This window comes from Arthrobacter sp. SPG23 (assembly GCF_000876655.1).
In the GTDB taxonomy this organism is placed as follows: domain Bacteria; phylum Actinomycetota; class Actinomycetes; order Actinomycetales; family Micrococcaceae; genus Arthrobacter.
Genome location: NZ_JYCN01000015.1, coordinates 115,343 through 230,685, shown reverse-complemented (window position 1 = coordinate 230,685; position 115,343 = coordinate 115,343). Strand labels below are relative to the sequence as shown.

The window sequence follows — 115,343 nt, the reverse complement described above, 5'->3', positions numbered from 1 at the left end:
CTCTCCGGCCAAGTCTCTAACTTCGCCACCGCTTGGGTTGTGGAAGAGAAAAAGGCCAACCCGGCCATCGTCTGCCACGTGGAAATTGGGGAAGCAGTCAAGCTCCAGCAAGAGACTGGAGTCGTTCTGCCCTACTCAGGCGAAGTCGAGGAGAAGTGCCACATCAACGCGATGCTAGCGATGGCGCGCACCGCGCCTCGCCCCTAATCAACCTCACGGGACACGTTGACTCCTAGATCTCTGCCTTTCCCGTGACATAGTTGAAACAGTGCGTTTCAAATCGGCTCAGCGGGATATTTGTGGCAGTCTAAGCCAATGGGGCAGACAACAGACGAGCGGGTACCTGACGTAAGCATGGCGGGTATCCTGCACGGAATACCCCCTCTTGATCCAGTTACAGGTCATCTGCCACCGGGCCGTTACAGAACCACACTTGGCCACATCCGCCATCGTTTCGTCGATCATCCAGAGTTCAGCGATTCAACGACCAGGCAGACCATCTGGGATGGCTTCCTCAGCTACCTCACGGCCTGGGAAACGTCCCAAGAGCCGTTCGGCCAGCCGATCCTGCATACGCTCTGGATAGCGGGCAGTTTCATCTCGGACGAGGTCAACCCGCAAGATATTGACGTATCCCCCGTCTACGATGAGGGCATAATCAGCAACCTGGCTGGTTCCCAGGGCATCGGCAAAGTGAAGGCCTTGGTTGGCCACCGTAAGAAACTGGTCGAGAAGTACAAAGTAGAGCCCTTCCCGATCCCCTGGCGTAGCCTTGAAACAACGCTCCTACCGACAACACTGCTTGAGCATGAACAGAACTACCTAGCAAAACGAGGTGGACTGGATGACTGGTGGCAGAGGATTAGGCCGCCAGGTCCAAAGGCAGCAGCGCTGGCCCCCGATGTAACGTCAGCGCGTGGATACCTGGAGGTGACGTGGTGAGCGAGAGCGTACGTAGTTACCTGGCGCAGCACGTCACGGCGGAGAAAGCCGAGGATGTTCGCTCTTTCTTATCTGAGCTGCCTGAGCCCGAAGGCGACGTTTTTGAAGTCTTGGAAGAAGCCGAGGACGCTGCTGCTCGACGTATGCAGCCAGACCTTCCGCCATTCTCGTACTTGGTGATCAGGCTATCGGGCGATTCCGTGGCGGACGGAGGCGTGAACCACGACGTTGCCAACGACCTACTCGGCCCGATTGGCGCAGAGATACAGGCCGCCGCCGACAGACGTTCAGCAGAATCTGAAATGACACTGGTACGGATTACTCGTGGCAGCTTGGTACTTCACTACAAGCCAAAGAATCCACTGGCTTCGTCTGCGCCGGGGCAAGTGGAAGTCGAAGTGTCGCCGGTTGACCAGGCAGTCAGAGACACCTTTGACCTACATAACATGCTGGAGCGCGGCGAGCTGCCGGCGGTCATTGCCAGCAGGTTCGGAGAGAACAAGAAGCTTCTCAAGACTGCTCGAAAGCTGACCGAAGCGCTGGATAAACACGATCTCAACATGAGCGGCAAATGGCGGTCACCCACGGGCGGTCGAGTGCAGTCGAACCTGACTGAGCGAGGGCGCACGTACGCAAAGGGCCTCTTCAAGCAGATAGACAAGCCGAAGGAGAGGATCGTGACCGGCAGAATCACCGGCCTTGATCTCGATGGCATCGTCACTGTCCAGCAGGTGCGGGACCGCAAGCGAAAAGTGCATCTGGAAGATCCCGGAGACATTACCCGGGGATTCATCTTGGGCGAGGAAGTCAGCCTGCGAGTTGAGGTCGTTGAAGCGACAGATCAAGTTGGTCTTCACGGCCGAGAGCATCTGAAGTACATAGAGCACGTCCACCAAGATGCGCTCGATTTCCCCGCCGACGAAGCAGAATAGACAAAGCAAAACCCCGCGTTCCGAACAGCACGCGGGGTTTTGTTATGCCTACCAGACGATCTTGGACGCTTCAACCTTGTCGATCTCATCCCGGCTAAGGCTGTGGATCTGGTAGAACCGGTCGTTTATCTTATGGGCTGCGTTATCGATTTCCGTGATGAGCTGCCCCACGGTGAGCTTGTACTCCTCGAAGTACTCTGAAAGGCTCTCTTTTTCTTTGAGGCTGCCTTTGTACTTCAGACCCTTCACAAAGTCGAAGAAATCGAGGTCCCACCACCGGTTCAGCTTGCGCGGCCATGCCGACAGGCCGGCTTCGTTCAGGACGAAGCGCTTGAACTTGTCCTCAACAGCGGCCTGCTCCTGCCGCTTCTGGATAACCGTCTTGGCCCAGCCAACAATCTGCTGCCGGTCATCCTCAGACGCCTTTGGAATCGGCGTATTACGGAGGTTGGGTGCTGAGTAGAGAAGGTAGCCGCCACTCATGCGGAGGCCATCAAACAAGGTCTCGAAGACGTAGTTGTAGAGTCCTGAACTCAGCCACGCTTGGACGTACTCCGCAGGGAAGTCCTTGGTAAAGCTGTGCATGCAGTTCGTGTTGATCGACGCATACTCGCCGTTGGCGTCGTAGTAGGCCTCACATAACAGGCCGATTTTAGCGATGATGATCTTGTTGGACTTGTAGAGCTGGCGGCGCGCAGCTGAGACATCCGAGTGGTGGATGTCGAGGTAGGGCTGCATGTAATCCACGCCCTTATCCTTGAAGCGCTTGAGACCCCACATGCTCACATACGGATCGATCGTCCCCGTGTTGATGATCTTCAGGCCCTGACCCTCAGCGTTGATGTGTGCCGAGTAGAGATCAGCTTCACCCGCCGTGCTGGTGGCATTGATCTTGCCGGCATTTGCAAGGGGCACGCCGATGTCGAAGGCCTTTGCAGCGATGTCGATGCCATCGTTGAGCAAGAATCCCAGGATGTTCTCGGTGAGCTTCGTCAGCAACTCCGACGAGTACTGATCCACAACGGGCTGACGAGTCTCTTCATCGATGCGTCCGGCCTCGACCTCGTAGACCTCATCGGGCTCAGGCTTCACCTTATCCAGGATGGTGATGACCGGGTAAGTGCTGGCGTCTTCGAAGACAGCCTTGTCGGAGTAGTCAATCAGCGTACGGAAATGGACGTTACTGATCAGCCATTCCCGCAACTTCGCACCGTAGCTCGCGGACAAGTAACGGTTGGGGGTAATGAATCCCAGTGCTCCACCGGGACGGAGAAGTTTGATGCCCAGCTCAAAGAAGTAGATGTAGAGATCAACGGCGCCAACGGATGTGTCGTAATTCTTTTTGAGGTAGGTGCGCTGTTCAGTCGGCATGGAACGCGACATTTCCATGGCACTGACGTACGGCGGGTTCCCCACGACAACGTTGAAGCCGCCGCCTTCAAACGGCTTCTTGAACTGCTGGCGGTAGTTGAATGCCTTTTTGGGATCAACCAGGGCACCCTCGATCAGGCTGTTGCCGCACTTGATGTTGGCATCAAGCGCCGTCAGCTTCTGTCCCGGCCGCGCAGTCTTTAGCCACAGGGAGAGCTTCGTGATCTCAACGGACTCATCATTGATGTCGACACCGAAGAGATTTTGGCGCAGGACAAGATCGATGATGCTCTCATCGGAGAAGACGCTGGCAGTGAAGGTGTCCATCGAGTTGTTTGCCTCGAGGATTGCCGCCACGCGCCTGTTCTCGGCCAGCAGGTAGTCCAAGGCATAGACTAGGAAGGCACCGCTGCCGCAGGCCGGGTCGATGACGTGAACGGTCTGCAGCGCCAACTGGTACTCGCGGTACATGTTGGCTTCCGCGTCCTCGTACGTCTCGTCCTTGCGCTTTGTGGCCAGTTTGTACTTAGCCGCAAGTTCAGCTTCAAGGTTGCGGAGGTAGGTGCCGAGTGTGCTATCCACGATGTACCGAACGATGTAATCCGGTGTGTAGAAAACACCGTCAGACTTACGCTTGTTCGATTTCGCCCGCAGGTCGTCCAGGGCGTCGGGGATGTGCTTGTCATCAACCTTGCGCCGGATTTCTTCCAAGTCGCTGATCGACTGCTCGAAGATGTGGCCGAGGATGTTGACGCTGAGGTCTTCATCGAAGTCATAACCGCCCAGGGTCAGGACTGTGGTGAGTACATCGTCGCTGATGCTCAGCGCATTGAGCTCGGCATCGTAGGCGAAAAGACCACCGTTATAGCCAACAGGGATGTTAAGCTTGTCGCTGCCTGCATCAATCGCTGCGAACAGCGTCTTGAGCATGTCCCAAAGCGATGCCACGGAAGAACTGGCGGCATCCTTCTGGACGCCGAGGAGGATGTTCTCGGGCAACAACCCTTTATCTTCAGCGAAGAAGGTGAAGACGAGTCGGTCGATAAGCTTCTGGCCTTTTTGAATTGCCAAATCAAAGTTGCTACGGACGTCCTCGTTGCGCCGGTATATATCACGCAGCAGTTCGAGCCGAGCATCCTTGTACTTACCGTAGAACTCTTTGCCGATGGCGTCCTGCTCGACGCGGAACTCGGAGAGGAGCAGTTCGGTGGGGGACTTGCCCGCTGCAGCCGTGAGACGGTCCCGCCGAAGCAGCATGTAGAAGGTCTTGAACGCACGGTACTCGTAGGCGGGATTGACCAGGTCATCCAGCGTCCAGACTTCAAAGTCCAGCTGGTGGTCGTTGTAAAGCCGGAACTCAAAGAAGTTGCTGACGATAACAAAAGGGCAGGAACGATACTGGCTCTTGTACTTAAAGGCCTGCTGGACGGGACTCATGTTGCCGTCGCGGCGCTGCGGCTTGTCCAGCTCGATGGACGCGCCCTTGAGCTCGATCACTGCCGAGATGTTCTCGATCCCCGCGGCCGTGTCAGTGAAGCTGATTACCGCGTCGGGCAACTGCTTCTTAAGCGTCGTCGCTTTTGGCTCGAAGGTGTACGGGCTGGCCGGCTTCTCTTTGTAGCCGAGGATCTTCATAAAGAAGTCCTGGTTGTACTGCTGCTCGCGGCTGGTCTCTTTGTCGCCTTTAAGGGACCCGTGATGGTAGTCCTGATGCCACGTACGGACGATATCCAGCTTGTCCTGAATTTCTTCCGTGCTCACTTCACTTGCGAGAGCTTCAAGTTTTTTCTTACCAAATAAGCTAGACACACGATGCAGTCTAAGTGACGGCTTCTTCGGCGCCTGATCAGGCCACGCTTGAATCAGCTCATTAAGTTGCTGGTCTGTATCCACTCATGGCTCTGATCTTGATGTTGGACGGTCTTCCGCGCCCCAGATGGCCCCGTCACTCGGGCGGGTCGGCGCTACCAGGCCATTCTACCGGAGGACGCCGATTCGAACATATGTTCTAATAGAACGCGTGAACAAGCATGGCTCTCCTGAAGACATGAACCGCATGATGGCGCGTCTAGAAGCAGAGCTGGCCCGCCCTGACCCTGACGACGGTGCGATCATCGACTTCCCCCGTGGCGAGGCTCCCTTAGTCCAGGCCGGCAACCTACGTGGTATTGCCGTTGCCTACACGCGACATTATGGGCTTGTCGAAGTTACGGACGACGCCGGTTCGCATTTCCAGTGGTTTTTGGGGAGTCAGATCAAGCGGCTATCTTCATAGGACCAATACGAAAGAAGATAGATGCTCGGATTCCTGGCCAATCTCCGCGACATGAAGACCTCTCTCTCTTCGGGCATGATCCTTCTGTTGTGCTTGTGGCTTATATTTGGCAACAACCTCGCGACCATCCCAGCGGATGAGTCGCTGGCCGGCAACCTGCGTCGGCTGTCGGAGTATCTAGGCGTAGCGGGAACACTTGCCGTCATCACTTTCGGCGCCTATCTACTCGGCATGGTCGTGACCAGCGATCAGTGGTTTAGTCGGATTGCTACAACGATGGGTTTGAAGTCCAATACGGTGTCCGAGGTCTCAACAGACCGATTCCGCGCATTCCTCGAAGACATCATCGACCACGCCCTAGACCGCCTGTCCCCGATTGACGTAGTCGACCTTGTAAAAGCAAAGAGTGCCGACGCGCAGAGGGTCAAACACTACGAACAAGGCCCGGCCATGCACAAAGCGGCCAAGGTAGCGACCGCTAACCACATTGTCGACTACGTGCTAAACGACTTGAGCATACTGGCTGTCCAGCTGCACTCAGCGAAGGACAAAACTTGGGAAAAGTACGACAAAGCGTCGACCGAAGCAGACTTCCGTAGCGGACTCATCGGACCCCTCATCATCTTCGGCGGTGTGCTGGCATGGCGCTTATTTACCGAAGGGCACTGGGTTCAGGCGATCGCCACAATCATTGCCACCTTCCTCATTGAGGCGTCCCTTTTGTCTAAAGCCACCAAGAAACGGCGCGAAGCCAATGAAGAGCTCCTGCACGCAGTGATCATCGGCGATATAGAAGTCGCTCCAATCCAAGCGCTCAAGTCGCTTTAAAACGAACAAGGACGGCCCTCGCACAGCCGTCCCTCCATTTCATCCTGGCGAAAGACCTCACGACCCGAGACGTGACGCCAGATCACATGGTCAAGCCGTCTCGGTTGGGTCGGATAAAGCTCTGCTACTTGCATGATCAGTTGGGCTGTTTGCATCGACGTAAGTGGCTTGCCCACGCGGCCGGCGTGTTCTTCCACGAACCGGATCACCATGCGGTCAGGTTTCACCGACTGGAAGCCAGCAAGAATGAGTAAGTAGTTGTACGTAACGCCCGACGACTGACTCGGTAGCTTCAGCCACGCCTTCTTGATCCTTGTAAGCTCTGAGTCAATTGCGTACTCGGCGTGCATGTCCACTGTGGTGAAGATTCCTCCACCTTCCAGCCCTTTCAAAGCCAACGCTGCCCGATGGATAACTTCAGCCTTCAGGAGGGCACCGGGCTTGGTGTGAGCGGGCTTGTGGTTGTCTACGGCCTTGGCCCATCCCGCGCTTCCGCCAACCGCTTCGAATGATGCCAACAGTTCATCTACGCCGTCACGATGAGGGTCAGCACCTTGAGCTTTTCTGATGTCGCAATAGGCATTAACCACGTTGATCACACTCGTGTAGTGAGAGCCTGTGGAGAAAATGGAATCAATAATGCAAAGAGCCAGACTCCCCGGATACCCGTTGGCCGTAATCCAAGCTGATTCATCGCCAAAGATTTCACGACACGATTCAACTAGTTTGGTTGCATCCAGGTTCTGCTCAGTCGTCATTTCTGGACTGTAGCAAGGTTTCTTCGTCACCCTCATCACGACTCAGGTATGTGTACCAGCGCAGTTCATCAACCGTGCTTGGATTCAGAGAGAAGCCTGCCTCAGGATCAAACGAGCACAGCGGCTCACTCGCCCGGCGTTCAATGGACGTAGCTCCACCATCACTGGGCTCAAGATCTTCGTTATCCATTCCCGTCCCCCAAAAGTCGCTTGTTCTGCCAGCCATTCTTCTTTTGAAAGCGGTGAAGCAATCGCATCTGGTCTGACGCGGCGACCGGCCACAGCTGCCAAGTCCTGTGAGTAATCTCGTCTCGTTGCCACGTAACGATGATGGTGTTCACCGTGGTTTCAGATCGGTGAGCACCGTCTGTTGAAGCCGGGTATTCATCTCGGTCATCAGGACGTTGGAAGTCGCCCACGCGCACATCGCTGTTGCCGCTTGGCTTCATCGCTCCGATGCCCTCCTGGTTATGCATAAAGACATACGCTTGGTAGCCACCAGGATTGCCGAAGGAGGCCGACTCTGCGTAGACACCGGACCTAGCCCTACTTGACTCGTACTTACCGGAAGGCGAATCGAGTAGGTTGCTAAAGGTCACGCGTCCTAGTCGTCCCTTGACCTGCCTGAAAGTGACATCTTCAAGATCCCACCAGAACTTCGGATCGGTGATCGTCACCGACCAGGCTTCGAGTCGGTCTTCAATCCTCCTCGTCACAACCCATGCGTGCGGGGTTGAAAAGACATGATCAACCCACTTCGGCTTCTCGTCTTCCTGTACCCAGATGCTGGGAGGCTGATGATTCTCAAAAACGGGAGTGCCGAGCAGATCCTTCACGTAGTCCGCCGTCGCCCCGTTAGCCAACAAGTTAAGCTTCCTGCGCCAAACTTTTCGGCCTCCCCAGCCCTTCAGATACTTGGCTCGGGCCACTGACCATATCGTTCGAGACGCGATCAGGGCAGCCAGGACTGTACCGGCCAGCTTCAAGGATTCAACAAATTCCACTCTGCAATGAACGTTGGGCAGCAGGGCATTACTGAAACGGCGCTCCGACCGGGGTTAACGATGACGGTTTCATTGACCAGAATGCGTTGTATGCCCTAGATTTGACGCTTCGTCAAGGAATAGCACTCCCCGATGCTTCCGCTAGACTGCGCCGGCAGGGGATGGGCCTGATCCGCGCCGACGAATACCCCCATCCTGGACAGCGGCCGCCGCTTCGAACAAGTGACGACTCGTGTCCTGCGTCATTCATCGACACTAACTGGCTCATATTGGACTCCCCCGAAGCAACCGCTCAGGCCGACAAGGCTACTGGAATCAAAGCGGCCCGAAGCCATCGCTTCACTCCTTTGCGTTATTCCTCCCAGGGTTAGCCGCCAACCTTCAAGACACCCTTCCGGGCGTGCTGATGGGGCCGAAGGACAAGTCCGTCACAAGGCGGATTCCTCGCCGGAGAAGAATGCAGTCTCTCACAATGACCATCCGCCGCCACAGATCCTCTGTTGTCCCGCAAGCTTGAGCATGCTGGGATCATGGGGACGAAAACATCGATGTCTGGAGACGGCCAAACGCCCTCAGTGCCGGGACGGTACAGTACGGCGACGATAAGGTTGTCAGGTCAGTAGATCAAAATAGGCCGTATCTGAATTCCAGGCGATCGGGTGCAGCAGCGTCCCTACAGAGGGGTTGAGCGCGCTGTACATCATCCCGTCCCCGGCGTAGATGCCTACATGGCCCCAGTTGTCCGGCCCCTGCGCGTTCTGCACCACCAAGTCTCCTGCGCGCGGATTGTCGGTCCGTTTACCCACCCTCCATTGCTCGACTCTCGGGAGGTCAATTCCGGATTGCCGGTAGATCCACTGGACAAACCCCGAGCAGTCCCATGCTTTGAAGGCCGTCCCGCCCCACACGTACGACCCACCGACACCGGCTTGGGTAAACCGCAGGATATCCCTTCGGATTTGGCTCAGGTCCGCCGGCGTTGCGGTCGGCGCCGAGACGGGCGGCGTATCGACGCAAGGAGTAGGTGCCGTCCCGTCATCGAGCACATCAACGATGGCCGACGCTTCCGGCTCCCATCGCGCATACAGCTCAGGAAACGCCGACACCTGAACAGCCTGGGCAGCCTGGCCTTTGCTTATGGATTGCCATCCAGGGATGTCCAAAAGCCCGCGAGGACTCCCCCTGTTAGGACCCGCCGGTCCGCCGTAGAAGGCCCGCACGTTATAGATGGGATCCATCAGCTCTTCGACACTCCCCCAGCCGGCAGCCGGACGTTGCTGAGCCGTGCCAAGGGAGTCGTGGTCGCTTCCGACACCGTCATGCGGGAAGCTGAGTGATCCGGGGACGTTCACATTGGCGAGCATTCTGAGACTGGATTCTTGCAGAGCCATCATGATTGCGATGATCTGGCCATCACGTGGCACGCCCAGCTGCTTGCCGACTGTAACGTAGCCCTTTGCCAGATCCAATTGCCGGGCCGTCAGATTGACCGCCGCCTGGTTGCGAGCGCCGACGCCGAAGGCACGACGCTCGTTAGCGTCTCCCTGACCGCTCAAACCAGCGGAAGAGCATATCGAGCCCGTGCTCGTCGCGTTGGCGCCGAGCACCGAAACTGCCGCGCAGAGCGCAAAGGCGCTCGCCAGGATCGCCGCCGTAACCGTGGCAACCAAAGCTCGCACGATCGTGCGCCGCCTTGCCAGCACGGCCAGCATCGCTGGCGCTGGCATCAGTAAAGCACCCTGTTCGGCGCGGCATAAAAGCCGACCATGATGCAATGATCCGCAGGAGCACTGGCGGCCGGCGGACAGTTGACCATGACGCTGACCGGGGCTGTATACGTGTTGCGGGTCGAAGCCGACTGATCCAACACGCGAAGAGAGACCGTGCACACGTGGAGTCCCGCCCACGGCGCCGGTCGCTCTCGCACCTTGGCAAGCTCGCTGTCACACATCATGGATTCCACCGTTGCCGAACGGACCGCCCGCTGCCCGGCCAGATACTGATAGGTTCCGGCATTGATCCCAGTAGCTTCGAACTCCTGGACAAACACAGCCAGAGGATTGGACCCGTCAGGGAGCACATGCCACCAGTTGCGGAGCCCGGAGTACACCTCGGAGTACGACGCCTTCCGCGTGTCCCATGTGTAAACCGCTGTCGCCGCCGCCGCGGCCAGTCGGCGGAAGTCCGTGGTGCGAGGCGCTCCACCCCCCTCGCCTCCCCCGACCGCGGGAGCCGTTGCCAGACTCTTCGAGTCCGGCCCACCAGAAGGGGCCGCCGATACCTGGGGAGTCGGCGCCGTCGACGATGCCGGAGCGGGCCCCGGCGTCGGCCGTGTCAGAGCGAACAACACGGTCGCCACGCTGACAACCACGAACGCTACGAACAACCATCGCCGTCGGCGGCTCAAGCCAGGCAATGCAATTCTCCGGGTCAACGACATTCCAGCCTCCTCGCCAGTTCATTGCAAAATGAGCGGCTGCGGACATGACTTAGCGTGCAGGTCGCCTTGCACTCTGGAGAATCCGCCAGGCGGTTTGATACAGACGCCGGGCGAATCCAATCTGGACGGCAACATAACGCTCCGTAACGCCAAGTTCGGCGGCCAACGCCGCCAATGCCCTGGCACGGTCCGGCCCGCTAACACCCGTACGAACGATGGTTGCCGCAGTTCGACGGAGTACCGGCGTGGGCAGGCATTCTGCCGCACGCTGGCACACGTCCCCGATGTTGCGGATCTCCTGCGGCTCAACTTCCAGCGCGCTTTGAACAGTCCTTGCCGTCTGGCGCACCACCGTCGCCGCATGCCAGCGGCGCCGGTCCTGCGGCGAAGGCGGACCGTACTGGCGTGGCCCGGTCAGGCTGTCAACGGCAAGTTCCCAAACGCCGTCCGGCACACTTGCCCCGGTCAGCTGGATAATTTTTCGCGCCCATTCCTTGTCGATGATTTTCTCAGCACTTCGATCCACACCGCCGATAACTAGCATCGCCAGAGCATCGAGCGACGCCGATCCGTCCGGATCTCCGGCTTCAATCAGCAGCGGCAGCGTCGGGTGGCTCAGCTCCCGGCGGATGTGCGCGGCGCACACGTTGGTGCACACTCCTTGGACCCAGGCGCCGAAAGGGACTCCCGGAAGCTGGCGATATTGTCCTCGGCTCACTCCATCCCACACTGCAACCCGGATGTCCTGCATAACGTCGTCCACGTCGCAGGCCCTGCCGAGCCGGGACAGATGCGAAATGACATATCGGCGCACACCGTCAACGGCGACCATGATCTGATCCACCGGGACTGCCGGCACTGCCGGCGCTGGTGGTCTGTGCAGGGAAACATCAACGGTAACTGCACTTGGTTCGTCATGTTGGGCCTGATTTGCTCTGGCTTCGACTCGCATTGGTCTTCACCGCTTCGACTAAACGCTTCCGATAAGTCCGGTGGCGGCATGCCCGACACCTCAAGAATGGCCGCTAAACCAGGGCCGACCGCGAATGCAATAAGGCTATGCAAACTATTCTCAAGAATAATTAAAGTATCGTCAAGACGACGAGTCTTACTTTTCTTCGAACTGTAGATAAGAATGGTTCCATGCCAAGGATTACCCAGCCTCACGACGACGCATGGTCAGCCGACGTCGAGGCCGCCGTCGCGACCTTTGGCAACCGTTCAAGGAATGAGATCCTTCGCTACCTCTCGGCGCACGGCCCTGCCTCCCGCGGGGACATTGCGGCATCAGTCAGCGCCGGGGAACCTAGCGTGGCCAAGCACCTGCTGGCACTGGAGGAAACGGGCGCCGTCGTGGTCGATGTGGAACCAGGCCGTCGCCACGGCCGCTCGCCGCGCTATTCAGCCAACCCGGCACGGATCAAGGAGCTGCTGGCGGCTCATCTTGAATATCTTCTGGAGGACTAGCCGCCGCCCGCTCCCCTCCTGGGTGCCGGCCAATATCCTTGTTCAGATACTCAGAGATGGCCTGCAAAGTCTCTGGTGACACATCCCCAAGAGTTCGTGCGGCAAAGGTCTTCACGCGAGCCGCGCGAAGGGACTTGACGAACTCAAGCTGCGAATCGATGCGCTCAGGTAAGCTAGCGTCATCGCCAACCAGATACGACGGGTCAACCTTGAAGATCTCGCAGAGGCCAGCCAGCAACACAGGATCGCTGACCAGTCGGCCAGTCCCCTCTTTCATGTAGAACCATCGCGCGCGCGACAGCTTGATACCCCTGGCGGCAAGGTCCGCTTGAACTTCCCTGAACGTGATCGGCTTCCCGCGTTCGGCGACGACTACGTCGAGCAGGAGATTCAGTCGACGGGCAAGCTGGGCCTGAGGCGACAGCCCCTCACCCTGCCCTGCCTCGTCAGTCCGCACAACAACCCCTTGATCAGCGACTTCAATGCCGGGGAGTCCAGCACGTTAGTTCGGCCCACCCTACCGCCCAGTATTCCGCGAGTCTTACTGCTCGGCAATCAGAGTCCCGTGCCTTGGAAGATTCATGAGAAGAAATAGGCCCTTCCATCATGACCTCAGCAGGCGTAATCTGCTCCTGTAGACCCGTCTACAGCAACGCACACCCTTCATTCTTTAGGTTCCGGTCTCCATGTCGAACATCCTGATGAACCGAACGCGAAGCCAAATTGTCCGCTTCTTACTCAAGAACGGCCCGTCAACTTGCGGCGAAATCGGAGCCGAGCTGCAGGCATCGACGTCGACCATCCGCCGGCAGCTCAACTTCCTGGGAAACGCTGGTCTCGTCCAACGAGCCTCGAACCAGTTCACGGCTTCTCCGGAGAACGTGCAGCGCCAGACCGATGACTTTGCAGCGACTTTCCACTGCCCGGTCATGCAGCAGGATGGCCTTGCTCCAATGAACTAGGGCAGCACTCAGCATCAAGCCCCTGTCGCAGCAAGAAATCACGAAAGGACCGAAGAAGGCATGAAACTCGAATTCTTCGAACCGGCCGAGGCCGCCTCGGTCCTCAAGTGCTCAGAAGCCTGGCTCCGCGACGGGGCCGCCAAGGGAGAGTTTCCGCATTCCGTCTGGGGCAAGGGAAAGATCGTCTTTACGTCTGTCCACTTGAAAGAGATCGCCCTGCTGCGTGAAGTCCGGTCAACAAGCACATCCCCCGCCTCCGTCCGAATGATCGGCACCCGGGCCCAGGCGCGGCAGAAATACTCATAGTTTGAGCGAGTGCCGCCGCTAGCCACGCCAGACAACGGCGGACCGCTCAACGGCGTCCGCGGCATCTTGAAGAGCCTGAGGCATCAAGTGGCCGTATACCTCCTCCGTCGTACGCGTGGAGGCGTGCCCCAGTCGCCTGGACACGGTGAACAAGGAAACTCCGTCCTGGATCAGCCAGGACGCGTGGGTATGGCGCAGATCGTGAATCCGGGGCGACTTAGTCAACCCACGGGCCTGGGCGGCCTTGACAGCAGGAACCCAATAGTGGTGCCAATACAGCTTGTGAATGATCCGCTCACCCTTGGGGGTGGTGAACAAGAGATCCGAACCGGGCCGGCTGGCCACCAAGGGAATGAGCACCTCCACCAAATGAGGGTTCAGTGACACCGTCCTCTTGCCGGCGCCCGTCTTGGTCGCACCGATGTAGTACTCGGAATCAGTACCGCGCTTCCATGCCTTATTGATCCGAATTGTTGCGGGCTTGGACATCAGGTCCACATCTGCCACGGTTACGGCAGTGGCCTCGCCAAAGCGTGTGCCAGTCATAACCAGGAACTCAGTAAAAGCTCTGTACCGGTCCCCCATCGACTCAAGAATCATCCCAAATTCGGCGTGCGTCAGGAACCGGGCCTCATCCTCTGCCTTCTCACCTGACGGGAGCTTTACGCCGCGGCAAGGATTGTCCTTCCGGTAGCGGAGCATAACCGCTGTCTCCATGGCCGCGTATATGAGGCCATGGTTGTTCTTGATGGTCTTCGGCGATCTGCCCTTCTTCTGCATCGTCTTGATCCAGTAGGTCAGGTGCCGGTAGTCGAGCTTGTCGACGGGAATGTGCCCGATGACGTCCGCGATGTGAAGCTTCAACATCGTTTGGTACGTGTGGACAGTCCCTACGGACGGGCGAACCAGAAGGTCGATGTGTTCCTGGATCACCGCAGCGACCGTGGGTTTCTTGGTCTGATTCTTGACCATCGCATGCTGTGCGATTTCGAAGGACTGATTGTTCGCGTCAAGGAGGCGTTTCAGCGTCTGGGCCTCGGCTGACGTGGCGAGGGTGATCCCCTCTTGCCTCTTCGTTTCGGGGTTACGCCAGCGGACCGTGAACGACGTAGATCCGTCCGATTTTTTCCGTTCCCAAATGCTGGCCATGCATAAAACTCTAGGCTTCGTGTGCACAGAAAACGAGCTTTTGTGCACACTCAGGGGACTAAAACCCCGCTGACCTGCGGAAACACTGTGCCCGAGGTGGGACTCGAACCCACACACCTTTCGATACCGCATTTTGAGTGCGGCGCGTCTGCCAATTCCGCCACTCGGGCGCGGATTACACGGAAGTAACAATCTTAGGCTCACAGCAGCGTTGTGAGCAACGCGATCGCTTCCAGTGCGCGGAATTACTCTACATGCAGATAGGCTGAATTCCAGAATCGCGCCAGTGAAGCCGCAACGAACCCAAGCAGTTCCAAGTACAACGGCGGGCACAACTAAGATGGACTAGTTCCCGCCGTACCTTTCAAGGAGTTCCCGTGTCAGAACAGACGGAGTCAAACCCCAACACCCAGCCGGCGCGCCGCGTTATTGTCGCCGAGGACGAGACCCTTATCCGCCTGGACATCATCGAAATCCTCCGGGGCGAGGGCTATGACGTCATCGGCGAAGCGGACAACGGCGAGAAGGCCGTCCAGCTCGCCGAGGAACTCAAGCCCGACCTCGTCCTGATGGACGTCAAGATGCCCGTCATGGACGGCATCTCGGCAGCCGAGAAGATCGTCAAGGCCCGTATCGCCCCCGTCGTCCTCCTCACGGCCTTCAGCCAGAAGGAGCTCGTGGAGCGCGCCCGCGACGCCGGCGCGATGGCCTACGTGGTCAAGCCGTTCACGCCCGCGGACCTGATCCCCGCCCTGGAAATCGCACTCTCCCGCCATGAGGAGATCAAGGCGCTCGAAAACGAGGTCTCGGACCTCCAGGAGCAGTTCGCCACCCGCAAGCTCGTAGAGCGCGCCAAGAGCCTGCTCACCACCAAGATGGGCCTCACCGAACCCGAGGCCTTCCGCTGGATCCAGAAGACGTCCATGGACCGCCGCCTCAGCATGCGCGAGGTTGCCGAAACCATCATCAACCAGGTCAACTAGCAACCACTCCCCCGGCAGGCCACGTGTACGACGGCGGCCTGCCGGGCTGCTTGCCCGCCGGCACCAACTGCTGCAGAAGAGTTACAGACAAAAAGGGAGGATCCCCGCCAACCGGCGGGGATCCTCCCTTTTGTTCTGCGTGCGGCTCTCGCCGCACGCAGGAGACGTACTAGGCCTTCTTCTTCTTTTCCGGCCAGGGCCCGAGCTTTTCCTTGTTACTGACGCCTTCACCGGAGCGACCGGTGTCGGTCAGGTCGCCCACCTTGTGCACCTTCAGCGAATTGGTCGAACCGGCCTTTCCGGGAGGGGAACCGGCAGCGATGACCACCAGGTCGCCGTCTTCCACCAGGTTCAGTTCCAGCAGGCTGCGGTCCACCTGGGCGGTCATTTCATCGGTGTGGTCCACCATGGGAACCAGGACCGGCTGGATGCCCCAGGTCAGTGCAAGCTGGTTCCACACGTGCTCCACCGGAGTGAACGCGAAGACCGGCCGGACCGGACGCAGGCGGGAGAGGCGGCGTGCGGAATCACCGGACTGGGTGAATGCACAGATGTACTTGGCGTCCAGCTGGTCGGCGATCTCGACGGCGGCGCGGGTGATGGCACCGCCACGGGTCTTGGGCTTGGTACCCAGCGGGGGCACGCGCTCGAGGCCGTGGACCTCGGTGGATTCGATGATCCGGGCCATGACCTTGACGGTTTCGATCGGGTACTTGCCCACGCTCGTCTCGCCGGAGAGCATAACTGCGTCGGCGCCGTCGAGCACTGCGTTGGCGCAGTCCGAAGCCTCCGCGCGGGTGGGGCGCGGGTTGTCGATCATGGACTCGAGCACCTGGGTGGCAACGATGACCGGCTTGGCCCAGCGGCGGGCCAGTTCGATGGCGCGCTTCTGGACGATCGGCACCTCTTCGAGGGGCAGCTCCACGCCGAGGTCACCACGGGCCACCATGATCGCATCGAAGGCGTCGATGATCTCGTGCAGTTGGTCAACAGCCTGCGGCTTCTCGATCTTCGCGATCACCGGCACCCGGCGTCCCTCTTCGTCCATGATCTCGTGGACGCGCTTGATGTCCGAGGCGTCACGCACGAAGGACAGGGCGACCATGTCCACGCCGCGGCGCATGGCCCAGCGCAGATCGTCCTCGTCCTTTTCGCTCAGGGCGGGGACGTTGACGGCAACACCGGGCAGGTTGATGCCCTTGTTGTTGGAGACCATGCCGCCGACAGTCACCTGGGCGACCACCTTGACGTCGTCGACCTCAAGGGCCCGCAGGGCGACCTTGCCGTCGTCGATCAGCAGCGCATCGCCGACGTTGACGTCGTCGGTCAGGCTCTTGAGCGTGGTGGAGCAGATGTCCTTGGTGCCCGGGACGTCTTCGGTGGTGATGGTGAAGATGTCACCGACGGCCAGTTCGTGCGGGCCGTCAACAAATCGGCCCAGGCGGATCTTGGGACCCTGGAGGTCAGCCATGATTGCCACGGGCTTGCCGAGCTGCTTCGAGGCCCTGCGGACGTTCTCGTACGTCACGTCGTGCACCGAGTAGTCGCCGTGGCTCATGTTCATGCGGGCAACATCCACGCCGGCTTCAACAACTGCGAGGGTGTTCTCGTAGCTGGAAATAGCCGGTCCGAACGTTGCCACGATTTTTGCGCGTCTCATATACCTACCCTATTGGTCTGTTTCTGGAATGGAGTTATACCGCAGGTGAACTTCCGTGGTCCCCCGTTTGTGACTAGAGAACGGCGATCGCCCGGTCGGTTGGGGCAACCGGGGCAGGCAGGATCGTGGTTCCCATCAGGAATTTGTCGACCGCCGCAGCGCAGGCGCGGCCTTCAGCGATGGCCCAAACGATGAGGGACTGCCCGCGGCCGGCGTCACCGGCAACGAACACACCCTCGGTGTTGGTCATGTAGTAGCCGTCACGCGCCACGTTGCCGCGGCCATCGAATTCGGCGTGGACCTGATCGGTGATGCCGGCAGGCTCCGCACCGGTGAAGCCCAGGGACAGGAACACCAGGTCTGCGGGAATGATCCGCTCGGTGCCGGCCTTGGGGAGGCGCTTGCCGTCCACGAATTCGGTCTCGGCAACCTTAACGCCCGTGAGCTTGCCGTTTTCGCCAACGAACTCCACCGTGGAGGCCAGGTACGTCCGCTCGCCGCCTTCTTCGTGCGCACTCGCCACCTCGAAAAGCGTGGGGAATGTGGGCCAGGGCTGGTTCGGGGTGCGTTCCACGGACGGCTGCTTACCGATCGCCAGCGTGGTCACCGACGCGGCGCCGTGGCGGTGCGCGGTGCCGAGGCAGTCCGCACCCGTATCGCCGCCACCCAGGATCACCACGTGCTTGCCCTTGGCGTGGATCTGGTTCTCCACCTGCTCCCCCGCCACCACACGGTTGGCGGGAACGAGGTAATCCATGGCGTAGTGGACGCCTTCGAGCTCGCGGCCCGGAATGGGCAGGTCGCGCGGCACGGTGGCACCGGTGGCAACCACCACGGCGTCGTAACGCCGGCGGAGCTGCTCCCAGGTCACGTCAGTACCGACAGCAACCCCGGTGCGGAATCGGGTGCCTTCGGCCTTCATCTGCTCAAGGCGCCGGTCAACCTGCTCCTTCTCCATCTTGAAGTCGGGAATGCCGTACCGCAGGAGCCCGCCGATCTTGTCGTCACGCTCGTACACGGCAACGGTGTGACCCACGCGCGTCAGCTGCTGGGCCACGGCCAGGCCGGCAGGGCCGGAGCCCACCACTGCCACGGTCTTGCCCGTCAGGCGGGTCGGCGGCAGCGGGTTGACCCAGCCATTGTCGAAGGCCTCATCAATGATGGACACTTCAACCTGCTTGATGGTCACCGCGGGCTGGTTGATCCCCAGCACGCAGGACGCCTCACAGGGAGCCGGGCACAGGCGGCCGGTGAACTCCGGGAAGTTGTTGGTGGCGTGCAGCCGCTCAATCGCTTCCTCGCCCTTGTCCCGCCATACGAGGTCGTTCCACTCGGGAATCAGGTTGCCCAGCGGGCAGCCCTGGTGGCAGAACGGCACGCCGCAGTCCATGCAGCGGCCGGCCTGGCTCTTCAGGACACCCTTTTCCTGGGCCTCGTACACTTCCTTCCAGTCCATGATGCGGACGGGAACGGGACGGCGCGGCTGGGTTTCACGCTGACGTACTTTCAGAAATCCGCGTGGATCAGCCACCGGTCACCTCCAGGATTCGAGACCATACTTCTTCGCCATCGGGGTCCAGGCCCTCTTCGATGGCGTCAAGGCGTGTCTGCAATACGGCCGCGTAGTCGCGCGGCAGGACTTTGGTAATGCGGGCTGCGGTGTCGTCGAAGTTTTCGAGCAGCCGCTGCGCGTGCAGCGATTCGGTTTCTTCAACGTGCTTGAGCAGCAGGCCATGGACGATGTCGCGGTCCTCGGCGTCCAGTTCACGCAGCTGCAGTTCGCCGGACTCCAGCGCCTGCTTGTTGACGCGGGTGGTCCGCAGGTCCAGCACGTAGGCCGTTCCGCCGGACATGCCGGCACCGAAGTTGCGGCCCGTCCGGCCGATGATCAGCGTCTGTCCGCCGGTCATGTACTCGCAGCCGTGGTCGCCGATGCCTTCAACAACTGCGGTGGCGCCGGAGTTGCGGACCAGGAAGCGTTCGCCCACCTGGCCGCGCAGGTACATCTCGCCGCTGGTGGCGCCGTAGCCGATCACGTTGCCGGCAATCACGTTGCTCTCGGCCTGGAACACGTTGGTGCGGTCCGGGCGGACGATGATGCGGCCGCCGGAGAGGCCCTTGCCCACGTAGTCGTTCGAGTCGCCGAACATGCGCAGGGTGATGCCGGCGGGCAGGAACGCGCCCAGCGACTGGCCCGCGGTGCCGGTCAGCGTGATGTCGATCGTGTCGGTCGCCAGGATGTCCGTACCGAACGTCTTGGTGACGACGTGGCCCAGCATGGTGCCCACGGAACGGTCCGTGTTGATGACGTCCACGGCAATCTTCACGGGGCTGCGGTCGGTCAGCGCCTCGGCGGCCATGGTGATGAGCCGCTGGTCGAAGTGCTTGTCCAGCTCGTGGTTCTGTCCGGTCAGGTTGCGCAGCGGGGCGTCGTCGTCGAACTCGAGTCCGTGCAGGATCGGATCCAGGTCCAGCCCTTCGGCCTTCCAGTGGCTGATCGCTTCACGCGTGTCCAGCATTTCGGCGTGGCCGATTGCCTCTTCGATGCTCCGGAAGCCAAGCTCCGAGAGGATCTCGCGAACCTCTTCGGCAAGGAACTCGAAGAAGTTGACCACGAACTCGGGCTTGCCGCTGAAGCGGGCGCGCAGTTCGGGGTTCTGCGTCGCAACGCCCACCGGGCAGGTGTCCAGGTGGCAGACGCGCATCATGATGCAGCCCTCAACCACCAGGGGTGCCGTGGCGAAGCCGAATTCCTCGCCGCCGAGCAGCGCGGCGATCACGACGTCGCGGCCGGTCTTGAGCTGGCCGTCCACCTGCACCACCACGCGGTCGCGCAGGCCGTTGAGCATCAGGGTCTGCTGGGTCTCTGCGAGCCCCAGCTCCCAGGGAACACCGGCGTGCTTGAGCGAGTTCAGCGGCGAGGCGCCGGTACCGCCGTCGTGACCGGAAACCAGTACGACGTCGGCCTTCGCCTTGGTGACACCGGCGGCAACCGTGCCGATTCCCACCTCGGAGACGAGCTTGACGTGCACCCGGGCCGAAGGATTGGCACGCTTCGCGTCATAAATGAGCTGGGCGAGGTCCTCGATCGAGTAGATGTCGTGGTGCGGGGGCGGGGAAATGAGTCCGACGCCGGGGGTCGAGTGACGCGTCCGGGCAACCCACGGGTACACCTTCTGCGCCATCAGCTGGCCGCCTTCGCCGGGCTTGGCACCCTGCGCCATCTTGATCTGGATGTCGTCGGCATTGCTCAGGTACAGGCTGGTGACGCCGAAGCGGCCGGAGGCGATCTGCTTGACGGCCGAGCGGCGCTCGGGGTCCAGCAGGCGGTCCACGTCTTCGCCGCCTTCACCGGTGTTGGACTTGCCGCCCAGCCGGTTCATGGCGATCGCCAGCGTCTCGTGGGCTTCCTTGGAGATGGAGCCGTAGCTCATGGCGCCGGTGGAGAACCGCTTGACGATACTGGAGACGGGCTCCACTTCCTCCAGCGGAACCACGGGACGCACGCCGGTCTTGAACCGCAGCAACCCGCGGAGGGTCATGAGGTTCTCGGACTGGTCGTCTACGCCCCGGGTATAGGACTTGAAGATGTCGTAGCGGCGTTCACGCGTGGCGTGCTGCAGCCGGAAGACCGTCTCCGGGTTGAACAGGTGCGGCTCGCCGTCGCGGCGCCACTGGTACTCGCCACCGCCGAGCAGCGGACGGTGCGGCTGCTCGATGCCGCCCTCCGGGTAGGCCATCTGGTGCCGTGCGGACACCTCAGCGGCGATGACGTCGAGTCCGACGCCGCCGAGCTGGGAGTGCGTGCCGGCGAAGAATTCGTCCACCAGTTCCTGGCCGAGGCCGAGGGCTTCGAACGTCTGCGCACCGGTGTAGGAAGCCACCGTGGAGATGCCCATCTTGGACATGATCTTCAGGACGCCCTTGCCGAGGCCCTTGATCAGGTTGTAGACGCCGTCCTGCGGGGTCACGCCAACAACGTCTCCGCTGCTGATGAGCTGTTCCACGGATTCCATGGCCAGGTACGGGTTCACGGCGGACGCGCCATAGCCGATCAGGACTGCCACGTGGTGCGTCTCGCGGACGTCCCCGGCTTCGACCACCAGGGCGGTCTTGGTGCGGTTGGCGCTGCGCAGCAGGTGATGGTGCACGGCGCTGACCAGCAGCAGCGACGGGATGGGCGCCCACTGGGCGTTCGAGTCGCGGTCCGAGAGCACCACGTACTGCACGCCGCGGTTGATGGCGCCGGAGACCTGCTCGCAGATTTCCGTCAGGCGGGCACGCAGGGCGTTTTCGCCGCCCTCGGGGCGGTACAGGCCGCGGACCTTCATGGCGACCTTGTCGCCGTTGGCGGTCTCGATGTTGGCGATCTTGGCGAGCTGGTCGTTGTTGATCACCGGGAACGGCAGCGAAACCTGCGGCTGGCGCACCTGCTTGGTGTCCAGCAGGTTGCCGTTCGGGCCGATCGCGCACATGAGCGACGTGACCAGCTCTTCGCGGATGGCGTCAAGCGGCGGGTTGGTCACCTGCGCGAAGGACTGCACGAAGTAGTCGAAGAGCAGCCGCGGGCGCTTGGACAGCACGGCAACCGGGGTGTCCGAACCCATGGCGCCGAGCGGCTCGGCACCGGTACGGGCCATCGGACCCAACAGGATCTTCAGCTCTTCGGTGGTGTAGCCGAAGGTCCGCTGGCGGATGTTCACGGACGCGGCCGTGTGCACCACGTGCTCGCGTTCCGGCAGGTCGTTCAGGTCGATCAGGTTGTCCTTGACCCACTCCGCCCACGGGTTGGCGGCAGCGACTTCGGCCTTGACCTCTTCATCGTCGATGATCCGGCCGGCCTCCGTGTCCACCAGGAACATCTTGCCCGGTGATACGCGGCCCTTTTTGACCACCTTGGAAGGTTCGACGTCGATGACACCTACCTCGGAGGCGAAAACCACCAGTCCGTCTTCAGTGATCCAGTAGCGGCCGGGGCGCAGGCCGTTGCGGTCGAGCGTTGCGCCCACCAGGCTGCCGTCGGTGAAGGAGACGGCGGCGGGGCCGTCCCATGGTTCCATCAGCAGGGAGTGGTACTCGTAGAACGCCTTGCGGGCAGGATCCATCGTGGCGTGGTTTTCCCAGGCCTCGGGGATCATCATCATGATCGAGTGCGTGATGGGGCGGCCGGAGAGCCAGAGCAGCTCGGCCACTTCGTCGAACGACGCCGAGTCGGACGCACCCGGGGTGCAGATCGGGTACAGCTCCTCCGGGGAGTCCCCCAGCAGCGGGTTGGCCAGCTGGGACTGGCGTGCACGCATCCAGTTCCGGTTGCCCTTGACGGTGTTGATTTCACCGTTGTGGGCGATGGTGCGGAACGGCTGGGCCAGCGGCCAGGACGGGAACGTGTTGGTAGAGAAGCGCGAGTGGACGATCGCGAGCTTGGTCTTGAAGCGCTTGTCCGAGAGGTCCGGGTAGAACGGCTCCAGCTGGGCGGTGGTCAGCATGCCCTTGTAGACGATGGTCCGGGAGGACAGCGACGGGAAGTACACCCCGAACTTGTTCTGGGCGCGCTTGCGGATGCGCCAGGCCCGGGAGTCGAGTTCGTTGCGCTCCAGCACTTCCCCGGTGCTGGAGGCAAAGAACGGCTGCGAGAAGTACGGCATGCAGGCACGAGCCATGGCGCCGACGAGGTCGGCCACGATCGGGACTTCACGCCAGCCGAGGACCGTGAGGCCTTCATCGGCTGCGAGCCCTTCGATGCCTGCCTTGGCGGCATCGGCTTCGCGTTGCTCCGCCGGCAGGAATGCCGTACCGGCCACGTATTGACCGGGTGCAGGAAGCTCACACTCGGTGACGGCGCGGAAGAACTCGTCCGGGATCTGCATCAGCAGTCCGGCGCCGTCGCCCGTTCCCTCGTCGGCGCCCACGGCACCGCGGTGCTCAAGGTTGCGCAGGGCGGTCAGGGCGGCGTCAACGATGTCATAGCCGGGCTCCCCGCGGAGCGTGGCAATGATGGCGAGGCCGCAGGCGTCCTTCTCCTGCTCCGGGTTGTAGAGCCCGCCGGCTTCCGGCAGCGCCGCAAACCGCTTGAACGGCGACATGGCAGCTGCAGGCTGGTTCGGTTCGGACCAACTGGGGCTGTGAAGAGTTTGGGTCATGGGAGACGTCCTTCCTCCTGATCGAGCGTATGGAAGGGACAACGTTGGCCCCACTCGCGGTGCCTGTGTGATGGGCACAACAAAGTGTTACTTACTGGAAATTGTAGGTCAGCCCGGCCTGCTGAACTAACAGTTACGCAGGCCCTGACCTGGGCTTGACCCGGCGGCAGCTCTGTGCTGACGGGAGGGGGCCCTGGTGCCACGACGCTGTGGGAACGGGCGCTGCGGGCGGTAGCCCTGCTGCCCGGTTTGCCGGCCCTGACTACTTGGTGCGGTCAGTGCCCGGCGCGGACCCGGAGTCCTGGTGATCGGAATTGCCGGCTGCCGGCAGGCCCTGGCCGGGCCTGGTGTCGACAGCTGGTTCCGTCACCGCTTCAGTTGGGGCGGAAGTGTGCCCCGGACCGCTTTGGTTATCAGGGAGATTATCACGGGACCCACTATCTGAGACACTCTTGTCCGAATGCCGGATGCTTTTGCCGTTCGCCGGAACAGCTGCCAGTTCGGAGGCTTCACGGTCCGCGGGGTCGGTGCCGCCGTCGTTCACTGCACCGTCGCCGCCCTCGTTGGCGGAGTCACCGTCCTTGCCGGCCGGAACGTGGCCCGCAAGGTACGGGGTGTCCGGCTCATCGCGCTTGCGGAGCCCGAGAACGATGAACACGATCAGCGCCGCAAGGAACACGACGATGCTGGTCCAGACGTTGAGGCGGGTGGTGATGCCGAACAAGCTGATCTGTTCCGCGTCGTCGATCCGCATGGCCTCGATCCAGACCCGGCCCAGGGTGTAGTACATGGCGTAGAGCCAGAACAGCCGGCCGCGGCGGAAGTTGAACTTCCGGTCCAGTGCCAGCAGGATCAGCACGCCAGCGATGTTCCACAGGGACTCATAGAGGAACGTCGGGTGGAAGAGGGTGTCGGCCGGCATCCCCGCCGGGAAGTTGGGGTTGTCGGCGTCGATCTGCAGGCCCCAGGGAAGGGTGGTGGGCCCGCCAAAGAGTTCCTGGTTGAAGTAGTTCCCCCAGCGGCCAAGAGCCTGGGCGAGCAGCAGCCCGGGAGCGGCGGCATCCAGGAACGCAGTCAGCTTGACGCCTGCGCGGCGGCAGCCGATCCAGGCGCCCACGGCACCCAGCAGGACGGCACCCCAGATCCCCAGTCCGCCGCGCTGGATCTGCGGGATCAGGGACAGGTCGCCCGTGCCGTCGAAGCCGGGACCGAAGTACGCGTCCGGGGACGAGAACACATGGTAGAGACGGCCGCCGACGATGCCGAACGGGATCGCCCAGATGGCGATGTCCCACAGGCTGCCCTCCGGCGTGCCCCGCTTGGTCCAGCGCACCGACGTCAGCCACAGGCCAACGACGATGCCGGCCAGGATGCACAGCGCGTACGCATGGATGCGCAGGGACCCCCACGGCAGCGGGATGTCGAACCCGGACCAGTCCGGGCTCGGAATGCTGGCGGGGAACATGGCCGCCGCGTGGAGGACAGTCTGCATTGGTTAGGCTTCTTCCCTGTTCAGGCCGGTGCTGAGGTCTTTGGTCAGGGCGGCCACGGCATCAACGCCGCCGTCACGGATGGCGGCGACGAGTGCCGTGCCAACGATCACGCCGTCTGCGTAGGCTGCGATCTCGCGGACCTGGCCGGCGTTGGACACACCGAGGCCCACGCACACCCGTTCCGCTCCCGCAGCGTGCGCGGCAGCCACAACACCTTCTGCTGCGCTGCTGACGGAGGTCCGGGCACCGGTGACGCCCATGATGGACACTGCGTAGACAAATCCGCGGCTGGCATCCACGGTTCGCTTCATGCGCTCCGGGGAGGAGGACGGCGCCACCAAAAATACCCTGTCCAGCCCGTACTTGTCAGACGCTTCCATCCATTCGGAGGCTTCATCGGGAATCAGGTCGGGGGTAATGAGCCCGGCTCCCCCGGCTTCGGCCAGTTGGCGGGAGAACTCGTCCACGCCCATCCGGACCACCGGGTTCCAGTAGGTCATCACCAGGACCGCGGCGTCGGTCTTGCTGGTGATACCGCGGACCACGTCGAAGACCTGGCGGACGTGGAAGCCCTTGGCGAGGGCCTCGGTGGTGGCGGCCTGAATGACCTGCCCGTCCATCACCGGATCCGAATACGGGATGCCGATCTCGATCAGGTCGGCGCCGTTCTCGGCCAGCGCGATGCCGGCGGCAATGGTCTCCTCCACGCTGGGGTAGCCGGCGGGCAGGTAACCGATGAGGGCAGCCCGCCCTTCAGCGCGTGCCTTATCGATGGCGGCTGCAGATTTGCTGGTGCTGGTGATGTCCTGAACGCCGGTCACAGCTGTTCCCCCTCTTTGCCGATCTCGGCCTCGACAGAATCCTTGTCCAGCAGGTCGAACCACTCAGCAGCCGTGGCCACGTCCTTGTCGCCGCGGCCGGAGAGGTTCACGATGACGATCTTGCTGTCTGCGGGTTTGCCTTCTGCGGCAGCTTCGGCTGCGAGCCGCTGGCCCACCTTCATGGCACCGGCCAGGGCGTGGGCTGATTCGATTGCAGGGATGATGCCTTCGGTCCGGCACAGGACCCGGAAGGCGTCCATGGCTTCGGCGTCCGTGATGGGTTCGTAGCTGACCCTGCCGATGTCCGAAAGGTAGGCGTGTTCCGGGCCGACGCCGGGGTAATCCAGGCCTGCAGAGATGGAGTGAGACTCGATGGTCTGGCCGTCGTCGTCCTGCATCAGGTAGGAGCGCGCACCGTGGAGCACACCCGGCTTGCCCAGGCTGATGGTGGCGGCGTGGCGGCCGGTTTCCACGCCGTCACCGCCGGCCTCGAAGCCGTAGATCCGCACCGACGGGTCGTCCAGGAAACCGTGGAAGATGCCGATCGCGTTAGAGCCGCCGCCGATGCAGGCGCAGACAGCGTCCGGCAGCCGGCCGGCCTGTTCCAGGATCTGGGCCCGGGCTTCTTCGCCGATGACCTCGTGGAAATACCGCACCATCGCGGGGAAGGGGTGGGCTCCGGCGGCCGTGCCAAGCAGGTAGTGGGTGTGGTCAACGTTCGCCACCCAGTCACGGAGCGCCTCGTTGATGGCGTCCTTGAGGGTCTGGGATCCGCTGGTCACCGGGATGACTGTGGCGCCCAGAAGCTCCATGCGGGCCACGTTCAGCGCCTGGCGCCGGCAGTCCTCGGCGCCCATGTACACCACGCACTCGAGGCCCAGCAGAGCCGCGGCCGTTGCGCTGGCCACGCCGTGCTGTCCGGCTCCGGTCTCGGCGATCACACGGGTCTTGCCCATGCGCTTGGCCAGCAGGGCCTGGCCCAGGACGTTGTTGATCTTGTGCGAACCGGTGTGGTTGAGGTCCTCGCGCTTGAGGAAGATACGCACTCCCCCGGCGTGCTCCGCGAAGCGCTTGGCCTCGGTCAGCAGGGACGGCCGGCCTGAGTAGTTCTTGTTCAGGTCCTTGATCTGGGCGACGAATTCCGGGTCGGCCTTGGCCTTCTCGAAAGTGTCTTCCAGCTCATCCAGGGCAGCGATAAGGGATTCGGGCATCCAGCGCCCGCCGTAGGAGCCGAAATACGGGCCCGGCGCGTGGCGCAGGGACCGGTCTCCTTGCAGAAATGCGTCCGCGGTGCCCTCATCAGAGCCGGTTGTTGGCGCGTCGACCATCGGTCTCACCATCCTGTTCCACTGTTCATAAGAAAAATCGGGTGGCGCACGGCGTCAGCAGGCTGATGCCGGTGCGCCCGGGTCGTCAGACCCGTGCTGCGATGGCTTCTGCCCCGGCAGCGGTAAATTCGGCAATCCGCTCACGCGGGGTTGCGTCGCTCACGAGTGCTTCGCCCACCAGGACGGCGTTGGCGCCGCTCGCGGCGTAATGCCTGACGTCGTCCGCGCCGCGGACCCCGGACTCGGCAACGATGACCGCTTCCGAAGGGATGCCGCCGGCGAGGGAAGCGAAGACGGAACGGTCGACGTCGAGCGTCTTGAGGTTCCGGACATTGACGCCGATGATCCGGGCATCAGCCGCAACAGCGCGCTCGATCTCTTCTGCCGTGTGCGTCTCCACCAGCGCGTTCATGCCCAGTTCGCGGGTGAGCTGGCTGAAGTCGCGCAGTTCCGCGTCGGTCAGCGAGGCGACGATCAGCAGGACCAGGTCGGCACCGTGCGCACGTGCTTCCCAGATCTGGTATTCGTCGACCGTGAAGTCCTTGCGCAGCAGCGGCACGTCCACGGCTTTGCGGACGGCGTCGAAATCGGCGAGGGAGCCGCTGAACCGGCGCTGTTCGGTGAGCACGCTGATCACGGACGCACCGCCGTCGGCGTACTGCACAGCGAGCTCGGCCGGATCGGCGATGCTCGCCAGATCACCCTTGGAGGGGCTGCGCCGCTTGATTTCGGCAATGACCTTCAGCTGGTTCCGCGGCGAGGAATCGCCGCCGAGGGCTGCCCACGCATCGCGGGCGGGCGTAGCCGCTTCGACGCGGTCCTTCAGTTCAGCGAGGGACACCAGGCGCCGGCGGGCCTCCATGTCCTCCCGTGCACCGGCATTGATGTCATCGAGAACAGTCACTGCTAGTGGCCGGAGTTCTTCAGCTTGCTGCCGTCCACGCCGTAGCCGGCCTTCCGCATGATCCAGCCGAGCAGCAGGCCGATGACCATAACAGCAGCGCCGGCAATGAAGATGGGGGTGCTGGCGATGACAAAAGCGATGGACGCAATGAGTGCGCCGACCAGCATAACGATCACGCACGTCCAGGCTGCCGGGCTGTTGCCGTGGCCGAGGTCTGCACTGTGGTCGACACCGGTGTTGACGGTCTGCGCAGCAGCGGATTTGGATGCGGAAACAGTGGCTTTGCTCATGGAAATCTCCTCAGGATGAATACTGCTTACATTCTGCCATTTTTTGACGGCACCTTGGACATCGGCCGGGGACAGCGGCGGTCCCGTCTTACGTGGGGTCGTCGCCCCGGGACAGCCTGTCCCAGCTGTCGATCTCGTCCGCGGGGGCCTCGGACGCACCCGGCGTGCCGGCCGCTGCGGCGTCATATTTGGTCCGGGTCTTCCAGTGCCGTCCCGCCGGAATGATCAGCAGGGCGCCCAGGCCCAGCAGGACGCCGGCGGCGACGGCGAGTGCCGGGAACGCTGAAACGCTCACCTGGACGCTGCTCCCGGTGATGCCGGTGGCAGCGGCGATGGACCCCTGGGCTGCTGCGAGGGGGTCCGCCATGACCGTCACGGCCGCGGCAACGATGCCCACCGACGCCAGGACGATGATCGCGGTGATGATCCAGCGCGCAATCCGTCCCGCGATTGATGCGGCCAGGCCGCCGGCCAGCGCCACGAGTGCCAGCGCGGTGACGGTGGTTGCCGCTTTACTGCCCTGGACCTGGAGGCCGTCCTGGCTGTTGACGGCCTGGCCCAGCTGGGCCGGATCCAGGTGGACGGTCAGCCACGTCTGGGTTGTGGTGCCGAAGGCCGCCAGGGCCATCGCGGCGATGACCAGCACCAGCGTGGACTTCCGCGCCCACACCGGAGCGCCCGTCCTTTTGCTTGCCGGCTGGCTTGCCTTGTCTGCCATGACGCCCATCAGCGGCCTGCTGTGGCGGGGCCGGCGGCGTCTCCCGGCTCCGGAACGGAGTCGGCCGTGATGTTGTGCAGGGACCCGGCCGTATGGACGGCGCGCAGCGGCGCGGCAGCCTTGTTGACGGTTTCGAGGGCTTCCGTCGGGTTGACCGAGTCCGCGACGATTCCGCCGCCCGCCTGGACGTAGGCCCGGCCTTCGCGGAGCAGCGCGGAACGGATGGCGATTGCCATGTCCATGTCGCCGGCAAAGTCCAGGTAGCCCACCACGCCGCCGTAGATGCCGCGGCGGTGCGGTTCAAGCTCATCGAGGAGCCGAAGCGCGCGGGGCTTCGGGGCGCCGGAGAGCGTCCCGGCCGGGAACGTTGCCTTCAGCACGTCATAGGCCTTGGCGGTCGGTGCCAGCTTGCCCACCACTGTGGACACCAGGTGCATGATGTGGCTGAAGCGCTCCACTTCCATGAACTGCGTGACATCCACGGTGCCGGCAATGCACACCTTGGAGAGGTCGTTGCGGGACAGGTCCACCAGCATGAGGTGCTCGGCGCGTTCCTTCTGGTCGGCCAGGAGCTCCTCGGCAAAGGCCTTGTCCGCCTCCACGGTTTTGCCCCGGGGACGTGATCCGGCGATGGGGTGGGTGATGACTTCCTCGCCCGTGACCGTCACCAGGGCCTCCGGCGAAGAGCCCACGATCGAGTACTGCCGGCCGGCGGCGTCTTCGAGGCTGAAGATGTACATGTACGGGCTGGGGTTGGTGTTCCGCAGCACCCGGTACACGTCCAGCGGATCGGCGCCGCACTCCATTTCGAAGCGGCGGGAGATGACCACCTGGAACACTTCGCCGTCGACGATCGCTTCCTTGCCGCGGTCCAGGGCAGCCAGGTAGTCGGGCTCGTTCCAGCGTTCCTGGACGCTGGAGGCAAAGTCCAGTGCGGCCGGCTCCAGCACCGAAATGGGCTGCTCCACGGGTGTGCTGACCTTTGCCAGGAGCGCCTTGACCCTGGCCACGGCGTCGTGCCAGGCCTCGTCCACACGTTCTGAGCTGTTGTCGAAGTTGATGGCGTTGGCGATCAGCAGGACGGTGCCGTCCATGTTGTCGTGCACTGCCATGTCGGTGACCAGGTTCAGGGCCAGTTCCGGGAGTTCCAGGTCGTCCTCGGGCGGGCTGGTAAGTTTCTCCCAGTGCCGCACGGTTTCCCAGCCGAGGAACCCGACCAGGCCCGAGGTGAAGGGCGGCAGGCCGTCGAAGCGGTCGGTGCGCAGGGCCTCCACGGTGTCCCGGATGGCGTCCACCGGGTTGCCGTCCACCGGCACGCCGGCGGGCGGCTCGCCCAGCCAGTGCGCCTGGCCGTCCTTGGTGGTCAGGGTGGCGCGTGACTTGGCGCCGATGAAGGAGTAGCGGGACCACGAACCGCCCACCGCTGCGGATTCCATCAGGAAAGTGCCGGGCTGGCCGTTCGCCAGCTTGCGGTAGAGCCCGATGGGCGTCTCGGCGTCGGCCAGTACCTTCAGCCGGACGGGGATGACACGGCTATGGGTGGCGAGCTCCCGGAATTCCTCGAGGCCCGGGCTGATGATTCCAAGGTCCTGCATGGCTATGGTTTTCCGCCTGTTCTTGAGTGGTGCCTGAATCGTGGGGGGTAGGTGTCCGGCGCCTGCGCCGCACCTTGCCTGGACGGTGCTAGTTGCCTGGACGGTGCTAGCCGGCGTTATCGGCGTCGCCGGTAACGACGGAAAGACCGCGGCCGTCGAAGCAGGTGCGCGTGCCTGTGTGGCAGGCCGCCCCGACCTGGTCAACGCGGACCAGCAGGGCGTCGCCGTCGCAGTCCATTGCAACGGATTTCACCCATTGCACGTGGCCGGAGGTGTCTCCTTTGCGCCAGTACTCCTGACGGGAACGGGAGTAGAACGTCACCCTCCCGGTGGTCATGGTGCGCCGTAGCGCCTCGTCGTCCATCCAGCCGAGCATGAGCACCTCGTTGGTGTCGAACTGCTGGACGACGGCGGCCACGAGGCCGGCGCCGTCGCGCTTGAGGGCCGCCGCTACTTCGGCAGGCAGGACAGGTACTGGGGCGGGGGCGGGCTGCTCAGACATCAGACCAAGTCTAGTGCCTCCCCGTAGTGTGACGATCAGGGTCAAATCCGGCGGCGCTTCCAGTGCGCAACTCGCGGCCTCTCGTGCTAGTTTCACAAGTGATGCATTTCGTCGATCCGTCCCGAGAAGTCCTGGCCGAAACCCTGCTGGCGGCCGGTCCTGACTCCCCCACGCTCTGCAGGGGCTGGCGCACGCGCGACCTCGCCGCACACCTCTACCTGCGCGAACGCAAGGCGGGTGTAGGGCTTGGCCTGATCATCAAGAGCCTGGCCAAAGCCTCGGACGAGGCCACCGCGAAGCTGGCTGCGAAACTGAAGACCCCCGAGGACTACACCCGGCTGGTCAACACCTTCCGCGCCGGTCCCCCGGCGTTGTCGCCGCTGAGGATCAGGGCCCTGGCCGAAAGCTCCAACCTCATTGAGTACTTCGTACACACCGAGGACGTCCGCCGTGCCGTGGACCGCTGGGCGCCGCGCGCCCTGGACGAGGAATACTCCGACGCTCTGTGGGACGAACTCATCAAACGCGCAGCCATTTTGTACCGCGGCGTGGACCTGGGCATTGTGCTGGTGCGTCCGTCCGGTCCCCGTCACGTCGCCAAGCGCGCGCCCGTGTCGGTGGCCATCGTGGGCGAACCGGGCGAGCTGCTGATGCACGCCCACGGGCGTACCCGGCACGCGCTGGTGACCTTTGAAGGGCAGCCGGACGCAGTGGCGCTCCTCCAGTCAGCCGAAGTCGGGCTCTAACAACGGCCCTTAGCGGACCTCGAAGCCCGCTTCACGGATGGCGGTCTTGACCTGCGAAATCATGTCCAGCGGGCCGAAGTGGAAAATCGACGCCGCCAGCACGGCGTCCGCTCCGGCCGCGACGGCGGGCGGAAAGTGTTCGGGCTTGCCTGCCCCGCCGGACGCGATGATGGGGACCTTGACGGCGGCCCGGACCAGGCGGATCAGTTCGATGTCGAAGCCGTCCTTGGTGCCGTCGGCATCAATGGAGTTGAGCAGGATCTCGCCCACGCCGCGGTCCGCGGCTTCGCGCGCCCACTCGATGGCGTCGATCCCGGTCCCCTGCCGGCCGCCGTGCGTGGTCACCTCAAAGCCCGACGCCGTGGGCTCGGATCCGGGCCGGGTGCGCCGGGCGTCCACGGAGAGGACCAGGACCTGGGAACCGAAGTGCCGGGTGATTTCGTCAATGACGTCCGGCCGGGCCACGGCCGCCGTGTTGATGGAGGCTTTGTCCGCGCCGTAACGCAGGAGCTTGTCCACCTCGGCCACGCCGCGGACGCCGCCGCCGACGGTCAGCGGAATGAAGACTTCCTCGGCCGTCCGGCGAACCACGTCGAACGTGGTCTCGCGGTTGCCCGAGGACGCCGTAACGTCCAGGAACGTCAGTTCGTCCGCCCCGCCGTTGTCGTAGCGGTGCGCCAGTTCCACGGGATCGCCGGCGTCCCGGAGGCCCTCGAAGTTGATGCCCTTGACCACGCGGCCGGCGTCAACGTCCAGGCACGGAATGACGCGCACTGCTACAGCCATGATGTCTCCTGAGGATTTGCTGATGGGAGATTCGGTGGGGTCCGCCGGGAGCGGTCCGGGCCTAAACGGCCAGGCTCAGATCCGGCAGGCGTGGATGCTGCTGACCAGGATGGCCCGGGCGCCCAGGTCGTAGAGCTCGTCCATGATCCGGTTGGTTTCCTTCTTCGGCACCATGGAACGGACGGCAACCCACTCGGAGTCGCGCAGCGGCGAGACCGTGGGCGATTCCAGGCCGGGTGTCAGCGCCGCAGCCTGCTCCACGAGCTCCTTGCGGATGTCGTAGTCCATCAGGACGTACTGCCGGGCCACGAGCACGCCCTGCAGGCGGCGGATCAGGACCTCGACCTCCTTGGCTGTGCCGTTCGCGGCGCCTTCCTGGCCGGTGCGGCGGATCAACACCGCCTCGGACTTGAGGATCGGTTCACCGAAGATTTCCATCCCGGCCGCCTTCAGCGTGTTCCCGGTTTCGACGACGTCGGCAATCGCGTCCGCGACGCCGAGCCGCACCGAGGATTCCACGGCGCCGTCCAGGCGGACCACCTTGGCGTTGATGCCGCGCTCGGCGAGGTAGCCGCGCAGGAGTCCGTCGTAGCTGGTGGCGAGACGCTTGCCTTCGAGTTCTTCCACCTTGGTGAAGTCGCCCACCGGACCGGCGAAACGGAAGGTTGAGGCGGCAAAGCCCAGCGGCAGCAGTTCCTCAGCCTCCACCTCGGCGTCCAGCAGCAGGTCGCGGCCGGTGATGCCGACGTCGAGCGTTCCCCTGCCGACGTAAACGGCGATGTCGCGCGGGCGGAGGAAGAAAAATTCAATGTCGTTGTCCGGGTCCACCATGACCAGCTCGCGGGTATCGCGGCGCTGGCGGTAGCCGGCTTCGGACAGCATGGCCGAAGCCGCTTCGGACAGGGATCCCTTGTTGGGGACGGCAACTCGCAGCATGGGGGTCTTTCTGGGTTAGGAAGTCTTGGTTACAGGCAATCGGCCACGCTCAGCATGGCTACAGATGCTTGTAGACGTCTTCCAGGGTCAGGCCTTTTGCCAGCATCAGAACCTGCAGGTGGTACAGGAGCTGGGAGATTTCCTCGGCCGCGGCCTCGTCGGATTCGTATTCGGCAGCCATCCATACTTCGGCGGCTTCCTCCACGACCTTCTTGCCGATGCCGTGGACTCCGGACTCCAATTCTGCGACGGTGCGGGAGCCTGCCGGGCGGGTGGCTGCCTTCTCACTCAGTTCTGCGAACAGCGTCTCGAAATTCTTCACGCCCTCCAGCCTACTTGCTCCGGGCCTGAGCCCGCCTGTCGGGCCGTTCCATGACGGCGCCGATGTGAGGCAATACACAGGTCCGGAGCAAGCAAAGGGGACGCCTAGCTGTACTGCTTCAGGGTGACCGCGGTGGCCAGCGCGGCGGTGACGGCTTCGTGTCCCTTGTCCTCCTTGGACCCGGGCAGGCCCGCGCGGTCCAGGCCCTGCTGCTCGGTGTCGCAGGTGAGCACGCCGAAGCCAACCGGAACGCCGGTGTTCACGCTGACGTCGGTCAGGCCCATCGTGGCCGCCTCGCAGACGTACTCGAAGTGCGGGGTTCCGCCGCGGATCACCACACCCAGCGCCACAACGGCGTCGAAGTGCTTGGCCAGCCGGGCGGCGGCCACGGGGAGCTCAAAGCTGCCCGGCACCCGCAGGACGGTCGGTTCGCTGATGCCGGCGTCCTTCGCGGCGCGGAGCGCACCGTCCAGCAGCCCGTCCATGATCTGCGTGTGCCAGCTGGCGGCCACAATGGCCAGCTTCAGCTGCGACGTCTCCGCCGGGTCAAGGGTGGTGAGGTCGATCTCCGGTGCGCCGTGTCCACTCATCTAAAGTCTCCTGGTTCGTTCTATTTTTTTGGGGGTCAGGCTTGTCAGCGCTGATTCAGTCTTGTTCGTGCTGGAAAGGGCCCTGGCCGACGGCCGGCAAGACCGTCACCGGTTCGCTGCCCTGGGTGTCCAGGACGAGCCGGTGGTCCATCCGGTCCTTCTTGGTCTGCAGGTACCGGATGTTCTGTTCGCGCGAGGGAACCTCGGTGGGAACCATTTCGACGACGGTGACGCCGGCGTCAGCCAGCCGGTTCTGCTTGTCCGGGTTGTTGCTGAGCAGGCGCACTTCGTTCAGTCCCAGCTCGGCCAGGATCTGTGCGGCGGCGTTGTAGCAGCGCGCATCCACCGGAAGGCCCAGCTGCTCGTTGGCTTCGACCGTATCGAAGCCGGCTTCCTGCAGGGCGTAGGCCTTGATTTTGTTGGCCAGCCCAATGCCGCGGCCTTCCTGTCCGCGCAGGTACAGCAGCGTGCCGCCTTCCTCGCTGATCTTCTCCAAGGCATAGGCCAGTTGCTCTCCGCAGTCGCAGCGGTAGGAACCGAAAACGTCACCGGTGAGGCATTCCGAGTGCAGCCGCACCAGGGGCGCCGTACCGTCCACAGGCGGAATGGGCGAACTCACGGCGAGGTGCTCGACGCCTGTCACCAGGTCGGTCCAGGCCTGGGCCACGAAGTCCCCGAATTCACTGGGCAACTGGACAATGGGTCCGCCGCTGACCGGATGCGGCCGGCGCCCGGCCTTCACGTCTTTTCGTGCCTCTGAAGCCGTCATCGCATCTCCTCATTCCCCGCCGGGACCGGCGCCTGTCCGTCGGGCAGCCCTGCATCCAGGTAGGCCACCAGATCCTCGATCGAGATCAGGGGGCATCCATGTTCTGCAGCGAAGCCGCGAAGTCCGTCCAGGCGCATCATTTCTCCGTTGTCGTACACCACCTCGGCGATCACGCCCACTGGCTCCAGTCCGGCAAGCCGGCACAGGTCCACGGCCGCTTCGGTGTGGCCCGGACGTTCACGCACTCCACCGTTAACGGCCCGGAGCGGGAAAACATGCCCGGGACGGGTGATGGATTCCGGGCGGCTGGCCGGATCTGACAGCACCCGGGCGGTGAGTGCCCGGTCCGTTGCCGAAATTCCCGTGCTGACGCCGATTGCCGCATCGCAGGAAACCGTGTACGCGGTGCCCTTGGAGTCTTCGTTGACCTCGACCATTGGCGGCAACAGCAGGGCATCCGCCCGGGCTCCGTCGAGCGGCACACAGATCACTCCGGAGCTGTAGCGGACGGTCCAGCCCATCAGCTCAGGTGTGGCGTGCTGGGCGGCGAAAATGATGTCGCCTTCGTTTTCGCGGTCCTCGTTGTCCACCACCAGGACCGGGAGGCCGGCAGCCATGGCCCGGACGGCGTCTTCGATCGGGTCCAGGCCGACCCGGCGGCCCGCCGGCGCTGCAACAGGAATGCCCAACTCGTCGGTGCCCAGTTCACCGGGGTGGAGTTTCGGAGTGTTCCTGACCTGGCTCATTTGGAGTCCCCCGTTCCGGCTGGCACGTTGCCGGTGCCAGCGCCGACGGCGGCGGCGCCGGCGAAGGCGAGCAGGCGTTCGGTGTACTTGGCCAGCACATCGACTTCGAGGTTGACCCTGCTGCCGAGGTTCTTGGCGCCCAGGCCTGTCTCGGCCAGGGTGGTGGGGATGAGTCCCACTTCGAACCAGGGTGCCGGTTCAGCGGCGTCGCTGACAGCCGTCACGGTGAGGGAGACACCATCGACGGCGATGGATCCCTTCTCAGCGATGTACCGGGCAAGCCGCACGGGTACTCCGAACCGCAGGCGGTCCCAGTTGCCCAATGCTTCGCGCTCCAGCAGTTCCCCGACGCCGTCCACGTGCCCCTGGACAACGTGTCCGTCCAGGCGTCCGCCGGCCGGAACACAGCGTTCCAGGTTCACGGTGTCGCCCGCGTCGAGCTCCCCGATGGTGCTGCGGACCAGGGTCTCGCCCATGACGTCGACGCTGAAGTCCTTGCCGTCGATGGCCGTGGCAGTCAGGCAGACGCCGTTGACGGCGACGGAGCCGCCCAGGGCTAGTCCCTCAGTGCTGCCGGGCGCGTGGAGGCGCACCGTGGCGCTGACGTCGCCGTTGCGTTCAACAGACAGGACCCTGCCCTGCTCGGCGATAATTCCGGTAAACATCAGTTGCCTCCTGTGGCAGTGCCCGCGCCGGTGCGGTGCGGTAAGGATTGGAGTGGGCTGGTGGGGGAAGGAAAGAGATCCGGGACAACCGGTTCGGCAGATACGCCCGAGGCAGCCGGCGAGGCAGCCTCAGCTGCCGGTCCGGTGTGCCCCGGGAAGAGGTGGAGCCTAAGATCCCTCCCGAGGGTCTGCACGGCTCCCCCGGACGCCTGGTCCCAGTCCCAGGCCTGGGCGTCGGCAAGGGTTGTGATGCCGAGGTCGTTGAGGGCGGCCGTGCCGGACCCCAGCAGGGTGGGCGCAAGGTAGACGATCAGTTCGTCCACCAGCCCGGCGGCGAGGAACGCGCTCAGGATGCTGGATCCGCCTTCCACCATGACGTGCCGGACACCGGCGGAGAAAAGCTGCTCCAGTGCCGCGTGCGGATCCCGGGTGGGCAGGTGCAGGACGCGGCCGTCCTCCCCGTGAATGGCGGCGTCGTCGGGGATTCCCCTGAGCCCCATGACCGCGCGCAGCGGCTGGCTGTCCGCCGTCTTACCTGACGGGTCCCGGGCAGTGAGCCGGGGATTGTCCACCAGGAGCGTCTGCGTGCCCACCAGGATGGCGTCAACCCGGCTGCGGAGTGCGTGGTTGTCCGCGAGGGATTCCGGGCTGGAGATCCACTGGCTGGTGCCGTCCGCAGCCGCGATGCGGCTGTCCAGGGTCTGGGCGATGTGGAGGGTGACGAACGGGCGCTGGCTGAGAACGGCTTCGAACCAGCGGCGGTTCAGCTCGAACGCCGCGCGGGCGGAGAGGCCGGAACGTACGCTGACGCCCGCGGCCCGCAGCGTTGCGGCTCCCCCGGCGGCGGGATCATGGGGGTCGTCGACGGCGTACACCACTGAAGCGATGCCGGCGTCGATAATGGCCTGGGCGCACGGACCGGTCCGTCCGCAGTGGTTGCAGGGTTCGAGGGTGACCACCATGGTGGATCCGGCCAGGTCGACGCCCTTCATGCCGGCCTGGGCAATGGCGTCAGCCTCGGCGTGCGCCGTCCCGGCGCCCCGGTGGTAACCGGTCACGAGTTGCCGGCCATCGGGTCCGACGACGACGGCGCCCACCAGCGGGTTTGCCCCGCGGGGTCCCAGGAGCGCGGCGTCGAGGGCTGCCTCCATGGCATCGATCTCGGCAGCACTGAACATAACTGTTGTCTGCGGCGTCAAAGCGTTCGTCGTTCCTTCCCTCGAGAACCGCGAGGCTCCGGGGGTATACGACAGCGCAATGCTGCACCGCCCGAAGGGCAGTGCAGTAACAGCTGTACGTGCTTCTCTCATCCAGACTTTAACTGTCGGTACCGGAATTTCACCGGTTCAACCGTCCGCCGGAACAGTTCCTGGAGAGGATCTGTGCCGGCTCGCGGGTCGCGGACTGTCACCGCCGGTTCGGACTTACACCGACCCCGGAGCACGTAGTGTGTGTTGTTATTCTGTCACAACTGAGTGACTGGCCCGTGTATTCCCGTCAGACTCCGTCATGATTCCGAAACAGAGTGTGCCGCGGACGGGACCGCACGGGAGCCGGCTGCCCGGAGGCGGTCAATCGCCGCGGCGGGGTCCTCCGCACCGTACACGGCAGAGCCTGCCACGAAGACGTTGGCTCCTGCTTCGGCGGCCCGGACGATGGTTTCCTCGGTGATGCCGCCGTCCACCTGCAGTGCCACCCCGGTGCCGGAGCCGTCGATGGCTGCCCGGGCGCGCTTGATCTTGGGAAGCGTCAGGTCCAGGAACGACTGACCGCCGAAGCCGGGTTCCACGGTCATGATGAGCAGCAGGTCCAGTTCGGACAGCATGTCAAGGTAGGGCTCCACCGGGGTGCCGGGGCGCAGCGCCATGCCGGCCTTGGCCCCGCGTGCGCGGAGTTCCCGGGCCAGTTTGATCGGCGCAATCGAGGCTTCAGCGTGGAAGGTCACCGAGGCGAGTCCCGCGTCGGCAAAGGCGGGCGCCCAGCGGTCGGCGTCGGCGATCATCAGGTGTGCATCCAGCGGCACCGGGCTCACGGCCTGGATGCGCTGGACCACGGGCAGTCCGATGGTCAGGTTCGGCACGAAGTGGTTGTCCATGACGTCCACGTGGACGGCATCGGCGTTGCTGATTCTGCGCAGCTCCGCCTCCAGGTTGACGAAGTCGGCGGAGAGGATGCTGGGGTTGATGCAGCACTGAGCCATGTCGGCTCCTTTCACAGAGGCGGGGGGATCGGGTATGGCGGAGGATCAGGGTTTCTTGTGGATGAGTGCCAGGAACATGGCGTCGGTCCGGTGCACATGGGGCCACAGCTGGGCTGTCATGTCATGGCCGGCCTCGAGGTGCCCTGGCAGGCTGACCTTATCCAGCGCCGCGCCGGCGTCGAGCAATTCCAGGTCGTCCCGCTTGCGCAGCGCGTCGGTCACCACGGCGGTGGTTTCGGCCGGATGCGGCGAGCAGGTCACGTACGCCACCACGCCGCCGGGGCGGACTGCGTCCAGGGCTGACTTAAGCAGTTCCCGCTGGAGCGGCCCCAGGTCAGCGAGGTCCTTGGGCGTCCGCCGCCACCTGGACTCCGGCCTGCGCCGCAGGGCGCCAAGTCCGCTGCAGGGGACGTCGACGAGCACGCGGTCAAAAGTCCCCGCCATTTCAGTTCCGACGTCGCGGCCGTCCCCGGTCCGGACATGCCAGACCTCATGCGGGACCGCGGCCAGCGCCTGCCGCACCAGCTTGGCACGGTGCGGGGCGGGTTCGTTGGCCAGCAGGGTGGCCCCCTGCTGCCGGGCAAGGGCACCCAGCAGGGCTGCCTTGCCGCCCGGTCCGGCGCAAAGGTCCAGCCATTTTTCGCCGCCCCGGCCGGAGGACTGCACATCCGCGCCTTCCGCAGCCACTGCTTGCGGATCCACCGACTGCAGATCCGCCGAATGCAGATCCACGGCGGCCATGGCGCGGGCCACCAGCTGGGAGCCCACGTCCTGCACCCTGGTGCTGCCTTCACGCACGGACGCCAGCCGCCCGAGGTCTCCTCCGCTGGAGAGCGCTGAGCCTTCCACGAGTTCCCCGGCCGTGGCGCCGCCTTCCAGCGCTTCGTCCAGGTTCCCCAGTCCGGGCAGCGCCACGAGGTTGACCACCGGCGCAGCGTTGTCTGCTTCAAGGAGTTCGTTGATTTCGCTGACCGGGCGGCCGTGCGCCACCAGCGACTGCCGCAGCGCGCGGACAATCCACTCCGGGTGGGCGTAGCGGATGGAGGCCACGCGGGTTTCGTCCTGCTCGTCGCTGACCAGCAGCTCCAGCCACTCGTCCAGCGTGTGCGCGGAGACCTTGCGCAGGACGGCGTTGATCAGGGCGGACGGCCCGGCGCCAATGACCGCGCGCGCCAGTCCCACGGTCTGGTCGAGGGCCGCATGGGCTGGTACGCGCATGGCCAGCAACTGGTGGGCACCGATCCGCAGGGCGTCGAGGATGGCAGGATCCAGCTGGTCCAGCGGCCGGTCGACGCAGCGGGCCAGGATGGCGTCGTAGGTCCCCTGCCCGCGCAGGGCCCCGTAGCTCAGTTCGGTGGCGAAGCCGGCGTCCCGTTTGTCCAGGCCGTGGTGGCGGATCCGGGCCGGCAGGACCAGGTTTGCGTAGGCGTCTTCCGATGCGACGGCACGCAGCACCTCAAAAGCCACCAGCCGTGCCGGGTCAGCACGCCGCGTGCGCTGGGAAGGAGCGTTCTCGCTGAAGTTCCGCTTCGGGCCGCGGTTGCGTTCCCGGCCCTGCGCGTCCCGCTGGCTGCCTTGGCGGCGGCTGCCGGACGAACCCCCTGACTGCCCGCCTGCTCCTGCTCCGCCGCCGGTGTTCCCCTGACGGGGGCCCTTGCCGCGGCCGCTGCCGCCCGTTCCGGACTCACTCATTCGAATACCACGCCTTCCAGTGCTGCCTGTCCGCGCGCCCAGTCAGCGGCGGCCATCATCTTTTTGCCCGAGGGCTGTATCCGCGTCAGCTCAACGGGGTGGGAGCCAGTACCCACCAGAACGCTCTTCCCGTCGAGCAGCACCTGGCCCGGCGGCAATGCCGGAGCGTCGGTCCGGAGCGCAACCGGTTCGAGTTTCACGCGCTGACCGTCCAAGGTGGTCCAGGCGCCGGGTTCAGGCGTGACGCCGCGGGCACGGCGCCCGATGGCGAGGGCCGGCTGGTGCCAGTCGATCCGTCCGTCATCGATGCCGAGTTTGGGTGCCAGGGACACGTCCCCCGACTGCGGAACAGCTACTGCCCGTCCCGCTTCAATGGCGGAAAGGGTCTGCGCGAGCAACACAGCGCCGCTCTGCGACAGGCGTTCCAGCAGGTCACCGGAAGTGTCATCCGGGCGGACGCCCTCGGTGAGGGTGCCGAACACCGGGCCGGTATCCAGCCCTTCTTCGAGGAGGAACGTCACCGCCCCGGTGATGTCGTCGCCGGCCATCACGGCCCGCTGCACCGGTGCGGCACCGCGCCAGGCCGGCAGCAGGGAAAAGTGCAGGTTGATCCAGCCGTGCCGGGGAACATCAAGCGCCGCGCGCGGGATGAGGCCTCCATAGGCCACGATGGCTGCAGCGTCCGGAGCGGTGGCGGCTATCCGGGCGGTCACCTCCGCGTCAACCTTCGCGGCATGGATGACCTCTATGCCGAGTTCGGCGGCGCGCGCGGCAACGGGCGACGGCGTGAGCACCCGTTTGCGTCCGATCGGCGCGTCCGGACGGGTCAGGACGGCAACGACGTCATAGCCGGCCTGCACCAAAGCGTTGAGGGACGGTACCGCGACGGCCGGAGTACCGGCGAAGAGTACCCTCACTCGGCGGCGCCGAAACTGCCGCCGCCGAAGCTGCCGCCCCCGAAACTGGAACCTACAGTCTTGGCACGCTTCGACGTCGTACGTTCGGTAATTGCGTCGTAGTTTGCATTGCGGATGGAACGCAGGGCGGCCTTGCGGGCTTCGCCCTCGAGCCTGTCCGTGAAGAGGATGCCGTCGAGGTGGTCTGTCTCGTGCTGGAAGCAGCGGGCCAGCATGCCTTCGCCGTCCACGGTGACGGGATTGCCATGGAGGTCGACGCCGGTAACCCGTGTAGCGCGGCGGCGGCGGACGGGGAAGCCAAGGCCCGGGATGGACAAGCAGCCCTCCACTTCGTCGGGCTGGAAGTCCTCGCTGTTTTCAAGCACCGGATTGATGATGTGGCCTTCTACTCCGCCGATGCGGTAGGTGAAAACCCGCTTGCTGACACCGACCTGGGGCGCTGCCAGGCCTGCGCCGTCCACATCCTCCATGGTCTCGGTCATGTCTGCAACGAGTTTTGCGAGTTCCGGCCCGAATTCCGTCACGGGTTCGGCAACTGTGCGCAGCACAGGGTCGCCGATGATGCGGATATTCATAATGGCCATGTGCAATCTGTCCTTCGGTGATACGGGATAGGCGGTAGGGATCCAGTCCAGTTTAGTTGGCCGGCTACCTGCCGGGCACAGCCTGAAGTGCGGGCGGTGCCGCGGGCAACGACGGCGGCGCCACCGGAAGAAGGGCCGTTCCGGCACTAACGGTGTCGGCCGACATCTCCCAGACCCGCCTGAGGGCGCAGAACTTCCACCAGTGGTGCTTGAGCACCTCCGGGTTGGCACGCATCGGCCGGACCTCCGTCTGCCCGATGGCCACCGCCAGCAGGATCGGGGAGTCGCCGTGCTGCCACGGTTCCCACTCCCCCGCGACGGGATCGACGAGGCTTTCCTCGGCCTTCATTCCGGCCACCAGCTGCATGACCACTTTGTCATCCAACGGCTTGACGGTTCCGTCCCGGGTGGTGCCCTTGGTCTTGTAGTCGATGATGCAGGTCCTGCCGTTGATCCTGGCAACGAGGTCAAGGGTGCCGGCGTAGCCCACGGTCTTGTTCCAGACGGTGACTTCCGGCGCAACGGGCTCAACACCAAAGAGTTCCCACCACTCGTCGAAGCGCGCTGCGAACGCTTCCTCGCCGTTTGCCGCCAGCGCCTCCCGCATTTCCTTCATCTGATGGGGCCGCCCGAGGGCCCGGAGCGCAACCTGTTCGCAGTAGTTATGCACGCGGTCTCCGCGCTTTGCGGCGTCGTCCCGGTACGCCTCCGCGGCCTTTGCCGCACGGCTGACGGCCTGGCGGACTTTGGCGGGACTGCCCAGGATACCGGGGAGCAGCGGATCGCTGGCCAGGCTGTTTGCCCCCATGTACCCGAACCAGCCGTCAAGGCCGTGGGGCTGCTGGCCGATGACGGTGGTGATGGACGGAACGGAAAACGACTCGGAGGTCGAGCGCGCATACATCCGCCCGTATTCCGTGGCGTGGGCAAGCAGTGGATCTGTCATGCAAACACTCTTTCATGAAGGGCCGACAGGATTGCGGGGCGCAGGAGACGCGGCCGGAAAGCGAAATGGCCCGTTCCGCTGGTCAGCGGAACGGGCCATTCATTGGTGGGCGATACTGGGTTCGAACCAGTGACCTCTTCGGTGTGAACGAAGCGCGCTACCACTGCGCCAATCGCCCCAATGCCATTGAATGCTAGCCCACCCCGACGCTATTTGGAAAATCGAAGGCCTCCGCGCCCCTCCGGCCCCGGATTGCGTCGCCGGAGGGTCCGCCCGCCGGCGGCCGTCGAAACTTCCCGGAAGGGACAACCGACGCGTCGCCAGCGCCGAATTACACATCTGTAATTAGGAAAATCCCCTAGATTTCAAGGAAGCGGGGCCATCCGGAGCAGATGACGACGCCCCGATTTGTAAGTTCCCTGAACCTCCTATAGAGTTCTTACTCGTTGGAACGCGAGGAAATGCCGAATGCGGCACGGAAATGCTGACAATAATGCGGACGTAGCTCAGCTGGTAGAGCACCACCTTGCCAAGGTGGATGTCGCGAGTTCGAATCTCGTCGTCCGCTCGCAGGACACTGTCATGGCGAAGGTTTTTCGGAACCTGGCTTACACGGTGGGTTGGCCGAGAGGCGAGGCAGCGGCCTGCAAAGCCGTATACACGGGTTCGAATCCCGTACCCACCTCGGTGAAAACCTTGGTATCCGGTTAATCCCGGAGAACATTTGGGCGATTGGCGCAGCGGTAGCGCGCTTCCCTGACACGGAAGAGGTCACTGGTTCGATCCCAGTATCGCCCACCAGAGCAAGGCAACTTGCTTGTTGAAGTACCACCGGCCCGGCCGGCATGGACTGAATGCGGACGTAGCTCAGCTGGTAGAGCACCACCTTGCCAAGGTGGATGTCGCGAGTTCGAATCTCGTCGTCCGCTCTCTTTCTTTAATTCCACTCCGGATCCTTCCGGTTGCGGGCGATTGGCGCAGCGGTAGCGCGCTTCCCTGACACGGAAGAGGTCACTGGTTCGATCCCAGTATCGCCCACCATCAAGCAGCTCTCCGGAGCTGCTTTTTTGTTGTCCAGACGCGAACGAAGCTCCCGAAATAGGGCACCTGGACCCTAGACAACCCCACGGCGCGTGCCCTTGGCACGCCCGGTGACTCGGGGCTAGGATCGAAAGCGGAGGAGCAATCTGGCTCCGCGACAGAAGGGAGGTGCCCGTGGGTATTCTTGACGATCTAAAGGGCAAGGCTCAGCGACTGGTTGGTGGCAATGAACAGGCCATCAAGAACGGCATCGGCAAAGCCGGTGATTTCATCGACTCAAAGACCGGCGGAAAGTACGCCGACAAGATCGATTCCGTCCAGAAAGGCGCAGCCGGCCTCGTGGACAAGGTCGACCCGAAGCCGCACGCGGCTCCAGTCGACGAACCTCCCGTCGCCGGAGAGCCCCCTGTAGCCGGAGAACCCCGGCCGTAGGGCTAATAACCCAGGAACGTCAGCGAGGTGCCGGTCCCGCCGTGAGGCGGCGCCGGCACCTTTGGCGTTTAAGAGCTAGGACGGTTCGTGGTTCTGGCCTTCGCGTGCCAGAGCCGTGAGACGGGACACCGCCCGGAAGTACTTCTTGGTGTAGCCGCCGGTCATCATCTCTTCCGTGAAGAGCTGATCGAACGGGACCCCGCTGGCCAGGATGGGCACGTCCTTGTCGTACAGCCGGTCGGCCAGCACCACGAACCGTAGGGCCACCGCCTGCTCGGTGATGGTTTCCACATCACGCCACACCACACCCTCGATGCCCGCCAGAAGCTGCCGGTACCGGCTGGGGTGGACGCCGGCAAGGTGGTTGATGAGGGTTTTGAAATCATCCCGGGCCACGGTCTTGCCGTGGAATTCCGCCTGCATGTGGTGAGTCAGGTCTTCGTTCTTCAAGGGAGCCGGCGCTGCCGGGAGTCCGCGGTGGCGGAAGTCCTCGCCGTCGATCCTGACGACGTCGAACTGGTCTGCCAGCACCTGGATCTCACGCTGGAAGTCGACGGCAGCGAACCGCCCGTCCCCCAGTGAACCGGGGAGGGTGTTCGAGGTTGCGGCCAGCTTGACGCCGGCGTCGGCCAGCTCCCGCATGAGCCGTGACATCAGGACCGTATCGCCCGGATCGTCGAGTTCGAATTCGTCGATGCACACGAGCTTGTAATTGCTCAGCGCTTCAACCGTCTTGCGGAAGGACAGTGCGCCAACCAGATTGGTGTACTCAACGAAGGTGCCGAAGGCCTTCGGACCCGGGGACGCATGCCACAGGGAGGCGAGCAGGTGCGTCTTGCCCACGCCGAAGCCGCCATCCAGGTAGATGCCGGCACGGGAGTTGTCCTTCTTCGCGAACAGCTTCTTGAAAAGTCCGGAGCTTCCGTTGGCGCCCACACCGGTTGCGAAGGATTCCAGCGCCGTCACCGCTGCGGCCTGGCTCGGCTGCGAAGAATCGGGCCGGTAGCTGGCAAAGGAAACCTCTCCGAACCGCGGGGAGGGATAGAAACCCTTGAGGAGTTCATCCACGGAAACAGACGGTGTCCGCGCGGAGAGCTGTTCGATCTGTACCAAGGTGGTCCGTTCTGCTGGTCTCGTGTCCCCAGAAAGGATACCGGCAATGCGGCACCGGCCTCATAACGCGGCGAGCCCACGTGACCAAGGCCATATTTCCCCCTGTGAACGCAGTGGGGCATAACCGCCGGGGCGTGGCTAGTGTTGGAACTGGCCCGCCGCAGCGACGCTTTCCGTCGGCAGGGGCCCCATGACCGTTTCAGTGAAAGGCCATCCCCATGTCCTACCCAGTTGAAGAGAACGACAAGTTCGCAGCGTACGCGCACCCGGAGCGCCTCGTCTCCACCGAGTGGCTGGCGGCTGCCATCGACGGCGGCGCCCTGGCCGACGGCAAACTCGTGGTGGTGGAGTCTGATGAAGATGTCCTGCTCTATGAGACCGGCCACATCCCGGGGGCCGTCAAGATCGACTGGCACACCGACCTGAACGACGAGGTCACCCGCGACTACGTGGACGGCAAGGCGTTTGCGGCCCTGGCCGCAGCCAAGGGCATTTCCCGGGACAGCACCGTGGTGATCTACGGCGATAAATCCAACTGGTGGGCAGCCTACGCGCTGTGGGTATTCACGCTCTTCGGCCACGAGGACGTCAGGCTGCTCGACGGCGGCCGCGACAAGTGGATTGCCGAGGACCGCGCACTCACCACGGATGTTACTGTCCCCGCTCCTGCCGAATACCCGGAGGTCGAGCGCAATGACGCACCGATCCGCGCCTTCAAGGAAGATGTGCTGGCCCACTTCGGCAAGCCGCTGATTGACGTCCGCTCCACCGAGGAATACACGGGCCAGCGCACCCACATGCCCGCCTACCCGGAGGAAGGCGCCCTGCGGGGCGGCCACATCCCCACCGCAGCCTCCATCCCGTGGGCCCGGGCGGCTGCCGAGGACGGCACCTACCGCAACCGGGCCGAACTCGAAGCCCTCTACCTCGGCGAAGCGGGCCTCACGGAAGGCGACGACGTCGTGGCCTACTGCCGGATCGGCGAGCGCTCCAGCCACACGTGGTTCGCCCTGAAGTACCTGCTGGGCTTTGACACAGTCCGAAACTACGACGGCTCCTGGACCGAGTGGGGCAACGCTGTCCGTGTGCCCATCGCCAAGGGAACAGAGCGCGGAACGGTTCCGGCGTAAACTGGCCTTGATGAATACCCACGCCCTTCCCGCCCCCCTTGCGGAAATAGTTGATGACTTCCAGGCCCTGACCGAACCCGAGCGGCTGCAACTGCTGCTGGAATTCTCCCAGGGGCTCCCCGAATTGCCGGACCGGTTGAAGGACCATCCGGAACTGCTGGAGCAGGTTGTGGAGTGCCAGTCACCGCTGTTCCTGACCATTGAGACTGAGAAGAACGACGCCGGTTCGCCGGACAGCGTACGGCTCTACTTCAAAGCACCGAAGGAAGCACCGACCACCCGCGGCTTCGCAGGCGTCCTGCACGAAGGGCTCGACGGTCTCACGGCGACGGAAATCCTGGCGGTTCCGGACGACATGCCCGAACTCCTGGGGCTCACCCGTGCCATCACTCCCCTGCGTATGCGGGGAATGACGGCCATGCTGGGACGCATCAAGCGCAAGGTCGCCGCGTCCGCTGCCCCGAAGGCTTAGGCCAGGGCACAGCATGGCGCGCAAGCAGGCTTCCCAGGGAACGCCGGCCACGGCAGCACTCGCCGCGGCCGGCGTTCCTTTTGTGTTGCATCCGTACAGCCACGACCCCTCGGCTGCCAGTTACGGCATGGAAGCCGCCGACGTATTGGGAGTGGATCCTGGCAGGGTCTTCAAGACCCTGATGGTGGACGTTGACGGCCGGCTCGCGGTGGGGATAGTGCCTGTGCATGGAAACCTTGACCTGAAGGCAATGGCCGCGGCTCTGGGCGGCAAGAAGGCCGCCATGGCGGATCCTGCCACGGCCCAGCGCAGGACCGGGTACGTCCTGGGCGGAATATCACCGCTGGGACAGCGCCAGCCCTCCCCCACCGTCCTGGATGAGAGCGCACTCGGCCAGGACAGCATCCTGGTGTCCGGCGGCCGGCGCGGCCTGGACATCGAGTTGGACCCGGAACACCTGGTGAAGCTCACCGGCGCCATTACTGCCCGCATCGGAACCGGCCCGAAGGTTACTCCGGGCCGATAGCGGCAGTGCGGTCGGCGCCGGGGATCCGGGTGCGGGAGCCGGGATTGGCGCGGGGAGCCAGCTGCAGCCGCAGCCACGCGGTGACCAGGCCTTCCCAGCGCTCCGGATCGACGTTCCATTCCTTGGTGTGCCGTGCGTCCTGGAAGGTTTCGAAAGTGACCATCTCGGGGTTCTTCTCGGCGATGCTTGCCGAGGGTCCATAGGGTACGTATTCATCGTCGACGCTATGCAGGATCAGCGTGGGAGTCCGCAGTTCCACGGCGCGGGAGACCCAGTCCATCGATTTCAGGTCCACCGGCGCCGCCAGCCCGGTCAGGCGCCGGCCGAGGGGGTGGCCCATCATCAGCTGTCCGTAGCGTCCCACGGCAGACGGGATGCGATTCAGCTGCGCGTGGTGCGCCAGCACGTTCACCCAGTCAACCACCGGCGCGTCAAGCACCATGGCCCGGATCAGGTTGTGGTGCCGTGAAAGGTCCGCCGTCTGCAGGCAGATCGCGCCGCCCATGGACCAGCCAAACAACACGACCTCCCTGGCGCCGTTGGCGAGGGCGAAACTGATGGCTGCCTCGACGTCGCGCCATTCGGTGGAACCGAGGCCATAGCGGCCGTCGGGGGCCGACGGCGCCAGCCCGTCGTTGCGGTAGGAGATGACCAGGCTGGTCAGGCCGAGCTCCTGTGCCGGGCGCAGGGCACGCAGGCACTCCTGCCGGGTGGCGCCGCGGCCGTGGACCATGATGGCCCAGGTATCCGAAGGCGCCGGCGCGCGCACCAGCCAGGCCGGCGCGGTCCCGCCCTCGACGTCGATGTCCACGTCATCGGCCGACAGCCCGATGGACGCGGGATCCGGATAAGCGGCACCGCTCCAGTAGCCCCGGCGTGCCGTGGTGAGATCCCCGGAGTAGACGGCTTCCACCTCGCGCAGCACGGTGCGTTCGGCGGGTGAGTACGAGACGATCCTGCCGATTCGTGCGTGCCCGCGGCCGCCGTCGAAGAACAAGCCGTACACACCTTCCACGGTGGCGTCGTCGGTGGCGGCAAGGATGACCTGGAGGCCGTCCGCGGCACGGATGACCGCCAGCACTTCCTGGTTCTCATCGCGCACCCGCACCGGTGTGATAACCCGCCGCGCGAAGTAGAGGGCAAGGGCTGACGACCCGGCGCCCAGCAGGCCCGCCGCGGCGCCGCCCGCGATAACGCCGCCCACTGCCCATTTGGCACTGGAGGACATACCGGCGTCTGAGGCGGCTCGGAGCCCGCCCCCGGAAGGAAGCGGAGTTGCAGGTGTGGCCGGGCGCAGCCCCGGGATGGATGCCATGGATCCATTCTTACTGCTGCCGGCCCCGGGACATATTCGGGCACGCCGTGCGGGGCGGGACAGGGGCACTTGAGGGCGCGGACCGGCCCGGTCGAAATTCGTGCGGGAAGCCCGGGCCGGGACTAGGCTGGGGGCATGAGCGATCCAATCGTCATTCTGACAGAAGAGCCGCTGGGTGCGGACGACCGCGTAAACATCGAACGCCTGGTGGACGGGGGTGACGCGCCCCTCGTCGTGCTGGTCCCGGCCAACACGGAACGGCACCTCCTGGTGGACTTCCTCGAAAACCTGTCCCTCCTGGACGTCGCGAAGGCCTTCCGCGAACTGACCTCCCACGCCCCGGATCCTGCAACCGAGCGCGCCGCCGCCGCCGAAACCCTTGCGGTATCGCTCAACGCACTGGCAGGAATCGGCGGCGGAATCACCGGCGAGGTGGTGGACGGCGGCGCCGTGCAGGGACTCGTGGCAAAGGTCAAGGAAGTCGGCGCAGGCCAGGCCGTCGTCATCACGCGGCCGCATGCCATTTCCGACACCTTCCACACCGACTGGGCCAACAAGGCCCAGGACCAGCTGGGGCTGCCGGTGCTGCACCTGTATGCCGGCTCGGGATTTATCGGGGACTCCTGAGCGTTGTTGTAGCCATGAGCATCTTTAGCAACAAGCCGAAAGTCACGCCCGTCCAGGTCCCCGCCGATGGATCGGTGGCGGAAAATGCCGCTCCACGGGTTGAGAAGACCGACGAGGAATGGCGTCAGGAGTTGACGCCGGAGGAGTACCGGGTGCTCCGGCAGGCAGGCACCGAGCGGCCCTACACCGGCGAGTACTGGGACACCCACACCGCCGGCGTCTACACATGCCGCGCCTGCGGCACGGAGCTGTTCACCAGCAATGAGAAATTCGATTCCCATTGCGGCTGGCCGTCCTTCTGGGCGCCCCTTGCCGACGGCACTGTCCGCTACATCCATGACCGCACGATGGGCATGGACCGGGTGGAGGTGCGCTGCGCGAGTTGCGACTCGCACCTGGGCCACGTCTTCGAGGGCGAGGGCTACGGCACTCCCACGGACCAGCGCTATTGCATCAACTCCGTATCGCTGACCCTGGTTAGGGCTGAAGACCCCAGGTAGTTGACGGCAGCCCTGCGCCCGCTAGGGCTGGGGCGGGGCTGCTGATCCACTTGCACAAGTCTTTCTTATGCTCAGGCTGATTTTGCATTAGGAGATCTGTTTGCTTGCTACGCTCGCCGTAGAAGCTCCAAGCAACCAGAAAGGCGATCGCCGACGATGACTACGACCGCTCTCACCGCCCCGGCCCGGCTCACCGAAAACCACCCGGAATGGCTGCGGATCAAGGCCGCCGCGACGGCACTCCAGGCCCTCCAGGTCCAGGACGGCTCCGTCCCGGATACCGCCGACCATGAGGCTGCTGCCGCACAAGTCAGCACCATCTGCACTGCTGTCAACGCACTGGCCCCCGCCTTTCCGCACGACGCCCGCTACCTCGAACTCCTGGTCAGCGACTTCGGCCGCTGGGCCGCCGGCGGATTCGGCGTGCCGGATTTCCTGGACTCCTTGCTCGCCTTCCAGCCGCAGCAGCACCGCGTCAACGGGCTGCAGCATCTGGTGGTCTTCCCCATGTACACCCAGAACGGCAGCAGCAGCCGCCTCGTGGAGGCCGTCCTGATCGAGGTCATCTGGCCGGAGTTCATTGCCGGCCTCGAGGACGGCGAGTACTCCAACAAGCTCTTCGTTCCGATCCGGTTCGTTGACTTCACGCCGGGCTACAACACCAACTCCGCGGTGCTGTTCCCGGAAACCGTCGCCGTCAGGGAAACCCCGACGTTCACGTGGGGCGCCATCTTCGCAGACCGGGAAGCAGCCCGCTTCCGCCGGGTGCTCGGGGCTGCTGCCGATATCACCCGGCTGGAGCTCCCCGCCGAAGCGGCGGAGTTCCTGGAGAACCAGGAACTCACCCAGGAAACGTTCGTGATGTGGGACCTGATCCATGACCGCACCCACATGCGCGGGGACCTGCCCTTCGATCCGTTCATGATCAAACAGCGCATGCCGTATTTCCTGTACTCACTGGAGGAACTCCGCTGTGACCTGACGGCCTTCCGCGAATGCGTGAAGATCGAAAAGGACGAAGAGGCTGCCTCCGAAGCCCGCCGTCACGCCAAGCTGGTCCAGTATGCCGTCATCTTCGACCGGATCTTCCGCTTCGCCATCACCGGCAGCCGGGTCCGCAACTACGACGGCCTCGGCGGCCAGTTGCTCTTCGCCTGGATGCACCAGCACCGTGTCCTCCACTGGACCGACAGCAAGCTCAGCATTGACTGGGATGAAGTTGCCGACGTCGTGGTTGAGCTCGGCGCCCGGATCGAGGAGCTTTACTGGCGCTCGATCGACCGACCGAAGATGGCCCACTGGCTGGCAGCGTACGAGCTGATCTCCGGGACCGTCACGCCGAACCCGGCGTCCGTCTGGGCCAAGGGCCCGGGTGCGCTGCCGCTGGCCGGACCGCCGCGCGGCCTGACCGACCAGGTGCTCGACGACGAATTCCCGCTGTCGATGTTCTATGAAGCCCTCGAGAAGAAGATGCGTCCGGTCATCGAGTCCACCGCCGGGATCACCGGCTCGTCAGACACCGGCAGCGGCGCCGCCGGCGACACGCGGGCCGTGAACGCCGGATGAGTGCCGGACACCCCCTGAACGTGGTTGTCACCGGCGGCAGCGGTCCGGCCGGGATCGCGGCCGCACGCGCGCTGCGCGAAGCCGGCCATACGGTCGTTACGGTCGGTTCGGACGGTCCCCGGATCGAGGCTGCCGCCGCGGAAGCGGGCGACGGCGTCACTCCCCTGGCCTGCGACCTCGCCAGCCTGGCCGACGTACGGGCGCTGCACGCCACCATTTCCGCCACTGCCGGAAGGGTCGACGGCGTCATCCACCTTGTGGGCGGCTGGCGCGGCGCCAAGGGCATCACCGACCAGAGCGACGAGGACTGGGACTTCCTGGAACGCTCAGCCGTCACCACCCTGCGGAACGTCACGCGGGTGTTCTACGACGACCTCGCCGCCTCGGAAACCGGCCGTTTCGCCATGGTGACCTCCACTGCCGCTGAAACACCAACGGCAGCGGGCGCAAGCTACGTCGCCGCCAAGGCGGCCGCCGAAGCATGGACTCTGGCGGTCGCCGAAGGCTTCAGCAGCGGGACTCACAGCGCCGCGGTCATCTTCGTGGTGAAGGGCCTCGTGGACGCAGCCATGCGTGAACGGTCCCCGTCCCGCAGCTTCCCCGGCTTCACCGACGTGACCGACCTGGCCGCTGCCGCCGTCGGACTTTTCACCACCCCCGCGGCTGAACTGAACGGCCGGCGGCTGGTCCTTAGCCGATAACGGCGGACATCCCTAGACTGAAAGCGTGACCAAAGCGATGACAACCACAGTTGAAACTGCCCCTGCCGCCACCGCGGCCCGGCTCCACGACCCTGCTGTCCGGGGGTTCGCGTCCGACAACTATTCGGGCGTCCACCCGGAAGTCCTGGCAGCGCTGGCGGCTGCCAACGAGGGCCACCAGGTCTCCTACGGCGAAGACGACTACACGGCACGGCTGCAGGTGCTCATGGAGGAGCACTTCGGGGCGGGCATCGAATGCTTCCCCGTCTTCAACGGAACGGGAGCCAACGTCCTCTCCCTCCAGTCCCTGCTCCCCCGCTGGGGCGCGGTGATCTGCGCGTCGACAGCCCACATCAACATGGATGAGAACGGCGCCCCGGAGCGGATCGGCGGGACCAAGCTCCTCCAAGTCCCCACCACGGACGGAAAGCTCACCCCGGAGTTGATCGACAGGGAAGCATGGGGATGGGGAGACGAGCACCGCGCCCAGCCCCTGGCGGTGTCCATCACGCAGACCACCGAGCTGGGCACCTGCTACACGCCCGAGGAGGTCCGCGCCATCGCGGACCACGTCCATGCCAAGGGCATGAAGCTCCACATGGACGGCGCCCGGCTGGCCAACGCCGCGGCCCACCTGGACGTGCCGTTGCGGACGTTCACCCGCGACGCCGGCGTGGACATCCTCTCCTTCGGCGGCACCAAGAACGGGCTGCTGTTCGGCGAAGTGGTGGTGGCGCTGAACCCCGGTGCCGCGCAGGGGCTGGTCTACCTCCGCAAGATGAACATGCAGCTGGCCTCCAAGATGCGGTTCATGTCCGCCCAGTTCATCGCCCTGCTGGAGGGCGACCTGTGGCTTCGCTCGGCCAGGCACGCCAACGCAATGGCTGCCCGGTTGCGCGCAGCAGTGGACGGGATCGACGGCGTGGAACCCACCCAGAAGACGGAATCCAATGGCGTGTTCGCCATCCTGCCCGCAGGCGTTGCGGACAGGCTGCGGGAATCCTTCCGCTTCTACGATTGGAACGAAGCCGCCCGGGAGGTCCGCTGGATGTGCTCGTTCGATACGAGCGAAGAGGACGTGGATTCGTTCGTCGCCGCCATCAAGCGGGAGCTGGCGGCCGGTTGACCGGCCGCACGGGGCGGCGAGCCTGCCGGGATCGGCGCCACAATTTGCGTAACCTGCGAATGTGAACGAACTCGCCCAGGTTCCCGCGGAGTTCCTTTCCGCTTTGGGATCCCTTCGAAAAGCACGGTGCCGCAGTGAGCTGCACCTGGACGAGATCCCGGCGCCCTCACGGCTGGCGCCCTTCGCCGTGGCCCTCGGAGCCGAGGTCATCGGGCCTGTCCCCGGACCGGCCCCTGCCGCCGTCCACGGACCGGTTTCCGCCGCGCTTGTCCGCGCTGCGGGAACTGTTGACGACGAAGCAGAGGAACTCGCCACCGGCCGGTTCATCCTGCTCTACGATCCCGACGGCTCGGCTGTTTGGGACGGGGAGTTCCGGATCGTCACCTACATCCGCGCCCAGCTGGAGGCGGAGATGGGAAACGACGAAATGCTCGGCTCGGTGGCGTGGACCTGGCTGGTCGAAGCGCTGGAGAACCACAAGGCGCCCTACCGCGAGGCAGGCGGAACAGCCACCAGGATCCTGTCCGAAAGCTTCGGCACGCTCGCTGACCGGCCGGGTTCCATCGACATTGAACTGCGGGCATCCTGGACGCCCGAAGGGCCGGATATCCGGTCGCACCTGGAGGCGTGGTCGGACATGGTCTGCACGTTCGCCGGACTCCCGCCGCTGCCGGAGGGCGTCTCCGCCCTGCCCCGCAGGCGGCGCAACTGACCATGGCTGGCTACGGCGGGGCGCCCTCCAGCGCGATGTCGGTAAACTGAAGGCATCATGACCCCTCAAAATCCGGAACACACCACAGCCGGCGTCCCGGCTGCTGACATCACTCCCCACATCACGGTGGAAGGCTTTGACAGCCTGGTCCCCGAGGTCATCGACCTGGACTCGCCACGCGACGGGGTACCACTGGTCATTGAAACTCCCGCCGGACTGGAACGCTGCGCCGCCGCCATTGCCGCGGGGACGGGCCCGGCCGGGGTGGACGCCGAGCGCGCATCGGGGTTCCGCTACGGCCAACGGGCCTTCCTGGTACAGATCCGCCGCGAAGGCTCGGGGACGTGGCTCATCGACCCTGAACCCTTCGGTGACCTGCGGATCATCAACGACGCCCTGGAAGGTGTCGAGTGGATCCTGCACGCAGCGAGCCAGGACCTGCCGTGCCTTTCCGAGCTGGGCATGTGGCCGCATAAACTGTTCGATACCGAGCTGGCCGCACGACTGGCGGGGCTGCCTCGGGTAGGCCTGGCGGCAGTCATCGAACAACTGCTCGGCTTCGGCCTCGCCAAGGAACATTCCGCCGCCGACTGGTCCACGCGCCCGCTCCCTGAACCCTGGCTGCGGTACGCGGCCCTGGACGTCGAAGTCCTCACCGAGCTGCGCGAAGAACTCATCGAGCTGCTCCAGGCCGACGGGAAGCTTGAATACGCCGAACAGGAATTCGCCGCCATCCTCGCGGCCGGGCTCGCCCCGCCCCGCGTGGATCCCTGGCGCAAGACCTCCGGGCTCCACCAGATCAGGGACCGCCGCCAGCTGGCCGCGGTCCGCGAACTGTGGCTGGAACGCGACTCCCTCGCCCGCAAGCGCGACGTTGCCCCCGGCCGGCTCATCCCCGACTCCGCGCTTGTGGCGGCAGCCAAGGCCATGCCCGCCACCGTGCCGCAGCTGCTAGGCACCAAGGGCTTCCACGGACGCGCCGCCCAGCGCGAGGCCCCCCGTTGGCTGCGCTGCATCGCTACGGCGCGGGCCATGGAGGAGCTGCCGCCGCTGCACCTGCCCACCAACGCACCGCCGCCGCCGCGCGTGTGGGCGGACAGGGACCCGGCCGCAGCCGAACGCCTGGCCACTGCAAGACCCCTCCTGCAGGACAAAGCCGACGAGCTGAACCTGCCCGTCGAAAACCTTCTCACGCCCGACTTCCTCCGCCGGGTGGCGTGGCGTCCGCCCGCGGAGCTCAGCGAGGAAGGGATCGCCGAGGAGCTCGGTGAACTCGGTGCCAGGCCCTGGCAGATCGAGCTGACGGCTCCCCTGATCACCGCCGCGTTCCTCAATCCGCAGCCGCTGCCGCCCAAGGAACCCAAGGAACCGAAGGAACCCAAGGCCGCTCCCGGCGCGGGAAGCTAGGCTTCCCGGACGTGTCCTCCCAGGCTGGCCGTACCGGACATACGGCCCGCCAGGGTCCTTGCCAGCTAAGTTACTCGCGAGTAACATTGAGATCTATGCCGCCCGGCCCGCCGCTGCCACTGGCGTGCGGCCGGCACCAATGTCTCAATGAGGAGTATCACGTGAGCCAACCCCACAGCGGAAAAGACAACAGCGGAGCACAGAGCAGCGGAATCCCCGGCAGGGGAAATCACAGGACCGTCCGCGACGTCGTTTTTGTGGACGGCGTCCGGACCCCGTTCGGACGTGCGGGCGAAAAGGGCATCTACGCCGGAACCCGCGCTGATGACCTCGTGGTCAAGTGCATCCGCGAACTGATGCGCCGCAACCCCTCGCTCCCCGCGGACCGCATCGACGAGGTGGCCGTTGCCGCCACCACCCAGACCGGCGACCAGGGGCTCACCATCGGCCGCACGGCCGCCCTGCTGGCAGGACTCCCCCGTACCGTTCCAGGCTTCGCCGTGGACCGCATGTGCGCCGGAGCGATGACCGCGGTGACCACCACGGCCAGCGGGATTGCCTTCGGCGCCTACGACGTCGTTATCGCCGGCGGAGTGGAGCACATGGGCAACCACCCCATGGGCGAGGGAGCCGATCCCAATCCGCGGTTCATGTCCGAGCGCCTGGTGGATCCCGCGGCCCTGAACATGGGAAACACCGCGGAAAACCTGCACGACCGTTTTCCGGCCATTACGAAGGACCGCACGGACGCCTACGCCGTGGCCTCCCAGGACAAGCTGGCAGCGGCCTACGGGAAGGGCCAGATCCAGCCGGACCTGGTGCCGGTGGCCACGATGAAGCCCGGGCTGGGCTGGACCGTCAACACCGTTGACGAACCGCCCCGGCCGGGAACCTCCCGTGAGGACCTTGCAGCACTGCGCACGCCATTCCGTCCCCACGGCCGGGTCACTGCAGGCAACGCGGCCGGGTTGAACGACGGTGCCACTGCGGCCCTGCTCGCCTCGGCAGATGCCGCCGCGGAGCTCGGGCTGCCGGTGAAGATGCGCCTGGTCAGCTACGCCTTCGCCGGCGTGGAGCCCGAAGTCATGGGCATCGGGCCGGTCCCTGCCACGGAGAAGGCACTGAAGAACGCCGGCCTCGGCATCGCGGACATCGGACTGTTCGAAATCAACGAGGCTTTCGCCGTCCAGGTGCTGAGCTTCCTGGACCACTTCGGTATTTCCGACGACGATCCCCGCGTTAACCGGTACGGCGGCGCGATCGCCGTCGGGCATCCCCTGGCCTCGTCCGGAGTGCGCCTGATGAACCAGCTGGCGCGCCAGTTCGAAGAGGACCCCTCGGTCCGTTACGGCATGACCACCATGTGCATCGGCCTGGGCATGGGCGCCACCGTCATCTGGGAAAACCCGCGTCACTCGGAATACACAGACTACAGCGGCGTCCTGTCACCAACCGACACACACGCAACCAAAACTGCACCCGCGACCGGGACTGCCACCACCGAGACTGAAGGAGCCGCAGCATGAGCGCCGCAGATTTCCGCAAGCTTGCCGATCTCTTCCCCGACGAGACCGTCACGCATTCCTACGTGCAGGACATCCAGCTGCCGGCAGCCGGCGGCAGGCCCAGCCCGGGAACCTTCGCACTCATCACCCTGGACAACGGCCTGGACCACTCCAAGCCCACCACCCTGGGCCCGAACACCCTGGTGGAGCTGGGCACTGTCCTCGAGGGGCTCAAGGACCGGGCCGCCCGCGGCGAGATCGTGGGCGTCGGCGTGACCGGCAAGCCGTACTACCTGGTGGCCGGTGCCGACCTGTCCGCCGTCAAGTCCCTCAACAACCGGGACCACGGCCTCTGGATGGCCCAGCTTGGCCACGACGTCTATGCCACCTTGGCCAACCTCGGCGTTCCCAGCTTCGCCTTCATCAACGGCGTGGCCCTGGGCGGGGGGCTGGAAATCGCCCTGCAGTCCACCTACCGCACCGTGTCCACCGGAGCCGGAGCGCTGGCACTTCCCGAAGCCTTCCTCGGCCTGGTTCCCGGATGGGGAGGCGTCTACATCCTGCCGCGGCTGATCGGGCCGGAGAACGCCGTCAAGGTGATGATCGAGAATCCGCTCAGCAACAACCGGACTCTCACCGGTCCGCAGGCCTTCGGGCTGGGAATTGCCGACGCCATGTTCGAACCTGCGGACTTCGTGGAACAGTCCCTCGCCTGGGCCGCGAGCGTCATTTCGGGTGCGGCAGCCCCGGAACGGCCCAACGCCGTCGACCCCTCCGACCCGGCAATTGCCGAACGCTGGACGGCGGCCGTTGCCGCCGGGCGCGCCTTCGTGGAATCCAAGACGTCCAATGCCTCACCCGCGCCGGCCAAGGTGCTGGACATCATGGAGGCCAACAGGACCATGAGCCAGGCGGACTCGGCAGCGCTCGAGTGCGAGACCCTGGCCGGCCTCATGCAGACCGACGAATTCCGCTCCACGGTGTACGCGTTCCTGGACCTCGTGCAGAAGCGCTCCAAGCGCCCGGCCGGTGCACCTGACCGCAAACTGGCCCGGCCCGTGACCAAGGTGGGCGTGGTGGGCGCAGGCCTGATGGCCAGCCAGCTTGCGCTGCTCTTCGCCCGGCAGCTCAAGGTGCCCGTCGTGATGACGGACATCGACCAGGCCCGCGTGGACAAAGGCGTGGGCTACGTCCACGCTGAAGTGGACAAGATGCTGGCGAAAAAACGGATCAGTCCCGATGCCGCCAACCGCACGAAGGCGCTGGTCACCGGATCGGTATCGAAGGAGGCGTTTGCCGACGCCGACTTCGTCATCGAGGCCGTGTTTGAGGAGCTGAACGTCAAGAAGCAGGTGTTCGCCGAGGTGGAGGCGATCGTCTCCCCCGAGTGCATCCTGGCCACGAACACGTCCTCGCTGTCCGTGACTGCGATGGCTGCGGACCTGGAGCACCCGGAGCGCCTGGTGGGCTTCCACTTCTTCAACCCGGTGGCCGTGATGCCGCTGCTGGAGATCGTCCGTGCGCCCAGGACCGACGACGCCGTGCTGGCCACCGCGTTCGAGCTCGCCAAGGGCCTGAAGAAGACCGCTGTCCTGGTCAAGGACGCCGCGGCGTTCGTGGTCAACCGCATCCTGCTGCGGCTGATGGGCGAAGTGACCGCCGCGTTCGATGAGGGGACTCCGGCCGACGTGGCGGACAATGCGCTGCGCCCGATGGGCCTGCCCATGACCCCGTTCACGCTCGGTGCCATGGTGGGCCTGCCGGTGGCGCAGCACGTCCAGGAATCCCTGCACGCCGCGTTTGGTGACCGCTTCACGGTGTCCCGGAACCTGCAGAAGCTGATCGACAACGGCGTGACATCCCTGTGGGCTGTGCAGAACGGGGCGCCGGAGAAGGGCCCGGACGGCAAGCCGTTCATTCCGGCCGAAACGCTGGCGCTGCTGTCCTTCGGCACCTCCCCCTCGACGGGTGAGGAAGTCCTCCGCCGGACACAGGACGCGCTGGCCGAGGAAATCGGACTCATGCTGGACGAAGGCGTGGTGGCCGGACCGGAAGACATCGACCTCTGCATGATCCTGGGCGCCGGCTGGCCGATGTTCCTCGGCGGCATCACCCCGTATTTGGACCGGGTGGGGGCCTCCGAACGCGTCAACGGCAAGAGGTTCCTCGCGCCGGGTGTCGCGTCCGCGGCGGCCGCGGCCTAGCGTTACGCCTCGCAGTCACACGGCGCCGCTGTCCGCACCTTTCCCGGTGCGGGCGGCGGCGCTGCTGTATCCCGAGGCGGTCATAGTTCCCGCAGTGTGCCCTCCGTGAGCACCAGGACCCGATGGGCGGCGGCCCGGGCGTAGTCGAGCTCGTGCGTGACCATCACCACGGCGGCACCCCGCTCCGCTGCGGCGCCAACGGCTTCATCAAGGCGTTCGCGGCCGTGGCGGTCCAGCCCCACGGTGGGTTCATCCAGTGCAATGAGCTTCGGGTCCCGGGCGAGCACGGTGGCGAGGGCCAGGAGCCGCTGCCGGGATGCCGGCAGCTCATGCGGATGGATCTCCAGCTGGTCACCGAGTCCGACGGCGGCCAGCGCGGCCCGTGCCTGCGTGTCCGCCGCCGCCCCGAATGTCCGGTCCAGGCCAAAAAGCACTTCACGCAGGGCGGTGCGTTCGAAGAGCTGGTCCCGCGGCTGCTGGAACAGCAGGCCCACCCGGTCAGCCACTCGTCCCGTGGGAACCCCGGCAATATCCTTGCCGAGAATCCGGACGGATCCCCGGTCCGGGCGGAGCAGGCCGTTGAAATGCCGGAGCAGGGTGGACTTCCCGGCGCCGTTCGGACCCGTCACAGCCACGATCTCACCCGGCGCCACAGCGAGGCCAAGCCCGCACAACACCCCCCGCTGTGTCCCCCGGTTTCCGCGGCGTTCCCGGCGGCCGGCAGGATAGCCGAACGTGATGCTGTCCAGCTCCAGGACGGCAGCAGGCACCTCCGTCCCACCGGGACGGCGGGCAGCTGCGGACGGGCCGGCGGTCCGGCGGCGGGGTCCGGAACCGAAGCCCGCCAGGGCGGGAATGACGACGCCGGACTGCAGCAGGGCGGGGGTGCCCGCCAGCTCGCCGGGCGTGCCGCGGGCGGTGACAGTGCCGCCGTCGAGCACAAGCCATTGCCCTGCTGCCCGGGCAAGTTCATCCGCGGTCTGGCTCAACACGACGACGGCGGTGCCGGAGTCAAGGAGGCCGCGGACCAGCGCACGGACCGAGGCGGCGCCGGCTTCGTCCAGCGAGCCGAGCGGTTCATCCAACACCAGGAAACCCGGGCGCGTAATGGCAGAACAGGCCACGGCCAGCCGCCGCAGTTCACCGCCGGAGAGCGTGGCCGGATCGCGTTCCAGCAGTGCCGTCAGTCCAGCTGCGTCGGCGGCACGCGCCACCTCCGCGCGCATGAGGCGCCTGTCCAAGCCCTGGTTTTCCAGGCCGAACGCCAGCTCCTCTGCAACTGTGGACCCCACGGTGGACAGCAGGGCCGCGGCATCCTGCGGAACGAAGCCCACCTGCCCGGACCAGAGGCTGCCCGTGAACCGGCCGGAGTTCCCGCCCGACAGCCAGCCCGCCAGCAGCCTGCCGAGGGTTGACTTCCCGCTGCCGGAGCCGCCCAGCACGGCGGTGAGTGTGCCCGGCGCCGCACTCACGTCCACGTCGTGGAGTACGGGCGCGCGTCACCGTGGTAGCTGAAGGCCTCGATCCTGGCCTCCAGAGAGGCAGCCGCCCTCATGGCTGCACTCCCCAGGGCCACGGTATGCCGGGCCATTGGCCGGATATCCGAAGTGCCACCGCGGCCGCGGCCAGCAGCAGCGCAAGGACCCGGAATCCGCGCTGGGCGGCGGTATCCGGCACGTCCCGGTAGCTGGTGCGCGCCCGGGTGCCGTTGAAACCGCGTGATTCAAGCGCCTGCGCCCGCTCCCCGGCGTCCTGGATGAGTGCGAGGACCAGCGGCAGCATCTGCAGCCGTGCCGCTGCCAGCCGCGGCAGCGGGCCGCCACCAAGAACCAGTCCCCGGGATTCCTGGGCCTGCCGGATCCGCACCAGCCGGCCGGTGATGGCCGGCGCCAGCGTCAGGGTGGACGCCAGGACATAGCCGAACTGCGGCGGCACGCGGCGCGCTGACATCACTGCAACCAGGTCCGGAACCCGGACCGTGAACGAAAAGAGCAGGCACACCATGACATAGGCGGCCGTCCGTGCTCCCATGTCCAGCGCAAAACCAAGCCCCTCGGCAGTGACCCGCACGGCGCCCCACTCAGCCAGGACCGTCCTGCCCTCGGGAAAGAACAGTCCGTGCATGACCAGCAGCGACAGCCAAAAGGGCGCCAGGATCACCGCTGCTGCGGGTGCCAGCCGGCCGGCCACTCCGGCGCGCACCGCCAGCGCGGCGCAGCCCAGGGCCACGGTAAGGGAAACTGCCCAACTGGAAACTGCCGTCGTGATGGCCGCAGTCGCTACGGCCGCCGCCAATGCGGTCAGCGGGTTGAGCGGAGCGGGAGTTTTCAGGCGGGCAGCTGTGTTCAACGGGGCGGGCACGGGATCAGGCGTCCGGAGTTTCCTGCTTCTTGCCGGCCAGCACGTTGAACCGGCGCACAAAAGGGAACTGCAGCGCGGTCCGGCGCGGCAGCGCGTACACCAGCATCGCGACTACTGCGAAGACAATGGCCTTGTCCATCGGGTCCGAAATCAATGCCTGCTTGGTGATGGCAGCCAGGAGCGTATCGCCCATGGCCCGGAAGGCGCTGACGATGGCGCCGGTACCGACGCCGGAGGTGCCGCCGAAAACGAAAGCCGCGATGGGTGCGGAGACGACGCCGGCCAGGATGCCCGTCACGAAGCCGGCCACCGGGGCAAGGTAGAAGCGCCGGAACAGCCCGTAGCGGGCGGCTACGCCGGCCAGGAAACCGATGAGCGCAGCGCCGGCGGCAAAGGGCAGCACCGTGGGATTGATGAAGGACCAGACGACGCTGCTGAGGGCGCCCGTTGCTGCCCCCGCCGCCGGGCCTGCCAGGACGGCGATGAGGACTGTGCCGATCGCGTCGAAGTAGAACGGCAGGCCGGTGGATCCCATGATCTGGCCGAGGGCGATGTTGAGGACCAGTGCCACGGGGATCAGCACCAGGGTGGAGGTGGGAAGGGTGGGCAGCACTCCGACAATCAGGAGGATGGCTCCCAGCAGGAACCCGCCCAGGGCCACCAGGGTGGATCCGCTTGCCAGCCCGTTGGTGATATCCGCGGGCTGCGTCAGGACGAGGAAGATGAAGGTGGCTGCGATGGATACCGCGCCGAGCGCTTCGAGCAGGCGGCGGTTGCGGACCGCCTGTGCAGGCGCGGGTAGGGTCCGGGATTGCTGTGACATGGCTGTTCCTTTGGCTGTGGATTGCGTTCCGCGGGTACACCGGTACCGGGATCGGCAAACGTGCGCCTATGTCACCTCGGCGCAGCTACCATCTTAGGCCAGCCGCCTGGCCAGTGCTCCCACTGAATTGATGAGCTCATCAAAGCACTGCTTCGGATTGTTGGACGCCACGATGCGGGCGTTCGGCGGCAGCCCCCAGAGTCCGCGGTAATCGGCCACGGTGGTGCCCATCAGCAGTGGCGATCCTGTTTCGACGTCAACGGTGGCCAGCCGGGCGGTGTATTCCGTCCGTCCCACGGCCACACAGGCAGCGAAGGCATCGTGCACATGGGCCACGTAGCCCTGGTCGTAGAGCCGGTGGAACTCCATGTAGAAGCGGATGGCGTCGGACAGGCACGCCACCAAGGGGTTGCCGGAGCTGCTGCGGAGACCCTCCGGCTGGCCCGGCAGTACGAGTTCGGGACCGGTGCCCGCGGCTTCGGCCAGGCGCTGCAGGTGTTCGGGCCGCATCTCGATGAGTTCGGTGGTCTCAAGAGCGCACACCACCGGCAGTTTGTCCTCCGGGAGGCCGCGGTAGGCGGCAAAGACTTCCTTCGCGGCATGCGGATCGACCGAAACGTTCCACTCCGCCGTCGGCGTGGTGTTGCCCTGGTAGTAGAAGCAGCCGCCCATGATCACCAGCCCTTTGAGCAGGCGCGGCAGGTCCGGTTCCCGGCGGAGGGCGAGGGCGAAGTTGGTCAATGGACCGGTAATGAGGCCCGTGATCTCGCCGGGGTGCTTCCGCGCCTCGTCCACCCAGACGTCCACGGCATGCCGGTCCGAGATCCGGCCGGCAGGGGGTGGAAGTTCCGCGTATCCGATTCCCTGCGGTCCGTGGGTTTCCTCCGTGGTAACCAGCGGGATTTCCAGCGGCACCTCGGCCCCGATCGCCACCTCGACTCCCGGTGTGCCGCACAGCTCCAGGAGGGCCAGGTTGTTCAGGGCCACCTGCCGCGCCCCCACGTTTCCGGCGGTGCAGGTGATGGCCTGCAGGCGGACGTCGGGGCGGGACAGCAGGTACACCAGGGCCAGGGCGTCGTCGATCCCGGTGTCCACGTCCATCAGGACCGAATGCATCAGAAGAGTGCCACCTTGGGCGTGCGCGGGAAGATCTCATCCAGTTCGGCACGTTCGTCCGCGCTGGGCACCCAGGCCACAGCGGCTGCGTTCTCGCGGACCTGCTCCGGCCGGGTGGCGCCCGCGATCACGCTGCTGACGGACGGCTGGGCCGCCAGCCAGGAGAACGCCACCTGGATGTCGCTGAGGTTGCGCTCGGCGGCGAACTTGCTGAACTTCTCCAGTTGGCCCCAGTCCGCGTCGTTGACCAGGTTGGTGCGGGTGTGGCTCAGGCGGGAGCCTTCCGGGGCCTTGCCCGGCGCGTACTTGCCGGTCAGCAGCCCGTTGGCCAGCGGGAAGTACGGCAGCACGCCCAGGCCGTAGGCTTCGGCAGCAGGCGTGACTTCGAGTTCAGCGCGGCGGTCCAGCAGGTTGTAATGGTTCTGGGTGGAAATGAACCGCGCACCGCCACGGGCGCGGGCCACAAATTCGGCCTCGGCGATCTGCCAGCCGGCCCGGTTGGAGTGGCCCACGTAACGGACCTTCCCGCTGGTCACGAGGTCGTCGAGGGCGGCCAAGGTCTCGTCGATGGGGGTCAGCGGATCCGGAGTATGGAACTGGTAGAGGTCGATCCAGTCGGTGCCGAGCCGCCGCAGTGAAGCCTCGGCGGCCTGGACGATGTAGCGGCGTGACCCGCGGGCACCGAAGTCGTTGCCGTTGGCCCCGCGCATGTCCATGCCGAATTTCGTGGCGACAATTGCGTCTTCGCGCCGGCCGGCCAGGGCCTTACCCAGCATGGTTTCGCTGACTCCGGGTTCCTTGCCGTAGGTGTCCGCGACGTCAAAAAGCGTAATGCCCGCGTCCAGGGCGGCATGAACGACGGCGTCGGTCCCCTCCTGCGACTCCGTCACGGTATTGGCCCGGCCCAGGTTGTTGCAGCCGAGTCCCACAACGGAGACGGTCAATCCGGAATTTCCAAGGCGGCGGTATTCAGTCATGAAATCAGCCTATAACGGCCACGCCAGCGGTCCGGACGCCCTCCAGTCCGGGGGCGTCCAGTGCCGTGCGAGTGTCCGGAAGGCCGCTCAGACCGCGGGGAACTCGAGTCCGTGCTCGTCCATGGCATCTTCGAGCTGGGCCATGGTCTTGACGCCCATTCCGTGCAACTTCGACAGTTCCCGTTGACCGAACTGGACCACTTGTTCCAAGGTTTCCAGTCCGGCATGGGCCATGGCCCTGCGGGCAGGCGCACCAATTCCACGGGGAATCGGGGTGCGGCCTGGTTGAACGGACTTTGGCGCCATAGCGGATGCCTCCCAGTGAGTCGGTTGCCCCCTCTTAGAGGGTAAAGCCCGAAGCCGGTTTCGGCGAGTGCTTGAGCTTAAACGCTTCCGGATCCGCAAACGGCGCCGCCGCGATGCTGAGCTTGGTGAAGTCCAGGTCCTCGCCGCGGATGCAGACCTTGATCGCATTCACGGCTTTGTTGACGTCCGGGCACAGGCAGAAGATATTGAGTTTGGCGTCGCCAAACTCGCTTCGTTCCACGGTGCCGAGGCCGCGCCAGGCGAGGTGGCTGATGAGGGCGTCTTTGGCTTTTTCCTCGAGGTAGCGGTCACGGTCCGTGCCGTCCTTGGTTTTCAAGGCGTACTGGGCCACCACCCAGAACTGATCTTCGTCGGCAAGCTCGGCATAGCCGTCCTCGGCGCATTGCACCGCGAAAGCGTCCATCAGGCCTTCCGCGGCCGCGGCATCGGCAACGTCCGTTTCGTCCGTCTTGCTCTGGTGCCCCACCACGCCGTGATTCATCACGAACTGGCTGTAGTCCTCATCGAACCAGGCCTCCCGGAACAGCAGGACCCCTTCGTCGTCGCGTTTGTAGACCCTGATGATTCCGCTCATGCCCGTCCTCTCCTAAACCACTCGGCGTCTGTGCCGTCGAACGGTGCCTGCTGCGCCTTAACGGCCTGGTAAAGCTGTTCTGTCTCCGCGAGCATGCGGTCCACGAGGTCCCGCGGATAGTGCATGCTCACCTGGTGCTCGGCGAATTCGTCCTCGTCGTCGATGTAGACGCCCCGGGTCACGGACCGGATCACGTCCAGGTCCATGTCGATCACGTGGAATTCCAGCGTGCCGGGCCGGAGGTGGTTCCAGCCGTGGCCCACGGCCAGGTCCACGTACACCCGGAAGTCCCCCGGGTACTCGTCATCGTAGAAAGTGGCAACGTAGTCCCCGGTCCGTGGAACCAGAAGCACGGCATCGGACCTCGCGTGGAAGGCTGCCCCGGGCCGCGAAATAAACGATCCCTCGGGCTGGAAGATCCACCAGCCGTGGCGGTCCTCGCCGAGGTAGCTGCCCGGGACCACCCAGTGGCTCCGCCGTCCCATTTGCGGTTCCGTGCCACCACCAGGTCTCCCGGGTTCAGGCTCTCCGGGGGTGTGGCCTCATGCGAAATCACAGTTTAGGCAGGCTCCCCGTAGTCGGATGTTCCTGGCCTGGCAGGGGACGGGCAAAAGGAACTTTTGTCCCCAAAACCTGCGCAACGACGTCGTGCGTGATCTGGCGGGCCGTGAGACCGACCCGTTCCAGCACCTGCGCGCGGGTGCCGTGGTCCAGGAACTCCACGGGCAGCCCCACCTCGTTGAGGGCGGTGTCCACGCCTGCGGCGCGCATTTCCTGCCGGATGCGTGAACCCACGCCGCCGGCCCGGACGCCGTCTTCGATGCAGATGACCAACCGGTGGCGGGCAGCCAGCGCAATGATGGATTTCCGGACCGGCAGCAGCCAGCGGGGGTCCACCACGGTGGAGCTGATGCCTTGCGCGCCCAGGCGGTTGGAAACGTCCAGGGCGAGTTCGGACATGGCGCCGACGCTGACAATCAGTACGTCGTTTTCGTTGGAGCCCGCAGGGCGGCGTGCCAGCACATCCACGCCGTCGCCAAGGCGTTCGAGGGCTTCCACTTCTGCGCCCACGCTGCCCTTGGAATACCGGACCACGGTGGGTGCGTCCTCGATGGCCACGGCTTCGCGGAGTTCTTCGCGGAGCCTGGTTGCGTCGCGGGGGGCAGCCAGGTGGAGGCCGGGCACAATCTGGACCATGGCCATGTCCCACATGCCGTGGTGGCTGGCGCCGTCGGGGCCGGTGACGCCGGCACGGTCCAAAACTATCGTCACCCCTGCCTTGTGCAGGGCCACGTCCATGAGCAGCTGGTCGAAGGCACGGTTCAGGAACGTCGCATAGACGGCCACCACGGGGTGGAGCCCGCCGAAGGCCATGCCCGCGGCGGAAGTGAGCGCGTGCTGTTCGGCAATACCGACGTCGAAGACGCGCTCCGGGTGCCGTGCGGCGAATTTGTGCAGGCCTACAGGAATGAGCATCGCACCGGTAATGCCCACGATGTCCTTGCGCTCATCGGCGATGGCGGCGATCTCATCGGCGAACACCGACGTCCAGGATTGGGCGCCGCCAGCCTCGGTGGGCTCCCCGGTTTCGGGATCGATGATGCCCACAGCATGGAACTGGTCGGCCTCGTGGGCGCGCGCCGGCGCATAGCCATGGCCCTTTTCGGTCATCGCGTGCACGATGACCGGGCCGGCATAGTTCTTTGCGGTTGAGAGTGCATGCTCCATCGCCTGGAGGTTGTGGCCGTCCACGGGGCCGATGTACTTCATGCCCAGGTCCTCGAACATGCCCTGCGGCGCCCACCAGTCCTTGATGCCCTTCTTCATGGCATGCAGGCTGCGGTACGTGAACTGGCCCACCGGTCCCCCGTTTTGGAGCTTCCGCTTCCACCAGTCCAGGGTGCCCTCGTAAGCAGGAGCTGCACGGAAGGAATCGATGGTGGGGCGCAACGATGCGAGATAGTCAGCGAAGCCGCCCACGGTGGCCGCATACGAACGGCCGTTGTCGTTCACGACGATCACCACGCGGCGGCGTTTATCCGCGGCGATGTTGTTGATCGCTTCCCAGGCCATGCCGCCGGTCAGGGCGCCGTCACCCACCACGGCAATCACGTAGCGGTCGCCGTCGCCGGTCAGCTGCCGGGCGCGGGAGATGCCGTCGGCCCAGGACAGCGACGAGGAGGCGTGGGAGCTTTCCACGATGTCGTGCTCGGACTCTTCCCGGTCCGGATAGCCGGACATGCCGCCCTCCTGGCGAAGGGTGCTGAAGTCATGGCGTCCGGTGAGGAGCTTGTGGACATACGACTGGTGCCCGGTGTCAAACACGATGCTGTCACGGGGGGAATCGAAAATGCGGTGCACGGCCATGGTCAGTTCCACGACGCCGAGGTTCGGTCCGAGGTGGCCACCCGTCTGCGACACGTTTCCGATCAGGAAACTCCGGACCTCCGCAGCCAGCTGGGACAGCTGTTCTTCGGTCAACTTGCTCAGGTCCTGCGGATTCCGGATGGTGTCCAAAATTCCCAACGGGGCCTCCTTCGGGTGGTAGACATGCCTTTTAACTCTAACGCCTCGCCGGCGGGACGGACGCAGTGACCGCCCGCCGCAACGCAAAAGCCCCGGCCTGTCGGTGACAGGCCGGGGCTTTTGGTGGTGCCGGTTGTGACCTCTGCCGCTAGTTGGCGGAGATCTGGCGCAGCACGTACTGCAGGATGCCGCCGTTGCGGTAGTAGTCGGCTTCGCCCGGGGTATCGATGCGGAGGACCGCATCGAAGGACTTGGCGGAGCCGTCTTCAGCCGTGGCAGTGACCTTGAGGGTCTTCGGGGTGGTGCCCTCGTTGAGGGCGGTGACGCCCTCGACTGAGAAGGTTTCCGTGCCCGTCAGGCCCAGGGTTGCGGCTGATTCGCCGGCCGGGAACTGCAGCGGCAGGACGCCCATGCCGATCAGGTTGGAGCGGTGGATGCGCTCGTAGCTTTCAGCAATGACAGCCTTGACGCCCAGGAGTGCGGTTCCCTTGGCTGCCCAGTCACGGGACGAGCCGGAGCCATATTCCTTCCCTGCCAGGACCACCAGCGGGGTGCCGGCTGCCTGGTAGTTCTGGGCGGCGTCGTAGACGTACGCCTGGGGGCCGTCTGCCTGGGTGAAGTCGCGGGTGAAGCCACCCTCGACGCCGTCGAGCAGCTGGTTCTTGATGCGGATGTTCGCGAAGGTGCCGCGGATCATGACTTCGTGGTTGCCACGGCGTGAGCCGTAGGAGTTGAAGTCCTTGCGCTCCACACCGTTGGCCAGCAGGTACTGGCCGGCAGGGGTGTCCGACTTGAAGGAACCGGCCGGGGAGATGTGGTCGGTGGTGACGGAATCGCCGAGCTTGAGCAGCACGCGGGCGCCGGTGATGTCCGTGACGGGCTCCGGCTTGGCCTTCATGCCTTCGAAGTACGGGGGCTTCCGGACGTAGGTGGACTTCTCATCCCAGGCGAAGGTGTCGCCGGCAGGGGTGTCGAGGGCCTTCCAGCGGTCGTCGCCGTCGAAGACGCCCTCGTAGCCGCGGGCGAACATCTCCTTGTCGATCGAGGAATCGATGACCTTCTGGACCTCGACCGGGTTCGGCCAGATGTCCTTCAGGAAGACGTCGTTGCCGGCTTCGTCCTGGCCGAGTGCGTCGGTATCGAAGTCGAAGTCCATGGTTCCGGCCAGGGCGTAGGCGATGACCAGCGGCGGGGAGGCCAGGTAGTTCATCTTGACGTCCGGGTTGATCCGCCCCTCGAAGTTGCGGTTACCGGACAGCACGGCGGTGACGGAAAGGTCGTTGGCCTGGATGGCCTCGGAGATTTCGGCGTCGAGCGGGCCGGAGTTGCCGATGCAGGTGGCGCAGCCGTAGCCCACGATGTAGAAGCCGAGCTTCTCCAGGTAGGGGGTGAGGCCGGACTTGTTGTAGTAGTCGGTGACCACCTTGGAGCCGGGGGCAACGGAGGTCTTGACCCACGGCTTCGCGGCCAGGCCCTTATCCACGGCGTTGCGTGCCAGCAGTGCTGCGGCGAGCATCACGGACGGGTTGGACGTGTTGGTGCAGGAGGTGATCGAGGCGATGGACACCGCGCCGTGGTCCAGCTCGAACTCGCGGCCGTCCGCGGTGACAACGTGCACCGGGGTGGACGGACGTCCGTGGGCGCCGTTGGCGGCGGACTCGACCCGGGCCGTTTCCGTGGTGTGGGAATCAGCGTGGGTAAAGGAGGGCGGATCGGAGGCCGGGAAGGACTCTTCCAGGGACTCGTCCACGCTTCCGTCTTCGATGGACACGTAGTTGTGGATGTCCTTGCGGAACTGCTCCTTGGCGTCCGTGAGCTCGATGCGGTCCTGCGGGCGCTTCGGGCCGGAGATCGACGGAACAACCGTCGACAGGTCCAGCTCGAGGTATTCGGAGAACTTGATCTCCTTGGAAGGATCGTGCCAAAGGCCCTGTTCCTTCGCGTAGGACTCCACGAGGGCCACGTTCTCTTCCGAGCGGCCGGTGAGGCGCAGGTACTCGAGGGTGACGTCGTCGATCGGGAACATGGCGGCCGTGGAACCGAACTCCGGGCTCATGTTGCCGATGGTGGCGCGGTTGGCCAGCGGCACCGCCGCCACACCCTCGCCGTAGAATTCCACGAACTTGCCCACCACGCCGTGCTTGCGCAGCTGCTCGGTGATGGTCAGGACAACGTCGGTGGCGGTGGCGCCGGCCGGGATGGACCCGGTCAGCTTGAAGCCCACGACGCGCGGGATCAGCATGGACACGGGCTGGCCCAGCATTGCCGCCTCGGCTTCAATGCCGCCCACGCCCCAGCCCAGCACGCCCAGGCCGTTGACCATGGTGGTGTGGGAGTCGGTGCCGACGCAGGTGTCCGGGTAGGCCCGGACAACGCCGTCAATTTCGCGGGTCATGACGGTGCGGGCCAGGTACTCGATGTTGACCTGGTGCACGATGCCGGTTCCCGGCGGGACGACCTTGAAGTCGTCAAACGCGGTCTGGCCCCAGCGGAGGAACTGGTAGCGCTCCCCGTTCCGCTGGTATTCGATCTCCATGTTGCGCTCCAGTGCGCCGGAGTTGCCGAATGCGTCGATCTGCACCGAGTGGTCGATCACCATCTCGGCCGGTGCCAGGGGGTTAACCCGCTTGGGGTCGCCGCCGAGTTCCTTGACTGCCTCACGCATGGTGGCGAGGTCCACAACGCAGGGCACGCCAGTGAAGTCCTGCATGATCACACGCGCCGGCGTGAACTGGATTTCAGTGTCGGGCTCGGCGCTGGGATCCCAACCGGCCAGTGCTCGGACGTGATCGGCCGTGATGTTGGCGCCGTCCTCGGTCCTCAACAGGTTTTCAAGCAATACCTTGAGGCTGAACGGAAGGTTTTCTGCACCTTCAACGGAGTTCAACCGGAAAATTTCGTATTCGGTACCGGCTACATTAAGTTTGCCTTTTGAACCGAAGCTGTCCACAATGCTCATCGCAGGACTCCTCTCGCAACAGTTTCATCTTTGTCGCGCGGTAGACCGCTTGCTAGTTAGGTCATCCTAATTAGTACAAGGTCATACAAAAGAGCATGGGGTCAGCCGAGAATTCGGCGCGCGACGTGGGACTACTACGCCCATCCTAGTCACATCAGGCCGGGGGCGTCAGCAACGCCACTGTCTCCATGTGGTGCGTGTGCGGATACAGATCGAACGCCCGCAACCCCGCGAGCTGCCAGCCTCCCTGCCGGAAGTACCCCAGGTCCCGGGCGAACGACGCCGGATCGCAGGAGACGTAGGCGACGGCCCGGGGACCTGCCGCCATCAGCTGGCTGACCACTGCCTTGCCCGCGCCGGCACGGGGCGGGTCCAGCACCAGGGCATCGAAGTTACGGGGCTTCTGGCGCAGGACGCGCTCCACGCGTCCCTGCACGATCTCCACCTGCGGCGCCTCGTGCAGGTTCTTCCGCGCGTCGCGGCTGGTGCCGGGGGCACCCTCCACGGACAGCACGGAGCCGGTCACGCCCACGGCGTCCGCGAGTGCGGCGGTGAACAGGCCCGCCCCGGCATACAGGTCCGCAACCACCGCGCCGGGCTCCAGGTACCCGCCGTCGCGCAGGAATCCCTTCACCGCCCCGACGAGTGTCTCCGGAGCATCCCGGTGGATCTGCCAGAAGCCCTCCCCCGTGACCCGGAACTCGTGCCCGGCGGCCGACTCCTGCACCCACGTGCGTCCGCGGAGCTGCAGCGCCTCCCCCTTGGCCGGATCGAAGCTGGCCACCGAGACGTCGTCGGGCAGCTGGGCAAGGATCCCGCTGAGGCGCTTTGCGCGGGTGCCTGCAGCCGGGGCCAGCAGCACCAGCGCGCGCGATCCGTTGGCGGGGGCTGCCACTTCGACGCGCTCAATGCCCGTGAGGTCGATGTCCCAGAGCCTGAGGTCGTTGATGCCGGACACGGCCAATGGCATCTCGCGGATGGCAATGACCTGGTCGGACCGGTGGGCGTGCATGCCCAGCTTGCCTGCGGGTGTCACGGCAAAGCTGGCCCGTGTGCGCCAGCCCAGACCGGGCGCACCAGGGCTGTGGTCGCCTGTGGCGGCGGCCGCGCCGACAGCTTCCACCTCCGTGACACGTTCGACGCCGGCGAGCCGCTTCAGCTGTTCCGCCAGGACGTCCGCCTTGAGGCTTCGCTGGCGTCCAAGTGATACGTGGCCCAGCTCTGCACCGCCTACCGGAGGGTGGCCATGGGACCAGGACCGCAGGGAATCGGCCACGTGCCAGAAATGGGCCAGGCGGTCCGGCGACGCCTCGAGAACTTCCACGACGTCGGCGCGCCAAAACATTTGAGTCCTCGCCCGCGTCCGTCAGGCGGATCCGGACCTTTTCGCCAGGAATGGCGTGGCGGACAAAAACCACGCGGCCTTCGTGGCGGGCAACGCAGTGGCCGCCGTGGGCGATGGGCCCGATGTCCACTACGAGTTCGGCGTGCGTGCGGGTCTGGGTCTCGGGGCTCATTGGATATCCTGCAATTTCTTGGCTTCTTCGGACGATTTCAGTTGCCAGGGCACACTGGCAACCATGACTCCCGGCTCGAAATGGAGGCGGGTTTTGATCCGCAGGGCCGTCTGGTTATGGACCAACTGTTCCCACCATTTACCCACCACGTACTCGGGGATGTAGACCACGATCAGGTCACGGGGCGAATCCCGCCGCATGTTCTTTACGTATTCCATGATGGGGGTCACCGTTTCCCGGTACGGGCTGGCGAGGACCGTCAGCGGCACCGGAATTTCGAGCTTTTCCCAGTCGGCCAGGGTGTGTGCGGTTTCTTCGGAGTTGATGTCCACGGTGATGGCGTCAAGCCGCGAGGGCCGCGATGCCCGGGCGTATGCCAGTGCCCGCAGCACAGGCTTGCGGACGTGGGAAACCAGCAGCACGGCGTGGACGCGGGACGGCAGGGCGCGGGGCGAGGAATCCTCGTCCACGGACAGTTCCTTGGCAACGTTGTCGTAGTGTGCGCGGATGCTCCACATGATCAGGAAGAGCACGAACATCGCCAGCAGCGCGATCCAGGCCCCCTGTTCAAACTTGGTGATCAGCACGATCACCAGGACCAGCGCCGTCATGCCGAAGCCGATCGTGTTGATGATGCGCGACTTGAGCATGCGCAGCTTGATGGCAGGGTCCCTGGCCAGCTTCAGCTCCCGGCCCCAGTGCCGGATCATGCCGAGCTGGCTCATCGTGAACGAGATGAAGACACCCACAATGTACAGCTGGATGAGTTTGGTGACGTCGGCGTCGAAGGCGAGGATCAACACGAGGGCTCCGGCGGCCAGGGCCAGGACGCCGTTGCTGAAGGCCAGCCGGTCGCCGCGGGTGCGCAGCTGGCGGGGCAGGTAGCCGTCCTGGGCCAGGATCGAACCCAGGACCGGGAAGCCGTTGAAGGCCGTGTTGGACGCGAACACCAGGATCACGCCGGTGGCGGCGACCACCACGTAGAAAAGGATGGATCCTTCACCGAAGATGGTCTGGGCAATCTGGCTGATGGCCGGATTCTGGATGTAGCCCTCGGGCAGGGGCTGCCCGTCCAGCAGGAATTCCGTGGCGGGGTCCAGCACAATGTGCACTTTGGTGGCGTTGGCCAGGTAGATGATGCCGGCAAGCATGGAGGCGGCGATGACGCCCAGCATGAGCAAGGTGGTCGCGGCGTTCTTGCTCTTGGGTTTCCGGAAGTTCGGCACGCCGTTGCTGATGGCTTCGACGCCGGTAAGCGCCGCGGCACCCGAGGAGAACGCCCGCAGCAACAGGAACGCTCCGGCCAGGCCCACCAGCCCTTCGTCGAAGCCGGCGGCCGGAACGATCGTGAAATCCGCCGACGGCGCCTTGCCTAACTGGCCTGTGAGGGCCTGGAAGATGCCGACGGCAGTCATGCCGAGGATGGAGGCCATGAAGATGTACGTGGGGACGGCGAACACGCTGCCGGCCTCCCGGATGCCGCGAAGGTTCACCAGGGCCAGAATGATGACGCCGATAGTCGCAATGAGGGCCCGCTCGCCGTGCAGCGAGGGCACGGCGGTGGTCAGATAGGCTGCGGCCGAGGACATCGACACGGCAACGGTCAGGACGTAGTCGACCAGCAGCGCTGACGCTACCGTGAGCCCGGCAAACTTGCCCAGGTTTTCGTTGGCGATCTCGTAATCGCCGCCGCCGGAGGGGTAGGCGTGGACATTCTGCCGGTAGGACGCGACGACGGTCAACAGCACTACCATGACGGCCAGCCCCACCCAGGGCGAGAAGGCCACGGCGCTGACGCCCGCCAGGGCCAGGGTCAGGAGGATTTCGTCGGGCGCGTAGGCCACCGAGGACAGGGCGTCGGAGGCGAAAATCGGAAGCGCGATCCGCTTTGGCAGCAAGGTATGGGCGAGCCGGTCATTGCGGAATGGCCGCCCGACGAGAACCCGTTTAACGGCATTCAATATTGTCAGCACTCCACAAAGCTAGTCTGATTCGGACGCGATGTCATGACAGGATCCGCCCGGTGCCTCCGCCGACGCCGCGCAGTATCTGCCGGACACCGGAACGGGCGGCCCGGACGGCCGGTAGAGTCTTACGCAGCAACAGGAAAAAGACTGAGGAGGCACGGGTGGCGCACTTCGTGATCATGGGTTGTGGCCGCGTGGGAGCAACGCTGGCGCATACCCTCGAGGATGCGGGCCATTCGGTGGCCATCATCGACCAGGACGACCGCGCCTTCCGCCGGCTCCGCACCGGTTTTTCCGGCCGGAAGGTCACCGGAGTCGGGTTCGACCGCGAAACCCTGAAGCAGGCCGGCGTCAGTGAGGCCTATGCCTTCGCCGCGGTGTCCAGCGGTGACAACTCCAACATTCTGGCCACCCGGGTGGCCCGCGAGACTTTCCACGTGCCCCATGTGGTGGCCAGGATCTACGACCCCGGCCGCGCCGAGATCTACCAGCGCCTGGGCATTCCCACGGTGGCGGCCGTGCGTTGGAGCGCGGACCAGGTGCTGCGCCGGATCCTGCCGGAACAGCACCTGGCCGGGGACTTCCGTGAGCCTTCAGGCCGGTTGGTCCTGGCCGAAATCGACCTCGACCCGGCCTGGATCGGGCACCCGCTGGCCGCCATCGAGAAGGTGGCCGACATCCGGATTGCCTACCTGACCAGGTTCGGCGAAGGGATGCTGCCCGGCCCCGGCACCTCCTACCAGGAGGGCGACACTGTCCATGCCATGCTGCGCGTGGACCGCAGCGCAGAGGTAGGCCACATTCTTGCCAAAGAACCACCCAAGGAGCAGTAAGTGAAAGTCGTTATCGTCGGGGCAGGGAGCGTCGGTTCCTCGATCGCCCGTGAGCTTCTTTCCCACAAACACGAGATCCTGCTGATCGACCTGAAGCCGGAAGTGATCGGGCGCAGCGGGCTCCGCGGGGCGCACTGGCTGGTCGGCGACGCCTGCGAGCTGAGCACGCTCCAGGACGCCAAACTCGACGACGCCGACGTGGTGGTTTCAGCCACAGGAGACGACAAGGTCAACCTGGTGGTGTCCCTGCTGGCGAAGACCGAGTTCGGCGTCGGACGCACCGTGGGACGCGTCAACAACCCCAAGAACGACTGGATGTTCAACGACTCCTGGGGTGTCGACGTCGCAGTCAACACCCCCCAGCTCATGACCGCACTCGTCGAGGAAGCGGTGGAAATCGGCGACCTCGTCCGGCTGCTCACCCTGCAGACCGGGGTTTCGTCCCTTGTCGAATTCACCGTTCCCCACGACTCACACGTCATCGGACTCACTGTAGGAGACATCGACTGGCCCGAAGACTCAACGCTGGTGGCGATCCTGCGGGACCAGGCCCCCATCACTCCCAGCCGGGACGACGTGCTCGACGGCGGTGACGAACTGTTTTTCGTCACCACCATCGCCGCCGAAGACGACCTCAGGGCGCTGCTCTCCCCCCGAGCAGCAGCAGGACCGGGAATCGGAGCAGGCCGCGGGGGAAGAAGGCCACCTCCCCGCCCGGCAGGAACAGCAGGCGCCGGAGGACGACGGCTTCGACGGCTGAACGTTCCGCCGGCTAAGGCAGCGGCGGAGGACCCGGCTGTGACGGTGCACCCGGCGGCGGTGACGGAGCCGGCGGCTCCGCCGGCACAACGGGCTTGGTGATGAGCCACGCCACCCAGATGCCCAGGATGTACAGCGGCGCCCCCATCAGAAGCCGTGTGGTGGCAAGACCGGCCAGGCCCTGCTCGCCGAGGAGGTACAGCGGCACCTGAACGAGGAGCCGCAGGGCCAGGACGCCGACGATCACCCAGGTGCCCAGGCGGTAGGCCCGGACCCGGGCCGGGTCCTTGCGCCAGTCCAGGCCCTCGTTCCGGATAAAGCCGAACAGCAGGCCCGCAATGGGCCAGCGGAGCGCAATGGACAGCACCATGCCGGCTATGTACGCGGCATTGGTGAAGAACCCGAGGACATAGAAGTTCTCAGCCTTGCCGGTGGTGTTCGCAAGCCACGCGGAAATTCCGACGCCGGCGATCCCCGCCAGCGCCTGGGTCAGCGGGCGGCGTTGGACGAGGCGGGCAACCGTGAAGGCAGCGGCCGCAGCCAGGGCGCCTACCAGGGACAGGGTGAGCTCCCGGGTGACGGTGAAGGCCACGAGGAAGACAAGTCCGGGGACGATGCTCTCCGCGATGCCCTGGACACCGCCCGCACTCTTGAGCACGTCGATACTGCCGTCCTCCGAGCGGTGCAGGCCGGCCTTCGCGGCGTAGCCTTCCGCGAGGTCGGCAACTGACGGCGACTCCGGAGTGGGGCGCGGCTGGCCGGGCCTGGCTGCGGGATCCGGGTTCTCGGACGTCGTCATTGGTTCTCCTGGCGGGACAGTATCTCGTAGCGGGGGTTGAACATGGTGGGAAGACCGTCGCGCACAGTCAGCATGCCTTCCAGCCTGAGTTCACACCCAGGGTCGACGCCGGGTACCCGCCGCCGGCCGAGCCACACGACCCGCAGCCGGTCGCGCCGGCCCGGTCCCCCGGGTTTCCGGGACGACCGCGGTTCCGTGCCGGCCGGGGCAGGTCCGCGCTTGGTGCGCGGGAGGTCGTGGTCCATGACGATCGCGGTGAACGTGGCAACCTGGGTGGCCGGAACGTACGTCACGGACTCAATGAAGCCACGGCACAGCACCCGGCCCCGCTCCGGCAATCCACCAATGGAAAGTTCGGGCTGCGGATATTGGCCGGCCGGATCAGCCAATCTGGGTGATCTCCGGACCGCGCTCGGGTTGCTGGAACTCGGGTGCGCCCTGCTGGGGCGCCGGAGCGGAGTCCTTCGGCAGGCGAAGCTGCAGCAGGTCACGCGGAGGCATCGGGCTCTCGCCCCGGACCACCACGATCTGGCGGAACAGGGATTCGAGGTTCGCCGCGGCATCGCGGTCCAGTGCGGCCTCACCGCCCAGGACGCCGCGGAGGAACCAGCGGGGACCGTCGACGCCGATGAAGCGGGCCACGCGGTAGCCGGCCGCGCCGTCGGCAGTTCCTGCCGGAAGCTTAGCCACCAGTTCGGTGCCGAAGGCTCCGGGGATTTCTTCGACCTGGCCGCCCTGGCTTCCCACGGACTGCCCGATCTGCTCCCGGATCTCGTCCCAGAGTCCCTCGGTGCGCGGGGCAGCGAAGGCCTGGAGCTGGAGGCTCGAACCGTCAAGGTCCATGGTGACGGCCACAACCCGTTGCGTGGCTTCCTCTATTTCGAGACGAAGCTGGAGGCCTTCCCGGGGTGCAATCAGCAGGGCGCCGAGATCCACGTAGCCGTCGGTGCTGTCAATCTCCGAGACGTCAAAGGGTCCCGTGGCTTGGCGGCCGGTGCTCTCCTCGTCAGAGCCTGCAGTCTCCAGGGTTTCCCCGGGCTCTGCTGCCTGGTCCTTCTTGGCCTTCTTGCCACGCCCAAAAACCATCGGGTTGTCTCCTTAGTTGTGATCTTGTCCCGCCGTGCCACCCGGGCCGCGCGGTAAATCATGCAGCGCCGGCAGTGCCTGGCGGCGCCCCGGGCCTACGCCTGCGGTGTTGCGAAGCCGCCGGCCGAACCGAAACCACCGGTGGAACCGAAGCCGCCGTCACCGCGGACTGAGTCGCTCAATTCCGCGACGGCCACAAACTGTGCGTACTCCACGCGCTGAATGACCATCTGTGCAATTCTATCGCCGCGCCGGAGCTCAATGGCTTTCTCCCGGTCCGTGTTCAGCAGGGTCACGGAGATCTCGCCGCGGTATCCGGCGTCGACCGTTCCGGGGGCGTTGACCACTGTCAGTCCGTGCTTGGTGGCGAGCCCCGAACGCGGGTGGATGAGGGCCACGAATCCGTTCGGCAGGGCTATCGAGACTCCGGTGGGCACCAGCCGGCGTTCACCCGGTTCAAGGATCACGTCCTCGCGCGCCCGCAGATCCGCCCCGGCGTCGCCCGGATGGGCGTAGGACGGCGCTTCGAGGCCGTCATCCAGCATTTTCAGCTGCACGGACAGGGTGGGCGATCCGTAGGCGGCAGCGCTGCCTTCCGGGGAGTCCGACGGCAAAGTAGTCACGGCTGCAGTTTCTTCAGTCACAGTCATTCACTCTAACGCCAGCGGCACACCCGGGCCTAGCCGCCGCTGGTACCGTCCGGCGCCCGGCCAAGGTGAAATAGCCCGGGAAAAGTGGAAAGCTGGGCCTATGCCGGAATCTAGTGCAGCTGTGCCTGCCCCCAACAGCACACCCCGCGGAACAACCGTTCTTTACAACGAGAAGATCCGCCCCAGTCCCTGGATCTGGCTGGTGGCGGCCGGCCTGTCCGGCGCCGGCATCCTTGTTTTCGCTCCGATCAGCATGGCGGCCGGCATCACGGCGGCGCTGGTGCTTTTCGCCATCATCACCGTACTGCTGGTCCTGTCCACGCCCTCAATCACGGTGACGGCGGAGACCCTTCAGGTGGGGCGCGCCACCATCGAACGCCGGTACATAGGAACCGTGACCCCGTTCAGCGGCAAGGAGGCGACCGCAGAGCGCGGCCCGCGCCTGAACGGACTGGCATACCTCTGCATCCGCGGCTGGGTTGACCCCGTGGTTAAGATCGACATCACCGACCCCTCCGATCCGACTCCATACTGGCTCACGTCAACGCGGCACCCGGCAGAACTGACCGCCGTCCTGACCGGCGCCTGAGCACACGCGCGCACGCGCCGGCGAGCAGCCCCCGACGCTCTCAGCCCTCGCAGTCCTTGCAGAACAGCAGACCGTCCTTCTCGCGGGCGATCTGCGAGCGGTGACGGACAAGGAAGCATGACGAGCAGGTGAATTCATCCGCCTGGGCCGGCAGGACGCGGACCAAAAGTTCCTCGCCGGACAGATCTGCACCCGGGAGCTCATAGCCTTCGGCAAGGTCGGACTCGTCCTCATCCACCACCGCCGTCGGCTTTTCCGCGCGCCTGGTCTTCAGCTCCTCGATGGAATCCTCGTTCAGTTCCTCTTCTGATTTCCGCGGCGCATCATAATCTGTCGCCATTATTTTCTTTCACACTCCGCTTTGTTCGGTTGGATCGCCGGTCCCGGCAGGCTGCGCCCCGGGAATCATGATGCCCCTTGGCATGGCGCCGGTCCGGTTCACCGATGTCAACGCCGGGCTGCATGATTTTGTGCCCGGCGCAGGCGCCCATTTTCACCTAACCAAAGCCCGAAGGCGAGAGGTCTTCGGGCAGCATGCAACCGGACGCCCGGCAGGCGGCGGACCGGGGCGGCCCGATGGAGGGGCAAACCCCGGAAAGTCGCGGAATATCGCGGCGCGCCCTCTCCCTTCCCCGGAAAAGCGACTGGCGGGTGGCAGAGTTTCGAATGTCAGTAATGCCAGGGTGGAGGATTTGTATGCAGGATCTACGGCTTGTAGGCGTCCACGACGACGGAGAGCATCTCCTGTTGAGCGGCACCGGCGGCGAGATGTTCCAGCTGCCTATCGACGAAGCTCTCCGACTCGCGGCCAGCCGCTCTCCGGCGAAAGTAGCCGCTACCGTTGCGCCCGTTGCCATGTCCCCGCGGGACATCCAGGCGCGCATCCGAAGCGGGGCCACGGCGGCCGAAGTAGCAGACCTCTCAGGCATTCCCCTGGCCAAGGTCCAGCGCTACGAAGGCCCCGTCCTGGCGGAACGCGAGTACGTGGCCCAGCAGGCTCGAAAAATCGAGGTGGCCTCCCCGGCACCGGGCCATGACGTCTACCGCTCCGCTTTCGGGGACAGCCCCGCCACCCTGGGTGACATGGTGGCACACCGCCTCAACGCCCACGGCATCGAGTCCTCAACGGTTGAATGGGACTCCTGGCGGCGCCCGGACGGCACGTGGACCGTCGTCGCCCGCTTCGAGACCAATCCCGGCCGGCACGCCAGCATCGGCGAGGAACCGCCAGCCATGTGGACCTTCAGTCCGGCCCGCAAGTCCCTTCACAATGCCAACCGGTGGGCGCAGCAGCTCAGCGAACTGGAACCGCTCGACGGCCCGGTCCCTGCCCGCCGCCTGTCAGCGGTTTCCGACCGGCCGTTCGACTTTGAGACAGACGCCGAAGCGGCAGCCGCCCGGACGGCTTCCGGCCAGCCGGGAAAGGATCCGGACGGGCTGCTCGACATGCTGCGGTCACGCCGCGGCCAACGGCTGGGCGTGGACGAAGATGGCGACGATGCCTTGGCACTGCTGCTCACCAACGGTGTTCCGGCGGCCCACCCGCGTCCGTCCGATGTAGTAGCGGAACCCGAGGCAGACGAAAACGGGACAGCGCCAGAAAGCGGCGAGGAAGCCATTGCACCTGCCGCCAAAGGCGACTCGTTCACCCGTAAGCGGGAGGTCCGCGCCTCCGTGCTGTCCCGCCTGAGCCTGGCCCCCCGCCACACCGAGGACGACGACGAACGGCTGAAACTCCACGACGGCGTCAGCACCGAAACCCGTGAAATCACCATCGTGGCCTCTCCCCTGCGCCCGGTAACGGGTCCGGACGAAGCATCCGCTGATGAGTCCGGCAGCACACCGGCCACGATCGATTCTGCCCCGCCACGCGATGAAACTGCCGGCGCGGAGTCCGCTCCCGTGAGGGGAGCGGCCACCGGCCGCCAGTCCGGCTGGAACCGCGAATCCGCCCCGAACGTGGGCTTGGATGAGCTGTTGGGCGGCGGGAGCCCCCGCCGGGTCCGGGACGACGCTCCGGCACCGGCGAGGAACGACGCAGCACGGAACGACGCAGCCAGGAATGACCGGGAAGCCGAACAGCCGGAGCGGCAGCCGTCAAAACCCAAGCGCTCCAGCGTACCCAGTTGGGATGAGATAGTTTTCGGCGCACGCGGCGACTAAGCCGGTCCTGCCTCGCCTGAGCGCGCAACAGGACTTTTGGCACCTTCCAGCCGGCAACGTTTCAAGGAGACTGGAGGACGGAAGGTAGGAGGCTTCATCATGGCTGTTCTTGTCGCCTATGCAAGTGCACTGGGTTCCACCCGCGAGATCGCTCAGCACATAGCTTCCCGGATTGCGGTCGAAATGGGGAAGGTCGAGTGCAGGTCCGTCGAGGACATCGGGTCGGTCTCCTCGTACGAGGCTGTTGTTGTGGGGAGCGCCATCCACAACCAGGCGTGGCTGCCCCCGGCCGCCGCGTTTCTTGCACGCCATGCGCCTGAGCTGGCCAAGCGACCTGTCTGGGCCTTCAGCGTGGGGATGTCGGACGCCCTGCCAAAGCCGTTCCGCAAGCGGGGTGCGGCGATACAACAGGCACGCCTGACGGGAGTTCTCGCCAAGGACGTTCCGCTTCGCGGCCACAAACTCTTCTCCGGTGTATACGAGGCCGGTCAGATGCCGGCACCGCTCCGGGTGTTGTTCCGCCTCACCGGCGGCCAGTTCGGGGATTTGCGGGACTGGGCTGCTGTCGACGCCTGGACAGATGAGGTAACCGCCCAATTGGCTAACCCTGCTCCGTCCGCGCCGGCAGGCAGCGCCCCGGCCTAGCAGGTCAGCTGCGCCGGGTTTCACCGGAACCGTGCCACAGGCAGGCGTCCACCTCGAACGGCAGCAACTGGTCCTGCTGGGCCATGACGTTGGCTCCGTGGGCCGTAACCCGCCGCATGAAGTGCCGCCTGCATAATGTCTCATAGCCCACCACCGGGGCATGGTCCGCTGTGCCGGTGGACGCCGGATCTCCAGCCATGTCGACGTCGCCCACCACTACCTGAGCCCCTTCGGTGACCATCACTCCGTCAATGGTCCGTGCATTATGGGTGGCCCGGCGTCCGCACCAGCACAAGGCCTCCACCTGCAGGACCTGAACGCGGTCCGCCAGCTCGATCAGCCGCTGCGATCCCGGGAAGAGCCTGGTGCGGAAGTCCGCGCTGATCCCAAACGCAAACACGTCGACGTCGATCTCATCCACAATCCGGGCCAGCTGTTCCACCTGCTCCGGCGAGTAGAACTGGGCTTCGTCGCAGATGAGGTAGTCCACCCGCAGGCCGCGGGTGCGCCGCTCGATCACTTCGTCCCAGAAATCCGTGGTGTCCTGGACCTCCACGCAGTCCGTCTCCAGTCCGAGCCGGCTGGAGATCCTTGCACCGCCCGCCCGGTCGTTGCGGCTGAACCGGACACCGCCGCGCCCGCGGGCACGGTGGTTGTGGTCCATCTGCAGGGCCAGGGTGGATTTCCCGCAGTCCATGGTGCCTGAGAAGAAAACGAGTTCAGCCACGCGCTCCCTTTCTGCCTTGAGCCTGGAAACACAACAGCGGAACCTCTCGCTCCGCCTTGGTCAGCGATCCGTGCTGTCCTACGACCTCCAGCGCGGTGGGGCGCACTCGGCGCGTGTCGTAGAACGCCAGGGCATCCCGGGCGGCGATCATCACGTCCCCGATGCGCGGGCTGACCTCCGGCCGGACATCGCCGAACAGCCCGGCGGCCACGGCCTGCTCCCGGGTAAACGCCCAGATCCTGTCGCCGAACCGTTCCCGCCACGACCCGAGGAGCCTGGCGCGGTCCTGTTCCCCGGCGTCCGGCTCAAGGTACAGGTGCACCATGCGCGGCTCCCCCGCTGTGTGCCGGACCCCGGCAATGAGGTCAGGATCCGCCGAGTAGTCGAGGCGCTGCGATTCGGGAACGTCGAGCATGCCATGGTCCGCCGTCAAAAGGACCGTGGTGCCCGGCGGAAGGGTGGCGTTAAGCCGCTTGACGGTGGCGTCCAGTTCTTCAAGCTGGTGTTCCCACTGGGCCGACTGGCAGCCATAACGGTGTCCGGCCTTGTCCAGGTCGTTGACGTAGAAGTACATCAGTGAGCTTTCGGCCGCAAGCATGGCGTCGGCCGCTGCGGCAGTCCTGGCATGCGGAGTTGCGGCGGCGATAAAGCGGCCACCCCGCAGGGCAGCCTGCGTCATGGGTGAGTCGCCGAACTGGGGAAGGCTGATGGTGGTGACGTCGGTGTGGGCGGCGGCGCGCTCGAACACCGTCGTAAAGGGCTGCCACTCCCGGGGGTCCACTCCGGCGTCCCAGTTGCCCAGCATGTTGACAACCTTGTCCTGTGCCGGGTCCAGGACGTCATAGCCCACCAGTCCGTGCTGGCCGGCCGGGAGCCCGGTACCAAAGCTGGCGAGGGAGGATGCAGTGGTAGAGGGAAAAGCGGAATCCAGGGCTACCGGCACCTTTCCCTGTCCCTGCTGCATCACGGACCGGAGGAAGGGGGTGTGCGCCGACTTCTGTTTCAGCAGGCCGCGGCCCAGGCCATCTGCCAGGACCACGCATACCCGCTTGGCGGCAGGCAGGTTCAACCGGTTATCGAAGCCCTCAATCCCAAGGCTGGCTGCCGCACTGGTGAGGACTTCCGCGATGGAGCGTTGACCGAACGCGGGCGCCGCGGGCATCGACGAAGGAGCGGGGGTTCCCTCCGTGACGGCTATTGCTGACGGTTCGCTGTTGTTTCCGGGCGTCATCTCAGCGCTGGTGCCCGCGGCTGAGGCGGTTTCCGAAGACACCGGTGCGGGGTCGCGGCGCGGACACGGGGCTGTGCGGCACGGGCGCCGGCGAACCGGTGTTGACCGCACGAAGCGCCCGGGCGAACAGCTTGGCGTCCTGGACGGCCTGCAGGCCGTCAGCTTCGGCGCTGATGCGCAGCACAATGTCTTCCTGGGCGATGGTGCCGCTGTAGCCGTGGTCCGCCTCGCACTGCGGATCCCCGCAGCTGGCCGGTCCCATGTCCAGCCGCTGGCCGCCGGACCAGGCGATGGAGAGGGTGAGTTCCCGGACAGGATCGGAGGGCTTGTAGTTCTGCGGCTGGGCGTACATGTAGCTCAGCACCACGGAGCGGATCTGCGCCACGGGCACGGACTCGGTGGAGATTTGGGCGACGATCTGTTCCCCGGCCTCGTCCAACTGCTGGTCGTCAACGTGGGCGATGACCAGCATGTCGTCCGTCAGCACCAGCACGGTGATGTGGCGGCGGACTTCTGCCCGGTCGAAATGGGTCTCAAGGTGCACAAGGTGCGCCATGCAGTCGCGGCCGTCCAGTGCATCGTCAACAACATCGGCTACCAGCCGGGGGTAGAAGCCTGCCTGCTGGAGGGCCCCTTCAAGGCTCTGGCCCTGGGCACCGTGGTCATGCGCGTTATGGCTGTGCGGGGCCTGGTGGCCGGTTCGGGGTGCTTGCGGCTTCGACGTGGGAGGCTGGGGACTCATTACCCCATTTTCACAGATCGGCTGGGCACTTGCTAACTGTGCTAACTCCGCATCGCACGCCGGGCGCTGTCGGTCCGCTGGGCTGCGTTCGCGATCCGGACATCGGCCGCCAGGATCGATGCGCCCCGCGGGCCGGCCAGGACAGGATTGAACTCAACGAGCGCTATTTCGGGATGGTTGTCCTTGAGCCGGGTCAACCGCGCAGCGATGTCCTCCAGCGCCGCGACATCCACGGCCGGCAGGCCCTGGTAGCCAAACAGTTTCCGGGCTGCCCGCGGTGCGCGGATGAAATCGTGGACATCGGCGCCGGACAGCGGCGGCACCCGGTGGGCCCAGTCCTCCAGCAGGTTCACGGCGTCGCCGGCCAGTCCGAAGGAAACCACCGGGCCCAGCAGCGGATCCTCAATCGCCCGGAAGGTGCAGGCCTGCCCCACAGGCGCCATCGTCTGGACCTCCATGGACGGCGAGCCGTACGGCGCCAGGGCGCGGTGCATTTCAACGATGTTCCGCCGCAGGGAGTCCGCGTCCTGGATGTCCAGCCGCACCCCGCCCAGATCCAGCCGGTGGCGCAGTGCCGGGTCCGTTGTCTTGAGCACCACAGGCCAGCCCAACCGCTCCGCGGCCGCCACGGCCTGGTCCGGCGTCTCGAACCCCTCGGACGGGACAACGTGGATACCGTAATGGGCCAGCAGCGTTGCTGCCCTCGCAGGGTCAAGCTGCACCAGCTGTTCACCGGGGACGTCATGGAGCATTTCCTCAAGCCCGGTCCTGACACTTTCCGGGTCGCAGCCCTCCGGCTCCACGAACAGGCCCTGGTCGCGGTCCACCCACTCGGCATACTTGACCACGGCGGCGAGCGCTGCGACGGCGGCGCCGGGATTGGAGTAGCAGGGCACTGATCCGCTTGCGGACTCATGCTCCACGGAGTGGACCGGCCCGGCTTCGGCCCCCACCATTCCCTCGACGTAGACGGACGGGTCCAGGATCCCGGTGAACGCGGCAACCACCGGTTTCCCGGCTGCGGCGGAGCATTCCGCCAGGACTCCGGCGATTTTTTCCACGGTCAGGCCCCGTGCCGGCAGCAGCGCCACCACCACGGCGTGGACGGAGTCCGCAGCGAGTGTCCTGGCCAGGCTCTCGCGGAGGGCAGGCAGCGCCAGTGACATGCCGGCGTCGAGATCCACGTCGGTGACAATCTGTTCAACCCCGAGCCCGTTGGCTGCGGCACTGTCCGCCACCACTTTGCCGAGCGCGCGGGAGTTGCTGAAAACGGCGATGTCCGCCCCGGCAGGCAGCGGCTGGCCGGCCACAATCTGTGCCACGTCCATCAGCTGTTCAATGGTTTCAACCCGGATCACGCCGGACTGGCGCATCATCGCGTCCAGTGCGCCGGCGGGGGCCTGGGTGGTCCGCACCGCATGCCCCGGAGGCAGCTGGAGGCCCGTGGCGTCCGACTTGGCCACAATGACGGGCTTGGTGCGGGCAAGGCGCCGCGCCAGCCGGGAAAACTTACGCGGATTGCCGATGGATTCCAGGTACAGCCCCACCGCGGCCGTGTCGGCGTCGTCTTCCCAGAACTGCATCATGTCGTTGCCGGAGACGTCCGCCCGGTTGCCTGCCGACAGGAAGGTCGAGAGGCCCAGCCGGCGCCGGCTGGACGCCGCGTACAAGGCCACTCCGATGGCGGCGGACTGGCTGAACAGGCCCAGACCGCCGCGGCGCGGCAGGCTCGGCGCCATCGACGCATTCAGGGACACGGCGGGGTTGGTATTGACGATGCCCAGGGATGCCGGTCCGATCACGCGCATTCCATTGGATCTGGCCTGGCGGACCAGCTCGCGCTGCCGTGCCAGCCCGCGTTCGCCGTCGTCGGCGTACCCGGCCGTCGCCACCACAACGCCCTTCACGCCTGCGGCTGCGCAGTCAGCCACCACGTTCGGTACTTCCTCGTACGGCACGGCGATGATGGCCAGCCGGACAGGGTCCGGCACGTCGGAGAGCCTGGCGAAGGACAGCATGCCGGCGAGTTCGAGTGCCTCGGGGTTGATGGCATAGACCGGCCCGGTGAAACCGCCTTCGATGATGTGTTCGAGCAGCTGGTAGCCGATGGTGCCCCATTTGCGGCTGGCACCGATCACGGCCACCGACGACGGCGCCAGCAGCTCCTGGATGCTGCGCGCCTCCGCGCGGTGCTCCCGTGATTCCATCACGGCCCGGGACTTTTCCGTGGGGTCGATGTTGAACTCCAGGCTCACGACGCCGTCGTCGAAGTGCCTTTTGACGTCGTAGCCGGCGTCGGAGAAGACCATCAGCATTTTGCGGTTTTCCGGCAGCACTTCGGCACTGAACTTCCGGATCCCGTTTTCGCGGGCGGCGGCGGCCAGGTGCTCAAGCAGGATCGACCCGATGCCGCGGCCCTGGTGGGCGTCCGCTATATTGAAGGCAACCTCGGCTTCTTCGGGATCGGCCAGCCGGTCGTAGCGGCCGATGCCCAGGATTTCACCGCCGATGGTGATCACCAGCGCCACCCGGTCCTTGTAGTCCACTTCCGTGAAGCGCTTCAGCTCCTTGCTGGAGAGCCGCGCCTTGAAGGCGAAGAACCGCATGTAGATGGATTTTTGCGACTGGCCGGTATGGAAAGCCTGTACGGCGTCGGCATCTGCGGGGTGGATCGGGCGCAAATGAGCCGTCCCTCCGTCCCGCAGAACGACATCGGCTTCCCAATATTCCGGATATACGCCGTCCCCGGGCTGATCCACCATAGGCTTAGCCTAGCTAAAATTCGCCAGTAAACCGTTAAGGATCCACCAGCCCCATGGCCCGCCGCCAAAGTTCCGCCCCGGCAGGGGACGCCGTCCAGGACTACACCGAGAACATTGTTGACATCGACGTCACGTCGGAAATGGAAGGCTCGTTCCTCGAGTACGCCTATTCAGTCATCTATTCGCGGGCCCTCCCGGACGCCCGTGACGGCCTGAAGCCGGTGCAGCGGCGCATTCTCTACATGATGAGCGAGATGGGCCTGCGTCCGGACCGCGGCCACGTGAAGAGCGCCCGCGTGGTGGGCGAAGTCATGGGCAAGCTGCACCCGCACGGCGACACGGCGATCTACGATGCCATGGTGCGCATGGCACAGGACTTTTCGCTGCGGCTGCCGCTGATCGACGGCCACGGCAACTTCGGCTCGCTCGACGACGGCCCGGCGGCCCCGCGGTACACAGAGGCCCGCCTCGCGGCGGCGGCGCTCACCCTCACCGACCACCTCGACGAAGACGTGGTGGACTTTGTCCCCAACTATGACAACCAGCTGACCCAGCCGGATGTCCTCCCGGCGGCGTTCCCCAACCTGCTGGTCAACGGCGCCACCGGCATCGCCGTCGGCATGGCCACGAACATGGCCCCGCACAACCTCGTGGAGGTCATCTCCGCCGCCAGGCACCTGATCGCGAACCCGGAGGCCACCCTCGAGGACCTCATGCGCTTCGTCCCCGGCCCGGACCTGCCCACGGGCGGACGGATCGTGGGACTGGACGGCATCCGGGACGCGTATGCCACCGGCCGTGGCTCGTTCAAGACACGCGCCAAGGTGGAGGTGGAGCAGCTGTCCGCCCGCCGCACCGGCCTGGTGGTCACCGAACTTCCCTACATGGTGGGCCCGGAGAAGGTGATCGAGAAGATCAAGGACGCCGTCAATGGCAAGAAGCTGACCGGCATCAGCGACATCGTGGACCTCACCGACCGCAAGCACGGGCTGCGGCTGGTCATCGAACTGAAGAACGGCTTCAACCCGAACGCCGTGCTCCAGCAGCTGTACCGCTACTCGCCCATGGAAGATTCCTTCGGCATCAACAACGTGACGCTGGTGGACGGCCAGCCCCAGACGCTGGGGCTGGTGCAGCTCCTCTCCGTCTACGTCGACCACCGCATCACCGTGGTGCGGCGCCGGACGGCCTTCCGGCTGGCAAAGAAAAAGGACCGCCTCCACCTGGTGGAGGGCCTCCTGATCGCCATCGTGGACATCGATGAGGTCATCCAGATCATCCGGTCCTCCGACGAGGTTGCCGCCGCCCGCGAACGCCTCATGTCCATCTACGACCTCACCGAGATCCAGGCGAACTACATCCTGGAACTCCGGCTCCGGCAGCTGACCAAGTACTCCCGGATCGAGCTCGAAAAGGAGCAGGACCAGCTCAAACGCGAAATCGCGGAACTGGAGGCCATCCTCGGTTCGGACCAGCGCCTGCGCGAACTGGTGTCCGACGAACTCGGCGACATTGCCGAGAAGTACGGCACGCCCCGCCGGACAGTCCTGCTCGAGTCCGAAGCGGTCTCCCCCACCGTCGCCGCGCTGGCTGCTGCGCCCGGCGGCAAGGGCAAGGCGGCCCCGCTCGCACTCGAAATCGCCGACGACCCCTGCTGGGCCATCCTGACCGCCAGCGGACAGATCGCCCGGACCTCCAACCAGGAACCCCTCGCCGAGTCCGGACCGCGGTCAAAGCACGACGTCTTCCGGTCCGTGGTGAAAACCTCCGCGCGCGGCGAGATCGCCGCCGTCACATCCCTGGGCAGGATGCTGCGCCTCCAGGTCATGGACATGCCCGTACTGCCGCCGATGTCCGGGCTTCCCAACCTGGCCGGCGGCGTGCCCGCCAAGGACTTCATCACCCTGCTGAAGGGTGAAACGCTGGTTGCGTTCGCTCCGCTGGACTCCGTGCTGGCGATCGGTACGGCGCAGGGCATCGTCAAACGCGTGCAGCCCGACTACCCCCTCAACCGCGAGGACTGGGAAGTCATTGCCCTCAAGGACAAGGACACGGTGGTGGGCGTTGAACCCGCCGGGTCCGACGACGTCGACCTCGTGTTCCTGACCAGGCAGGCCCAGCTGCTGCGCTTCAGCGCGGCAAATGTCCGGCCGCAGGGCCGCACCGCGGGCGGCATGGCGGGGATCAAACTGGCCGCCGGGGACCAAGTGCTGTTCTTCGGCACCGTCGCCCCGGGCGACGAGGACGCCGTTGTGGTGACGGTGTCCGGGACCGAAGGCGCCCTGCCGGGCACGGCTCCCGGGGCCGGGAAAGTCACTGCTTTTGCGGAGTACCCGGCCAAGGGCCGGGCCACTGCCGGAGTCCGTGCGCACCGCTTCCTGAAGGGCGAGGATACCCTCCTCATCGCGTGGGCAGGACACGGCCCGGCCAAGGCGTCCTCGCTGGCCGGGGTGGCGCGGTCGCTGCCGCAGGAACACGGCCGCCGGGACGGCTCCGGCATCCCGCTGTCGCAGGCAGTGGACGCCATTGGGCCCAGCATGACGTGGCCCTAGACTACTGGCATGCCTATCATCCCTGACGAAAAGGACTGGACCTGGGTGCTGACCCGGGTCTGCCCGGAATGCGGTTTCGACGCCTCAACGGTCACGCCGGCCACGGTTCCCGGGAGTGTCACCAACATGCTTCCCCGCTGGCGGGCGGCGCTGCGCCGGCCGGACGTCGCGGAACGCCCGGACGACGCCACGTGGTCCGTACTGGAGTACGCATCCCATGTCCGGGACGTCTTCAGCCTTTTCGACCACCGGCTGAACATGATGCTCAGCGAGGACAACGCCCGCTTCGAGAACTGGGACCAGGACAAGACCGCCGTGGAGCAGGACTACGCCAACGCGGACCCCGCGGTCGTCAGTGTTGAACTGACATCCGAGGGGGAGCAGATCGCGGGGTCGTTCGCCGCAGTGCACGAAGACGAATGGGGCCGGAAAGGCTTCCGGAGCAACGGTTCGGAGTTCACCGTCATGACCCTCGCGCAGTACTTCCTGCACGACGTCGTCCATCACCTGCACGACATCGACGCCTGACGTCCGCAGCTGACGACAGTTGGCTGAGGACCGGATCAGCTGCCCTCCGGAAGCTCCTTGTCCCAGGCCAGGCTCCGGTTGACTGCGGCGTACCCCATCTTTTCGTAGAGGGCCAGTGCACCGGTGGGATTCTCTGAATCGACATCCAGGGAAGCGCGGTCCATCCCGGCCGCCGCAAAGCGCCGCATCGCGTCAGCGAGCAGGGCTTGGGCGATACCGCGTCCGCGATACTCACGGCGGACGCCCAGCAGGTCCGTGTAGCCCTCGCTGTAGCCACGGGACGCCGCGCTGCCCGGATCGTGGCTGGCCAGCTGGTAGCCCGCGACGGTCCCTGAGGCCCGGTCCAGGACCACGGCGCTCAGGTCCGGCCTCGCCTGCGGATCATTGACGGTGAAACCCCAGGACTCCTCATCCCGCGGCTCGCTGCCCCAATGGTCGCGGAAGGCCGCGTTGTGGGCCTGCCGGACGCCTTCACTGAGCTCCGCGTGCATGGTCACGAGGTCCAGCCCGTCATCGAGCCGCACCTCCGGAAGGGCAGTGCCCTCCAGGCGCCGGTGCATCTCGTTGAAATAGCGGACCACCCGGAATCCGGATTTGCGGAGCAGCTGCTGCTGGTGCTCGTGCTGCTGCTCCATGTGGATCCGCAGACGCGGCACGGGGCGTTCCCGCAAGGGCTCATTGTCCCCGGGGGCGCCGTCCCCAGGTGCGCTATCCTCCGCGAAGCGCTGGAGGGTCCGCTCGCTCAGCCATCCCAGCAAGGCCGTGCCGATCCCCCGGCGCTGCCAGGCGGGGTCGACACAGCCGAAGCCGTAGGCTTTGTCGCCTTCCCTGTTCTTCGTGATGCGGGCATAGGCGCGGGGAACCTTCCCGCCATCCAGCAACAGGATGGTGTTGGCGGCCGGAGGGTTCTTTTTCGACTGCAGGATCTGCTCGAGGTCGGCGGCGCGCTCGAACCACACCGGCCTTTCAGCCTCGGCCGTCCGGGCGATCAGGGCAGCCCACGCCTCAATGTCACCCTCCGCCGCAGGACGCCACACCAAACCCGCCCGGGTGAGTGCATTTCGCCAGGATCCCGGCACCGGGGCATCGTCGTTCAGCATGGCAACAGGCTAGCTGCCGGCCCCGCCCCGCGCCAGAACCGGAACGACGACGGTGCCCGCTCCTGCGTCAAGGTCCAGCCTGCGGTCCGCCGGGTCAATGTCGTCAGGATTGTGGGTGACCAGCACCACGGTCCGCCGGGTGAGCCCCCTGCGGAGGTCAGCCAGCATTTCCCTGCCCGCCTCCGCGTCCAGGTGCGCGGTGGGTTCGTCCAGCAGGATCACATCGGCGCCGGTCATGAGCGTCCTGGCGACAGCCAACCGCTGGCGTTCGCCGCCGCTCAGGAACGCGCCGCCGGGCCCGATCCGGGTGTCGGCACCGTCCTCCAGCCGGCGCAGCAGCGGCTCGAGCCCCACGGCAGCCAGGGCCTCGGCCATCTCCTCTTCGGCCGTGCCGGCCGCGCCCTCCGGCCGGCCCAGCAGGAGGTTGCCGCGGATGGTGGAATCGAAAAGGTGGGCTTCCTGCGGGCACCATGCCACCCGTCCGCTGACTGCAATCCGTCCGGAGCGCGGCGGCAGGAACCCGAGCATAACGGCCAGCAGGGTGGATTTTCCGGATCCGGAGGCGCCTGTCACGGCCAGCCACCGGCCGGGTTCCGCGGTCGCGGAGACTCCCGTGAAGACCACCGGTCCTGCGGGCCAGGCCGCGGACAGGGCCTGGAGCTCCAGGCCCGGCTGCCCGCCGGAGCGCGGGTCGACTAGCTCCAGCCCGCCGGTCCCGGCGTTCGATGCTTGTGCCCCCCTTGCCCGGGCATCGGATATGCCTGGTTCGCCTGTGGCGGGGGCATCCAGCACACCGGCCTCGCTGATCCGGTCCAGGACCTGGCGGAGCGCCGGGTACTGGCGGACCGCCGTCGTGATGGCGGCGTACGGATCCACCAGGGCGAGCTGCAGCAGGACCACGACGGCGGCGGTGGCCGGTGCTACGGAGCCGTCCATCACCTGGGGTCCGGCCAGCACAGCACTGGCCAGGGCGGCGGCGCCGCAGGCCAGGACAGTGAGCGCCTGGCCCAGTCCTTCCGCCCACGCGGAGCGCTGCGAGGCGGCGGTTGCCTCCTTGTCGGCGTCGCCGATGGCGGCCAGCACCGGGCCCGCAACACCGTTGGCGTGCAGTTCGGCCCGCGCATCCAGCGCTGCGGCAACGTCACGCAGGACCCCGGAACGCAGCCGTTGTTCGGCCTGGGCGGACATCCTGTCCGTCAGGAGGGCAGCCGCCGGTGCGGCCACCAGGGACACCAGCGCGGCGGCGATGGCTGCCGGCAGCGCCACCGGCAGCAGCAGCGCAGTGGCCGCCACGGCAGAGGCCCCCACCGCTACTGCTGTAACGGGCGGCAGGACGACCCGGGGAAGCAGGTCCCGTACGGTGTCGACGTCGTCAATCACTGTGCCCAGGACGTTGCCGCCCTGCAGGAGCCGGCGCAGGGAGAGGGCCCGGCGGCTCAGCGAATCCCACAGCCGGCCGCGCAGCCTGGTGAGCGAGGCGAACACGGCGTCGTGCAGCAGGAGCCGCTCGGTGTAGCGCAGGACGGCCCTGCCGATGCCGAAGAACCGCACACCCACGATGGCGGTGAGGAGGTAGAGAATGGGCGGCTGCTCGCTGGCCCGGATGATGAGCCAGCCGGACAGGCCCGCAAGGGCCACCGCGAACAACGCCGCCAGGACCCCCACGATGCCGGCCGCGCCGAATTTGAGGGACTCCGGCCGCAGGAGCCGGAAGATCCGGGCCGGGGTGTTGGCGCTGGCCGGAGCCGGGACAGCGCCGCCGTCATCCGCAGGCGTGCGGGCCGCGGTGCCGGCGGGCGTGGCCGCCGGGGGTGACGGCGGGCGTGGCCGGAGTGCCGTCCGCTGTCCGACCGGCGGCCGGTTCCACCGCCCGCGCCGGGGCAGAGGCCGCCCTCACTGCCACTACATGGTCCGCGAGTTCCCGGGTGATCCGGTCGTGGGCCACCAGCAGGACGGTGGCCCGGCCGCGCAGCTTCCGGATGGCTTCGTTGACCACGTTGGCGGATTCGCGGTCCAGGTGCGCAGTGGGTTCGTCGAGCAGCAGCAGCATGGCACCGGCCTCAATCCGCGCCAGGCCACGCGCCAGGGCAACCCTGCGCAGCTCCCCCGGACTGAGCTCGGCGGGGTGCTTTCCGGCCAGGTGTCCTGCTCCGGCTGCCACGAGGCAGCGCTGTGCGGCAGCGGCAGAGTCAGCGGCAGCGGTGCCGGTGTCGGCACCGTCCGTCAGGTAGAGCCGCACTTCGGCCAGGACGCTTGTCGCCACCATGACCGGGTGCTGAGGCACCCAGGCCACGTCCGACCGCACGAACCCCGCAATGCGTCCGCTCACCACAGCACCGCCGCCGGTGCCAACGGTTCCGGCCAGGACGCCCAGGATGGTGCTCTTGCCCGCGCCGCTGGCGCCGTCGAGGGCGGTGATCCGGCCTGCAGGCGCCTCAAAGCTGAGCGGTCCGACGGCGGGTTCCAACCGTCCGCCATAAGTCACCGTCAGGCCCCGGACGGTAATCACCGGAAGGTCCGCGCCGACGTCGGACGCCTTCCCCGGGGGCTGCAGGCTGCCTTCCGCACTGAGGCCGTCCCGCGGCACCAGCGGCTGGACTTCAGGCGCATCCATGACCCCGGTGACCTCGGCCAGGGCGGCACGGCCGTCGTCGCTGGCGTGGTGGGCGGTGCCCAGTTCCCGCAGCGGCAGGTAGCAGTCGGGTGCCAGGATGAGGGCCAGCAGCCCGGCCTCCAGCGGCATGTCCCCGTGCACCAGGCGCACGCCGATGAAGACGGCCACAACGGCCACCGAGATCGTGGCGATCAGTTCGAGGGCCAGGGCGGAAAGGAAGGCCGTCCGGAGGGTTTCCATGGTGCGGGACCGGTACTGCTCGGAAATATCCTCCAGCGCCTTGCGCTGGGCGCTGGCCCGGCCCAGCCCCACCAGCACGGGCAGCCCTTTGGCCAGTTCCAGCATGTGGCCCGACAACCGGGCCAGGGCCGATTGCGCGGCCCGGACCCGGTCCTCGGTATAGCGTCCGATCAGCACCATAAAGACAGGTACCAGCGGCACGGTCAGCACGATCACCACCGCGCTGACCCAGTCGGCGAACAGGACGCGGGCGCCAAGCAGGAGCGGGATGGCGGCGCAGTTGACAAGGGCCGGCAGGAACTGCGTGTAGTAGCTGTCCAGCGCGTCGAGGCCCCTGGTGGCCAGGATGGCCAGGCCGCCGTCGGACGGACCTGCAGCACGCGTGCCGTTCCTCAACGCACGTTCCAACAAGGCGGCGCGCAGTTCTTCCTTGACCCCGAGGGCGGCCCGGCGGGACGCGACGCCCTGCGCCCACACAGTCAGGGACCGAAGGATCACGCCGGCAAGTCCCCAGCCCAGCTGGTCTGCCCACGCCGGGCTCTGGGTTACCAGCCCGGCCAGGACGGATGCCACGGCCTGGCCCATCAGCACCAGTGACAGCGCCTTGAGTGCTGCGAGGAGGCCCAGCCAGTAGAGGGCCAGTCGGTTTGCGGGTCCGGCCGGGAACTGCGGTCTCATGTGGTCCTAGTCCTTGGGTGCCAGCGCCCTGGCGGCGATGGCGGGAAGGAAGCTGTGGGCTTCCGGAATGTGCGCGGCGCTGACACGGCGGCGGAACACCCAGTAGGTCCAGGCCTGGTAGGCCAGCACCAGCGGCAGTCCCACGCAGGCCACGATGCTCATGAGTCCCAGGGTGTAGTCGGAGGATGAGGCATTGGAAATGGTCAGGTTGAAGTCCGGGCTGATGGTGGAGGGAAGCACCACCGGGAAGGCCGCACCGAAGATGGAGGCGCTGCCCAGGAGCAGGAACACCCCGAGCGACAGGAACGCCTTCCCTTCCAGGCCGTTCCGGCCAAATTGCCAGGCGAACACTGCTGCCACAACGGCAGCGGCAACCGCCGCGACGGTCCACACCTCGCCGCTGAGAAGCTGGACGCTGATGGCCCAGCCGGCGATGGGGAGCAGGAGGACCGGCAGGAGCCGGACAAACCAGTTGCGGGCACGGTGCCTGACGTCGCCGTCGGTCTTCAGCGCCAGGAACGCCAGCGCGTGCAGCAGGGAGAAGCACACCACGGCAAGCCCGCCCAGGACGGCGTAACCGCTGAACCAGGCGAACGGTCCGCCTTCGCGGTCACCGTTGGCGTTGAGCGGAAGCCCGGTGGTGGTCAGGGCCAGTGCCGCGCCCACGCCGAAAGCGGCAACGAGGGAGCCGGCCGCAATGGCCCAGTCCCACACCGCGCGCCAGCGGTCCGTGTCCACCTTGCCGCGGTATTCGAAAGCCACGGCCCGGAAGATGAGGGCCACGAGGACCAGCAGCAAGGGAAGGTAGAGGGCGGAGAACAGGGAGGCGTACCAGAGCGGGAAGGCGGCGAACGTGGCGCCGCCGGCGGTCAGCAGCCATACCTCGTTGCCGTCCCAGACGGGTCCGATCGTGTTGAGCAGGACGCGGCGTTCGGTGTTGTTGCGGGCGAAGAGCTTCATCAGCATGCCGACGCCGAGGTCGAATCCTTCGAGAAAGAGGTATCCCGTCCACAACACCGCGATGGCGATGAACCAGATGGTGGGCAGCAGTTCCATTGTCGAATTTCCTCTGCGCTTAGTAGGCGAATGCCAGGACGTCGTCGGAGCCGCCGGGTTTGCCGGTGCCGGAGCCCGGTGTGGCGTCCTCGTTTTCGTCAACCGGGGCGTGGGCGAGTTCGGGCATGGCGGACACGACGCCGCCGCGGATGTACTTCACCAGCAACTTCACCTCCACCACCAGCAGCACGGCGTACACGGCCGTCAGGACCACCAGGGAGGTGAGCAGTTCCCCGGCGGAAACGCCGGGTGAGACGGCGGCAGCGGTGAACATGAAGACCTGGTCGATGCCGCTGGGATCGGGATTGGGTGCCACAACGAACGGCTGGCGGCCCATTTCGGTGAAGATCCAGCCGGCGGCATTCGCGCCGAACGGCGCCAGGATGCCGACGACGGCGAGCCGCATCAGGCCGCGGGAGGCCGGCACGGTGCCCTTGCGGGTCACCCAGAGGGCCACAAGTGCCGCCAGGGCGGCCAGCCCGCCGAATCCGATCATCATCCGGAAGCCCCAGTAGGTCACTTCCATGACCGGAACGTACTCGATTTCCTGCCCGGCCCGGTCACCGTAGATGGGGTTGTCCGGAAGGTGGGTTCCGTAGTCGGCCTTGTACTGGTCCAGCAGGCTGTTGACGCCCTTCACCTCGGTGGTGAAATCGCCCTTGGCGAGGAAGGACAGAATCCCGGGAACTTCGATGACAGCGACGATGTCGTCGCAGTTCTTCGAGCCGAGGTTGCCGACGCTCAGGACAGAGAAGCCGGTGCCGTCGTGGCAGGCAGCCTCGGCCGCGGCCATTTTCATGGGCTGCTGTTCGAACATGAGCTTGCCCTGGAGGTCTCCGGTGAGGGCCGTGCCGGCGAAGGAAATCATGGCAACTACGGCGCCGATGCGCAGCGAGCGGATCCACACCTTGTGGTCAGCCTTGTCCCGGCCCGGGATGTCCGCTTCACCGGGAATGACCTTGCCGTCCGCGCCCACGGTGTCGATCCCGTCATGGCGTCGGCGCCACAGGTGGTACCAGGCAATGCCCAGCAGGAAGCCTCCGGCCACGGCCAGGGCACCGAAGAGGGTGTGCGGGACGGCGACGAGGGCGGTGTTGTTGGTGAAAACGGCCCAGGCGTCGGTCATGACCGGGCGCCCGTTGATCATTTCCACACCGACGGGGTGCTGCATCCAACTGTTGGCCACGATGATGAAGTACGCGGAGAACACGGAGCCCACCACAGCGATCCAGAGGCAGGCAAGGTGGACTCCCCTTTTGAGCTGCTTCCAGCCGAAGATCCACAGCCCCAGGAAGGTGGATTCCACGAAGAAGGCCAGGAGCGCCTCGAGCGCCAGCGGCGCCCCGAAAACGTCGCCGACGAAGCGGCTGTACTCGCTCCAGGCCATTCCGAACTGGAACTCCTGCACGATGCCGGTGGCAACGCCCATGATGAAGTTGATGAGGAAGAGTTTCCCCCAGAACTTGGTCATGCGCAGATACTCCGGTTTGCCGGTGCGGTACCAGACCGTCTGGATGACTGCCACCACGAGGCCCAGCCCGATGGTCAGCGGGACCATCATGAAGTGGTACACGGTGGTGATTCCGAATTGCCAGCGTGCGATTTCCAAAGCGTCCAAGGCAGTCCCTACTTTTGGCTAGGCTTTCATCAGTCCAAGTCTTCTACATCTCGTAGAAGACCAACTTCTACAGAGTGTAGAACACTTTCGGCATGCAGTGTAAACAACAGTTCCACTGGCCGCAGCCACTGGCAAGGGTGCGACGCGCCGACTGTTCTACCTCATGTAGAAAGAAAGTCCAAAAAGAGGTAAATTTAGAACTTAAGTATTCGAACTACGCTCCGCGATCGCCGCTCCGGCTTCGCGGATCGGACCTTTAAGAAGGATGTACGGAATGGCAAGTCTTGGTGAACTGGAACGGGCAGTGATGGATCTGCTCTGGGCAGGCCAGGAAGCGGCCACCGCCAACACCCTGAGGGACCTGCTGGCGCAGAGCACCCAGGCCCAGGGCGGCACCGCCGGCCACGAAGGCAAGGATCTCGCGGTCACCACCGTTCTGACCGTGCTGTCACGGCTGGAGAAGAAGGGGCTGGTTGAGCGCGAACGCGGCACCCGTCCCCACCGCTACCAGGCCGTCTCCAGCCGGGCGGACCACACCGCAGAGCTGATGCATGAAGTTCTGGGCTCGGCGCCGGACCGCGAAGCCGTCCTTGCCCGCTTCATTGGCTCCGTCACCGAAAGTGAAGCCGAAACTCTGCGCAAACTGCTTGGCCACATCTAATAGCGCATGTTCTGGACCTCATATTTGCTGGCGGTCCTGGCGATAGTCCTGGCGTGGCCGGTGCCTATCCTTCTCTCGCGCGCGCAATGGCCGGCCCGGTCACCGTTCACCGCCATGCTGCTCTGGCAGGCAATCGGCCTCGCCGGCGGCCTGTCAATGATTGGCGCCATGCTGGTCTACGGCCTCGAGCCGATCGGTGACAATCTCCTGGCCGGCCTGGGCGCACTGGCCGGCATGGTCCTTTTTAATGCGCCCACGACGGCGCTGGGCTTCTGGCATCTTTTCGCGCTGTCGGCAGCCGCCCTCCTCACTGCCCACCTCGTTTTCACCTTACTGCTCACCTACTACCGGATCGAACGCCAGCGCAGGCGCCACCGCGAGCTCCTGGCGCTTCTGGCGTCCCCGTCGACGGACGGTCCCGGAACCGTGGTCATCAACCACGATTCCCCCGTGGCCTACTGCCTCCCCGGCGGCGCCCGCTCCGTCACGGTCTTGAGCGACGGCCTGATGGCGGCCCTGGAGCCTGCGGAACTGCGTGCAGTGCTAATCCACGAAAACGCCCACCTGAGCCAGCGCCACCACCTCCTGCTGTGGGCTTTCGCGGCGTGGCGCCAGGCCCTCCCCTGGCTTCCGACCACCCGCCTCGCCCAGGAAGCCGTGAGCTCGCTGATCGAAATGCTCGCCGATGACGTCGCGCTGAAGACCGAAAGCAAAGCCACGTTGATCAAGGCCATTGCCATTGTTGCCAGCGGGCCAAGCGGTGTGCCCGCCAGCCGGGTGGCATTCAACGGCGGCGCCGGACTTCCATCTGCAGCAGACGGAATTGTCGACGGCGGCATCCAGGGGGCGTCCGGAGGCGCCGGTTCAGCCGGCACCACAGCATCCAGGGTGAGCCGGCTCCTGTCCCCCAAGGACCCGCTGCCGGCACCGCTGCGGGCCCTTGTCCTGGCGTGCTGCCTGCTGCTGCTGGCGGTGCCCACAGCCCTGCTGATCGTCCCGGGGCTGCTCGGCTAGCAGGACACCCGGCCGCCCCGTGGGCGGCCGGACGGCAGTCGGCCGCCGGATACTGCCTGGCCGCTACTACCCGGCTGTCCGGTTCCAAGGGTCAGGCGTCGATCCGCTCCCGGTCCAGGCTCGCGGCGCCGGCGATGATGAAGTCCTTGCGCGGCGCGACGTCCGAGCCCATCAGCAGGTCGAACGTTTCCTCGGCCTGCTTGGCGTTTTCGATCCCCACCTTCCGAAGTGTCCGGTGGCGCGGGTCCATGGTGGTTTCCGCCAGCTGTTCGGCGTCCATTTCACCCAGGCCCTTGTAGCGCTGGATGGGCTCCTTGTAACGCTTGCCCTCCTTGGCCAGCCGGGCCAGCAGGACGTGGAGCTCGGCCTCGGAGTAGGTGTAGATCATCTCGTTGGCTTTCTGCCCCGCGTTGATCACCTCCACCCGGTGCAGCGGCGGCACTGCGGCGAACACCCGGCCCTCATCGATCATGGGCCGCATGTAACGGAAGAAGAGCGTGAGGAGCAGAGTGCGGATGTGGGCGCCGTCCACGTCGGCGTCGGTCATGAGGATCACCTTGCCGTAGCGTGCGGCGCTGATGTCGAAGCTGCGCCCTGACCCTGCACCCACCACCTGGATCAGCGCGGCGCACTCGGCGTTGGACAGCATGTCCCCCACCGAGGCCTTCTGGACGTTGAGGATTTTGCCGCGGATCGGCAGCAGTGCCTGGAAGTCGGAGGAGCGGGCAAGCTTGGCTGTTCCCAGCGCGGAGTCACCCTCCACGATGAACAGCTCCGAGCGGACCACGTCATCGGTGCGGCAATCGGCGAGCTTCGTGGGCATCGATGACGTCTCCAGTGCGTTCTTCCGGCGTTGCGTCTCCTTGTGGACGCGCGCCGAAATGCGGGACTTCATCTCGCTGACGATTTTCTCCAGGAGGAGCGCGGACTGGGCCTTGTCATTGCGGTTGGCCGAGTTCAGCTTCGCGTTGATCTCCTTCTCCACCACCCGGGCCACAATGGCCCGCACCGCGGACGTGCCGAGGATCTCCTTGGTCTGGCCCTCGAACTGCGGCTCGGCCAGGCGTACGGTCAGCACGGCAGTCAGCCCTGCGAAAATGTCATCTTTCTCGATCTTGTCGTTGCCTGCCTTGAGCTTGCGGGCATTCGCCTCAACAGCCTTGCGGAAGGTCTTCACCAGTGCCTGTTCGAACCCGGACTGGTGCGTCCCGCCCTTGGGAGTGGAGATGATATTGACGAAGCTGCGGACCGTGCTGTCATAGCCGATTCCCCAGCGGAGAGCCACGTCCACTTCACAGTCGCGTTCCACCTCGGCCAGCTGGCTGTGGCCCCGCTCGTCCAGGACCGGAACGGTTTCCTTGAACTTGCCCGAGCCGTGCAGCCGCCAGGTGTCGGTGACCGCAGGATCCGCGGCGAGGAAGTCCACGAACTCGGAGATGCCGCCGTCGTGATGGAAGATTTCCTCGTGGCCGCCCAGCTCGCCCGGCGTGCCCGGGATCCTGCGCTGATCGCGGACGGTCAGCTTCAGGCCCGGGATGAGGAAGGACGTCTGCCGGGCCCGTGCGGCCAGCTCGTCGTACGAGAATTTGGCGTCCGGGGTGAAGATCTGGCGGTCAGCCCAGTAGCGGATCCGGGTGCCGGTGACCCCGCGCTTGGCCTTGCCCACGACGTCCAGGACGGAGTCATTAACGAACGGTTCGAACGTCGCAGCGGGGTCGGGCTTCGTCCCGGGGTCCTTGAACCGCCCCGGCTCACCGCGCCGGAAGGACATTTTGTAGGTCTTCCCGCCGCGGTCCACTTCCACGTCCAGCCGGGAGGACAGCGCATTGACCACCGAGGCGCCCACACCGTGCAGGCCGCCGGACGCCGTGTAGGAGCCGCCGCCGAACTTTCCGCCGGCGTGCAGCTTGGTGAAGACAACCTCGACGCCGGTCAGTCCGGTCTTGGGTTCGACGTCGATGGGAATACCGCGTCCGTCATCGTGGATCTCGACGGAATTGTCGGCGTGGAGGATGATCTTGATGTCGTGGCCGAACCCGGCCAGCGCCTCGTCGACGGAGTTGTCGATGATCTCCCACAGGCAGTGCATCAGGCCGCGGGAGTCGGTGGAACCGATGTACATGCCCGGGCGCTTACGGACGGCCTCGAGGCCTTCCAGTACAGACAGGTGCCGGGCGGTGTAATCAGAACTTGGTGCCACGGGTTGTGAACTCCTTCAGTGACGGGACTACTAATGCTTTTGACGCTCTTCCTAGGTTAGTCGGCCCGCGCCGGGACGCCCGCCAGCCACTCCAGCAGCCGCTGCAACGCGCGGTCCCCGTTACGGAACGGTGATACGCGCACAGCGAAAGTGATCCATCCTTGTCATGGTTTTGCTTCGAATGCTGGTTATATAGATATACAGATCTACTAAGGAGGCCGAAATGACAACAGCAGTTGCGGACCGCACGCTCAACGCACTGGACCGGTGCGATCGTTGCGGAGCACAGGCGTACGTCCGGGTTGTTCTTGAGTCCTCCGGCGGGGAGCTGCTCTTCTGCGGCCACCACGCACGGGCAGTCGAAGCGACGCTCAAGCCGCTGAGTTCCGACTGGCACGACGAGACGGGCCGGCTTCACGAGAAGCCGCCGGTATCGGTGGACTAAGCAACTCTCCGGTTAGAACAGGGCTCCTCCGCTTCGGAGGGGCCCTGTTTGCTTGCCGTCGACTTCCGGACGATGCCACGACATGGGAAAGGCCCCGCCAATTGGCGGGGCCTTTCCCATGTGTGAGTGCGGGTTAGTCCAGGTAGTCGCGCAGGACCTGGGACCGGGACGGGTGCCTCAGCTTGGACATCGTCTTCGATTCGATCTGGCGGATACGCTCACGCGTCACTCCGTAGACCTTGCCGATTTCGTCTAAAGTCTTCGGCTGTCCGTCGGTGAGGCCGAACCGCATGGCGACAACGCCGGCTTCGCGCTCGGAGAGGGTGTCCAGCACCGAGTGCAGCTGTTCCTGCAGCAGGGTGAAGCTCACCGCGTCGGCCGGGACCACGGCCTCGGAGTCCTCGATGAGGTCACCGAATTCCGAGTCGCCGTCTTCGCCCAGCGGCGTGTGCAGGGAAATCGGCTCGCGGCCGTACTTCTGGACCTCGACGACCTTTTCGGGTGTCATGTCCAGTTCGAGGGCCAGCTCTTCGGGCGTAGGTTCGCGCCCGAGATCCTGCAGCATCTGGCGCTGCACACGGGCCAGCTTGTTGATGACTTCGACCATGTGCACCGGAATACGGATGGTGCGGGCCTGGTCGGCCATGGCGCGCGTGATGGCCTGGCGGATCCACCAGGTGGCGTAGGTGGAGAACTTGAAGCCCTTGGTGTAGTCGAACTTCTCGACCGCACGGATGAGGCCCAGGTTGCCTTCCTGGATGAGGTCGAGGAAGAGCATGCCGCGGCCGGTGTAGCGCTTGGCCAGGGAGACGACGAGACGGAGGTTGGCCTCCAGCAGGTGGTTCTTGGCACGCTTGCCGTCGTGGATGACGAACTCGAGCTCGCGCTTGAGCTTCGGATCCATGGAGCCGTCGTCAGCCGCGATCTTCTCTTCGGCGAACAAGCCCGCCTCGATGCGAAGGGCGAGGTCCACTTCCTGTTCAGCGTTCAGCAGGGCAACCTTGCCGATTTGCTTCAGGTAGTCCTTGACGGGGTCGGCCGTAGCACCGGCGGACATGACCTGCTGGACAGGCGCGTCGTCGTCATCGGCGTCGGAGTAGACGAAGCCGGACCCGGTGGCAGCGGCACCGGTCTTGCTGGCGGCTTCCTCCTCGCTCAGTTCGGACGGATCCGGAGTGACGTCGTCAAGATCTTCATCAAGTTCGACATCCTCTGTATCGTCGTCGTCCGACGTGCGCGTCTTGCCGGCCTCGGCGGCAGCCTTGGCGCCGGGCTTGGGTCCGCGCTTTTTGGGCTCGGGTTTGGCCGGGGCGCCGCCCTCGGCGGAAGCAGCATCCTTGACAGCCTTATTGGCTGCACGCGTGGCGGCACGCTTGGCGCTCGTCGCCGCCTTCTTCTCCTCAGGGGACAATTCGGCCTGGTCGGCGGGTTCCTTCTTCGCGGAAGACGGGGTCACAGAAAACCTTTCTAGCGGCGGTCTGTGGAATCACCATGCGGGCAACACCACTATGACCCTGTCAAGTCCGTGATTCACATCAGGTGCGATCGCGGCCGGCAGAGTCATTAAGTAGAACTGCCGGAACGGCCGTAATGTTCCCGTTTCCGGGCATCACTACATGCACTTGATTCACGGACCCAACCGGGTCTCGGCAACCATTGTCTCATGATTTTCCCAATCGGCGCCTCACGGCGGTCCGCAGGCCCCAATGTTTCGGCCGGGCTGCCTTGCCCTGCCGGGCGTCCGCCCGGACAGCCCGGCCCTACGCCGCGTCTGTTTCGAACTTCTGCCACGCGGCGTCGCGGCGCCCTGCCCATCCGCAGAGGGTCCCCCGGCTGACCAGTTCGGACAAGAGCCCAGCCAGCCGGTATCCGGGGTGCACTGCGAGGGCCTGGTCCAACAGGGCATGGGCAAACGAGCCCCTGCCCCGGCACCATTCGATCCAGCCCCGTCCCGTCAGCGACGCCGCACCGCCTTCGCCTCCGCCTGCCGCACCCAGCTGCAGAAGGACCACTTCCAGCGTCCGCATCCGGTTCCAGCGCGGTGAAGCCGGCGCCAGCCCCAACAGCACGTCCCCGTAGCCGGGGACCGGGTAGGCAGCATCCTCAGCCGGGGACGCCGCCGGTAGTCCGCCCAGGGGCGGTGACACCACCGGCAAGTCACCGTCCGGTTCGAAGATCCCGAAGTCCTCCGCACCCTGCTCCGCTGCCTGCCGGCCCGCTGCGCTCATCACCAGTACGGCGTCCCGCCAATGGGGCACACGCAACGAAGCCCGCAGGTACCCGGCCAGCGTTGCCGGAAGGATCGTCCCCGGGTCAGCTGCCAGTACGCGCCCCCAGACATCCAGGACCATGGCGAACTGGGATCGGCTCCCCCGGAGGGCAACAAGTTCCCCGGCCCAGCGCTCTTCGGCTTCCAGCACGGACCCGTCGGCCCGGGCCGCCACAGGCGGGGCAACGGCTGCGACGGAAGGGTCCTCCCCCACGCTGCTGCCCCGGAAAACCATCTCGGCGTTCAGCCTGCTTTCCCTGATCTCTTCCACCGAGCGCCCGGGAAACGGGCAGCAGGACGGGTCAAAGCAATGCGCGTTCCGCCAGAAGACCTCTCCGACATACCAGGCGTCGCGGACCGGACGCCCGGATAATTCCAGCTCCACCTCCAGTGCTGCCACAAGCCATGCCAAAGTCCCCTCCGCCGGCACTCCGGCGGGAACACCGCCGGGAACAGAATCTGCGCCGGCGAACCATCCTTCATCGCTGAAGAGCACCAGCAGGGTGCCGTCGGCGTCGTGGTCCGCTTCAAGATACTCCCTGACAGTGCGCGCAAACCGGCGCAGCCCCGCATCAGAGTCGAGTACGGGCAAGTCCACGCGGAGGGTGGCGCCGAGGCGTTTCCCCTGCATGGTCATGGCCACCAGGCTGTTGGCCGGCCAGTAGCCGAGGGAGTGCGGAATAAAGCCCAGGATGTCCTCAGGGCCGGTGATGGTGAGTCGTTCTGGAGTCGGTCGTTCTGGAGGTGTCATGCATCCAGACTTGTACGACCGGCGCCCCAGGTTAAGAGCCGGCCTTTGCTATGTGGAAACAGGGCCTATTCAGCCCGTCGGCGCTCCAGGTTCCGCCGGCGCTGCTGAGCGAGGGCCTTGAGAAGCGGCGGCACAACGACACCCTGCGCGGCCATCTGGCGCCGGACCTTCCTCCGGGTGGCGATGATAGCGGCCGAGCCGATGCCGATCAGCACGAACTGGACGCTCAGCGCGATGCGGAACGGATCCAGGCCGTAGAGCTCCCCCCGGGAAAACCCGGTGGCGTGGAGGACATCGAGCACGACGCCGACGAGGTAGATGGCCACGAGCGCTGCGATGAATCCGCCCACGTTAACGATTCCGGTGGCGGTTCCGATCCGGTGTGCGGGATTAAAGGTGCGGGCAAAGTCGAAGCCGATCATGGAACCGGGACCTCCGATGGCCAGCACCACCACCAGCCCGGCGAGCATCCACAGCGGGGACCGGCCCGGCATCAGCAGCACAGCGGCCCAGGCAGCCGCCGTCGTGGCTGCAATCAGGAGCACCATCGTGGAACGGCGCAGGGGATGCCTGGAAACGAACCTGCCGATCAGCGGACCGGCGGCGATGGCTGCGGCCACATAGATGGACATCAGGCCGGACACCGTGGCGGCATCGAGGCCCTGCGCGGAAATGAGGAACGGGTATCCCCAGGTCATGGCGAACACTGTGCCGCTGAACTGGATCGTGAAGTGGCTCCACAGCCCCAGCCTGGTGCCGGGCTGCCGCCAGGCGCTGGAGAGGGAGACGCCGGTGGCCCTCAGTCCCTGGCCGGGTTCCGGGCTGGGGTGGCCTGGCGGCTGGTCCTTCAGCACGGCCAGCACCAGGACGACGGCGAGCGCGGACATCGCAGCGAGCGTCAGGAATGCCGGGGTCCAGCCTGCGGCATGGAGTATCAGTGCGAACGGGACGACGCTGAAGAGCTGCCCGAGCTGGCCCGACATACCTGTCAGCTGCGTGATGAGCGGCACCCTCGCCGGCGCGAACCACAGCGGAATCAGCCGGATCACCGAAATGAAGGTCATAGCGTCCCCGGCGCCCACCAGCACACGGCCGAGCACGCCGCCCGGAATGTTGTCCGCGAAGGCCAGTTGGAGCTGGCCAAGTCCCATGAGGACTGCTCCCCCGGCAATCATGGTCCGGGACCCCAGCCGGTCAACGAGGACTCCCACCGGGATCTGGAGCCCTGCGTAGACCAGCAGCTGCAGCACGGTAAAGAAGGAGATCTCCGCGGCGGCGGCGTGGAACCGCTCGGTCGCTTCAAGTCCCACCACGCCAAAGGACGTGCGCTGGCTGACCGCGACCAGATACGCAAATATTCCGACGGTCCAGATGAGCCAGGCGCGCGGTGCAGTCACCTCTCCATTATGCCCGCCGCCGGCATAAGTCCTATTTATTGAGGCGGTTTACTGGCGGGGTTCTTCGCGGGCGAGATAGGCCTCCACCGCGGCGCCCAGCGCATCAGCGTTCGGCAGTTCATCGTTTTCATCGGCCAGCAGGGAACGGCGTACCGTGCCCTCAGCCTTCTCGTCGTAGCGGGTCTCCAGGCGTGCAACAACCTGTTGGACTTCTTCGGAGGCCTCCAGCTGCTCGGCGATCTGGCGCCCGACCTCACGGCCTGCTTCCCGCAGCCGGTCAGTCGGCAGCATCAGCGAGGTGGCCGCCCCAAGATACTCAAGGCCGGCCACGGCCGCGTTGGGATATTCGGCTTCGGCAAGGTAATGCGGAACATGGATGACGTACCCGGCAATGTTGCGGCCGGCTTCGGTGAGGCGCAGTTCCAGGATGTGGCCCACGGCTGCGGGCACCTCCACCGTGGGCTTCCAGACGGAGATCCCCTCGATCAGCTCCGGACGGTTGCCGTGGACGGTGACGCCCACCGGCCGGGTATGGGGAACAGGCATCGGGATGGAGTGGACCCAGGTCACGAGGTTCACGTCGAGGTGCTCCACGATCCGAACGACGGCGCGGGCGAACCGTTCCCACTGCAGGTCCGGCTCGAAACCGGCCAGGAACAGGAACGGCTTGCCCAGCCCGTCAACCAGCCGGCACAGGGCCAGGCTGGGGGCCTGGTAGTCCTGTAGGTGGTCCTCGACGAACGTCACGTGCGGCCGGCGCGAGCGGTAGTCGATCAGCTGGTCGGCGTCGAAGACGGCCACGACCTCCGATTCGAGGGTGTCCAGCAGCTCGGCAGTGATCTGTTTGACCACGTGGCCGGCGTCCGCGAATCCCGTGAAGCCCATCACCAGATTGAGCCCGCGGAGTTCCGGGTTGTCGAACAGCTCGGCGTTGCTCACATAGAGAGCATCGGGGTCCAGCAGAGAGCCGGAAATCCGTTCAAGCACGGCATGTTCCTTTCGAAGTGGCGGCGGAGGCGGGTGTCGGCAGCGCTCTGGGTTGGGGGGATCCGCGCAGATCCGCCGGATATTTGCTACAACGCACCGGCCTGCCGAACCATTCCGCACCGGCCGTCCGCACCGGAAATGTGCTTCAGGTCTCACCAAATTCAACGCGCCCGGAGCGGAGAGACTACGATCGGAACTGGCCCTACGGACGGCCTTGCAGACACCGGGTTGCGTCTCAAGCCGACAACGGCCCGTTCCATGGCGGGGCGCCCAACATGCGCTTCCTGCCCGAAAATCACAGAGAATTGAGGACTGATCCTCGTGGTCAAGAATACTGAAATCAAACTTAGCGTCATTGCGCGTGACGTTAAGAAGTCACCCACGGACGCCCTGGTCATTGGCGTGGCCCAGGGTCCCGACGGTCCTGTGCTGCTGGACAACCCGCTGACGGCCAAGTCCGCCGAGGCGATCGCGGAGTCCTTGAAGGTTCTTGGCCTCACCGGCGCGGCCGACCAGGTCCACCGGCTGCCCGGCCTTCCGGAAGCCGGTGCCTCCGTCCTGGTGCTCGCAGGAGTCGGCAAGCCCGGCGCCGGAGGAAAACTCACGGAAGAAGCACTGCGCCGCGCCGCAGGCTCCGCCGTCCGCCAGCTTGCCGGACTCGCGACGGTGACTTTGGCGCTTCCGACGGCGTCACCCGCCGACGTAGCGGCCATCGCCGAGGGCGCTGCGATGGGTTCGTACTCGTTTACCGACCACCGTTCCCAGGCCAACGGCCGCAAGGAGCCCGTGAAGAACGTGGTGATTTTTACCGACTTCGCTGCCGACAAGGACCTGCAGCCCCTGCTGAACCGCTCGGCCCTGATCGGGAAGGCTGTCAATGCAACCCGTTCACTCGTGAACCAGCCGCCCAGCCACCTCTTCCCCGAGTCCTTTGCCGATGCCGCCAAGGAACTCTCCAAGGGCCTGCCGGTCAAGGTCACCGTATGGGACGAAAAGCGCCTCGAAAGGGAGGGCTTCGGCGGGATCATGGGTGTTGGCAAGGGATCCACCAGGCAGCCGCGGCTCGTCAAGGTGGAGTACGCGCCGTCCAAGGCAACCGCCAAGATCGCACTGGTGGGCAAGGGCATCACCTTTGACACGGGCGGAATCTCCATCAAGCCCGCCCTCGGCATGGGTGACATGAAGAGCGATATGGCGGGCGCCGCCGTCGTACTTAACACCGTGCTGGCAATCGCTGGCCTGGGCCTTCCCGTTAAGGCGACCGCGTGGCTGTGCATTGCCGAAAACATGCCCTCCGGTGCCGCGCAGCGCCCGGCGGACGTCCTCACGATGTTCGGCGGCAAAACCGTCGAGGTCCTCAATACGGATGCGGAGGGCCGGCTGGTCATGGCCGACGGCATCGTGGCCGCCAGCCAGGAGTACCCGGACGCCATCATCGACGTCGCCACCCTGACCGGCGCGCAGCTGATCGCCCTGGGCAACCGGACGGCCGGCGTTATGGGCTCGGACAGCGTGACCGGACCGCTCAAGGCCGCGGCGGACCGCGCCGGCGAACTGGTGTGGCCAATGCCGCTGCCGGAGGAGCTCCGCGCCAGCATCGAGTCCGAGGTTGCGGACCTTGCCAACATCGGTGAGCGCCACGGCGGCATGATGACCGCCGCCGTGTTCCTGCGTGAGTTCGTCGGCAAGGGCAAGGACGGCGAGCAGATCCCGTGGGCCCACATCGACATCGCCGGTCCGTCCTTTAATAACGGCAGCCCCTACGGCTACACCCCGAAGCAGGGCACCGGGTGCACGGTCCGCACCCTTGTGGCCTATGTCGAAGACGTGCTGGCGGCGTCGGCCAGTTAAGCCGTTCGCGGCTTTGTGGCGGGTCATGATCCGTCCGCCACAAAGCCGCGTGACACTCGACACAAGCGCTCCACAAACGCCGTGACAAGGTGGAGCATGGATAAGTGGTTCGCTAAGGTGAACTGCGGTAGTCACAAATGCAAGAGAACCTGCCTGCTGGCATAATCACGGCAGAGCAAGTTCCAAGACCAGATGATGCGTACTCTCGTGTCATCGTTCACGCGAGGGAGCGTCTAAGTGGCCGATCAGGCAACTGCGCAAGAATTCGACATCCTGGTACTCGGCGGTGGCAGCGGCGGATACGCCACGGCCCTCCGCGCCGTTCAGCTTGGCCTCACAGTAGGCCTCGTGGAGAAGGGGAAACTCGGGGGCACCTGCCTGCACAACGGCTGCATCCCCACGAAGGCCCTCCTGCACTCAGCCGAGCTCGCCGACCACGCCCGCGATTCCGCAAAGTACGGCGTCAACGTCACGCTGGACAGCATCGATATGAGCGCGGTCAACGCGTACAAAGACGGCATCATCGCCGGCAAGTTCAAGGGCCTGCAGGGCCTGATCAAGTCCAAGGGCATCACCGTCATCGAGGGTGAAGGCAAACTGCAGGGCACCGACACCGTCGTCGTGAACGGCACCGCTTACAAGGGCAAGAACATCGTGCTCGCCACGGGTTCCTACTCCCGCACCCTGCCGGGCCTGGAAATCGGCGGCAAGGTCATCACCTCCGATGAAGCCCTCACCATGGATTACATCCCCAAGAGCGCCATCATCCTGGGCGGCGGCGTGATCGGCGTCGAGTTCGCTTCGGTCTGGAAGTCCTTCGGCGTGGACGTCACCATCGTTGAGGGCCTGCCTTCGCTGGTCCCCAATGAGGACGCTGCGATCGTCAAGAACTTCGAGCGTGCGTTCAAGAAGCGCGGCATCAAGTTCTCCACCGGCGTGTTCTTCCAGGGCGTTGAGCAGAACAACGACGGCGTCAAGGTCACCCTCGTGGACGGCAAGACCTTCGAAGCCGACCTGCTCCTCGTGGCCGTCGGCCGCGGACCGGTCACCGCCAACCTTGGCTACGAAGAAGCAGGCATCACGATTGACCGCGGCTTCGTCATCACCAACGAACGCCTGCACACCGGCGTCGGCAACGTCTACGCCGTGGGCGACATCGTCCCGGGCGTCCAGCTGGCCCACCGCGGCTACCAGCAGGGCATTTTTGTGGCCGAGGAAATCGCCGGCCTGAAGCCGGTCATCGTTGAGGACGTCAACATCCCCAAGGTCACCTACTCCGAGCCTGAAATCGCCACTGTGGGCTACACCGAAAAGGCAGCCAAGGAAAAGTTCGGCGACGACCAGGTGGAAACCCAGGAATACAACCTCGCCGGAAACGGCAAGAGCTCCATCCTGGGCACCGGCGGCATCGTCAAGCTGGTCCGCCAGAAGGACGGCCCCGTGGTGGGCGTCCACATGATCGGTTCCCGCATGGGCGAGCAGATCGGCGAAGCACAGCTGATCGTGAACTGGGAAGCCTACCCGGAGGACGTGGCACAGCTGCTGCACGCCCACCCGACCCAGAACGAGGCCCTGGGCGAGGCCCACCTTGCCCTCGCGGGCAAAGCCCTCCACGGCTAGGACTTCCGCCAGCACCACCGCAAGACCCCAGAGCTTAGTGCACCCGGCATGATCCGCAGGGTGCACTAAGCTCGAACACGGCAGCAATCATCCGCACTAAAGATCAATAAGGAGAACGGGGACGACATGTCTGAATCCGTTAACTTGCCCGCCCTCGGTGAGAGTGTCACCGAAGGAACCGTCACCCGCTGGCTCAAGCAGGTAGGTGACCGGGTAGAGGTGGACGAGCCGCTGCTCGAGGTTTCCACCGACAAAGTAGACACCGAAATCCCCTCTCCGATTGCTGGCGTGATTGAGGAAATCCTTGTCGCCGAAGATGAGACCGCCGAAGTCGGCGCTCCGCTCGTCCGCATCGGTGACGGCTCCGGTTCCGCCGGCGCTTCCGAGGAAGCTGCACCCGCCGAGGCTGCTCAGGCCGAACAGGCCCCCGCCGCCGAAGAGGCACCCGCGGCTGAAGAGGCACCCTCCACTGAGGCGCCCGCTCCCGCTGAGGCCCCCGCCGCTGAAGCTGCCCCCGCCGCCTCCGGCGAAAGCCACGAAGTAACCCTTCCGGCCCTCGGGGAATCCGTCACTGAAGGCACCGTGACCCGCTGGCTCAAGGCCGTCGGCGACTCTGTCGAAGTTGACGAGCCCCTCCTCGAAGTATCCACCGACAAGGTGGACACCGAGATCCCGTCCCCCGTCGCCGGCACCCTGCAGGAAATCCGCGTCAACGAGGACGAGACCGCTGAGGTTGGTTCCGTTCTGGCCGTCATCGGCTCCGGCGCTGCCGCACCGGCCGCTGCTCCCGCAGCACCGGCACCCAAGCAGGAAGCACCCGCCGCCGAAGCACCGAAGCAGGAAGCACCGGCCGCAGCTCCCGCCGCCCCGGCCGCGGCTCCCGCCAAGGAAGAAGCACCGGCTGCTCCCAAGCAGGAAGCACCGGCTGCTGCACCGGCGGCAGAATCCGCCGCCCCGGCCGAGTCCGGCTACGTCACTCCCCTGGTGCGCAAGCTCGCCAACCAGCAGGGCGTGGACATTTCCTCGCTGACCGGCACCGGTGTGGGCGGACGCATCCGCAAGCAGGACGTGCTCGCCGCCGCCGAGGCGAAGGCAGCTCCCGCCGCCGCTGCTCCGGCCCCGGCCGCCTCCAAGCAGGCAGCCCCGGCAGCAGCAGACTCTTCCCTGCGCGGCACCGTGCAGAAGGCACCGCGCATCCGCCAGGTCATCGCCCGCCGCATGCGCGAGTCGCTGGACATCTCCACCCAGCTGACCCAGGTGCACGAAGTGGACATGACCAAGGTCGCCAAACTCCGCGCAAAGGCCAAGAACTCCTTCCAGGCGCAGAACGGCTCCAAGCTGACCTTCCTGCCCTTCATCGCCAAGGCCGTTGCCGAAGCCCTGAAGCAGCACCCGAAGGTCAACGCCTCCTATGACGAGGACAAGCAGGAGATCACCTACCACAACGCCGAGCACCTGGCCATCGCCGTGGATACGGACAAGGGCCTCCTGGTTCCGGTCATTGCCGACGCCGGCAACCTCAACCTGGCCGGCCTGGCCGGCAAGATCGCCGACGTCGCCGACCGCACCCGCAGCGGCAAGATCGGCCCGGACGAGCTCTCCGGCGGAACCTTCAGCATCACCAACATCGGTTCCGTGGGCGCACTCTTCGACACTCCGATCATCAACCAGCCGCAGGTGGCCATCCTCGGCACGGGCGCGATCGTCAAGCGCGCCGTGGTGGTCTCCGACGAAAACGGCGACGATTCGATCGCCATCCGTTCGATGATGTACCTCTCCCTGACGTACGACCACCGCCTGGTGGACGGCGCCGACGCAGGACGGTTCCTGCAGACACTCAAGGCCCGCCTTGAGGCAGGCGCCTTCGAGGCGGACCTGGGGCTGTAACCCGGGTATCCAAACAACGACGGCGGCGCAGGCACCGGTGGTGAACACCGGAGGTCCTGCGCCGCTGTCGTCGTAGGGACCACGTTTTGGTTACCAAATCGTCGCCATTCCGTTCCGCGGGGCTTACTACGATGCGTAGAAGCGTCTGGCTAGACTGGGGCCCATGAACATCGTTTACAACGTCATGGTCTTCCTCCACATCATCGGCGCAGCCATGATCGTCGGCATCTGGATCGGCAACATGAAAAAGCCCACGGTGCATCCCCGCCAGTTCGACGGCGCCGCGCTGCAGCTCATCACCGGCATCGTCATGATGGGGCTCATCCCGGCCCTCAACATGGACGCGAACTACTTCAAGCTCGGCGTCAAATTCGCCATCGCACTTGCGGTAGCCGTACTGGCCTTCATGGGCAGCCGGAAATACAAGAAGGACGAGCCGATCAGCAAGGGCCTCGCACACAGCGTGGGCGGCCTGGCCCTGCTGAACGTGGCTATCGCCACTCTCTGGCAGTAGCCGCGGGCTGGCAGTAGCCTTCCCCGCCAGCGGCGGCAATCGGCTCGCGACGACGGCGACGCTCCCCGGTGAGGGGGCGTCGCCGTCGTTGTTCCTGCGCCAGTGCCTGGTTGAGCTGCACGGAGCCAATGCGTCCGGTCATAATCCTCTGACAGCGGACAGGCCGTGCACCGCGGCTCCTGAGTCCATAGGATTGGTGCGAAGGTTCGGGCGGAAGCCCGATCCGGATCTGAACCTAAGCTGAGGAGTGGATATGGCAGCAACACGCACCGCGCATACCGTATGGAACGGCGACCTGATGGAGGGTTCCGGCAACACGACGCTGGACAGCTCCGGTCTGGGCACCTACGCAGTCACCTGGAAGGCCCGCACCGAGCAGGCAGAGGGCAAGACCAGCCCTGAAGAGCTGATCGCCGCAGCACACTCGGCCTGCTTTTCCATGGCGTTCAGCCATGCCCTTGCCCAGGCAGGCCACACGCCCGAAGAGGTCCACACCAAGGCCGATGTGACCTTCGTGCCGGGCACCGGCATCACCGGGAGCCACCTGACGGTGAACGCCACCATCCCGGGTATTTCGGAAGAGGAATTCCAGAAGATCGCAGGGGAAGCCAAGGTCGGCTGCCCCGTCTCCGGAGCCCTGGCCAGCATCGACATCACCATGGACGCCACGCTCGCCGCTTCCTAGGCACGGGCGGAACACGGCCGCTCCCCCTGGATGCCGCACCGCCATACAGCGAAGGCCCCGCTCCTGCCCCCTTATCGGGGCCGGAGCGGGGCCTTCGTGTGTCCGGGCTTTTGTTTGCCCGGGCTTCGTGTGTCCGGGCCGCCCTGCCGCTACTCCTCGCTGGTGCGGGCCGGCAGCGGCGCCGGGAGCAGCCGCCGGTACCCCTCGCGAAGCGGCGGCCGGTCCGTGGGAAGTTCCTGGATCATTTCCTTGAGGGCGCCGATGCCGTACTCCAACTGGGGGTCCCTCCCGGCTGCGTAGGCGTGCGGCGGAAATGTCACCTCGATGTCAGGCGTGACGCCGTAGTTCTCGACACCCCAGCCCACTCCGCCGCTGAACCAGGTGGCGTAGCGCGGCTGAGTCACTCCGGTGCCGTCCGCGAGGGAGAATCGGTTGTCGATGCCCACCACACCGCCCCAGGTCCGGGTGCCGATGACAGGCCCAATCCCGCGCAGCTTGGACACCTGGGTGATGATATCGCCGTCCGAGCCGGCAAATTCGTCCGTCAGGATGACCACCGGGCCGCGCGGCGCATGGTGCGGGTACGTCCGGGGCCTCTCACCGCGGGGCATGCTCCACCCGGTGACCTTCCTGCCAATGAGTTCGGCAACGAGCTGGGACGTGTGGCCGCCCCGGTTACGCCGGACGTCCACGATCAGCCCGTCGAGTGCAGTCTCGGTATCAAGGTCGCGGTGGAGCTGTGCCCAGCCGTTCGCCATCATGTCCGGGATGTGCAGGTAGCCATAGGTTCCGCCGGACGCCTCACGTACTGTCCGGCGGTTGCCGGCCACCCACTCCTGGTAACGCAGGCGTTCCTCGTCCTTGACCGGCACAACGGCAATCCGGCGCTGCTTGCCTGCGGCCCCGCCGTGGGCGGCGCCGTTGCGCAGGGTCAGCTCCACGGCCTTTCCTGCGGCACCGACAAGCTGCATGGCAGGTGTCAGCGTCCGTGACAGCTCCACTCCGTCGATGGCGAGCAGGATGTCCCCCGCCTTGGCGTCTGCCCCCGGCCTGGTCAGTGGTGAAGTTGCCAACGGGTCCGACGACTCCCCGGCCAGGATCCGGGTGATCTCCCACCCTTCCTCCGTGAACGCCAGATCCGCTCCCAGCCGGCCCTGCCCGTTGCTGCCGTTCTCGGTCACGGCTGCCGGACGAACGTAGGCGTGGGATGTTCCCAGTTCGCCGTGCAGCTCCCACAGCAGGTCCACGAGGTCGTCATGCGAGCCGAGCCGGTCCACGATCGGGCGGTAGCGCCGGTGCACGGATTCCCAGTCCTGTCCGGCCATGTCCTCGGTCCAGAAGAAGTCGCGCTGGAGCCGCCAGGCCTCATCGAACGCCTGGCCCCACACACTCAAGGGCT

Annotated in this window: 102 protein-coding genes, 7 tRNA genes, 3 pseudogenes and 1 riboswitch (2 of these 113 running past the window's edge); of the genes and pseudogenes, 43 read left to right on the top strand and 69 right to left on the bottom strand. The window is 65.5% G+C overall.

Annotation, left to right across the window (positions count from 1 at the left end):
- The 3 genes from TV39_RS08800 to TV39_RS08790 form a co-directional block, all read left to right on the top strand.
- Positions 1–207: the 3' portion of a hypothetical protein gene (locus tag TV39_RS08800; protein WP_043480661.1), read on the top strand. It extends 33 nt beyond the left edge of the window; the window shows 207 of its 240 coding nt (coding positions 34–240); the start codon falls outside the window, past its left edge; its stop codon occupies positions 205–207.
- Positions 208–315: 108 nt separating this feature from the next.
- Complete coding sequence (locus TV39_RS08795; RefSeq protein ID WP_144406361.1) at positions 316–942, top strand: DUF6932 family protein; 627 nt, start codon at positions 316–318, stop codon at positions 940–942.
- Positions 939–1,874: a hypothetical protein gene (locus TV39_RS08790; RefSeq protein ID WP_144406360.1), complete on the top strand. Its 936-nt coding sequence runs from the start codon at positions 939–941 to the stop codon at positions 1,872–1,874. Before TV39_RS08795 ends, TV39_RS08790 begins: the two co-directional genes overlap by 4 nt.
- 48 nt (positions 1,875–1,922) lie before the next feature.
- On the opposite strand, the gene TV39_RS08785 is transcribed toward TV39_RS08790, so the two are convergent.
- Positions 1,923–5,138, bottom strand: coding sequence for an Eco57I restriction-modification methylase domain-containing protein (locus TV39_RS08785; protein ID WP_235347314.1), 3,216 nt, complete (start codon positions 5,136–5,138; stop codon positions 1,923–1,925).
- A 127-nt stretch (positions 5,139–5,265) separates the two neighbouring features.
- On the opposite strand from TV39_RS08785, the gene TV39_RS08780 reads away from it, so the two are divergent.
- Together TV39_RS08780 and TV39_RS08775 are read left to right on the top strand one after the other, a co-directional pair.
- Positions 5,266–5,520 (top strand): hypothetical protein, encoded by a 255-nt coding sequence (locus TV39_RS08780; protein WP_144406358.1) that lies wholly within the window; start codon positions 5,266–5,268, stop codon positions 5,518–5,520.
- 21 nt (positions 5,521–5,541) lie between these two features.
- On the top strand, positions 5,542–6,348 hold the full coding sequence (locus tag TV39_RS08775) for a hypothetical protein (protein WP_043480657.1): 807 nt from the start codon (positions 5,542–5,544) through the stop codon (positions 6,346–6,348).
- Here the strand turns inward: TV39_RS08775 and TV39_RS08770 are convergent.
- The 6 genes from TV39_RS08770 to TV39_RS08750 form a co-directional block, all read right to left on the bottom strand.
- A complete protein-coding gene (locus TV39_RS08770) occupies positions 6,345–7,106 on the bottom strand; it encodes a hypothetical protein (protein ID WP_043480656.1) in 762 nt (253 codons plus the stop codon). The two genes, TV39_RS08775 and TV39_RS08770, sit on opposite strands and share 4 nt — an antisense overlap.
- A complete protein-coding gene (locus TV39_RS22030; RefSeq protein ID WP_144406357.1) occupies positions 7,096–7,296 on the bottom strand; it encodes a hypothetical protein in 201 nt (66 codons plus the stop codon). Before TV39_RS22030 ends, TV39_RS08770 begins: the two co-directional genes overlap by 11 nt.
- Positions 7,289–8,110: an ETEC_3214 domain-containing protein gene (locus TV39_RS08765; RefSeq protein ID WP_144406356.1), complete on the bottom strand. Its 822-nt coding sequence runs from the start codon at positions 8,108–8,110 to the stop codon at positions 7,289–7,291. The genes TV39_RS22030 and TV39_RS08765 overlap by 8 nt, the downstream gene beginning before the upstream one ends.
- Positions 8,111–8,721: 611 nt before the next feature.
- Positions 8,722–9,837: a C40 family peptidase gene (locus TV39_RS22535; protein ID WP_144406355.1), complete on the bottom strand. Its 1,116-nt coding sequence runs from the start codon at positions 9,835–9,837 to the stop codon at positions 8,722–8,724.
- Positions 9,837–10,160 carry a hypothetical protein gene (locus TV39_RS22025; RefSeq protein ID WP_144406354.1) on the bottom strand — a complete coding sequence of 108 codons (324 nt, stop codon included), beginning with the start codon at positions 10,158–10,160 and terminating at the stop codon, positions 9,837–9,839. The genes TV39_RS22535 and TV39_RS22025 overlap by 1 nt, the downstream gene beginning before the upstream one ends.
- Before the next feature lie 439 nt (positions 10,161–10,599).
- Positions 10,600–11,394 (bottom strand): RNA polymerase sigma factor, encoded by a 795-nt coding sequence (locus TV39_RS08750; protein ID WP_043480653.1) that lies wholly within the window; start codon positions 11,392–11,394, stop codon positions 10,600–10,602.
- A 299-nt stretch (positions 11,395–11,693) separates the two neighbouring features.
- On the opposite strand from TV39_RS08750, the gene TV39_RS22020 reads away from it, so the two are divergent.
- Complete coding sequence (locus TV39_RS22020; protein ID WP_043480652.1) at positions 11,694–12,017, top strand: ArsR/SmtB family transcription factor; 324 nt, start codon at positions 11,694–11,696, stop codon at positions 12,015–12,017.
- Here TV39_RS22020 and TV39_RS21625 read toward each other — a convergent pair.
- Positions 11,971–12,474: a hypothetical protein gene (locus TV39_RS21625; RefSeq protein WP_235347313.1), complete on the bottom strand. Its 504-nt coding sequence runs from the start codon at positions 12,472–12,474 to the stop codon at positions 11,971–11,973. The genes TV39_RS22020 and TV39_RS21625 overlap by 47 nt on opposite strands.
- A 229-nt stretch (positions 12,475–12,703) precedes the next feature.
- On the opposite strand from TV39_RS21625, the gene TV39_RS21620 reads away from it, so the two are divergent.
- Both TV39_RS21620 and TV39_RS08735 read left to right on the top strand, forming a co-directional pair.
- The gene (locus TV39_RS21620) at positions 12,704–12,979 is read left to right on the top strand and encodes a winged helix-turn-helix domain-containing protein (protein ID WP_082049578.1); all 276 of its coding nucleotides are present in this window, start codon (positions 12,704–12,706) and stop codon (positions 12,977–12,979) included.
- A gap of 60 nt (positions 12,980–13,039) precedes the next feature.
- Positions 13,040–13,285 (top strand): hypothetical protein, encoded by a 246-nt coding sequence (locus tag TV39_RS08735; protein ID WP_043480650.1) that lies wholly within the window; start codon positions 13,040–13,042, stop codon positions 13,283–13,285.
- A gap of 18 nt (positions 13,286–13,303) precedes the next feature.
- Here TV39_RS08735 and TV39_RS08730 read toward each other — a convergent pair whose 3' ends face one another.
- On the bottom strand, positions 13,304–14,434 hold the full coding sequence (locus TV39_RS08730) for a tyrosine-type recombinase/integrase (protein WP_043480649.1): 1,131 nt from the start codon (positions 14,432–14,434) through the stop codon (positions 13,304–13,306).
- A gap of 88 nt (positions 14,435–14,522) precedes the next feature.
- Positions 14,523–14,604, bottom strand: a tRNA-Leu gene (locus tag TV39_RS08725).
- 207 nt (positions 14,605–14,811) lie between these two features.
- Here TV39_RS08725 and TV39_RS08720 point away from each other — a divergent pair.
- The gene (locus TV39_RS08720) at positions 14,812–15,417 is read left to right on the top strand and encodes an ANTAR domain-containing response regulator (RefSeq protein ID WP_011691554.1); all 606 of its coding nucleotides are present in this window, start codon (positions 14,812–14,814) and stop codon (positions 15,415–15,417) included.
- A 169-nt stretch (positions 15,418–15,586) separates the two neighbouring features.
- Here TV39_RS08720 and pyk read toward each other — a convergent pair whose 3' ends face one another.
- The 11 genes from pyk to hisI all read right to left on the bottom strand — a co-directional run bounded on the left by pyk (position 15,587) and on the right by hisI (position 30,868).
- Entirely contained in the window at positions 15,587–17,077 is a 1,491-nt protein-coding gene (gene pyk, locus TV39_RS08715) for a pyruvate kinase (protein ID WP_043480648.1), read from the bottom strand.
- A 73-nt stretch (positions 17,078–17,150) separates the two neighbouring features.
- Positions 17,151–18,608, bottom strand: coding sequence for a glutamate synthase subunit beta (locus TV39_RS08710; RefSeq protein WP_043480647.1), 1,458 nt, complete (start codon positions 18,606–18,608; stop codon positions 17,151–17,153).
- Complete coding sequence (gltB, locus tag TV39_RS08705) at positions 18,601–23,217, bottom strand: glutamate synthase large subunit (RefSeq protein WP_043480646.1); 4,617 nt, start codon at positions 23,215–23,217, stop codon at positions 18,601–18,603. The genes TV39_RS08710 and gltB overlap by 8 nt, the downstream gene beginning before the upstream one ends.
- Before the next feature lie 262 nt (positions 23,218–23,479).
- Positions 23,480–24,709 carry a prolipoprotein diacylglyceryl transferase gene (lgt, locus tag TV39_RS08700; protein WP_043480644.1) on the bottom strand — a complete coding sequence of 410 codons (1,230 nt, stop codon included), beginning with the start codon at positions 24,707–24,709 and terminating at the stop codon, positions 23,480–23,482.
- Between the two features lie 3 nt (positions 24,710–24,712).
- Positions 24,713–25,531 (bottom strand): tryptophan synthase subunit alpha, encoded by an 819-nt coding sequence (gene trpA / locus TV39_RS08695; protein ID WP_043480643.1) that lies wholly within the window; start codon positions 25,529–25,531, stop codon positions 24,713–24,715.
- Positions 25,528–26,859 (bottom strand): tryptophan synthase subunit beta, encoded by a 1,332-nt coding sequence (gene trpB, locus TV39_RS08690; protein ID WP_043480642.1) that lies wholly within the window; start codon positions 26,857–26,859, stop codon positions 25,528–25,530. The genes trpA and trpB overlap by 4 nt, the downstream gene beginning before the upstream one ends.
- 85 nt (positions 26,860–26,944) lie before the next feature.
- Positions 26,945–27,763 (bottom strand): indole-3-glycerol phosphate synthase TrpC, encoded by an 819-nt coding sequence (trpC, locus tag TV39_RS08685; RefSeq protein WP_082049576.1) that lies wholly within the window; start codon positions 27,761–27,763, stop codon positions 26,945–26,947.
- A gap of 2 nt (positions 27,764–27,765) precedes the next feature.
- A complete protein-coding gene (locus tag TV39_RS08680; RefSeq protein WP_043480641.1) occupies positions 27,766–28,053 on the bottom strand; it encodes an HGxxPAAW family protein in 288 nt (95 codons plus the stop codon).
- A gap of 88 nt (positions 28,054–28,141) precedes the next feature.
- Positions 28,142–28,780 (bottom strand): Trp biosynthesis-associated membrane protein, encoded by a 639-nt coding sequence (locus TV39_RS08675; RefSeq protein ID WP_043480640.1) that lies wholly within the window; start codon positions 28,778–28,780, stop codon positions 28,142–28,144.
- The gene (locus tag TV39_RS08670) at positions 28,780–30,366 is read right to left on the bottom strand and encodes an anthranilate synthase component I (RefSeq protein WP_043480639.1); all 1,587 of its coding nucleotides are present in this window, start codon (positions 30,364–30,366) and stop codon (positions 28,780–28,782) included. Before TV39_RS08670 ends, TV39_RS08675 begins: the two co-directional genes overlap by 1 nt.
- 106 nt (positions 30,367–30,472) lie before the next feature.
- The gene (gene hisI / locus TV39_RS08665) at positions 30,473–30,868 is read right to left on the bottom strand and encodes a phosphoribosyl-AMP cyclohydrolase (RefSeq protein WP_043480638.1); all 396 of its coding nucleotides are present in this window, start codon (positions 30,866–30,868) and stop codon (positions 30,473–30,475) included.
- A gap of 101 nt (positions 30,869–30,969) precedes the next feature.
- Between hisI and TV39_RS08660 the strand changes: the two genes are divergently transcribed.
- Positions 30,970–31,614, top strand: a complete 645-nt coding sequence (locus TV39_RS08660) for a TIGR03085 family metal-binding protein (protein WP_043480637.1) — start codon at positions 30,970–30,972, stop codon at positions 31,612–31,614.
- Positions 31,615–31,623: 9 nt separating this feature from the next.
- Here the strand turns inward: TV39_RS08660 and hisF are convergent, their stop codons facing one another.
- From hisF to TV39_RS08590, 14 genes are all read right to left on the bottom strand, one after another.
- Positions 31,624–32,400: an imidazole glycerol phosphate synthase subunit HisF gene (gene hisF / locus TV39_RS08655; RefSeq protein WP_043480636.1), complete on the bottom strand. Its 777-nt coding sequence runs from the start codon at positions 32,398–32,400 to the stop codon at positions 31,624–31,626.
- 75 nt (positions 32,401–32,475) lie between these two features.
- Positions 32,476–33,336: an ATP phosphoribosyltransferase gene (hisG, locus tag TV39_RS08650; protein ID WP_043480635.1), complete on the bottom strand. Its 861-nt coding sequence runs from the start codon at positions 33,334–33,336 to the stop codon at positions 32,476–32,478.
- A gap of 58 nt (positions 33,337–33,394) precedes the next feature.
- Positions 33,395–33,658: a phosphoribosyl-ATP diphosphatase gene (locus TV39_RS08645; protein WP_028270786.1), complete on the bottom strand. Its 264-nt coding sequence runs from the start codon at positions 33,656–33,658 to the stop codon at positions 33,395–33,397.
- A gap of 104 nt (positions 33,659–33,762) precedes the next feature.
- Positions 33,763–34,248: a 6,7-dimethyl-8-ribityllumazine synthase gene (gene ribH / locus TV39_RS08640; protein WP_043480634.1), complete on the bottom strand. Its 486-nt coding sequence runs from the start codon at positions 34,246–34,248 to the stop codon at positions 33,763–33,765.
- A 55-nt stretch (positions 34,249–34,303) separates the two neighbouring features.
- Complete coding sequence (gene ribA, locus TV39_RS08635; RefSeq protein WP_043480633.1) at positions 34,304–35,017, bottom strand: GTP cyclohydrolase II; 714 nt, start codon at positions 35,015–35,017, stop codon at positions 34,304–34,306.
- Complete coding sequence (ribB, locus tag TV39_RS08630) at positions 35,014–35,763, bottom strand: 3,4-dihydroxy-2-butanone-4-phosphate synthase (protein WP_082049574.1); 750 nt, start codon at positions 35,761–35,763, stop codon at positions 35,014–35,016. The genes ribA and ribB overlap by 4 nt, the downstream gene beginning before the upstream one ends.
- Positions 35,760–36,428, bottom strand: coding sequence for a riboflavin synthase (locus TV39_RS08625; protein ID WP_043480632.1), 669 nt, complete (start codon positions 36,426–36,428; stop codon positions 35,760–35,762). Before TV39_RS08625 ends, ribB begins: the two co-directional genes overlap by 4 nt.
- Positions 36,428–37,606 carry a bifunctional diaminohydroxyphosphoribosylaminopyrimidine deaminase/5-amino-6-(5-phosphoribosylamino)uracil reductase RibD gene (gene ribD / locus TV39_RS08620; RefSeq protein WP_043480631.1) on the bottom strand — a complete coding sequence of 393 codons (1,179 nt, stop codon included), beginning with the start codon at positions 37,604–37,606 and terminating at the stop codon, positions 36,428–36,430. Before ribD ends, TV39_RS08625 begins: the two co-directional genes overlap by 1 nt.
- Before the next feature lie 116 nt (positions 37,607–37,722).
- Positions 37,723–37,875, bottom strand: a riboswitch (FMN riboswitch).
- Between the two features lie 60 nt (positions 37,876–37,935).
- Positions 37,936–38,628 (bottom strand): ribulose-phosphate 3-epimerase, encoded by a 693-nt coding sequence (gene rpe / locus TV39_RS08615; protein WP_043480630.1) that lies wholly within the window; start codon positions 38,626–38,628, stop codon positions 37,936–37,938.
- A 45-nt stretch (positions 38,629–38,673) separates the two neighbouring features.
- Complete coding sequence (locus TV39_RS08610; RefSeq protein WP_043480628.1) at positions 38,674–40,320, bottom strand: RsmB/NOP family class I SAM-dependent RNA methyltransferase; 1,647 nt, start codon at positions 40,318–40,320, stop codon at positions 38,674–38,676.
- On the bottom strand, positions 40,317–41,237 hold the full coding sequence (gene fmt / locus TV39_RS08605) for a methionyl-tRNA formyltransferase (protein ID WP_043480627.1): 921 nt from the start codon (positions 41,235–41,237) through the stop codon (positions 40,317–40,319). The genes TV39_RS08610 and fmt overlap by 4 nt, the downstream gene beginning before the upstream one ends.
- The gene (gene def, locus TV39_RS08600; RefSeq protein WP_043480626.1) at positions 41,234–41,821 is read right to left on the bottom strand and encodes a peptide deformylase; all 588 of its coding nucleotides are present in this window, start codon (positions 41,819–41,821) and stop codon (positions 41,234–41,236) included. The genes fmt and def overlap by 4 nt, the downstream gene beginning before the upstream one ends.
- 64 nt (positions 41,822–41,885) lie before the next feature.
- Complete coding sequence (locus TV39_RS08595; protein WP_043480625.1) at positions 41,886–42,767, bottom strand: PD-(D/E)XK nuclease family protein; 882 nt, start codon at positions 42,765–42,767, stop codon at positions 41,886–41,888.
- A 103-nt stretch (positions 42,768–42,870) separates the two neighbouring features.
- Positions 42,871–42,945, bottom strand: a tRNA-Val gene (locus TV39_RS08590).
- A 317-nt stretch (positions 42,946–43,262) separates the two neighbouring features.
- Here TV39_RS08590 and TV39_RS08585 point away from each other — a divergent pair.
- The 6 genes from TV39_RS08585 to TV39_RS08560 all read left to right on the top strand — a co-directional run bounded on the left by TV39_RS08585 (position 43,263) and on the right by TV39_RS08560 (position 44,240).
- Positions 43,263–43,335: transfer RNA gene (locus TV39_RS08585), tRNA-Gly, on the top strand.
- Between the two features lie 46 nt (positions 43,336–43,381).
- Positions 43,382–43,452, top strand: a tRNA-Cys gene (locus TV39_RS08580).
- A gap of 41 nt (positions 43,453–43,493) precedes the next feature.
- Positions 43,494–43,568, top strand: a tRNA-Val gene (locus TV39_RS08575).
- Positions 43,569–43,623: 55 nt separating this feature from the next.
- Positions 43,624–43,696, top strand: a tRNA-Gly gene (locus tag TV39_RS08570).
- 37 nt (positions 43,697–43,733) lie between these two features.
- A tRNA-Val gene (locus tag TV39_RS08565) sits at positions 43,734–43,808 on the top strand.
- 174 nt (positions 43,809–43,982) lie between these two features.
- A complete protein-coding gene (locus TV39_RS08560; RefSeq protein WP_043480850.1) occupies positions 43,983–44,240 on the top strand; it encodes an antitoxin in 258 nt (85 codons plus the stop codon).
- A gap of 75 nt (positions 44,241–44,315) precedes the next feature.
- Here the strand turns inward: TV39_RS08560 and zapE are convergent, their stop codons facing one another.
- Positions 44,316–45,353, bottom strand: a complete 1,038-nt coding sequence (zapE, locus tag TV39_RS08555) for a cell division protein ZapE (protein ID WP_043480624.1) — start codon at positions 45,351–45,353, stop codon at positions 44,316–44,318.
- 218 nt (positions 45,354–45,571) lie between these two features.
- Here zapE and TV39_RS08550 point away from each other — a divergent pair, with 218 nt between their 5' ends.
- The 3 genes from TV39_RS08550 to ybaK are packed head-to-tail and all read left to right on the top strand — an operon-like array spanning position 45,572 to position 47,481.
- The gene (locus TV39_RS08550) at positions 45,572–46,483 is read left to right on the top strand and encodes a sulfurtransferase (protein WP_043480623.1); all 912 of its coding nucleotides are present in this window, start codon (positions 45,572–45,574) and stop codon (positions 46,481–46,483) included.
- 10 nt (positions 46,484–46,493) lie between these two features.
- On the top strand, positions 46,494–46,955 hold the full coding sequence (locus TV39_RS08545; protein WP_043480622.1) for a SufE family protein: 462 nt from the start codon (positions 46,494–46,496) through the stop codon (positions 46,953–46,955).
- Positions 46,956–46,968: 13 nt separating this feature from the next.
- Positions 46,969–47,481: a Cys-tRNA(Pro) deacylase gene (gene ybaK, locus TV39_RS08540; protein WP_043480621.1), complete on the top strand. Its 513-nt coding sequence runs from the start codon at positions 46,969–46,971 to the stop codon at positions 47,479–47,481.
- On the opposite strand, the gene TV39_RS08535 is transcribed toward ybaK, so the two are convergent.
- Positions 47,465–48,709: an alpha/beta hydrolase family protein gene (locus TV39_RS08535; protein ID WP_043480620.1), complete on the bottom strand. Its 1,245-nt coding sequence runs from the start codon at positions 48,707–48,709 to the stop codon at positions 47,465–47,467. The genes ybaK and TV39_RS08535 overlap by 17 nt on opposite strands.
- 222 nt (positions 48,710–48,931) lie before the next feature.
- Between TV39_RS08535 and TV39_RS08530 the strand changes: the two genes are divergently transcribed.
- The 9 genes from TV39_RS08530 to TV39_RS08490 all read left to right on the top strand — a co-directional run bounded on the left by TV39_RS08530 (position 48,932) and on the right by TV39_RS08490 (position 59,144).
- Positions 48,932–49,423 (top strand): hypothetical protein, encoded by a 492-nt coding sequence (locus tag TV39_RS08530; RefSeq protein WP_043480619.1) that lies wholly within the window; start codon positions 48,932–48,934, stop codon positions 49,421–49,423.
- A 14-nt stretch (positions 49,424–49,437) separates the two neighbouring features.
- Positions 49,438–49,923 (top strand): peptide-methionine (R)-S-oxide reductase MsrB, encoded by a 486-nt coding sequence (gene msrB / locus TV39_RS08525; RefSeq protein ID WP_235347312.1) that lies wholly within the window; start codon positions 49,438–49,440, stop codon positions 49,921–49,923.
- A 156-nt stretch (positions 49,924–50,079) separates the two neighbouring features.
- Positions 50,080–51,489, top strand: a complete 1,410-nt coding sequence (locus TV39_RS08520) for a DUF6421 family protein (protein ID WP_043480618.1) — start codon at positions 50,080–50,082, stop codon at positions 51,487–51,489.
- Positions 51,486–52,190, top strand: coding sequence for an SDR family oxidoreductase (locus TV39_RS08515; RefSeq protein ID WP_043480617.1), 705 nt, complete (start codon positions 51,486–51,488; stop codon positions 52,188–52,190). The genes TV39_RS08520 and TV39_RS08515 overlap by 4 nt, the downstream gene beginning before the upstream one ends.
- A 37-nt stretch (positions 52,191–52,227) precedes the next feature.
- Entirely contained in the window at positions 52,228–53,316 is a 1,089-nt protein-coding gene (locus tag TV39_RS08510; protein ID WP_043480616.1) for a threonine aldolase family protein, read from the top strand.
- A gap of 61 nt (positions 53,317–53,377) precedes the next feature.
- A complete protein-coding gene (locus TV39_RS08505) occupies positions 53,378–54,028 on the top strand; it encodes a DUF3000 domain-containing protein (RefSeq protein ID WP_043480615.1) in 651 nt (216 codons plus the stop codon).
- Positions 54,029–54,085: 57 nt separating this feature from the next.
- Positions 54,086–55,435: an HRDC domain-containing protein gene (locus tag TV39_RS08500; protein ID WP_043480614.1), complete on the top strand. Its 1,350-nt coding sequence runs from the start codon at positions 54,086–54,088 to the stop codon at positions 55,433–55,435.
- Positions 55,436–55,647: 212 nt separating this feature from the next.
- Positions 55,648–56,961: a thiolase family protein gene (locus TV39_RS08495; RefSeq protein WP_043480847.1), complete on the top strand. Its 1,314-nt coding sequence runs from the start codon at positions 55,648–55,650 to the stop codon at positions 56,959–56,961.
- Positions 56,958–59,144, top strand: coding sequence for a 3-hydroxyacyl-CoA dehydrogenase NAD-binding domain-containing protein (locus tag TV39_RS08490; RefSeq protein ID WP_043480613.1), 2,187 nt, complete (start codon positions 56,958–56,960; stop codon positions 59,142–59,144). The genes TV39_RS08495 and TV39_RS08490 overlap by 4 nt, the downstream gene beginning before the upstream one ends.
- Positions 59,145–59,224: 80 nt before the next feature.
- Here TV39_RS08490 and TV39_RS08485 read toward each other — a convergent pair whose 3' ends face one another.
- The 12 genes and pseudogenes from TV39_RS08485 to TV39_RS08430 all read right to left on the bottom strand — a co-directional run bounded on the left by TV39_RS08485 (position 59,225) and on the right by TV39_RS08430 (position 74,297).
- On the bottom strand, positions 59,225–60,616 hold the full coding sequence (locus TV39_RS08485; RefSeq protein ID WP_235347311.1) for an ABC transporter ATP-binding protein: 1,392 nt from the start codon (positions 60,614–60,616) through the stop codon (positions 59,225–59,227).
- A gap of 79 nt (positions 60,617–60,695) precedes the next feature.
- Positions 60,696–61,505, bottom strand: coding sequence for an energy-coupling factor transporter transmembrane component T (locus TV39_RS08480; RefSeq protein WP_052500525.1), 810 nt, complete (start codon positions 61,503–61,505; stop codon positions 60,696–60,698).
- Between the two features lie 4 nt (positions 61,506–61,509).
- Complete coding sequence (locus TV39_RS08475) at positions 61,510–62,328, bottom strand: hypothetical protein (RefSeq protein ID WP_043480611.1); 819 nt, start codon at positions 62,326–62,328, stop codon at positions 61,510–61,512.
- Positions 62,329–62,421: 93 nt separating this feature from the next.
- Positions 62,422–63,444: a nucleoside hydrolase gene (locus tag TV39_RS08470; protein ID WP_043480609.1), complete on the bottom strand. Its 1,023-nt coding sequence runs from the start codon at positions 63,442–63,444 to the stop codon at positions 62,422–62,424.
- Positions 63,444–64,421 (bottom strand): aldo/keto reductase, encoded by a 978-nt coding sequence (locus tag TV39_RS08465; protein WP_043480607.1) that lies wholly within the window; start codon positions 64,419–64,421, stop codon positions 63,444–63,446. The genes TV39_RS08470 and TV39_RS08465 overlap by 1 nt, the downstream gene beginning before the upstream one ends.
- An 87-nt stretch (positions 64,422–64,508) precedes the next feature.
- Positions 64,509–64,727: a hypothetical protein gene (locus TV39_RS08460; RefSeq protein ID WP_043480605.1), complete on the bottom strand. Its 219-nt coding sequence runs from the start codon at positions 64,725–64,727 to the stop codon at positions 64,509–64,511.
- A 34-nt stretch (positions 64,728–64,761) separates the two neighbouring features.
- On the bottom strand, positions 64,762–65,322 hold the full coding sequence (locus TV39_RS08455; protein WP_043480604.1) for a hypothetical protein: 561 nt from the start codon (positions 65,320–65,322) through the stop codon (positions 64,762–64,764).
- A pseudogene (locus TV39_RS08450) lies at positions 65,319–65,878 on the bottom strand (DUF402 domain-containing protein). Before TV39_RS08450 ends, TV39_RS08455 begins: the two are co-directional and overlap by 4 nt.
- Complete coding sequence (dxs, locus tag TV39_RS08445; RefSeq protein WP_043480603.1) at positions 65,875–67,848, bottom strand: 1-deoxy-D-xylulose-5-phosphate synthase; 1,974 nt, start codon at positions 67,846–67,848, stop codon at positions 65,875–65,877. The pseudogene TV39_RS08450 and the gene dxs overlap by 4 nt, the downstream one beginning before the upstream one ends.
- 148 nt (positions 67,849–67,996) lie before the next feature.
- Positions 67,997–70,807, bottom strand: a complete 2,811-nt coding sequence (acnA, locus tag TV39_RS08440) for an aconitate hydratase AcnA (protein WP_043480602.1) — start codon at positions 70,805–70,807, stop codon at positions 67,997–67,999.
- Positions 70,808–70,961: 154 nt separating this feature from the next.
- Positions 70,962–72,324: pseudogene (locus tag TV39_RS08435) on the bottom strand (class I SAM-dependent RNA methyltransferase).
- Positions 72,321–74,297: an APC family permease gene (locus TV39_RS08430; RefSeq protein WP_043480600.1), complete on the bottom strand. Its 1,977-nt coding sequence runs from the start codon at positions 74,295–74,297 to the stop codon at positions 72,321–72,323. The pseudogene TV39_RS08435 and the gene TV39_RS08430 overlap by 4 nt, the downstream one beginning before the upstream one ends.
- A 155-nt stretch (positions 74,298–74,452) precedes the next feature.
- Here TV39_RS08430 and TV39_RS08425 point away from each other — a divergent pair, with 155 nt between their 5' ends.
- Both TV39_RS08425 and TV39_RS08420 read left to right on the top strand, forming a co-directional pair.
- The gene (locus tag TV39_RS08425) at positions 74,453–75,124 is read left to right on the top strand and encodes a potassium channel family protein (RefSeq protein ID WP_043480599.1); all 672 of its coding nucleotides are present in this window, start codon (positions 74,453–74,455) and stop codon (positions 75,122–75,124) included.
- A pseudogene (locus TV39_RS08420) lies at positions 75,125–75,884 on the top strand (potassium channel family protein). It begins immediately after the preceding gene.
- A gap of 12 nt (positions 75,885–75,896) precedes the next feature.
- On the opposite strand, the gene TV39_RS08415 reads toward TV39_RS08420, so the two are convergent.
- The 4 genes from TV39_RS08415 to dut form a co-directional block, all read right to left on the bottom strand.
- The gene (locus TV39_RS08415) at positions 75,897–76,682 is read right to left on the bottom strand and encodes a DUF3159 domain-containing protein (protein ID WP_043480597.1); all 786 of its coding nucleotides are present in this window, start codon (positions 76,680–76,682) and stop codon (positions 75,897–75,899) included.
- On the bottom strand, positions 76,679–77,071 hold the full coding sequence (locus TV39_RS08410; RefSeq protein ID WP_043480594.1) for a hypothetical protein: 393 nt from the start codon (positions 77,069–77,071) through the stop codon (positions 76,679–76,681). Before TV39_RS08410 ends, TV39_RS08415 begins: the two co-directional genes overlap by 4 nt.
- Positions 77,064–77,768: a DUF3710 domain-containing protein gene (locus tag TV39_RS08405; protein WP_043480592.1), complete on the bottom strand. Its 705-nt coding sequence runs from the start codon at positions 77,766–77,768 to the stop codon at positions 77,064–77,066. The genes TV39_RS08410 and TV39_RS08405 overlap by 8 nt, the downstream gene beginning before the upstream one ends.
- Positions 77,769–77,863: 95 nt before the next feature.
- Entirely contained in the window at positions 77,864–78,412 is a 549-nt protein-coding gene (gene dut / locus TV39_RS08400; protein WP_043480844.1) for a dUTP diphosphatase, read from the bottom strand.
- 106 nt (positions 78,413–78,518) lie between these two features.
- Between dut and TV39_RS08395 the strand changes: the two genes are divergently transcribed.
- The gene (locus TV39_RS08395) at positions 78,519–79,007 is read left to right on the top strand and encodes a DUF3093 domain-containing protein (RefSeq protein ID WP_043480590.1); all 489 of its coding nucleotides are present in this window, start codon (positions 78,519–78,521) and stop codon (positions 79,005–79,007) included.
- Between the two features lie 40 nt (positions 79,008–79,047).
- Here TV39_RS08395 and TV39_RS08390 read toward each other — a convergent pair whose 3' ends face one another.
- The gene (locus tag TV39_RS08390; RefSeq protein ID WP_043480587.1) at positions 79,048–79,347 is read right to left on the bottom strand and encodes a DUF4193 domain-containing protein; all 300 of its coding nucleotides are present in this window, start codon (positions 79,345–79,347) and stop codon (positions 79,048–79,050) included.
- 356 nt (positions 79,348–79,703) lie between these two features.
- On the opposite strand from TV39_RS08390, the gene sepH reads away from it, so the two are divergent.
- The gene (gene sepH / locus TV39_RS08385; protein WP_043480585.1) at positions 79,704–81,170 is read left to right on the top strand and encodes a septation protein SepH; all 1,467 of its coding nucleotides are present in this window, start codon (positions 79,704–79,706) and stop codon (positions 81,168–81,170) included.
- A 99-nt stretch (positions 81,171–81,269) separates the two neighbouring features.
- Positions 81,270–81,815 carry a flavodoxin domain-containing protein gene (locus TV39_RS08380; protein ID WP_043480582.1) on the top strand — a complete coding sequence of 182 codons (546 nt, stop codon included), beginning with the start codon at positions 81,270–81,272 and terminating at the stop codon, positions 81,813–81,815.
- A 4-nt stretch (positions 81,816–81,819) separates the two neighbouring features.
- Here the strand turns inward: TV39_RS08380 and TV39_RS08375 are convergent, their stop codons facing one another.
- The 4 genes from TV39_RS08375 to TV39_RS08360 form a co-directional block, all read right to left on the bottom strand.
- The gene (locus TV39_RS08375) at positions 81,820–82,542 is read right to left on the bottom strand and encodes a thymidine kinase (protein WP_043480579.1); all 723 of its coding nucleotides are present in this window, start codon (positions 82,540–82,542) and stop codon (positions 81,820–81,822) included.
- On the bottom strand, positions 82,535–83,704 hold the full coding sequence (locus TV39_RS08370; RefSeq protein ID WP_144406375.1) for an alkaline phosphatase family protein: 1,170 nt from the start codon (positions 83,702–83,704) through the stop codon (positions 82,535–82,537). Before TV39_RS08370 ends, TV39_RS08375 begins: the two co-directional genes overlap by 8 nt.
- Before the next feature lie 70 nt (positions 83,705–83,774).
- The gene (locus TV39_RS08365; RefSeq protein ID WP_043480575.1) at positions 83,775–84,515 is read right to left on the bottom strand and encodes a DUF5998 family protein; all 741 of its coding nucleotides are present in this window, start codon (positions 84,513–84,515) and stop codon (positions 83,775–83,777) included.
- A gap of 41 nt (positions 84,516–84,556) precedes the next feature.
- Positions 84,557–87,277: a bifunctional acetate--CoA ligase family protein/GNAT family N-acetyltransferase gene (locus TV39_RS08360; protein ID WP_043480573.1), complete on the bottom strand. Its 2,721-nt coding sequence runs from the start codon at positions 87,275–87,277 to the stop codon at positions 84,557–84,559.
- Between the two features lie 53 nt (positions 87,278–87,330).
- Here TV39_RS08360 and TV39_RS08355 point away from each other — a divergent pair, with 53 nt between their 5' ends.
- Together TV39_RS08355 and TV39_RS08350 are read left to right on the top strand one after the other, a co-directional pair.
- Positions 87,331–89,829: a DNA gyrase/topoisomerase IV subunit A gene (locus tag TV39_RS08355; RefSeq protein WP_043480571.1), complete on the top strand. Its 2,499-nt coding sequence runs from the start codon at positions 87,331–87,333 to the stop codon at positions 89,827–89,829.
- 9 nt (positions 89,830–89,838) lie between these two features.
- Entirely contained in the window at positions 89,839–90,357 is a 519-nt protein-coding gene (locus TV39_RS08350; protein WP_043480569.1) for a DinB family protein, read from the top strand.
- A 35-nt stretch (positions 90,358–90,392) separates the two neighbouring features.
- Here the strand turns inward: TV39_RS08350 and TV39_RS08345 are convergent, their stop codons facing one another.
- The 5 genes from TV39_RS08345 to TV39_RS08330 all read right to left on the bottom strand — a co-directional run bounded on the left by TV39_RS08345 (position 90,393) and on the right by TV39_RS08330 (position 97,663).
- The gene (locus TV39_RS08345; RefSeq protein ID WP_043480567.1) at positions 90,393–91,457 is read right to left on the bottom strand and encodes a GNAT family N-acetyltransferase; all 1,065 of its coding nucleotides are present in this window, start codon (positions 91,455–91,457) and stop codon (positions 90,393–90,395) included.
- Between the two features lie 9 nt (positions 91,458–91,466).
- Positions 91,467–93,122, bottom strand: a complete 1,656-nt coding sequence (cydC, locus tag TV39_RS22530) for a thiol reductant ABC exporter subunit CydC (protein ID WP_235347309.1) — start codon at positions 93,120–93,122, stop codon at positions 91,467–91,469.
- Between the two features lie 97 nt (positions 93,123–93,219).
- Entirely contained in the window at positions 93,220–94,989 is a 1,770-nt protein-coding gene (cydD, locus tag TV39_RS22525; RefSeq protein WP_235347308.1) for a thiol reductant ABC exporter subunit CydD, read from the bottom strand.
- 6 nt (positions 94,990–94,995) lie between these two features.
- Positions 94,996–96,045 (bottom strand): cytochrome d ubiquinol oxidase subunit II, encoded by a 1,050-nt coding sequence (gene cydB, locus TV39_RS08335; protein ID WP_043480565.1) that lies wholly within the window; start codon positions 96,043–96,045, stop codon positions 94,996–94,998.
- Between the two features lie 19 nt (positions 96,046–96,064).
- Positions 96,065–97,663 carry a cytochrome ubiquinol oxidase subunit I gene (locus tag TV39_RS08330; RefSeq protein ID WP_043480563.1) on the bottom strand — a complete coding sequence of 533 codons (1,599 nt, stop codon included), beginning with the start codon at positions 97,661–97,663 and terminating at the stop codon, positions 96,065–96,067.
- Between the two features lie 274 nt (positions 97,664–97,937).
- On the opposite strand from TV39_RS08330, the gene TV39_RS08325 reads away from it, so the two are divergent.
- Positions 97,938–98,324 (top strand): BlaI/MecI/CopY family transcriptional regulator, encoded by a 387-nt coding sequence (locus tag TV39_RS08325; RefSeq protein WP_011691481.1) that lies wholly within the window; start codon positions 97,938–97,940, stop codon positions 98,322–98,324.
- Between the two features lie 6 nt (positions 98,325–98,330).
- A complete protein-coding gene (locus TV39_RS08320; protein ID WP_043480561.1) occupies positions 98,331–99,338 on the top strand; it encodes a M56 family metallopeptidase in 1,008 nt (335 codons plus the stop codon).
- A 91-nt stretch (positions 99,339–99,429) separates the two neighbouring features.
- On the opposite strand, the gene TV39_RS08315 is transcribed toward TV39_RS08320, so the two are convergent.
- Positions 99,430–101,538: a DNA gyrase/topoisomerase IV subunit B gene (locus tag TV39_RS08315; RefSeq protein WP_043480558.1), complete on the bottom strand. Its 2,109-nt coding sequence runs from the start codon at positions 101,536–101,538 to the stop codon at positions 99,430–99,432.
- Between the two features lie 223 nt (positions 101,539–101,761).
- Here TV39_RS08315 and TV39_RS08310 point away from each other — a divergent pair, with 223 nt between their 5' ends.
- The gene (locus TV39_RS08310; protein ID WP_028270844.1) at positions 101,762–101,983 is read left to right on the top strand and encodes a DUF7455 domain-containing protein; all 222 of its coding nucleotides are present in this window, start codon (positions 101,762–101,764) and stop codon (positions 101,981–101,983) included.
- A 133-nt stretch (positions 101,984–102,116) separates the two neighbouring features.
- Here the strand turns inward: TV39_RS08310 and TV39_RS08305 are convergent, their stop codons facing one another.
- From TV39_RS08305 to TV39_RS08290, 4 genes are all read right to left on the bottom strand, one after another.
- Complete coding sequence (locus tag TV39_RS08305; RefSeq protein ID WP_043480555.1) at positions 102,117–103,439, bottom strand: RNA polymerase sigma factor; 1,323 nt, start codon at positions 103,437–103,439, stop codon at positions 102,117–102,119.
- A 304-nt stretch (positions 103,440–103,743) separates the two neighbouring features.
- Positions 103,744–105,003 carry a DUF4192 family protein gene (locus tag TV39_RS08300; RefSeq protein ID WP_043480553.1) on the bottom strand — a complete coding sequence of 420 codons (1,260 nt, stop codon included), beginning with the start codon at positions 105,001–105,003 and terminating at the stop codon, positions 103,744–103,746.
- A 65-nt stretch (positions 105,004–105,068) separates the two neighbouring features.
- On the bottom strand, positions 105,069–106,400 hold the full coding sequence (locus TV39_RS08295) for an MFS transporter (RefSeq protein WP_043480551.1): 1,332 nt from the start codon (positions 106,398–106,400) through the stop codon (positions 105,069–105,071).
- Between the two features lie 48 nt (positions 106,401–106,448).
- Positions 106,449–107,387 carry a proteasome assembly chaperone family protein gene (locus tag TV39_RS08290; protein WP_043480549.1) on the bottom strand — a complete coding sequence of 313 codons (939 nt, stop codon included), beginning with the start codon at positions 107,385–107,387 and terminating at the stop codon, positions 106,449–106,451.
- Between the two features lie 321 nt (positions 107,388–107,708).
- Between TV39_RS08290 and TV39_RS08285 the strand changes: the two genes are divergently transcribed.
- The 5 genes from TV39_RS08285 to TV39_RS08265 all read left to right on the top strand — a co-directional run bounded on the left by TV39_RS08285 (position 107,709) and on the right by TV39_RS08265 (position 113,944).
- Positions 107,709–109,238 (top strand): leucyl aminopeptidase, encoded by a 1,530-nt coding sequence (locus TV39_RS08285; RefSeq protein WP_043480547.1) that lies wholly within the window; start codon positions 107,709–107,711, stop codon positions 109,236–109,238.
- 237 nt (positions 109,239–109,475) lie between these two features.
- Positions 109,476–110,858, top strand: coding sequence for a dihydrolipoyl dehydrogenase (gene lpdA, locus TV39_RS08280; RefSeq protein WP_028270850.1), 1,383 nt, complete (start codon positions 109,476–109,478; stop codon positions 110,856–110,858).
- Between the two features lie 126 nt (positions 110,859–110,984).
- Positions 110,985–112,745 (top strand): 2-oxoglutarate dehydrogenase, E2 component, dihydrolipoamide succinyltransferase, encoded by a 1,761-nt coding sequence (gene sucB, locus TV39_RS08275; protein WP_043480545.1) that lies wholly within the window; start codon positions 110,985–110,987, stop codon positions 112,743–112,745.
- A gap of 163 nt (positions 112,746–112,908) precedes the next feature.
- Positions 112,909–113,259, top strand: coding sequence for a hypothetical protein (locus TV39_RS08270; RefSeq protein WP_043480543.1), 351 nt, complete (start codon positions 112,909–112,911; stop codon positions 113,257–113,259).
- Between the two features lie 253 nt (positions 113,260–113,512).
- Entirely contained in the window at positions 113,513–113,944 is a 432-nt protein-coding gene (locus tag TV39_RS08265; RefSeq protein ID WP_043480541.1) for an OsmC family protein, read from the top strand.
- Between the two features lie 149 nt (positions 113,945–114,093).
- Here TV39_RS08265 and TV39_RS08260 read toward each other — a convergent pair whose 3' ends face one another.
- Positions 114,094–115,343: the 3' portion of a S41 family peptidase gene (locus TV39_RS08260; protein ID WP_043480842.1), read on the bottom strand. 2,305 nt of this gene lie beyond the right edge of the window; the window shows 1,250 of its 3,555 coding nt (coding positions 2,306–3,555); the start codon falls outside the window, past its right edge; its stop codon occupies positions 114,094–114,096.

Bases quoted from the DNA above. Each gene is read 5' to 3' on its own strand.
- TV39_RS08795 (WP_144406361.1), top strand. From the start codon at position 316: ATGGGGCAGACAACAGACGAGCGGGTACCTGACGTAAGCATGGCGGGT.
- TV39_RS08775 (WP_043480657.1), top strand. From the start codon at position 5,542: ATGCTCGGATTCCTGGCCAATCTCCGCGACATGAAGACCTCTCTCTCT.
- TV39_RS08770 (WP_043480656.1), bottom strand. From the start codon at position 7,106: ATGACGACTGAGCAGAACCTGGATGCAACCAAACTAGTTGAATCGTGT.
- TV39_RS22030 (WP_144406357.1), bottom strand. From the start codon at position 7,296: ATGGATAACGAAGATCTTGAGCCCAGTGATGGTGGAGCTACGTCCATT.
- TV39_RS22535 (WP_144406355.1), bottom strand. From the start codon at position 9,837: ATGCCAGCGCCAGCGATGCTGGCCGTGCTGGCAAGGCGGCGCACGATC.
- TV39_RS22020 (WP_043480652.1), top strand. From the start codon at position 11,694: ATGCCAAGGATTACCCAGCCTCACGACGACGCATGGTCAGCCGACGTC.
- TV39_RS21620 (WP_082049578.1), top strand. From the start codon at position 12,704: ATGTCGAACATCCTGATGAACCGAACGCGAAGCCAAATTGTCCGCTTC.
- TV39_RS08735 (WP_043480650.1), top strand. From the start codon at position 13,040: ATGAAACTCGAATTCTTCGAACCGGCCGAGGCCGCCTCGGTCCTCAAG.
- TV39_RS08730 (WP_043480649.1), bottom strand. From the start codon at position 14,434: ATGGCCAGCATTTGGGAACGGAAAAAATCGGACGGATCTACGTCGTTC.
- pyk (WP_043480648.1), bottom strand. From the start codon at position 17,077: ATGAGACGCGCAAAAATCGTGGCAACGTTCGGACCGGCTATTTCCAGC.
- gltB (WP_043480646.1), bottom strand. From the start codon at position 23,217: ATGACCCAAACTCTTCACAGCCCCAGTTGGTCCGAACCGAACCAGCCT.
- lgt (WP_043480644.1), bottom strand. From the start codon at position 24,709: ATGCAGACTGTCCTCCACGCGGCGGCCATGTTCCCCGCCAGCATTCCG.
- trpB (WP_043480642.1), bottom strand. From the start codon at position 26,859: ATGGTCGACGCGCCAACAACCGGCTCTGATGAGGGCACCGCGGACGCA.
- TV39_RS08680 (WP_043480641.1), bottom strand. From the start codon at position 28,053: ATGAGCAAAGCCACTGTTTCCGCATCCAAATCCGCTGCTGCGCAGACC.
- TV39_RS08675 (WP_043480640.1), bottom strand. From the start codon at position 28,780: ATGGGCGTCATGGCAGACAAGGCAAGCCAGCCGGCAAGCAAAAGGACG.
- TV39_RS08670 (WP_043480639.1), bottom strand. From the start codon at position 30,366: ATGCAGGACCTTGGAATCATCAGCCCGGGCCTCGAGGAATTCCGGGAG.
- hisI (WP_043480638.1), bottom strand. From the start codon at position 30,868: ATGTCTGAGCAGCCCGCCCCCGCCCCAGTACCTGTCCTGCCTGCCGAA.
- TV39_RS08660 (WP_043480637.1), top strand. From the start codon at position 30,970: ATGCATTTCGTCGATCCGTCCCGAGAAGTCCTGGCCGAAACCCTGCTG.
- hisF (WP_043480636.1), bottom strand. From the start codon at position 32,400: ATGGCTGTAGCAGTGCGCGTCATTCCGTGCCTGGACGTTGACGCCGGC.
- hisG (WP_043480635.1), bottom strand. From the start codon at position 33,336: ATGCTGCGAGTTGCCGTCCCCAACAAGGGATCCCTGTCCGAAGCGGCT.
- ribH (WP_043480634.1), bottom strand. From the start codon at position 34,248: ATGAGTGGACACGGCGCACCGGAGATCGACCTCACCACCCTTGACCCG.
- ribA (WP_043480633.1), bottom strand. From the start codon at position 35,017: ATGACGGCTTCAGAGGCACGAAAAGACGTGAAGGCCGGGCGCCGGCCG.
- ribB (WP_082049574.1), bottom strand. From the start codon at position 35,763: ATGAGCCAGGTCAGGAACACTCCGAAACTCCACCCCGGTGAACTGGGC.
- TV39_RS08625 (WP_043480632.1), bottom strand. From the start codon at position 36,428: ATGTTTACCGGAATTATCGCCGAGCAGGGCAGGGTCCTGTCTGTTGAA.
- ribD (WP_043480631.1), bottom strand. From the start codon at position 37,606: ATGTTCAGTGCTGCCGAGATCGATGCCATGGAGGCAGCCCTCGACGCC.
- rpe (WP_043480630.1), bottom strand. From the start codon at position 38,628: ATGGCTCAGTGCTGCATCAACCCCAGCATCCTCTCCGCCGACTTCGTC.
- TV39_RS08610 (WP_043480628.1), bottom strand. From the start codon at position 40,320: ATGAGTGAGTCCGGAACGGGCGGCAGCGGCCGCGGCAAGGGCCCCCGT.
- def (WP_043480626.1), bottom strand. From the start codon at position 41,821: ATGGCCATTATGAATATCCGCATCATCGGCGACCCTGTGCTGCGCACA.
- TV39_RS08595 (WP_043480625.1), bottom strand. From the start codon at position 42,767: ATGACAGATCCACTGCTTGCCCACGCCACGGAATACGGGCGGATGTAT.
- TV39_RS08550 (WP_043480623.1), top strand. From the start codon at position 45,572: ATGTCCTACCCAGTTGAAGAGAACGACAAGTTCGCAGCGTACGCGCAC.
- TV39_RS08545 (WP_043480622.1), top strand. From the start codon at position 46,494: ATGAATACCCACGCCCTTCCCGCCCCCCTTGCGGAAATAGTTGATGAC.
- ybaK (WP_043480621.1), top strand. From the start codon at position 46,969: ATGGCGCGCAAGCAGGCTTCCCAGGGAACGCCGGCCACGGCAGCACTC.
- TV39_RS08535 (WP_043480620.1), bottom strand. From the start codon at position 48,709: ATGTCCTCCAGTGCCAAATGGGCAGTGGGCGGCGTTATCGCGGGCGGC.
- TV39_RS08530 (WP_043480619.1), top strand. From the start codon at position 48,932: ATGAGCGATCCAATCGTCATTCTGACAGAAGAGCCGCTGGGTGCGGAC.
- msrB (WP_235347312.1), top strand. From the start codon at position 49,438: ATGAGCATCTTTAGCAACAAGCCGAAAGTCACGCCCGTCCAGGTCCCC.
- TV39_RS08520 (WP_043480618.1), top strand. From the start codon at position 50,080: ATGACTACGACCGCTCTCACCGCCCCGGCCCGGCTCACCGAAAACCAC.
- TV39_RS08515 (WP_043480617.1), top strand. From the start codon at position 51,486: ATGAGTGCCGGACACCCCCTGAACGTGGTTGTCACCGGCGGCAGCGGT.
- TV39_RS08510 (WP_043480616.1), top strand. From the start codon at position 52,228: ATGACAACCACAGTTGAAACTGCCCCTGCCGCCACCGCGGCCCGGCTC.
- TV39_RS08500 (WP_043480614.1), top strand. From the start codon at position 54,086: ATGACCCCTCAAAATCCGGAACACACCACAGCCGGCGTCCCGGCTGCT.
- TV39_RS08490 (WP_043480613.1), top strand. From the start codon at position 56,958: ATGAGCGCCGCAGATTTCCGCAAGCTTGCCGATCTCTTCCCCGACGAG.
- TV39_RS08475 (WP_043480611.1), bottom strand. From the start codon at position 62,328: ATGTCACAGCAATCCCGGACCCTACCCGCGCCTGCACAGGCGGTCCGC.
- TV39_RS08470 (WP_043480609.1), bottom strand. From the start codon at position 63,444: ATGCATTCGGTCCTGATGGACGTGGACACCGGGATCGACGACGCCCTG.
- TV39_RS08465 (WP_043480607.1), bottom strand. From the start codon at position 64,421: ATGACTGAATACCGCCGCCTTGGAAATTCCGGATTGACCGTCTCCGTT.
- TV39_RS08460 (WP_043480605.1), bottom strand. From the start codon at position 64,727: ATGGCGCCAAAGTCCGTTCAACCAGGCCGCACCCCGATTCCCCGTGGA.
- TV39_RS08455 (WP_043480604.1), bottom strand. From the start codon at position 65,322: ATGAGCGGAATCATCAGGGTCTACAAACGCGACGACGAAGGGGTCCTG.
- acnA (WP_043480602.1), bottom strand. From the start codon at position 70,807: ATGAGCATTGTGGACAGCTTCGGTTCAAAAGGCAAACTTAATGTAGCC.
- TV39_RS08415 (WP_043480597.1), bottom strand. From the start codon at position 76,682: ATGACGACGTCCGAGAACCCGGATCCCGCAGCCAGGCCCGGCCAGCCG.
- TV39_RS08405 (WP_043480592.1), bottom strand. From the start codon at position 77,768: ATGGTTTTTGGGCGTGGCAAGAAGGCCAAGAAGGACCAGGCAGCAGAG.
- TV39_RS08395 (WP_043480590.1), top strand. From the start codon at position 78,519: ATGCCGGAATCTAGTGCAGCTGTGCCTGCCCCCAACAGCACACCCCGC.
- TV39_RS08390 (WP_043480587.1), bottom strand. From the start codon at position 79,347: ATGGCGACAGATTATGATGCGCCGCGGAAATCAGAAGAGGAACTGAAC.
- sepH (WP_043480585.1), top strand. From the start codon at position 79,704: ATGCAGGATCTACGGCTTGTAGGCGTCCACGACGACGGAGAGCATCTC.
- TV39_RS08380 (WP_043480582.1), top strand. From the start codon at position 81,270: ATGGCTGTTCTTGTCGCCTATGCAAGTGCACTGGGTTCCACCCGCGAG.
- TV39_RS08370 (WP_144406375.1), bottom strand. From the start codon at position 83,704: ATGCCCGCGGCGCCCGCGTTCGGTCAACGCTCCATCGCGGAAGTCCTC.
- TV39_RS08365 (WP_043480575.1), bottom strand. From the start codon at position 84,515: ATGAGTCCCCAGCCTCCCACGTCGAAGCCGCAAGCACCCCGAACCGGC.
- TV39_RS08360 (WP_043480573.1), bottom strand. From the start codon at position 87,277: ATGGTGGATCAGCCCGGGGACGGCGTATATCCGGAATATTGGGAAGCC.
- TV39_RS08355 (WP_043480571.1), top strand. From the start codon at position 87,331: ATGGCCCGCCGCCAAAGTTCCGCCCCGGCAGGGGACGCCGTCCAGGAC.
- TV39_RS08350 (WP_043480569.1), top strand. From the start codon at position 89,839: ATGCCTATCATCCCTGACGAAAAGGACTGGACCTGGGTGCTGACCCGG.
- TV39_RS08345 (WP_043480567.1), bottom strand. From the start codon at position 91,457: ATGCTGAACGACGATGCCCCGGTGCCGGGATCCTGGCGAAATGCACTC.
- cydD (WP_235347308.1), bottom strand. From the start codon at position 94,989: ATGAGACCGCAGTTCCCGGCCGGACCCGCAAACCGACTGGCCCTCTAC.
- cydB (WP_043480565.1), bottom strand. From the start codon at position 96,045: ATGGAACTGCTGCCCACCATCTGGTTCATCGCCATCGCGGTGTTGTGG.
- TV39_RS08325 (WP_011691481.1), top strand. From the start codon at position 97,938: ATGGCAAGTCTTGGTGAACTGGAACGGGCAGTGATGGATCTGCTCTGG.
- TV39_RS08320 (WP_043480561.1), top strand. From the start codon at position 98,331: ATGTTCTGGACCTCATATTTGCTGGCGGTCCTGGCGATAGTCCTGGCG.
- TV39_RS08310 (WP_028270844.1), top strand. From the start codon at position 101,762: ATGACAACAGCAGTTGCGGACCGCACGCTCAACGCACTGGACCGGTGC.
- TV39_RS08300 (WP_043480553.1), bottom strand. From the start codon at position 105,003: ATGACACCTCCAGAACGACCGACTCCAGAACGACTCACCATCACCGGC.
- sucB (WP_043480545.1), top strand. From the start codon at position 110,985: ATGTCTGAATCCGTTAACTTGCCCGCCCTCGGTGAGAGTGTCACCGAA.
- TV39_RS08270 (WP_043480543.1), top strand. From the start codon at position 112,909: ATGAACATCGTTTACAACGTCATGGTCTTCCTCCACATCATCGGCGCA.
- TV39_RS08265 (WP_043480541.1), top strand. From the start codon at position 113,513: ATGGCAGCAACACGCACCGCGCATACCGTATGGAACGGCGACCTGATG.